The sequence below is a fragment of the Pseudonocardia sp. N23 genome, assembly GCF_002583555.1.
In the GTDB taxonomy this organism is placed as follows: Bacteria; Actinomycetota; Actinomycetes; order Mycobacteriales; family Pseudonocardiaceae; genus Pseudonocardia.
In genome coordinates this window covers 1-113,764 of record NZ_BEGX01000004.1, presented here as the reverse complement: position 1 = coordinate 113,764, position 113,764 = coordinate 1, and the positions used below count along the sequence as shown (strand labels likewise).

The window sequence follows — 113,764 nt, the reverse complement described above, 5'->3', positions numbered from 1 at the left end:
GAATCTGGTCCGAGAAGAGGGCAGCACATGTATACACGTAGAGCCCGGCGCTGGGTCGCGGGAGCGATCGCCGCCGTCGCTGTGGTGGCGCTGGCCGCCTGCTCCAAGGGCGGGACCACGTCGACACCGACCGACTCCGGCGCACCCGCGGCAGCAGTGCCGCAGGCTGTGCTCGACACGATCGCGAAGTACAGCGGTCCGTCGACCTTCACCCCGCCCGGCCCGGCCATCGACGTCACGTCGCTCAAGGGCAAGAAGATCTTCGACATCCCGTCGGTGCCGAACCCGTTCGTGCAGTCGATCTCGGCCTCCATGAAGGAGGCGGCCGAGAAGGCGGGCATGGTCTACACGAAGTTCGACAACCAGGCCCAGGTCTCGCAGTGGGTCCAGGGCATCAACCAGGCCATCGCGTCCAAGCAGGACATCATCGTCCTCAACGGTGCGCCCGACCCCCGCGCGCTCGGCCCGCAGCTGCAGGCCGCCAAGGCGGCCGGCATCCCCGTGATCGTGATGCACTTCCACGACAACGAGATGCCCGCGGTGCCCAGCTGTGAAGGCTGTGCCGACGTCACTGCCACCGTGACCGCCCCGTTCAACGAGGCAGGCAAGGCCGCGGCGGCGTGGATGATCAAGGACTCCGGCGGTGCGGCGAACGTGCTGATCGTCGGCGGCAGCGACATCCTGCCCAGCCCCGGCACGATCAAGGCGATGCAGGACGAGTTCTCCGCGAACTGCTCGGGCTGCTCCAACACCGTCATCAACATCCCGGTGGCGGACTGGAACACGAAGACCCAGGGCGTCGTGCAGTCCGCACTGCAGGCCAACCCGAAGGTCAACTACGTCTACGTGCTCTACGACGCCATGGTCGCCGGTGCGATCCCCGCGGTGCAGACGCTGGCCAAGACCGGCCAGGTCAAGATCGCGAGCTACAACGGATCGCCGTTCGCGCTCGACGCGATCCGGCAGTCCAACGGTGACCTCGTGACCATGAACGTCGGCGAGGACACCCCCGGTATCGGCTACGCGACGATGGACCAGGTCTTCCGCGTCCTGCTCGGCCAGCCTCCCGTCCCGGAGCGCACGCCGATCCGGATCTGGGACAAGACCAACGTCGCCGAGGCCGGCAACCCGGCCAAGGCCGGTCAGGGCTACGGCAACGTCTACACCTCCGGGTTCCTGAAGCTCTGGGGCCTGGGCGGCTGACCGTCGCGCACCACCCGCTCCGCAGTCCCGGGCCGGCCGCAACCCGCGGCCGGCCCGGGACCGGCGGAGACAGCAACTGCACCCGTGCCTGCCGAGGAGGCCAGACATGACGAACCCGACGACCCCGCTCGTCCGGATCCGCGGGCTCACCAAGATCTTCGGTGGTCAGCGCGCCCTCGACGGCGTCGACCTCACGATCATGCCGGGCGAGGTCCACGGGCTGCTGGGGGAGAACGGGTCCGGGAAGTCGACCCTGATCAAGGTCCTCTCCGGGTTCCACACCCCGGACGAGGGCACTCTCGAGGTCGCCGGCCGCGACGTCCCGTTGCCACTGCTGCCGGGCCAGCACCGGAGTCTCGGTTTCGAGTTCGTCCACCAGGACCTGGGACTCGTGCCGTCGCTGTCGGTCACCGAGAACCTCATGCTCGGCGAGATCGCCGCCTCCCGCAAGGCCGTCTACTCCTGGCGCGCCGCCCGCGAACGCGCCGCGAAGATGTTCGCCCGCTACGACGTCGACATCGACCCCGACGCCGCCGTCGAGACCATCCGGCCCGTCGACCGCGCGATGCTCGCGATCGTGCGCGCCGTGGAGAGCATCCGCGACGGCGCCGCCGCCTCCGGCGACGCGGGCGCGAACATGCTGGTCCTCGACGAGCCCACGGTCTTCCTGCCCAAGCAGGAGGTCGGCCAGCTGTTCTCACTGGTCAAACGCATCACCACCGACGGGTCGAGCGTCCTGTTCGTCTCCCACGACCTCGACGAGGTCCGTGAGATCACCGACCACGTGACCGTCCTGCGCGACGGCCGCACCAGCGGTACCGCCGTCACCGGCGAGACCTCCGGCCGCGAGCTCGTCACCATGATCATCGGCCGGGAGCTCGCCGAGCACGCGAGCGACACCCCGGCCGCCACCGCCGTCGACCGCAAGGTCGTGCTGTCGGTGCGCGGCCTGTCGCACGGACCGCTCCACGACGTCTCCTTCGACCTGCACGAAGGCGAGGTCCTCGGCTTCGCCGGGCTCGTCGGCTCCGGGTACGAGGAGGTCGTCTACTCGCTGTTCGGTGCGTCGGCCGGCGCGACCGGCACGATCAGCGACGGCGACCGCACCATCGACATCACCACGCTCACTCCGCGCCGGGCGATGTCGCTGGGCATGGCGCTCGTCCCCGGCGACCGCAAGAACTCCGGCAGCGTCGGGACCCTGTCGCTCGGGGAGAACATGAACCTGACAGTGCTCGACCGCTACTTCCGCGGTTGGCGGCTGCGGCACGGGAAGATGCGCGACAACGTCCGCCAGCTCATCGGCGAGTTCGACGTCCGTCCGGCCATCCCGGACCTGGAGTACGGCTCGCTCTCGGGCGGCAACCAGCAGAAGGCCCTGATGGCGAAGTGGCAGCAGACCCAGCCGAAGGTGCTGCTGCTGCACGAACCCACCCAGGGTGTCGACGTCGGTGCGCGCCAGCAGATCTTCGACATGATCCGCGGCAGCACGGCCACCAGCGCGACGATCTGCGCCAGCTCGGAGTACGAGCAGCTCGAGACCATCTGCGACCGCGTCGGGATCTTCGTGCGCGGCCGGCTCGTCACCTTCGTGACGGGCGAGGACATCACCAAGGCCCGCATCGCCGACCTGTGCCACGGACAGGCCTCGGCGCCCGTCCCGGCCCCGGCCCAGTGAACGAGAGGAAAGGCGCCGACATGACGACCGCGCGCAAGGACGTCGAGACCCCTGCGGTGGAACCGCCTGTCGAGCCCCCGACCGGCGACGCCGCGGCCGAGCCGGCCGAGAAGGCGGCCCGTCGCCGGCCCACCGGCCGGCTCGAGGCGATGGCCCTGCCGCTCACCTGGCTGGGCGTCATCATCGTCTTCAGCATCGTCGAGACCGAGACGTTCTTCACCTCGGCGAACGCCGCGTCGATCCTGGCCTCGCAGGCCGTGCTCGTGGTGGTGACGCTGGGCCTGATCGTGCCGCTCATCGCGGGTGACTTCGACCTGTCGATCGGCGCCGTCGTCGGCATGTCGGCGCTGATCATCGCGATCCTCAACGTCCAGATGGGCTGGAACATCTGGGCGGCGATCCTCGTCGCGCTCGTCGCGGGCGTCGTCGTCGGGTTGATCAACGGGGCGCTGACGGTGCTGCTCGGCATCGACAGCCTCATCGTCACCCTCGGCATGAGCACCCTGCTCGCGGGTGTGGCGCTGTGGATCAGTGGCGCGAACACCATCACCGGCGTCGACCAGACCCTGATCGACATCGTCATCTCGTACCGGCTCTTCGGCATCCCGCTGGAGTTCTACTACGCGATGATCTTCGCGCTGATCCTCTGGTACGTCTTCGCGTTCACCCCGCTCGGCCAGCGCCTGCTCGTCGTCGGCCGCAACCGCGAGGTCGCCCGGCTCTCGGGCATGCGGGTGTCGACGCTGCGCATCGGCGCGCTCGTCACCTCGGCGCTCGTCGCCGCGCTCGGTGGCGTGCTGATCGCGGGCACCTCCGGTTCCGCGGGCCCGACCACCGGTCTGGACCTGCTGCTGCCGGCGTTCGCGGCGGCGTTCCTCGGCTCGACGACGATCAAGCCCGGCCGGTTCAACCCGTGGGGCACGGTGATCGCGGTGTACTTCCTCGTCACCGGCATCACCGGCCTGCAGCTGCTGGGCCTGCAGTCGTTCGTGCAGAACATCTTCTACGGCGGCGCGCTCATCCTGGCCGTCTCGTTCTCCCAGATCATCCGGCGCCGCCGGATGAAGCGCGGCATCTGACGAGGTGCCGGAACGTCCACCTTTCGTTCTGCGTGAGGGTGTCGCACTCTCGGTGCTGGCCCTGGCGGCCGGCGGCTTCGCGGTCGTCGGCGCCTCGGCCAACGCACCGCTGATCCGGGCGGATCTCGGCCTGACCGAGGTGGGCGTCGGCGCGATCGCGTCGGTCGCCTACCTCGGCGCCATGCTGACCGCGCGCCCCTCCGGGCGGGCCACCGACCGGTTCGGGCCCGCCGTCGTCCTCGCCACGGGTCTGCTGGTCATGGCCGCGGGCGTCACCGTCGTCGCCACGGCGGCGGTCGACGTCGTGTTCTACGTCGGTATCGCGGTCGCCGGACTCGGCTACGGCATCATCAACCCGCCGACGAACGTCCTCGCCAACCCGGGCCGCGCCCAGCGTCGTGGCCTGGTCATGAGCGTCAAGCAGGCGGGCGTCCCGCTCGGCGGCATCCTCGCGGGTCTGGTCCTCCCCGCGCTCGGTTCGGTGCACGGCTGGCGGTGGGCCGCCGTCGTCCCGCTCGGGACCTGCGTGCTCGTAGGCCTGCTGGTCGGGGTGCGCGGGCGGCTGCGGTCGGCGTCGGCCGGCGACGGCACCGCGCTGCTGCGCCCCGACATGCGGATGCGGCTGCCGCACGGCTACGGCTACGGCTTCGTGATGGCCGGCGCCCAGGTGAGCATCTTCGCGTTCACGACCGTCTACCTCGTGGAGGGGCGCGGCCTCACCGCCGCGCAGGCGGGGCTCGGGGTGGCGCTGCTGCTGGTCGGAGGGGTGTGCGGACGTCCGCTGTGGGGCTGGTTCTCCGACCTGCACCCCGAGCTGCGGCTGCGCCACCTGCAGGTGGTGTCCGCACTGGGCGCCGTCGCCGTCACCCTGCTCTGGGCCGTGCCCGCGGGCCTGCTGCCCGTGGCGCTGCTCCTCGTCGGGCTGTGCGCCGTCGGGTGGAACGGCGTCTACGTCGCCGCGATCGCAGAGGCCGCCGAACCCGGCGCGGTCGGCGGCACGACGGGCGCGTCGCTGGTCCTGATCAACCTCGGCGCCGTCGCGTGCCCGCTGCTGATCGGGTTCGTCGTGTCACTGGCCGGCCGGTGGTCGATCGGCTGGATCGTGTGCGCGGCGCTGAACCTGGCCGGGGCGGGGATCGTCGCGGCCTCACGCGCCGCGCCCGCCACCGCACCCGAACCCGAACCCGTCACCACCGAGGAGACGCCGCTGTGACCGTCATCGACCGTGACTGGGCCGTGCTGGGCCGCACCGGGCTCCCGGTCACCCGCTTCACCCTGGGGACCGCGACGTTCGGCGGGCAGTGCGACGAGAAGGAGTCGCACGCCATCCTCGACCGCGCCGACGACCTCGGCATCGCCGTCCTCGACACCGCCGACAAGTACCCGATCGGCAGCGACTGGGACCGGGCCGGTGTCACCGAGGAGATCGTCGGGCGCTGGCTCGACGACGACGGCCGCCGCGACCGGTTCCTGCTGGCCACGAAGCTGCACGGGCGGACCGGCCCGCGGCCGTGGGACGGCGGCCTGTCACGCAAGCACGTCGTCGAGGCGGCGGAGGCGTCGCTGCGGCGGCTGCGGACCGACCGCATCGACCTCTACCAGCTGCACCGCCCCGACCCGGTCACGCCGATCGAGGAGACCCTGCACGCCCTCGACGACCTCGTCACCGCGGGCAAGGTCCGCTACGTCGCGTGCTCGAACTTCCTCGCCTACCAGGTCGCCCGCGCTCTGGGGCGCAGCGCGCTGCACGGCTGGGCCGCGTTCGTGTCGGTGCAGGCGCGCTACAACCTGCTGTTCCGTGAGCACGAGCGCGAGCTGTTCCCGCTGTGCCGGGAGGACGGGCTCGGGGTGCTGGCCTACAACGCGCTCGCCGGCGGGATACTGACCGGCAAGCACCGCCGCGAGGGCGGCACCGCCGGCGGCACCCGGTTCGCCGACTCGGGCGCGGGCGCGCTCTACCGCGGCCGGTACTGGCACGACGAGGCGTTCGACGTCGTCGAGGCGATCCGTGCCCTGGCCGGCGACGCCGGCCTCACCATTCCGGTGCTGGCCACGGCGTGGCTGCGGTCACGGCCGGGCGTGACCTCGGTGATCCTCGGCGCGACCCGGCCCGACCAGCTCGACCTCGCTGCGGCGGCCGCGGACGTCGAGCTCGAGGAGTCGTTGCTCGCCGAGCTCGACGCCCTGACCGCGCGGTTCCGGACCGGTGACGCGGTGCAGTGACCGGTGGGTCAGCCCTGCAGCGCGGAGTTGCCGCGGGCGGGGGCGTCGATGTGCTGCAGCGCCAGCTCGTGGAACTCCTGGTAGGTGCCGTACTTCGACACCCGGCCGTAGGTGGGCAGGCCGATGATCTCGGCGGTCCGGTTGGCGGCCTTGCGCACCGCGTCCAGGTCGACCCCGGTGCGGATGCCCATCTCGTCGAACATGTTGACGACGTCCTCGGTCGGCACGTTGCCCATGCCCAGCACCGAGACCGGCATCGAGATGCCGCCGCCGTAGCCGCCCGCGCACGTCTCGAACAGGGTGGCGCCGTTGTCGAACGCGGCGACGATGTTGGCCAGCGCCATGCCGGTCCGGTCGTGCATGTGCATGCCCAGCGTCAGCTCGGGCCAGCGCGAGGTGATCGCCTTGACCCGCTTGCCGACCATCCGCGGGTTCGCCATGCCGATACTGTCGGCGATGCTGACCTCGGTGATCCCGAAGCCCACGAACGTCTCGATCAGGCCGAGGATGTGCTCCTCGGTCTGCTCGCCCTCGTAGGGGCACAGGAAGCAGCAGCCCATGCTGACGTTGACCTCGACCTTTTCGGCCTGCGCCAGCTCGGTGACCAGCCGGATCTGCTCGACGTTCTGCGCGAGCGTCATGTTCGAGTTCTTCTTGTTGTACGTCTCGCTCGCGACGATCAGCGACGACAGCTTGGTGCAGCCCGCGGCGACGGCGCGCTGGGCGCCGCGCAGGTTCGGCACCAGCGCACGGAACACCGTGCCGGGCCGGTCGGGGAGCCGCTGCACGACCTCGCTCGCGTCGGCGAGCATGGGGATGACCTTCGGGTGGACGAAGCCGGTGACCTCGAGCTCGGGGATGCCCGCGTCGGCGAGCATCTCGATGAGCTCGAGCTTCTCCTCGGTCGTCGGGACGTGCCAGTCCGACTCGTAGACCATCGTCTGCAGCCCGTCGCGCAGCAGGACCTCGACGATGCGGGCCTGGGGCTCCTCGGCCATGCGGGCGTCCTCTCCGTTGGGGTTGCGGCGGGGGCGCCGCGGTCGACGTGAATGTATACGATCGACGGGCCCGAGGCCATGCTTGTGTGGCGTGGTCCCGTTCTCTGGAACAGGGTGTGGATCAGGGCTTTCGTCGACGAAATCGGTGTGCGACGGTGGTCCTGCGCGACGCGCGCGGCCCACCGTGGCGGGATGACTCGCATACAATTGGAGGGTTTGTGACGGAAGTGCGCGTGGGATGGGGGCGGGTGCTCGCGGCCGTCACCTGCTCGGCCACGCTGACGATGCTGCCGGTGTTCCTCCTCGGCGCCGCAGCGCCCAGCCTGCGGGCGGACCTGCACGTCGACGCGGGCCGGCTCGGCCTGGCCGTGTCGGCGTTCTGGATAGCGATGGCCCTGGTCGGGCTCGTCGGCGGGCACGTCGCGCACGCGCTCGGCGCCCGGGCCACGACGCTGGTCGGGATCGGCGTCGGCGTCGTGTCGCTCGTGGGCCTCGCGACCGCCACGTCGTTCCCGCTGCTGATCGTCTTCGCCGTGGTCGGTGGCACGGCCACCGCGCTCGCGACGCCGGCGGGGGACATGGCCGTCTTCGCCACCGTCCCCGCCGACCGCCGCGGCCTCGCCTACGGGATCAAGCAGGCGTCGCTGCCCGCCGCGTCGCTGCTCGCGGGGCTGGGCGTCCCGCTGATCGTGCTCACGGTGGGCTGGCGGTGGGCGTTCGCAGCGGCGGCGCTGCTCGCGCTCCCGGCCGTGCTCGCCTTCCCGCGCAGGTTTCCCCGTTCACACGCACCCTCCTCCGCCGAGCCCGCCCCGCGGCGGGCTGTGAAGCCGCGCGGGCTCGTCCCCGTCTCGGTCGCCGTCGGGCTCGCCATGGCCGCGGTGTCGGCGACCGGTGGCTTCTACGTCGTCGCCGCCGTCGCGGGCGGGACCGCCGCCCCGACCGCGGGGTTCCTGCTGGCGCTCGGCGGGGTCTGCGGGATCGGTGGCCGCTTCATCGCGTCCTGGCGCTTCGGCACGGCGGGACGCCCGTTGCTGGTGTGTGCCGGGCTCATGGGGGCGGGCGGCATCGGGACCGCGGGCCTCGCCCTCCTGGCCGGCTCGACGGCCGGGCTCGCCGTCGCGACCGTGCTGGCCTGCGGCGCGGGCTGGGGCTGGAACGGGCTGCTCACCCAGGACGTCGTCGCCTCGCACCCGGAGGCCACCGCGCGGGCGTCCGCCGCGATCATGGTCGGTGCCGCGTCCGGGGGAGTGGCGGGACCGGTCCTGTTCGGGCTGCTCGCGACGGGCGCGGGCTACACCGTCGCCTGGCTCTGCGCAGGCGCGTGCCTGCTGCTGGCGGCGACGGTCCTCGTCGTGCGCGAGGCCCGCCGGCGGCTCCCGGTCACGGCAGCCCGACCCCTGTGAGCGGCCGGGAGAGGCCGGGGCCCGGCCATGGAAGTGCCCGGACCCCCCACCGCGAGGGCCCGGGCACCGGCAGGGGCGGCTACTCGCCGCCCACGTCCAGCAGGATCTTGCCGTAGTGCCTGCGCGCCACCAGCTCCTCCTGCGCCTTCGCGGCCTCCGCCAGCGGGTACACGGCGTGCACCCGCGGCGAGAAGGTCCCGTTGGCGACGAGGCGCAGCACGTTGGTCATCTCGTCGCGGGTCTGCGTGTGCGAGGAGATGTAGGAGATGTGGCGCCGGAAGAACTCGATGATGTCGAACGGCACCACCTCACCCGCGTGCGCGCCGATGCTGATCAGGCGGGCGTAGGGCCGCATGACGTGCATCGACTTCCCGAACGCCTCGCCACCGACCACGTCGAACACCAGGTCGACCCCGCGTCCGCCCGTCGCGTCGAGGATCTCGGCGTACAGGTCGGGGGAGGTCTTGTAGTTGATGACGTGGTCGGCGCCGTCGGACCTGGCGCGTTCGAGCGTGGAGTCCTGGCTCGCCGTGCCGATCACGGTGGCGCCGGCGGCCTTGCAGATCTGCAGGGCCGCCGACGCGACGCCGGAGCCGATCGAGTGGATCAGCACCGTCTCGCCGAGCTTCAGCCCGCCACGCGGGATGAGCGCGTGGTACGCCGTGCCGAACGCCGTCAGCGAGGCGGCGGCGTCGGCGAACGACAGCCCGTCGGGCAGCGGCAGGCAGTGGTTCGCCGGCGTGAGCAGTTTCTCGGCGTAGGCGCCGCGGATGTGCTCGCCGTAGAGCCTGCGGTTCTCGCACAGGTTGTCCTGCCCGCGCTTGCACCACTCGCAGTACCCGCAGGTGCGGATGTAGGAGACCGCGACGCGGTCGCCGACCTTCGGCGACTCGACACCCTCGCCGACCGACGAGACGACACCCGCGCACTCGAGCCCGAGGATGTGCGGCATCTCGAAGTCGAAGCGCGACACCCCCTCGCGGATGTCGATGTCGACGTGGTTGAGCGCCGTGAACCTCACGTCGACGACGACGTCGCCCGGTCCGGCGACCGGGTCGGGCATGTCGGCGTAGCGCAGGACCTCCGGGCCGCCGAAGGTGTCGAAGACGACGGCCTTCACCGGTACGCCCCCGCACTGACCGACGCGATCGCGGCGATCGCCTCCGCGCTGGTCACGACGTCGGCGTACTTTCCGTCGAGGTCGATGAGGTTGGCCCGGTGCTGCTCGGGGCTGCGGTCACCGACGGCGTCGGCGACGACGACCGAGCGGAACCCGTAGGCCTGCGCGTCGACGGCGGTCTGGCGGACGCAGCCCGACGTCGAGCAGCCGACGTTGATGATCGTGTCGATCCCGCGGCGCTGCAGCACCTGCTGCAGCTCGGTGCCGATGAAGGAGCTGCTGTGCCGCTTGGTGAGCAGGTAGTCGCCGTCCTGCATCGCGACGCGCTCGTCGATCTCCACCCAGCGGCTGCCGAGGGTGAGCGCGCCCAGCGCGGGGCACTTCTCGACGAAGAGCCCGCCGTCGGCGAGGTCCTCGCGATAGGCGACCCGGGTGTAGATGACGGGCACGCCGGCCTCGCGGGCCGCCGCGAGGATCCCCTTGGTGACCTCGATCGGCGCGTCCTGGTTGGCCGAGCCGAGCGGGCACCCGGGGTCGGTCATGCCGTACTGGAAGTCGATCACCAGCACGCAGGGCGTGTCACCGAAGCCCGTGCGCTGCCGCATCCCACGGGAGGCGTAGTCGTCGAGTGTCGCGTCGTCGATCGCTGCCGACGCGCTCTCGGTCACCGTCATCAGAAGGTCTCGGGTGTGGTGGCCGGGACGAACCTGCCGACGTTCTGCGGGCCGACGAACGCGCCCTTGTCGATCATCACGTTGCCGCGCAGGATCGTCGTGACCGGCATGCCGTTGACGTCCCAGCCGTCCCAGTTGCTGTAGTCGCAGTCCGAGTGCAGGTTCTCGCCCTGCTTGTAGGTGTGGGTGAACCCGTCGTCCAGGATCACGATGTCGGCGTCGGCGCCCGGGCGCAGCACACCCTTGGTGCCGTAGATGCCGAAGAGCCGCGCCGGGTTGGCCGAGGTCAGCTCGACGAAGCGGGGGACGGACAGCCGGCCCTTGCGCACGCCCTCGGACCAGAACACCGACAGCCGGGTCTCGACCGAGTTCGTCCCGCCGGTGACGTTGTCGACGGTGTCCCCCGTCATCTTGTTGTCCCACGGGATGGTGAAGTCGTCGCTTGCCAGCGTGTGGAGGCTGCCGTTCTCGCACGCCGCCCAGAGCGCGTCGCGGTGCTCGATCGACTTGTTGGGCGGGTAGTTCATGTAACGCTGGCCGTTGGGCTTCTTGTACAGCTCGGGGTCGAACACGAGGTTGGGGTGCAGGACCTCGCCGAACGCGTGCGCGCCCTTGTCGCGGAACTCGCCGATCGCCTCGACGGACTCCTTGGCGGCGACGTGCACGATGTAGAGCGGCGAGCCGGTGCGCTGTGACAGCAGCAGCATCCGGCGGATCGCGGCCTCCTCGGCCAGGGGCGGGCGGGCCTCGCCGATGTTGGAGAAGTGCTCGCGACCCTCGCTGTAGAGCTTGCGGACGTTGTAGTCGATGATGCAGTCGTCCTCGCAGTGCACCATCACGATGCCGCCGTGCTTCTCGGTCTCGAGCATCGCCGAGTAGATGCGGCCGTCGTCGGTCATCATGCCGCCGATGGCCTCGGAGCCCGCGAACGTCGTGAAGAACTTGAACGACGTGACCCCGCCCGAGATCGCCTCGCGGATGCGGTCGGCGTTGGACTGCGGCCAGTTGCCGGTCATGATCGCGTGCAGCGCGTAGTCGCTGTAGAGGTTCTGCGAGTTCGACTTCTCGATCTTCGACTGGATCGACTCGACGAGGTCCTCCTCGCCCCACGAGATCGAGAAGTCGATGTAGGTCGTGGTGCCGCCCCACAGGCCCGCGCGCGAGCCCGCCTCGGACGACTGCGCCTTCATGGCCTCGGAGATCTGCAGGTCGTAGTGCACGTGGCTGTCGATGCCACCCGGCAGCACGTACTTGCCCGCAGCGTCGACGACCGTCGCCGCCCCGGTCTCGGAGAACTGGCCGTGGGTGCCGACGGCGACGATCTTCTCGTCCTTGACGGCGATGTCGAGGGGCTGCACCGTGCGGTCGTCGGCGACCAGCCCGTTGGTGACGATGAGGTCGTACATTCTCGCTCCCTTGCCCTGCGGTGGGTTGTGGCTCAGATGGCCCCGACGTCCTTGAGCTTCTGGAACTCCTCCTGCGACAGCCCCACCTCGTCGAGGTAGAAGCTCTCGTTGTCCTGCCCCATCTCGCCACCGAGGTGGCTGACCCCGCCCGGGGTCTCCGACAGCCGCGGGTGCACGTGCGTCACCGACGTCGGGCCCAACTGTGGGTCGTCGATGCGCTGCAGCAGCTCGCGCGCCTTGAAATGCGGGTGCTCGGCGACCTGGCTGATGTCGTGAACGGCCGCCGCGGCGACACGCGACTCCTCGAACAGGCGCAGCGCCTCGTCCTGCGGGTGCTTGGCGCACCAGTCGGCGATGGCCTCGTCGAGGTCGGCCACGTTGCGCAGCCGCGTCTCGTTGTCGAGGAACCGGGGGTCGGTGATGAGCTCCGGGCGACCCATGACGTGGAACATGCGCTCCACGATGGCCTGGGTGCCGCCGGAGATCGAGATCCAGTGCCCGTCCGAGCACTGGTAGGTGTTGCGCGGGGCGAGGTCGGCGAGCCGGTTGCCCGAGCGCTGGCGGATGACGCCGCGCTTCTCCCAGTCCAGCATCGTGTAGTCGATGAGCCGGTAGGTCGCCTCGGTGATCGCGTTGTCGATGACCTGGCCCTTGCCGCCGTTGACGTCGCGGTGGTACACGGCCGCGAGGACGGCCATCGCGCCGGTCAGCGCGGCGACGCCGTCGGCCAGCGGGTAGCCGGCGATCGACGGCGGGCGGTCGTCGGCACCGGTGATGTAGGCCAGGCCGGAGAATCCCTCGGCCAGCGTGCCGAAGCCGGGGCGCTCGGCGAACGGGCCGGTCTGGCCGTAGCCCGACGTGCGCAGGATGATCAGCTTCGGGTTGATCTCCTGGAGGACCTCGGGACCCAGCCCCCAGCGCTCCATGACACCGGGCCGGAAGTTCTCGATGACGATGTCGAACTCCGGGACCAGCCGCCGCACGATCTCCTGGCCCTCGGGCTTGTTCAGCGCCAGCGTGATGAGCCGCTTGTTGCGTGCCAGCGTCTTCCACGCCAGCGAGACGCCCTCGAACTGGGTGCCCCACTTGCGGACCGGGTCACCGGTGCCGGGCAGCTCCGCCTTCACGACATCGGCGCCGTAGTCGGCGAGGTACGTCGCGGCCCACGGAGCGGCCATCATCGTGGCCAGGTCGAGGACTCGCAGGCCCTCGAGCGCGCCGCGGCCCTTCTCGACGGGCGAGAGCGCCGAGACGTCGACGGTGTGCTCTGTCATGACAACCTTCCGGTCTGCCCGAGGGCGGGCGTGGGCTTCAGCTGGCGGGGACGGCGGCGCGGGCGGTGTGCCAGTCGGTGACGTCCTGGTACGCGCACGCGATCTGGAACAGGACGGCCTCGCCGAAGCGCGGCGCGGTGACGGCGATCCCGACCGGCAGGCCACTGCGGGGGTGGAACCCGATCGGCAGGCTCAGCGTCGGGCCGTCGTGAAGAGCCCACGGGTAGGTCACCCGGCCCAGCTGCATCGTCTGCGCGCGGGAGTCGGGGCCGCCGGCCATCGGGACGTCGACGGGGACGACGGGGGTGACGATGACGTCGAGACCGGCGAACACCTGTGCGAGCCGGGTGCGGTACTCGGCCCGGAACGCCAGCGAGCGGACGAGGTCGACGGCGGGGACGTCGAGGCCCGCGGAGACGCGGGCGAACACGTCGGGTGAGAAGTGGTCGGGGTGGGCGAGCAGGCGCTCCTGGTGGAACGACGCACCCTCGCTGCCGACGATGCGGGTCCAGTGCTCGTGCGCGCCGGTCGCCCCGAAGTCGGGGACGTCCGTGGTCGTGGTGCCCTGGTCGGACAGCCAGCCGAGGAACGTCTCGATGCGCTCGCCGACGCCGTCGTCGAGGTCGTCGAAGAAGAAGGAGCGGGCGACGCCGACGGTGAGCCCGTCGAGGGGCTTGCCGATCGCAGAGGTCGCGGGGGCGCCCGTCGACACGACGGAGTACGGGTCGGCAGGGTCGAACCCGGTGAGGGCCTCGGTCAGCCGGGCGGCGTCGACGGCGTGGCGGGCCATCGGGCCGACGGTGTCCTGCGTCTTCGCTGCGGGCAGCACACCACCGATCGAGATGCTGCCGACGCTGGGCCGCAGGCCGACGACACCGTTGAGCGCGGCGGGGATGCGCACGGAGGCACCGGTGTCGGTGCCGAGCGCGAGGTCGCAGTAGCCGGCGGCGAGCGCTGCCCCGGAGCCGCCGCTGGACCCGCCGGGGATGCGGTCGAGGTCCCACGGGTTGCGGCAGGCGCCGTAGGTGATGTTCTGGGTCGTCGCGCCCCACGCCAGCTCGGCCATGTTGAGCTTGGCGTTGACGACCGCACCCGCGGCTCGTAGCCGCCGGACGACGGTCGCGTCCGCGGTGGCGACGTTGTCGGCCAGGAACGAGGCACCGGCGGTGGTGCGGACCCCGGCGACGTCGATGTTGTCCTTCAGCGCCACCAGCACGCCGTCGAGCGGGCCGAGGGACCGGCCTGCGGCCCGGCGCTCGGCCGCGGCGACGGCGTCGGCACGCGACGAGTCCACCCAGGTGATGACGGCGCGCACGCGATCGTCGATCTCCTCGTACCGTGCGTGTGCGGTGTCCCAGCCCTCCGGACCGCCGAGCGGTGCGCGGTCATCGGGGATCTGCACGCCCGACCTCCTCTTGTCGCGGGGGCCGCCGAGGCGGCGCGGCCGAAGCAAACTGTATGCAACTCGCGGTTGTGGCGTCAACGGCCGGAAGGCCGTTCCTGGCCCCGAATCCGCAGCAAGTAGTGCCAGCGATCGGTAACGCACCGGAAACAGTCGCATGGAGCGTGCGTCGTGAACTGTGCACAAAGTTCGGTTGTTTTTGCGTTTCCGGAGCCCGAGTGGGTGGCGTGGGTCGTCCGGGCCTGTACCGTCTCGCCGGGTGACGTCGAGTAACGAACGGGCGGCCGACCGGGCGTACCGCATGATCCGGGCGGACATCATGTCCGGCGAGCTGGAAGGCGGGTCCCGGCTGGGCGAGGCCAACATGGCCGAGCGCTACGGCCTGTCCCGCACCCCGGTCCGTGAGGCGTTGCGCCGCCTCCAGTCCGAGGGGCTCATCGAGGCCCTGCCGCACCGGGGCGCCCGCGTCGTCGACTGGCGCTCGCTCGACATCGCCGCGATCTACGACCTGCGGGCCGTCGTCGAGGGCTTCTTCGTCCGCCGCGCCGCGCTCACCATGTCCGATGCCGAGATCGAGCGGCTCGCCGGCCTGTGCGACGACGTCGAGCGCAGTGCCGCCGCGCTCCCGCTCGGTGATCCCGAGCTCATCGACCTGACCGCGGCCTTCAACCGCGAGTTCCACGGCTCCATCGCCCGCGCCGCCGGCGGCGAGATCTTCGCGGCGGTGCGCGGCAGCGTCGTCATCGGCCCGCTGATGCTGCGGACGGTGCACGACTACACCCTCGAGGACCAGCAGCGCAGCAACCGCCACCATCGCGAGATCATCGCGGCGTTCCGGGCGCGCAGCCCCGAGTGGGCCGAGTCGGTCATGCTCGCCCACGTGTACTCCGCGAAGTCGCGGCTGCTCGAGGGGCGTGACGAGATCTTCGGGTCGACGGCGGCGCCTTCCGTCGAAGCGAGCTGACTGCATACAATTCGCGGGCTCTCTTGCCGCGCGCCCGTTCGGGTCACCGCCGCGCGCGTCCCCCGTGAACGGAGTCTCGCATGGCTGTGCCGCCCGCCCCCGCCGCCTATGACGTCGTCGTTCTTCCCGGGGACGGCATCGGTGTCGAGGTCATGGACTCCGGCGTCGCCGTGCTGCGGGCCGTCGCCGAGCCGCTCGGCCTCCGCGTCGACCTCGCGTTCCACGAGGCCGGTGCGGGCGCATTCGCGAAGACCGGTGTGGCGATCGCCGAGTCCGTGCTCGCCGCGGCCGGGCAGGCCGACGCGGTGCTCTTCGGGGCGATGGGGCTGCCCGACGTCCGCCGCGAGGACGGCACCGAGATCGCCCCACAGCTCGACCTGCGGGAGCGCTTCGGTCTCGTCGCGGGCGTGCGGCCGGCCACGCTGCTCCCCGGGATCGACCGGGTCTTGTATGCACCGCACATCGACTTCGTCACGGTGCGGGAAAGCACCGAAGGCCTGTTCGCCGGCCGGAACGACCCACCGTCGGCCGACCCCGACGTCGAGCACGACCGCATGACGATCACCCGCGAGGCCAGCGAGACGCTGTTCGACGTCTCGTTCGGCCTCGCCGCCGCCCGCCGCCGCGCGGGCGGACCCGGCAGGGTCACACTGTTCGACAAGGCCAACGTGCTCAAGAGCCAGGCCTTCCTGCGGCGCATCTTCGACGAGGTCGCCGAGCGCCACCCCGACATCGAGACCGAACACGTCTACGTCGACGCCGGGGTCATGATGATGGTCCGCGAACCCGAGCGGTTCGACGTCGTCGTCATGGAGAACATGTTCGGCGACATCGTGTCCGACCTCGCCGCGGGCATCACCGGCGGCCTGGGGCTGGCGCCCTCGGCCGACATCGGCCGCGAGCACGCCGTCTTCCAGCCCTGCCACGGGACCGCCCCCGACATCGCGGGCCGCGACCTCGCCAACCCCGTCGGGATGGTCCTCTCGGTCGCGATGATGCTCGACTGGCTCGGCGACCGGCACGAGGACAGCCGCTGCACCGACGCCGCCCGCCGGGTCCGCTCGGCCGTCGACGCCACGCTCGCCGCCGGGACCCGCACCCGCGACGTCGGCGGCACCGCGAGCACGACCGACGTGACCGCCGCGATCGTCGGCGCCCTCTGAGCCAGCCTCGGCCGCCTCGGCCGCCTCGGCCGCCTCGGCCGGTGATCCCGCCGCCGGGCGGACGCGCAGCAGGCCGTGTGCCGGTGACGGGCGTCTCCGGGGCGTAGGGATCGCGTCAAGACGCGAGGTCGTGGCGTCAAGGACGCGTTGGGTTCACGGCTCCCGGCGCGCCCCGCTCGCAGACTCACCCCGGTCCGCCGGAGAGCCCGGCGGCACGGACCCGGGAGTGGGTTTCGGTGGCCGATCTGCTGTACGCGCTGGCGCTGGTGGGCGTCTTCGGTGCGCTGGTGCTGTGCCTGCGCGGGCTGGAGCGCCTGTGAGCACCGCCGACGTCGTGACCAACGTGCTCGGTGGCCTCGTCGCCCTGGCGCTGCTGGTCTACCTGACGGTCGCCCTGCTGCGGCCGGAGAAGTTCTGATGAACGACACCCTCGCGGGCCTGGTCCAGGTCGCGTTCCTGCTGGTCCTGCTCGCGGCCTGCTACGTCCCGCTCGGTGACCACATGGCCCGCGTCTTCACCGTGGAGCGGCACTGGCGGGTCGAGACGGCGCTGTACCGGCTCGTGCGCGTCGACCCCGCGGGCGGCCAGCGCTGGCCCACCTACGCCGCCGGGGTGCTGGGGTTCTCGTTCGTGTCGGTCGTGCTGCTCTACCTGCTGCAACGGCTCCAGCCGCTGCTGCCGGCGAGCTTCGGCCGTGGCCCGGTGCCGCCCGCGACCGCGTTCAACACGGCGGTCTCGTTCGTCACCAACACGAACTGGCAGTCCTACGTGCCCGAGCAGACGCTGGGCAACACCGTGCAGATGGCCGGGCTGACCGTGCAGAACGTGCTGTCGGCAGCGGTCGGGATCGCGGTCGCGGTCGCACTGGTCCGCGGGTTCGTCCGCGCCGGGACCGACCGGATCGGCAACGTGTGGGTGGACCTCACCCGCGCCACGGTGCGCATCCTGCTGCCCCTGGCGTTCGTCGCGGCCATCCTGCTGCTCGTCATGGGCGTGACGATGTCGCTGCGGTCGGGCGTCGACATGACCGGCGTCGACGGCGCCACCCACACGCTGCCGCTCGCTCCGACCGCCTCGCAGGAGGCGGTCAAGCAGCTGGGCACCAACGGCGGGGGCATCTTCAACGCCAACTCCGCCCACCCGTTCGAGAACCCGGGCGCGGTCTCGAACCTCTTCCAGATCTTCCTGATGCTCGTGGTCCCGGTCTGCCTCACCCGCACGTTCGGGACCATGGTGGGCAACCCGCGCCAGGGCGCGATCCTGCTCTCGGTGATGGGCGTGCTGTGGGGCGCACTGCTGGCCGTCGCCTGGTTCGCCGAGACCCACCCGAACGGCCCGGCCGCGCTCGCCGCGGGCGGCGCGATGGAGGGCAAGGAGGTCCGGTTCGGCATCCCGTCGTCGGTGCTGTTCGGCATCTCGACGACGGGCACGTCGACGGGCGCGGTCAACTCGATGCACGACTCGTGGACCGGCGGCGGGGGCGGGGCGGCGCTGCTCGCGATGCTGCTCGGCGAGGTCGCGCCCGGCGGCGTCGGCAGCGGGCTCTACGGCATCCTCGTGCTCGCGGTCGTCGCCGTCTTCCTGGCCGGGCTCATGGTCGGGCGCACGCCGGAGTACCTGGGCAAGAAGCTCGGCCGGGTGCAGGTCACCGCCGCGGCGGTGTCGATACTGGTGATGCCGGCCGTCGTGCTGCTCGGCGCGGGTCTGGCGATCGCGCTGCCCGGTACCGCCGACGCCCTCGGCAACGACGGCGCGCACGGCTTCTCCGAGGTCCTCTACGCCTACGCGAGCGCCGCGAACAACAACGGCAGCGCCTTCGCCGGCATCACCGTGACCAGCGACTTCTTCCAGTCGACGCTCGGTGTGGCGATGCTGCTCGGCCGGTTCGTGCCGATCCTCGCGGTGCTGGCGCTGGCCGGGTCGCTCGCCGCGCAACGCCGCGCCGAACCCACCGCCGGGACCCTGCCGACGGACAAGCCGCTGTTCGGCGTGCTCGTCGGTGGATCGGTGCTGCTCGTCGCCGCACTCACCTTCTTCCCGGCGCTCGCGCTGGGCCCGCTCGCGGAGGCACTGTCATGACGCTCGTCGACGACCACCCGGTCGCCGCCACCGAACCCGTGCGCGCCGGGGCGTTCCGGCCAGGGCAGCTGTGGACCTCGCTGCCGGAGGCGTTGCGCAAGCTCGACCCGCGCACCCAGCTTCGCAACCCGGTGATGTTCGTGGTGTGGGTCGGCTCGCTGGTCACCACCGTGTCGGCGATCGTGTCGCCGAGCCTGTTCGGGTGGCTCGTCACGATCTGGCTGTGGATCACTGTGCTGTTCGCGAACCTCGCCGAGGCGGTCGCGGAGGGCCGGGGCAAGGCGCAGGCGGAGACGTTGCGCCGCAGCCGCCGCGACACCGTCGCGCACCTGCTGTCGGGGAGGGTGGTCTCCGCCGCCGAGCTGAGGATCGGCGACCGCGTCGTCGTCGGCGCGGGGGAGACGATCCCCGGCGACGGCGACGTCGTCGAGGGCATCGCGACGGTCGACGAGTCCGCGATCACCGGCGAGTCCGCCCCCGTGGTGCGCGAGGCCGGCGGGGACCGGTCGAGCGTCACCGGCGGCACGACCGTGCTGTCGGACCGGATCGTCGTCGAGATCAGGACGACCCCGGGGGAGTCGTTCGTCGACCGGATGATCGCGCTGGTCGAGGGGGCGTCGCGGCAGAAGACGCCCAACGAGATCGCGTTGACGATCCTGCTGGCGGCCCTGACGATCATCTTCCTGCTGGCGGTCGTCGCGCTGCAGCCGATGGCGGCCTACGCCGGCGGGCTGCAGCCGATGGTCGTGCTCGTGGCGCTGCTGGTCTGCCTGATCCCGACGACGATCGGCGCGCTGCTCTCGGCCATCGGCATCGCCGGGATGGACCGGCTCGTGCAGCGCAACGTCCTCGCCACGTCCGGGCGTGCCGTCGAGGCGGCCGGGGACATCGACACGCTGCTCCTCGACAAGACCGGCACGATCACCTTCGGCAACCGCCGGGCCACCGAGCTGATCCCGGCCGGGGACGCCTCCCTGCGTGAGCTCGCCGCGGCGGCCCGGCTGTCGAGCCTGGCCGACCGGACCCCGGAGGGGCGCAGCGTCGTCGACCTCTGCGCCCGCGAGCACGGCCTCGCCCCCGAGGCCACCGCGGAGGAGGCCCGGGCGGAGTTCGTGCCCTTCACCGCGCAGACCCGGATGTCGGGGATCGACCTGGCGGGCCGGCGGATCCGCAAGGGCGCGGCGGCGTCGATGCCCGGCGGCGCCGAGGAGATCGTCGACGCGATCTCGGACGACGGCGGGACCCCGCTCGTCGTCACCGACGACGACCGGGTGCTCGGCGTGATCCGGCTGTCCGACGTCGTCAAACCGGGCATCGCGGAACGGTTCGCGGCGTTGCGCGCCATGGGGATCCGCACCGTGATGGTCACCGGGGACAACCCCCGCACCGCGCGCGCGGTCGCCGCGCGGGCCGGCGTCGACGACCACATCGCCGAGGCCACCCCCGAGGACAAGCTCGCCTACATCAGGAAGGAGCAGGAGGGCGGGCGGCTCGTCGCGATGACCGGAGACGGCACCAACGACGCGCCCGCGCTCGCCCAGGCCGACGTCGGCGTCGCGATGAACACGGGCACCGCCGCGGCCAAGGAGGCCGGCAACATGGTCGACCTCGACTCGGACCCGACGAAGCTGGTCGAGATCGTCGAGATCGGCAAGCAGCTGCTGATCACCCGGGGCGCGCTGACGACGTTCTCCGTGGCCAACGACCTGGCCAAGTACTTCGCGATCCTGCCCGCGATGTTCGCCGCGCTCCACCCGTCGCTGGGGCTGCTGAACGTGATGGGGCTGCATTCGCCGCAGTCGGCGATCCTGTCGGCGGTGGTCTTCAACGCGCTGGTCATCGTCGTGCTCATCCCGCTGGCCCTGCGGGGCGTCCGCTACCGGCCGACGTCGGCCGCGGAGCTGCTGCGGCGCAACCTGCTCGTGTACGGCCTCGGCGGCGTCGTCACGCCGTTCGTGGGCATCTGGCTCGTCGACCTGCTGGTCCGACTGATCCCGGGGATGTGACGTGCTCTCCACACTGCGACGCCAGACCGCAACCGGTCTGCGGCTGCTGATCGTGCTCACCGTCGTGTGCGGGATCGTGTACCCGCTCGCGGTCTGGGGGGTGTCCCGGCTCCCGGGACTGTCGTTGTCGGCGGAGGGGTCGGCGGAGGGCTCCTCGGTCATCGGGGTCGACCCCGTCGCGGCCGATCCCGCCGCCGACCCCTTCTTCCACACGAGGCCCGCCGCATCGGCCGCCGGGGTGCTCGGCCCGGCCGACACCACGACTTCCGGTGGGTCGAACGAGGCGGGCGACTCGACCGACCTGCTCGACGCCGTCGCGCAACGCCGCGCGGCCGTCGCCGCGCGCGAAGGGGTCGCGCCCGCCGCCGTCCCCACCGACGCCGTCACCGCGTCGGCCTCGGGGCTCGACCCCGACATCAGCCCGGCCTACGCGGCGTTGCAGGCGGCGCGGGTCGCCCGCGTCACGGGGCTGCCCGACGCGCAGGTCAGGGCGCTCGTCGACCGGGCGACCGACGGGAGGACGATCGGCTTCCTGGGCGAGCCGACGGTGGACGTCACCGAGCTCAACCTGGCCGTGCAGCAGGCGGCCGGCCGCTAGGAGGGACGATGGGCAACGTCGGTGAGCTGCGGATCCATCTCGGCGCCGCGCCCGGCGTCGGCAAGACGTACGCGATGCTCGGCGAAGCCCGGCGGCGACGTGAGCGCGGCACCGACGTCGTCGTCGGGCTCGTCGAGACCCACGGCAGGGCGCGGACCGCCGAGCTGCTCGACGGTCTCGAGGTGCTGCCGCGGCGTGAGGTCGCGCGCGGCGGGAACCTCCCCGCCGAGCTCGACGTCGACGCCGTCCTCGCCCGCCGCCCCGACGTCGTGCTGGTCGACGAGCTCGCCCACACCAACGCCCCCGGCTCGCGCCACCCCAAGCGATGGCAGGACGTCGAGGAGATCCTCGCCGCCGGCATCGACGTGCTGTCCACGGTCAACGTGCAGCACCTCGAGTCGCTCGGGGACGTCGTGCACCGGATCACCGGCGTCCGCCAGCACGAGACCGTGCCCGACGGGTTCGTGCGCCGTGCCGAGCAGATCGAGCTCGTCGACATCACGCCGGAGGCGTTGCGCCGCAGGCTCGCCCACGGAAACGTCTACGCGGCCGACAAGATCGACGCAGCCCTCGCCAACTGGTTCCAGCCCGGCAACCTCACCGCGCTGCGCGAGCTGGCCCTGCTCTGGGTGGCCGACGAGGTCGACGTCGCCCTGCGCCGGTACCGCACCGACAAACACATCCGCGAGACGTGGGAGACGCGCGAACGCGTCGTCGTCGCGCTCACCGGCGGGCCCGAGAGCGAGACGGTGCTGCGCCGTGCCGCCCGGATCGCCTCCCGCGCCGGACAGGCCGACCTGCTCGCGGTCCACGTGCTGCGCGGCGACGGGCTGGCCGGCGCCCCCGTCGGCGCCACTGCGGCGCTGCGCACCCTCGCCGACGACGTCGGCGCCTCGTTCCACACCGTCGTCGGCGACTCCGGGGCGTCCGGGGTCACCGACTCGCTGCTGGAGTTCGCCCGCGGCGCCAACGCCACCCAGCTGGTGCTCGGCACGTCGCGACGCTCCAGGCTCGCCCGGCTGTTCGACCCCGGCATCGGCGCCCGGGTCGTGCAGGAGTCCGGGACGATCGACGTCCACATGGTCACCCACGACGCCGCCGGCGCGGCGCTGCGGCTGCCCACGTTGCGCAGCAACCTCCCCAACGGCCGGCGCGTGCTCGGCTGGGTGCTGTCCGTGCTTGCGCCCGTCGCGGCGACCGGCCTCGGCGTGGGGCTGGACATCGGCCTGTCCACCGACGTCGTCCTGTTCTTCCTGGCGACCGTCGTCGCCGCGCTCGTCGGAGGGCTGGGACCGGCGCTCGTCGCCGCGGTGCTGGGTGTGGTGCTGCTGAACTTCTTCCTGACCCCGCCGCTGTACTCGCTGACGATCGGGCAGACCGGGAACGTCGTCACCCTCGTCGTGATGCTGCTGGTCGCGGTGCTCGTCGCGCTCGTCGTCGACCGGGCCGCGCGGCGCGGCGAGCAGGCCGCCCGGGCCCGCACCGAGGCGGCGCTGCTGGCATCGTTCGCGCGGACGGTCCTCACCCGGGCCGACCCGTTGCCGCGGCTGCTGGAGAAGGTGCGGGAGGCGTTCGGGCTGCGCTGCGTCGCGCTGCTGGAACGTGGCGACGGCTGGTCGCCGGTCGCGGTGTCGGGGCCGATGGAGTGCACGCGCCCCGAGCACGCCGACGTCGACGTGGCCGTCGAACCCGGACTGCACCTGGTCGGGACGGGCCGGTCGCTGCCCGCGCACGACCGTCGGCTGCTGGAGGCCGTCGGCGGGCAGGCGCTGCTCGCGCTGCGCGGCCAGCGCGCCGCCGCCGAGGCCGTCGACGCCCAGCGCCGCGCCGAGGCCAACGAGACCCGCAGCGCGCTGCTCTCGGCGGTGGGCCACGACCTGCGCACCCCGCTGACCTCGATCAAGGCCTCCGCCGGGAGTCTGCGGGACCCGTCGCTGCCGCTGTCGGACGCCGACCGCGCCGAGCTCGCCGCGACGATCGAGGAGTCCGCCGACCGGCTCACCGGGCTCGTCGACAACCTGCTGGACTCCTCGCGCCTGGCCGCCGGTGCGGTGACGCCGCTGCTCGCCCCCGTCGGCTGCGACGAGATCGTCGGCCGTGCGCTGCTCGGGCTGGCCGACGCCGGGCGCGTGACGATCGACGTCGCCGAGGACCTGCCCGACGTCCGGGCCGACCCCGGCCTGCTCGAACGGGTCCTCGCGAACCTGCTCGACAACGCGCTGCGCCACGGCGGCGGCGCGCCCGTCGCGGTGCGGGGGAGCGCGCACGCCGACCGCGTCGAGCTGCGGGTCGCCGACTCCGGACCCGGGGTTCCGCAGCGCGCCCGCGACCGGCTGTTCACACCCTTCCAGCGCCTCGGCGACCGGGGCACCGGCGTCGGTCTGGGCCTGTCGGTCGCGCGCGGCCTCACCGAGGTGATGGGCGGCACCCTGACGGCCGAGGACACCCCCGGCGGCGGCCTGACCACGGTGATCGCCCTACCCGCCTGTGAGCGACGATAGTCGCTGGAGCGACCATCGCCGCTCACGACCGCGGGTCGTCCACGAGCGCAGCTGTGCGGCGGAGCCGCGGCAGACCAGCGCGCGGGCGAGGTCGAAGTCCGGAGCCTCGACGACGACGGCCGCCGGCTCCATTGCCACTCACGGGGGAGGGGGAGGATGGCGCGATGGCGTCGTACACGGTCAACCCTGACGCCGTCGCGTACGCGCGCCGGCTGATCGACAAGCGGCAGTACGTGCTGACCAGCCGGTGGGGCGACGTCCAGCCCGGCGCGGAGCAGGAGAACGGCTACCTCGACCGGCACTCCTGGGACGAGTACGCGAACTGGCACCTCGGTCTCACCGACGGTGCCACCGAGGAGACGAAGGCGCGGTACGCCTTCGTGTTCGGCGACTTCCGGCGCATCCACCGGATGGGCATCATCGCCTGCCACTACCGGGCCGCGGAGTGGCGGCACAAGGACATCGAGCTCGCCGCCCACGAGCTGCTGCAGTACCTGGACGCGGCGACGGCCTAGTGCTCGAGCTCGGCCAGCACCTCCGCGGTGTGTGCGCCGAGGGCAGGCGGGTTGCGCAGCACGACGTCGGGGGACAGGAACGGCAGCCGCGGCAGCGCGGGCGCACCCTCGGGGGCGTCGACCGGGTCGACGAGTATCCGGCGCTCCTGCGCGACGGGCGCCGCGAGGGCCTCGTCGAGCCGGTTGACCGCCGACGCGGGAACCTTGGCCTGGCCCAGCAGCAGCTCCAGCTCGTGGCGGGTGTGCAGCGAGGTGCGGGCCTCCAGCAGCGTGTGGAGGGCGTCGCGGTGCACGACGCGGTCGGCGACCGACCCGAAACGGGCGTCGTCGGCGACCTCGGGGACGTCGAGGGCGGTGCACATACGTCGGAAGATCGCGTCGTTGCCCGCCGCGACCATCAGCTCACCGTCGGCGGAGCGGAACGTCTCGTAGGGGGCGGCCATCGGGGTCACGGCGCCGGTCTTGACCGGCGGGCGACCCGTCGCGACAAGGTTGACCATCTGGTGGCACATCAGCGCGAACCCGGAGTCGACGAGCGCGACCTCGACCCGTTCGCCCCTGCCCGTCCGTTCGCGGCGGGCCAGCGCCGACATGACACCCATCGCCGCCCACATGCCCGTCGTGATGTCGACGACCGACGCCGGCACCCGCGCCGACGGCCCGCCGGGGTGCCCGGTGGCGTCGACGATGCCGGTGAAGGCCTGCACCACGGGGTCGTAGCCGGGCAGCTCGGCGCCGAGCGGGCCGCGGCCGAACGCCGACACCGAGCAGTACACGAGCCGCGGGTTGCGCGCCGAGAGCGCCTCCCACGACAGCCCGAGCTTGTCGAACTTGCCGGGCCGGTAGCTCTCCATGACGACGTCGGCACCGTCGCACAGCCGCAGCGCCGTCTCGCGCCCCGCGGACGTGGTCAGATCGAGGACGATGCTGCGCTTGTTGCGGTTGAACGTCGTGAAGATCGTGGAGATGCCGTCGTCGGCGAAGGGGGCGAGGCGGCGTGAGTCGTCGCCACCGGGGCGTTCGACCTTGACGACGTCCGCGCCCTGGTCGGCGAGGATCATCGCCGCGAACGGTCCGGCGATCATGGCGGTGAAGTCGACGACGCGGAGCCCGGCGAAGGTGGAACCCTGGTCGCTCACGGCATCCTCGGGTCGAGCACCGGTTTGATCTCGGCCATGGCGCGCATGGCGTCCATCGCCTGGTCGAGCTGCGACAGGCCGTACGTGGTGCCGAGGACGCGGTTCCAGTCGAAGCGGTCGGAGAACCGGTCCAGCGCGTCGAGGGCGACGGCATAGTCGCCGATGTCGCCGCTCATCGTGCCGCGGATGCGCAGGCCGTACCCGACGATCCGGGCGACGTCGACCTGCTGCTTCTCCCCGCCGAGGGTGCCCATCAGCACGTAGCGGCCGTTGCGTCCCAACATGTCGACGCCTTCCGCGCCCGCTCCGGGCGCTCCCGCCATCTCGAAGGCGACGCTCGGGCCGCCACCGGTCAGGTCCCGCACGATCCCGACGCGCTCGGCCGGGTCGGGGTGCTCGTCGATCGACACGACGTCGGTGGCGCCCCACTCGGACGCGACGGCGAGCCGGTCGGCCGGTCCGCCGACGACGACCAGCTTCCGTGGCCCGTGCAGCGACGCGAGTGCCGTCGTGAACAGTCCGACCGGGCCCGCGCCCTGGACGACCACCGTGTCGGTGAAGTCGATCCGGCCCATGACGTCGAGTGCCCGCACGACCGTCCGGACCGCGCAGCTGCCCGCGGCGGCCCAGGCGCTCTCGACCCCGTCGGGGACCACGAGCCTGCCCGCCCGCGGCACGACGTAGGCGACCTCGGCGAAGGTGCCGGTGAAGTGTGGCGGGACGCTGCAGTCGGCCATGTAGCCGATGTAGCGCTGCGGGCACTGCGTCGGCTCCTTGTCGAGCGTGCACTGCCGGCAGCGCCCGCACGGGGTGTGCGCCCAGACGACGCGGTCGCCGATGCGGACCGGGTTGCCCAGGCTGTCGACGTCGGCACCCGGGCCGATCGCGGTGACCCGGCCGGCCATCTCGTGGCCGAGGATCAGGGGCAGGGAGATCGGGAGCCGTCCCTCGAGGTCACCGGCCCACACGTGCACGTCGGAGCCGCAGACGGTGGCGGCCTCGATGTCGACGACGAGCGCCCCCGGTTCGGCGGCGGGGCGGGGGAACGTCTCGATCGTGAAGGGGGCGCGGTACTCGGTGAGGACGGCTGCTCTGGCGTCGGTCACGTCCTCTTCCTAGCCGATCGCGCCGCGACGCGCCCGGTTCTCCGGGGTCCCGGGCGGGGCCCTCGATCGGGTGAGGTACGCGGTCGAGGGCGTCGGCGCTGCCAGGGTGTCGGGCATGGGCGGCGGGTGGAGCGGCACGTCGGTGGCCGGGCGCGTGGTCGCGGCGCTCGTGGCCGCGCTGGCTGCGGCGGCGTTCGTGGCGGCGGCCCCCGTGGCGTCGGCCGCGCCCCCGGAGCCCCCGGGCCCCCTGACGACGCTGCCCCTGACGTCCCCGCCGACGACCCCTCCCCGCGGGGCCACGATCGCCGGGCTCGACCTGCACGACGGCACGATGCTGCAGTCCGGTGGCGCCGACCTGCTCTACGGGACGATGTACGGGTGCGGCTTCGAGTGGGGCCTCGCATCGCCGTGGTGCGGCTTCGGCGTCTCCCGCGCGACGAGCCTCGCCGGCCCGTGGACCGTCCCGCAGCGGCTGTTCGCCCCGACCGACGTCAGCCCGTACTCGGGTCTGACGTGGCAGCGGATCTGTGGCGACTCCGGTGCCGGCTGCTTCAACCCGCGGATGCTGCACCGGTCGGGCTGGGGCGCCGACGACGGCGCCTGGGTCCTGTGGTTCAACGCCCCCGACGACTTCAACCGCACCCGCGCCAACGCCTACTACGCCATGGAGTGCGCGGGACCCACGGGTCCGTGCGGTGGTGAGGGCCGCGCGACGACCAAGCCCGCGCTGTACGACTGCACCGACAACGGCGACTTCTCGCTGGTCCGCGACGACCCGCGACCCCCGGTGCTGCTGTGCACCATGGCCGACCAGACGCTCGCGTCGGAACGGCTGACGGCGACCGGCACGTCGGGCGCCGGTGGCGGCGCACGCAACCTCGCGGGGCTGACCCGCACGGAGGCGCCCGGCGCCTACCGGGATCCCGCCACGGGCACGTGGATCATGACCTACAACGACCCCAACTGCGGCTACTGCGCCGGCTCACCGACCGGGTACGCCACGGCGTCCTCGCTCGACGGGCCGTGGACCGCGCCGCCGAACACCAACCCCGACTGGGGTGCGCCACCGTCGGGGCGGCGCGCGATCTCGGCGACGTCGTGCGGCGGGCAGGGGCGCACCGTCGTCACCCTGTCCGGGCAGGCCTACCAGCTGATCGACCTGTGGCTGGGCACCCGCAACGAGACCGCGGCCGGGCTTCGGCTCGAACCGCTCGTCCACCGGGGAGAGGCGCCGCTCGGCAGCCCGCTGCAGGCGTTCGCGCCGTGGACGTGCGGTGCCGCCGAGGGCACGCCGCACGGGTCGGGGAGCCGTGGATCGGCGTGGTCACCGCGGTGACGGCGTGGGTTCGGGCTGCGTGGGTTCGGGCTGCGTGGGTTCGGGCGGTGTGGGCTCAGGCGACGCCGACGTAGGTGAGCACGCCGTCGAGGGCGCGTTCGAGATGCACGAAGTCGCCCGTCGCCTGGAAGATCGACGCCCCGCCCTGCACCGCGGCCAGCACGACCGAGGCGGCCGCCTCGGGCGCGACGTCGCGGCAGCCCTTGCCGGAGGCCTGCAGCCGGGCGACGGCCGCCGTCATCAGCTCGTGCCAGGACGCCTGCATGTCGACGACGATGCCCTCGGCCTCGGGACCGGTCCGCGACAGCTCGACGACCAGCGCGTTGACGGGGCAGTAGCGGCCGAGCTCGACGTAGCGGGCGATCACGGCTTCCCGCCACGCCCGCCAGGACTCCGGTGTGGACAGGTCCTCGATGTGCGGGCGCTGGTCGGAGATGACCCGGTCGGCCTCGTAACGGGCGATCGCGGCGAACAGCTCGGAGCGGCCGTCGGGGAAGTAGTGGAAGAGCTGGCTCTTGCTCGACCCGGTGCCCTTGCAGATCAGGTCGAGGCTCACACCGGCGGCACCGTTGCGGCGGAGCAGCTCGGCAGCGCCCTCCAGGATGCGCAGGCGTGTCGCCGCTCCCTTGGCCGTCAGCACGCGCGCCATGGCAACATCGTACGGCCACGACAGTTGCGTCGGGAAAGGCCTAACGACTGCCCGTCGGGAACGGCAGTTGGACGCACGCGTTCACGCTGCGGCTCAGGGCTTCCCGGTCGGGGTCGTCCAGCCCGTCGGGGCTGCTCGACGGGCTCCGGGGCGGGCGCCGAGGGCCGGCGCGACGGATCCGGCGACGGCCCGCATGATCGCGACGTGCGTCGTGAGGGGTGCACCGCCGGGGCTCGTCTGCACGATGAGGTCGGTGGCCAGGCCGACCGCCGGGTCGCGGCGCAGCCGGGCGACCACGTCGGACGGCTTCTCGCCGGCGGCCACGATGCGTGACACCGCGACCCGCGGGGCGCCGACGGCGCGCGACCAGTAGCGCGTCAGGTCGCCGGCGACGGGGGAGCCGGGGACGTCGGCGGGTCTGCCGGTGATCAGCCCCATCCCGCGCGCCGCAGCGGCGTCGACGGCCACAGTGGAGCCCGTCGCCCACCACAGCCGGTGCGCCACCCCGGGCGCGGCGGGGACGAGCCGCGGTCCGCGCAGGATCGTGCGCAGGGTGTCGACGAGCAGGACGGTGTCGTCGTGGCGGTCGGCGTGCTCGCGGCCGAACGCTGCCGCCGCCGACGGGTCGGCTCCCGCGCCGACGCCCAGCTCGAGGCGGCCGCCGCTGAGCGCGTCGACGACGGCGGCGTCCTCGGCGAGCCGCATCGGGTCCTCCAGCGGCGCGGCGACGACCCCTGTGCCGAGCCGGATCCGCGACGTCGCCGCCGCGACGGCCGCGAGCAGCACCAGCGGCGACGGGAGCAGCCCGCGTGCGTCGTCGGCGTGGTGCTGGGCGACCCAGAACGAGTCGAAGCCCTGCTCCTCGGCGGCGACCGCCGCGGCGACGGTGTCGCGGTAGGCGGCGGCGGGACCGTCCGGCCCGGTGACGTGCGTGAGATACCCGAGCCGCATGCGCGGAACGTAGCGCACCGGCGACGCAGAGTGTGCGACCCGGTGGCCACGCGCCGCGGTGTGTGACGGGGGCCCCGCCGGCTTGACCTTCGTTCGGGCCGCCCGGTTCACTGGGCGAGCCATCCAGAGCGGCCGAGAGACCTGGCTCGTCGACGCCGCAGCAACCACGTCCGGTTTCGGGCGGGGTGCTTCCGCCGGGACCGATGGGAGAGGAAACACCGTGAGGCCGAGTACCGCCGACGCCCCGCCCGCTGCGGCGTGGTCGCGCCGACGCCACGTCGACCTGTGCCGGACCCAGGGCGCGCTCTGTCGCTGACCCGCCGTCCGCCGGCATCCCCACGGCCCGTTCCTCCGCGCTCGCGCGCACCCCGATCAGTTCGGAGCACTCCCATGCCCCCGCTCGACCGTCCGGCCCAGCACGACCGTCCCCGCAGGCCCTCCCCGCACCCGGACAGCCGCACGGCGCGCCGGCTGCGGATCGCCGACGACCTCCTCGACCGGTTGGAGGCACTCGTCGACCGGCACCGCGACCCGACCGCGCACGAGCCGGGCCTGTACACCGCGCTGTACGCAGAGCTGGTCACCGCCGAGGTCGCGCACGAGCTGGCGATGGCCCGCAGCGCCCTGCGCCGCACCCCGCACGTGCCGCCGACGCGCCACCGCGCCCCGGTCACCGACCACGCCTGAGGCGTCCCGGACCGGCCGCGTCCGCCGCTCACGTCCCCGGCGCGGGCACCAGCTCCTCGAGCGGGATCTGCAGGGTCAACCGGTGGAGCTGCAGCCCGAGCTGCATCGTGACCCCGCCCTCGGTCTCGCGCCATCGCCGGTGCCCGAGGACGTGGTCGATGCGGTCGAGGCGGTGACGGACGGTGTCGGGGCGGACCTGCAGCCGCCGTGCCGCGGCCCGCGGGTCCTGCCCGGCGGCGAACCAGGCGTCGAGGGTGGCGAGCAGCGCCGTGGAATGGTCGACGTCGTAGCGGCGCAACGGTTCCGCGGTCCGCGCGAGCAGCGCGCGGACCTGGTGCTGGGTGGTCCCGTCGAGGATGACGCCGAGCATCCCGAGGTCGGTCGGGCAGGCACCCTCGCCGTGCCGGTCGAGCGCGACGAGCAGCCGCAGGGTGCGCTGCGCCTCGCGGTGGCGGGCCCGGATGTCGGCAGCGGTGTCGGCGGGCCCCGCGACACCCGCGGTGACCAGCCCGCCGGTCAACCGGCTCAGCTCGACGGCGATCGTTCCGGCCACCGCGTCGGGGTCGGGGCGGGGGAGCACCAGGACGACGCGGCCGTCGTGCTCGGTGGCGAGGCCACCACGGACACCGACATGCGTCGTCGCCGCGTGCAGCAGCTCGGCCGCCGTCGCGCCGGTCGCGGTGGCGACGACGACGGTGTGCGCGACCCGCAGGTCCAGCGCTCCCGAGCTGCGCATCCGCCGGGTCACGGCCGCCCAGTCGGGTTCCTGGTCGGCCAGCAGGTCCGCCAGCAGCCGAGCGCGGATCCGGCGCTCCGCGGCGCCGACCTGCTGGTCGATCAGCAGCATCAGCGCTGCCGTCTGCGCGGCCCGCTCGAAGGTGCGGACGTCGGTGTCGGACGGCACCTCGTCGGTGACCAGCACGAGATGGCCGAACGACGTCTCCCCGGCCCGGACCGGGACCGTCCAGCAGGTCGGGATGCTGCCGGACACCGCGGCGTGGACGTCGCCGGGCGGCTCCGGCATCGGGGAGGGCAGGTCGCCGTCGCCGCTGGTGACCAGGACCCGCCCATCGGCGTCGACCGCAGCGATCGTGCCGCCGAGCATCGCCGCGACCGCGTCGACGAGCTCGCCGAGGTCGGCGCGGCGCAACGCGAGCGGCATCAGCTGCTCGTGGGCTGCACCCGCCCGCTCCAGCGCGCGCTGCCGCTCGGCGAGCTCCTCGTTGGCCGCGCGGAGCTCGGCGACGGTCCGCTCGGCCTGCTCGAACAGTGCGGCGTTGCCGATGACGATCGAGGCGTGGTCGGCGAGCGAGCAGAGCAGGTCCATCTCGGCGGTGTCCCAGGTACGTGGACAGCGGTTCGCGGCGAACAGCACGCCGATCACCTCGTCGCCGCGCCGGATCGGTGCCCCGGCGATGCTGACGATGCCGTCCTCGACGACGGCGTCGACGACACCGGGGTCGCGGACCAGCCGGGGGTCGGCGACGTAGTCGGCGGTCGCGAACGGCACCCCGGTGGCGACGACGCGGCCGCCGATCCCGGTGCCGACCGGCTGCCGGATCGTCTCGATCCGCCTGGTCAGGGTGCCGAGTGTGAGTCGCATGTAGACGTCGCCGCGGTCGGGATCGCGCAGCGCGAGGTAGGTCGCGTCGGTGCGCAGCAGCTGCCGGGTGCGGGCCACGAGGGCATCGAGGATGTCGTCGACGTCGTGCAATGCGGCGAGGTCGCGCGCCGACTCGACCAGCGCCAGCGCCGCGCGTTCCCGGCGGCTGCGGTGGGCGAGCAGATCCATGACGCGGCGGGCGTCGCCGAGGGCGGCGACCGTCGCGTCGCGCTCCGGGCCGGGCGGCCGCGCCTCGACGGCGGCGGCGAGCCGGTCGAACTCCGCGGGCGGGGCGTCGGTCGCGAGCAGGTGGAGCAGCCGGGCAGCCGGGTCGGCCGTCGTGCCGTCGCCCGCGCTCCGGGTCGTCGCGGAGGTCGTGTCGGCGGTCGGGTCGGCCATCGCGTCACCTCCGTCGGCGTCGTGGCGGTCCGTGCTGGAGCGAACCGTCGTGGATCACGCTAAACGGACGGTCCGGTCGGTGGGCAGCGGCCGATCAGGCGGAGTCCGGTCCACGCGGCGTCCCGCACGGTCCCGTCGGGGTTCGCGGTGCGGGCGCTTCGGGTGGCCGATCTCCTCGCTGCACACCTTCGTGACGTCGTAGAGCCCCGCCGGACGTCGGGGCTGGTCCTCGGTGACCGGCACGTAGCGCGGGTGACCGTGCTCGCCGGTGAGCGCGCCGTACACGCAGCCGACGAAAGCCGGTCCCTGCCGTGAGGTCAACCGCTGCCGAACCGGACGCTCCGGACATCACGGCATACTCGCCTCCGACGGTGATCGCCGGTGTGGGGGAGTTGCGCGTGCTCGAGGTTCGCAAAGGATCGAAGACCGACCTGGCCGGCGGCAGCTACGAGGTGACGGTGACGGTGCCCGACCGGCCCGACCTCGTCGACGTCGCCGTCGCGCTCCTGGGCGCCGACGGTCGCGTCCGCACCGACGACGACTTCGTCTTCTTCAACACAGACGGGCATCGTGACCAGCAACGATTGAGTGGCAAGTATGCACGCTGAACGCATTGTGACGTAGTAGAGCCTTGCATGACTTGCGGCGGTACCGTGTCAACTGGCAACCTTGGATGCAAGTAGTGGTCCGCATCTCAGAACTGGAGTTGGCATGGCAGGACGGAAAATCTTGCCCGACGTCCCCCGGCTGCTCCAGCTCGTTGACAAGGACATGACGCACCAGCAGATCGCCGACATGTTCGGCGTGAGCCGGCAGGCGGTCACGCTCAAGCTCAAGGGGGCGACGGCGCCGCGGATGTTCCGTCGCGACTGGCCCTGGGACGTCCAGTCCCGGCACAAGTCGGGCTGGCTGTACGAGGCTGTCAGCTTCTACCAGGCCGCGAGGCACAAGGAGCGACCGCTGACCGACCGTCAACGCCAGCGGCTCTCGAGCTTCCTCGACATGCTCGACCGGCTGCCTGGCGACTACGTCGTGGACTACTACCCGGACACCGCGGCAGGGTTCCGACTGCGCGAGCGTCGCGCGTCGGACGATCCCAACTCTCTGCTCGGCGCCTCGGTTGACAGTGAACAGGACTCCCCGGGGTCGGAGCTCGCGACCCCGGGGCCGTCCCGCTAGTCGGGCCGCGTCGTCGAACTCGCCCGCGAACGCGGCGATCAGGTTGTCGGCCTCGCTCTCGTGTGCGATCGCCTCGGCGAGCGTCAGCACCCGCACGCCGTTCTGCTTCACCCACTCGAGCTCGAGCCACTCGCCGTTGTCGGCGGAGGACGAGCACACCTCGATGCAGGAGGTGGCGAAGACCGTACTAGGCGGTGAGGTCGCCGGCCACGCACAGCGGGACGGCCCGCTGAACCGGTGCGGCAACCGCGATGACGTCGTCGAGGGTGAAACTCATGGTGCTCCTGACCTGGAGGTTGATGTCCTGACCTGTGGGCTCGCAAGGGGATGGCGAGGCGCCGGGAGGTCAGGGGCCCGACGCCCCGCCAAGTCGGGGGGTCAGAGGCGCACGAGGCGCCGCGTGACCGTGGTGACCGAGGAGTAGGTGACGTGGACCAGGCCGTCGGCCGGGTCGATGAGGTCGGCCGGGAACGGTCCGACCGCCTGCTCGGTGCCGGCAGGGATCACCACCGGCACGTCGGGGTTGGCCTGGCCGTACTTGCCGTTTCCGGGGACCACGGTAGTGACGGTGATCGGCGAGCCGGAGCCGTTCTTCACCCAGAGCGCGATGCGATCGCCGGCCTTGAACGTCTCGCCGGCGACATCAGCCGCCTGGACCGTGACGACCGCGCCACCGATCTTGATCTGGGTCGGAGTGAGGAGGGCCATCAGGCGGCCACGACTGCGGCGAGGGAGGGGTCACCGGTCACGTTCAGCGGCAGGCTGAACGTCTGGAGCTCGTTCGCGGCCGGGTTGGCCTTCGACCGGGTGCCGCACTGCACCGGGTAGACCTCGACCTCCTGGGTGGCCGCGTAGCCGGTGGACGCCGGCAGGTTGTCGCGGATCACCAGGTAGCCGCGAGTGCCCTTGGTGAGGTTGTGGTAGGCGTCGTCGTCGACACCGGAAATCGACTCGTCGAGACGGACCAGGGTCACCGACACCTCGAACGAGGTCCGGCCGACCTGCATCGTGGTGAACACGCTCCACAGGCGGGAGGTGTCGACGGTCTCGTCCGACGCCTCCCGGCCGAGGCCGTCCGGGGTGATCTGGCACTCGAGGTCCATGCCTGCGCTGAGCTCGGCGACCGTGGGTGCGTCCTGGTCGACGATGGTGGTCACTCAGGTGACCTTGTACATGCCATCGTGAACGAGGCCGGGCTGTTCCGACATCGGTACTCCTTACTTGCGCCTGGTGGTATGCATGGCGGCAAGCGTCGGTGTAAGATGCGGAGCCGAACGCAAATGCGAAGGGTGAGAGATGAACCGAGCTGTGAAGATCGGCATCGGCGTCACCGCCGGGGCCGTGCTGGTGGCTGCCGTGGTGGTCGGGATCGTGGCGCTGGTGACGCCGTCGACGACGACGCTGACCGGGTCGTTGACGGTGTCGTCCGGCTGCGCGACCGGCGCTGGACTCGGAGAGCGCGGGTACGCCGACATCTACCGCGGAGCTGCGGTGACCGTGTACGACAACCGCGGGGCGGTCGTCGGGATCGGCGAGCTGGAGAGCGGGACGTTCGACAGCGCGATGTTCGGGTGCCGGTACAAGTTCTCGGTCGCCGAGGTCCCCGCCGGCGGCGACTTCTACCAGGTGCAGATCGGCCGGGAGGCCCGCGGGAAGCGGACGCTCCAGGGCGAGGAGCTCGAGCGTCCGCTCGAGCTGTCGCTCGGCTACTAGGCCTGCTGGCTCATGAGCCGGAACTCGGCCATCGCGATAAACAGCGCGGGCTGGATACCGTCGTCACGGTCGAGCTCTCTCGAGCCGTAGGTCTGCGTCATCCGGTGCGTGCGGCGCCCGGCGACCGTCGGGGGGTCGCCGAGCATCACCGCGCGCGCCTTGTCCAGCGCCCACAGCGCCTGCTCCGGGCCGGCGCCGATGCAGTGCAGCAGGAAGCTGATCGTGATCAGCGACCGGTCGCCGGAGAGGCGAGCCTGCTCGACGTCGCCTGGATCCGGGTAGAGCGCGACGTAGGGCGGGTTGACCGACGGCCCGACGCCGAGGGCGACTCCGAGGTTTGCCGGGGTACCCGCCTGGAGCATCGCGAGCACCGCGGCGACGTGCGGTTCCGCCTCGGGGATCGTCATCACAGACCGCCCCGGACGAAGCCGAACTCGGCCTTCGACATCTCGCCGTAGAATCGGCGGCCCTCGTCGTACAGCGCGCGCGCACCGTCGAGGTGCGGCTTGTTGTTGACCGAGCCGAACTCGAGCAGGTGAGCCAGCGGCCCCTGCGACGTCTGCTTGTCCGGGCCGATCGTCGAGACCGCGCCGTGCGCGGTGCGGCGGACGTCGTACCCGATCGACTTCGGCAGGTGCGGGATGTGGCCGTGGCGGGAGCGCGCCCGCATCCGGGCGTGCCACTCCTGCTTGATGTTGAGCGAGCCCTTCTTCACGATGTCTTGGACCTTGTCCGGCGTCGTGACCGCGACCGCGCGGAGCTGGCGCTCGAGCGCGGCGAGCTCCTGGATCCCGGAGTTGCCACTCCCCGCGTCCGCTCGTTGATCCGGCTGCTAGCCATAGGTTCGTCCGCTCTGGTCCTGGGCCCACACCGTGAACCGGTGATGTGTCCGGGTGTCGCCGTAGTCGACCCACCCGACCGGGAACTCGAGGCCGATCCGTCGCCGGCGAGGTACTCGAAGACGTCCTCGGCCGCGGCGTCTACGACGAGGACGTCACCAAGTACCGGGTGGGCCTGGTCGTCGACCCAGCCCCCGAGCACGAGTACATGCGGGGCCGGCTCTCGATCCCGTCCCTAGTGCCCCGCGGCGGCCCGATGTCGTGCAAGTTCCGGTGCCTGCGCCGGCACGACTGCAAGACGGCCGACTGCCCGAAGTACCTCGGAGCCGAGGGCGCGGGCGCCCACCCGTACAACGTCCTCGCGCTGCGCGCCGACTCTCCGGTCATCGGCATCACCGAGGGCGAGCTCGACGCGGTGATCGCCACCGAGGCGGGCATCCCGTCGGTCGCGATTCCCGGGGTCAAGGCCTGGCGCTCGCATTACGCCTACATGCTCGAGGGCTTCGCCCGGGTGCTGGTGTTCGGCGACGCCGACGGCGCCGGCAAGCAGTTCGCGGAGAGGCTGGTCGAGGACATCCACGGCTCCCGAGCGATCCACTTCCCCGACGGCCACGACGTCAGCAGCTTCGTCGCCGAGCACGGCGCTGACGCGCTGAGAGAGAGATGTTCATGATCACGCAGACCACGATCAAGATCGTCGGCAGCTTCGGCATGTTCTCGGTCGAGCAGGTTGCCGAGCTGGTCGAGGCGGCCCGCGCCGCCGGCGTACGCGCCGCGTTCCACTGCGACGGCGAGTTCGACGCGGAGCTGTGCTTCACCGTCGACGGGTCGGGACGCGTGGACGAATGAGCCTCGCCCAACGAGCCGACCGCGGCCCAGACCCGGTGGTGCACGGCTCGCCGTGTTCGGTGAGCATCCTGCTCCGCACGCTACCGCCCGACGAATCCGCTGCGCTGCAACAGATGCTCGACGACGCGGGGTGGTCGGCGTCCGCGATCCACGACGCGGTCACCGCGGAGGGCTACAGCGTCGGCCGCCAGACGATCACCAAGCACCGGCGCTCCGCGTGCCGGTGCCGCCGCTCGTCGCCGTACTTGAGGCCGACCTCGCCGTAGATCTGGGTCTTGTCCGTGGCGCAAGTTCGCCAAGACCGTCGTCGCCGGCGTGTTCGCCGCGGCCAGCATCGCCACCGTCGCCCTCGGCGACGACGTCCTGAGCACCACCGAGATGGTCAACATGGCCCTCGCGGTCCTCGGTGCGTTCGGCGTGTACGTCGTGCCGAACGCCTCGGCCGACGACAAGGTCTGATCAACGACGAAGGGCCCCACGCACCGTGTGGGGCCCTTCTGTCTTTCCGGCTACTCCGCGACGACCAGGTACGGACCGCGGTCCGCGCCCTCGACGACACCCCCCGGCGCGCCGGCAAGATGCTCGATCATCTCGGCGAGCGTCTTCGTCGCCTGACACTCGTCGCAGAGCGCCCCGGTGTAGTCGACGGTGGCCGTCGACCAGCGCACCGGCTCGACCGGGGGCGGCAGCCGGTCCGGCGGGTTGACCTTGCCACATACGTTGCACGCCAGCACCAGTGCCATCGTTACCCTTTCAACATCGACCGGCCCCGCAGTACGCGGTCCCGTTCGGTCCGTCCTGTCTCAACGCCGATGTGCCGCTCCGTCATCCCGCGCGTCGAGTGCCCGAGCAGGGCGCGCACCACGCTGATCGGATCGGCGTGCCGCTCGTCGAGCAGTTGCTCGTAGAGGCAGCGGGCGATACTCCGCCGGACAGTGTGCACGCCTTCGCCGCGAAGATCCTCCGGCGCCACGCCGAGCACGCGGACGAGTTGATCTTTGATGATCGTGTGACAGCCGTGGACCCGGGGTCGAGTCGGGCGGTACACGACCGCGCCCGGCTGGCCGAGCCCGTGTCGGCCCGGGATCACGTACCAGTCCGGCCGCAGCGGCCCGTTGGCCGCGGCGTAGTGAGCGAACCATCGCTCGAGCTCGCTGTGAAGCTCGGCCATGATCGGCAGCACGTCGTCGGTGCGCGTCTTGTGGCGTGTCCAGTCGATCTCGCCGCGGCCCAGGTCGACGTCGCCGACGCGGATCGTCTTGATCTCTCCCGCGCGGCCGCCGGTGTAGGCGGCGAGCGCGCACACCATACGCGAGTACGGGTCCTCGGCTCCCTCGTAGAGGTCGACGAGCTGCTTGATGTCGAGCTGCAACCGCCGGCTCGGCCGGTACCGCACCCGCCGTGTCGTCGGGTTGATCACCTCGCCACGGACGTACGTCATCCGGAACGCCCAGGTGAGGTAGACCTCGAGCGCCGACAAGCTCCGGTTCAGCGCGCCGTCACCCATCGACTCTCGGAGCCCGGGGCCGTCGTGGAACCGCGCGGTGCAGCCGGGTCCGCAGTCGTGCGGACCCCAGATGTAGGTCTCGACGTCGCCCTCACGGAGCGACTTCGGCACGTGGCGCGTGCTGTCCCGCCACCTTGCGAACCGGGTCAGCGTCGACTTCATCGTCCGCCATGTCGAGAGTTCAACCTGTGGTCGACGTCGTCGCAGGAAGTCGTCTACGTGTGCCGACATCCGGATCCGGGGGCCGTGGGCCGTCATGCTTTCCACCCTGTGTCTTGCACGGATCGTTGTCAAACGCGATGCTTGCCTACTGTGTTTTCTTCAACAACCCCACCGGTCCGGGCGTGACCCTGACCGCGACGACGACGGTCGCGATCGACCTCGCCGCCGTCCCCGCCGACGTCGACCGGGTCCTGGTCACCGCGAGCACCGAGGCGCAGGGGGCCCGGTTCGGCGACGCCGCCGGGGCGGTCGCGGACATCCGCGGCAGCGACGAGCTGCGCCTGGACCTCGGAGGCCTCACGACCGAGACCGTCGTGCAGGTCGTGGCGCTCTACCGGCGCGGCGCGGGATGGCGGCTCGACGCCATCGCCCAGGGCTACACCGCGGGCCTCGCCGCGCTGGCCGAGGAGCTGGGCATCGACGTCGGCGACGACGGACCCGCACCCGTGGCCGCGGCACCGGCCGCCGCGGTACCCGACGCTCCGGCACCGGCGGCCCCCGCGGCGCCGGCCGTCTCGTTCGAGAAGGTGCGGATCTCCCTGGCCAAGGACGCACCCGACAAGACGGCCCGCATCGACCTGCGCAAGAGCGGCGGCGAGCCCGGCTGGGTGCTCACCGTCGGCCTCGAGTGGGACGGCCGCGGCGCCAGGTACGGCCGCGACGGCGCCGTCAAGAAGTACGGCACCGGCGACCTCGACGTGTACTTCTTCTGCCGCAACGAGGTCACCGGCGAGTACGTGGTGATCAGCGGCGAGCAGGGCCACCGCGGGAGCCTGGAGCAGTGGCCGCACGTCCACCACCTGGGCGACAGCCTCGGCCCCGGCGGCAACGGCCGGCCCGCCACCGAGCAGGTGCGGATGACCCCCACCGAGAACGGCGACATCCTCGTCAACGTCTACCAGAGCGTCGACAACGGGGCGGGCGCCATCGACACCTTCGGCCGGCCCCGCGTCGCGGTCCGCTACGGCCGCGCCGGTGCCGACGGCCTCCCCGGGCCCGACGCCGACGAGATCGTCGTCGAGGTCGGCAACGGCAGGAACTCGTTCTGGGCCACCGTCGCCCACATCGACGTCGAGGGCGGGGTGCTCTCCGTCGACGGCGAGACCCGCTACAGCGCCTTCGCCAGCGAGCGGATGCCCGGGCTCGACACGGCGGGCCACTGGGTGCGCAAGCCCAAGGACGGCCCCGTCGGCCGCAGCAAGAAGGCCAACGGCGGCGTCGGGCTGACCCGATACGACGGGATGTGCCCGCCGGCGTAGTGCCCCCGCCCTGTGAGGCCGCCGACTTCCTGCAATCCGGGGGCGGGTCGGGCGCGGACCCCGGGGACGGGCCGGCGGCGCGTCACGCCGTTCGGTGATCGCCGCGGGGGCGCGTTGTGGCACCGTGCTGTCCGGCGCCGCGGGCGCCGGAAGGTGGTGCGCGATGACGGTCGACCGGGCCCCCGGCACGGGTGGAGAGCCGTCACGGGCGTCGGTACGGCGATGGCGGCGGATGCTGGCCGACGAGCGGGCGGAGTCGCGGCTCTACCGCGACCTCGCCCGGCGCCGCACCGGGGAGGACCGCGCGATCCTGCTCGGGCTGGCGCAGGCCGAGGAACGCCATGCGGCGCACTGGGAACGCAAGCTCGGACCCGACGTCGGGCGTGTCCCGCGTCCGGGCCTGCGCAGCCGGATGCTCGCCGTGCTGGCGCGTCGTTTCGGGTCTGTGTTCGTGCTGGCGCTGGCGCAGCGCGCGGAGAGCCGCTCGCCGTACGCGACCGAGCCCGAGGCGACCGCGACGATGGCGGCCGACGAGCGCATCCACGAGGAGGTGCTGCGCGGGCTCGCGGCGCGGGGCCGGGCGCGGGTCTCGGGCACCTTCCGGGCGGCGGTCTTCGGTGCGAACGACGGGCTCGTCAGCAACCTGGCGCTCGTCCTCGGGGTGTCGGGTGCGGGTGCGACCGCGCGGACCGTGCTGCTGACCGGCATCGCCGGGCTGCTGGCTGGCGCGTTGTCGATGGGCGCGGGGGAGTACGTGTCGGTGCGCTCGCAGCGGGAGCTGCTGGAGGTGTCGGCGCCGGAGCTGTCCGACGCCCCCCAGGTGCTCCCGCACCTCGACATCGACGAGAACGAGCTCGCACTGGTCCTGCGGGCACGTGGGCTGTCGGAGGACGAAGCGGCGGTGCGGTCGCGGGAGATGCTGCAGACGTTCGACCCCGCCGTCGGGCTCCGCGCCGGCCCGGGAGCCGACGACGAGCACGAGACCGTCGGCACCGCGGTCGCGGCGGCGGCGTCGAGCTTCGGGTTCTTCGCCTCGGGGGCGGCGATCCCGATCCTGCCGTTCGTGTTCGGGGGCGCGGGACCGCTCGCCTACGTCGTCTCGGCGGTGCTGGTGGGGCTGGCGTTGCTGGCGACGGGCGCGACGGTCGGCCTGCTGTCGGGCGGCCCGCCGCTGCGCCGCGGGCTGCGCCAGCTGCTCATCGGCGCCGTGGCGGCGGGCGTGACCTACGGCCTCGGGCTCCTGTTCGGGACGGTCCTGGGTTAGCCCGCCGTGAAGGTCAGTGCCGTGTCGTCGGGGCCGGTGACGTCAGCCCGCACCGCGCCCCCCGCCGCGACGTCGCCGGCGATGACCATGCGCGAGAGGCGCCGTTCCAGCTCGCGGACGATGGTGCGGCGCAACGGCCGCGCACCCAGCCCCGGCTCGTGGCCGCGGCGCGCCAGCCACGCCACCGCGGCGTCGCTCACCTGCAGTGTGATGCCCTGCGCGGCGAGCCGGGCCGTGGTCTCGGCCAGCATGAGTGCGGTGATGGCGCGCAGGTCGTCGTCGCCGAGCGGGTGGAACGGGACGACGTCGTCGATGCGGTTGAGGAACTCCGGCCGGAAGTGCATGCGGGCCGCCGCGAGCAGCGTCTCCCGCGTCGGGGAGCCGGCTCCGGGCAGCAGCGGGGCGCCCAGGTTGCTGGTCATGACGACGACGGCGCGGGTGAAGTCGACCGTGCGCCCGTGGGAGTCGGTGAGCCGGCCCGCGTCGAGCACCTGCAGCAGCGTGGCGACGACCTCGGCGTGCGCCTTCTCGATCTCGTCGAACAGCACGACGGCGTAGGGGGCGCGCCGGATCGCCTCGGTGAGCTGGCCGGGCTCGTCGAAACCGGCGTGCCCGGGCGGCGCACCGACCAGCCGGTACGCACCGGCGCGGTCGGAGTACTCGCTCATGTCGAAGCGCAGCAACGCGTTCTCGGTGTCGAACAAGGCGTCGGCCAGCGCCCGGGCCAGCTCGGTCTTGCCGACGCCCGTCGGCCCGAGGAACAGGAACGATCCCACCGGCCGCCCGGGATGGGCGAGTCCGGCGCGGCCGGATCGGACGGCGTCGGCGACCGCGGACACGGCCTCGTCCTGGCCGACGATCCTGCGGTGCAGGACGGTCTCGAGGTCGAGCAGCCGGCGCCGGTCGCCTGCGGTGAGCCGGGCGACCGGGATGCCTGTGCTCTCGGCGAGCACCGCGGCGACGTCGTCGGCGGTCACGGTCAGCGACCCGGGCCCGTCGGCCGCGGCGGACGCGTCGTCGATCTCGCGGGTGAGCAGCAGCGCACGCTCGTAGTCCTCGGCGTCGACGGCGACGTCGCGGGCCCGGCGCAGGCCCTCGACGTGCGCGGAGTCGGCGCCGCCGCCGGTGCGGGAGGCGCGGATGCGGGCCCGGGCCCCGGCGCGGTCGACGAGGTCGATCGCCTTGTCGGGCAGGAACCGGTCCGTGAGATGGCGGTCGGACAGCTCGGCGGCGGCGACGAGCGCGTCGTCGTCGATGGTGATGTCGTGGTGGGCCTCGTAGCGGGCGCGCAGCCCGCGCAGGATCGTCACCGTCGCCGCGACCGTCGGCTCGGGGACCCGGACCGGAGCGAGGCGGCGTTCCAGCGCGGCGTCGCGCTCGATGTGGCGCCGGTAGTCGGCGACCGTGGTCGCCCCGACCAGCTGCAGCTCCCCGCGGGCCAGGGCGGGCTTGATGATGGTCGCCGCGTCCATCGCGCCACCTTCGGCCGCGCCGGCGCCGACGACGGCGTGCAGCTCGTCGACGAACAGCACGATCCCGCGCTTCGCGGCGACGACCTCGTCGACGACCTGGGTGAGCCGCTGCTCGAAGTCGCCGCGGTAGCGGGTGCCGGCGACGAGCCCGGCCAGGTCGAGCGCGACCACCCGCACCCCGGCGAGGGCGGGTGGGACGTCGCCGTCGGCGATGCGTTGCGCGATGCCCTCGACGACCGCGGTCTTGCCGACGCCCGGGTCGCCGACGAGCACCGGGTTGTTCTTGGTGCGCCGCGCCAGCACCTCCAGGACCTGCGCGATCTCGTCGTCGCGGCCGATGACCGGGTCGAGCTCACCGGCGACGGCGGCGGCGGTGAGGTCGCGGCCGAACCGGTCGAGCTTCGGTGTGCGGACGCCCGTCCGGGCACCGGGCCGGGGCTGTTGTTGCTGCCGCGGGGCGTCCTCGCGCGGTTCGCCGAGCGAGGTGCCCAGCGTCGAGCCGAGGTTGTCGATCAGCCGCTCGACGATGTCGTCGAAGGGGCCGAAGTCGGGACGCTCTGATGCCACGCCCTCCACAGTCCTCCGATCCGGGCGATTCGGCACGTCGCCGCAGAAGTCGCCCGCAGGAGTCGCCCGCAGAAGTCGCCCCAGGAGCCAGCCGCCGCAGGATGCGGCGCGAACTCGGGTCGCCGTCGTGGGCGCGGGATGGTGTCCTGGAGGCATGCTGGATCGTATGGACCACGGCCTGTTCGGCCCCACGTCGGTGACGTGGCGGGTGCACCTGGAACCGGTCATGTGGATCGCCGGGATGCGAGCGCTGCTGCTGCAGTCGCTCCAGCCCGACGTCATGCGCGCGACCTGGCAGAACTCCGCCCTGTTCGACCCCAAGAAGGCCTACCCGCGGTTCCAGCGGACCGTCGAGTTCGTCGGCACCCGCACGTTCGGCAGCCGCGCCGAGGTCGAGGCGGCGGCGTCCAGGGTGCGGCGGCTGCACTCGTCGCTGACCGCGGTCGACCCCGACACCGGGCGCCGGTTCCGGGTCGACGCGCCCGCGGGCCTGCTGTGGGTGCACTGCGCGGAGATCGACTCCTACGTCGACATCGCCCGACGCTCGGGCATCCTCGATCCCGCCGAGGCCGACGACTACGTCGCCGAGAGCGTGCGGGCCGCCGAGGTGATCGGCGTCGACCCGGTGTCGGTGCCGCGTACGCGCGCCGAGCTCGCCGACTACTTCGCGTCCGTGCGCCCGACGCTGCGGCTCACCGAGGAGGCGACGCGCGGCGTCGCGAACCTGCTGGCACCGAGGGGGGAGGCGCCGCGCTGGACCAAGACCGCGATCTCGACGGTGTCCACGCTCGCCGTCGCGACCCTGCCGCGCTGGGCACGCCGCCTCTACGGCCTGCCCGGGCTGCCGACCACCGACCTCGCGACGGCCGCGACCCTGCGCGCGGTCCGCACCGCGACGCGGCTGCTGCCCGACATCCCCGCCCCGCCCGAGATCCGCGAGGCACGTCGGCTGGTGAAGGCGGCCGGCGGCGCTTGAAAGGCAGGCCGCCGCCCCGTGAGTGGCGATGGTCGCGAGGATGCCGGGAAGGTGTGACGGGCGGGGTCGTGAATGGCAACGGTCGCCATGGCGACCATCGCCGCTCACAGGTCATGAGGTGGCGTCGGAGCCCGCGTCGCCGGCGGTGCCCGGGCGGTGGCCCTTCTTGTAGACCATGACGGTCCGCCGGAAGGTCATGATCGTCGTGCCGTCCTGGTTGAAGCCCTCGGTGCGGACGGTGAGCAGACCGGCGTGCGGCCGCGACCTCGACTCCCGCTTCTCGACGATCTCGGTGCGCGAGTAGACGGTGTCGCCCTCGAACACCGGGTTGGGGATCTTGACGTCGTCCCAACCGAGGTTGGCGATGACGTTGTGCGAGATGTCGCGCACGCTCTGCCCGTTGACCAGCGCGAACGTCAGCGTCGAGTTGACCAGCGGCTTGCCGAACTCGGTCTGCGCGGCGAAGTGGTGGTCGAGGTGGGCGGCCGCGGTGTTCTGGGTGAGGAGGGTGAACCAGATGTTGTCGGTCGTGGTGATGGTGCGGCCGACGCCGTGCTCGTAGACGTCGCCTGCGACGAAGTCCTCGAAGAAGTGGCCGGTCGAGGTGTGGTGCACGGTCACGGGGAGAGTCCTCCTGCGGGGTGTGGGAACGGATCAGAACGAGCGCGGCATGCCCAGCACGTGCTGGCCGATGTGGGCGAGGATGAGGTTCGTCGAGATCGGCGCGATCTGGTACAGCCGGGTCTCGCGGAACTTGCGCTCGATGTCGTACTCGGTGGCCATGCCGAACCCGCCGTGGGTCTGCAGGGCGGCGTTGGCGGCCTCCCACGAGGCGTCGGCGCCCAGCAGCTTCGCCATGTTGGCCTCGGCGCCGCAGGGCTGCCCGGCGTCGAAGAGGTCGGCGGCCTTCCAGCGCATCAGGTCGGCGGCCTCCACGTGGACGTGGGCGCGGGCAATGGGGAACTGGATGCCCTGGTTCTGGCCGATGGGCCGGTCGAACACGACGCGGTCGGTCGCGTACTTCGACGCCCGCTCGACGAACCAGCGGCCGTCGCCGATGCACTCCGCGGCGATGAGGATCCGCTCGGCGTTCATCCCGTCGAGGATGTAGCGGAAGCCCTTGCCCTCCTCGCCGACCAGCGAGCTCGCGGGGATGCGGGCGTCGTCGAAGAACACCTCGTTGGTCTCGTGGTTGACCATGGCGCGGATGGGCTTGACGGTGATGCCCTCGACCTCACGCATGTCGATCAGGAACATCGACATGCCGTCGGACTTCTTGGCCACCTTGTCGAGCGGGGTGGTGCGGGCGAGCAGCAGCATCAGGTCGGAGTGCTGGACCCGGGAGGTCCACACCTTCTGCCCGTTGACGACGTAGGAGTCGCCGTCGCGGCGCGCGAACGTCCGGATCCTGGTGGTGTCGGTGCCGGCGCCGGGCTCGGTGACACCGAAGGCCTGCAACCGGATCGCGCCGCTGGCGATGCCCGGCAGGTACTGCTCGCGCTGCTCGGCGCTGCCGTGCCGCAGCACCGCGCCCATCGTGTAGAGCTGGGCGTGGACCGCGGCGGAGTTGCCGCCGTTGCGGTTGATCTGCTCGACGATCACCGTCGCGTCGCCCAGGCCGAGGCCCAGGCCGCCGTACTCCTCGGGGATGAGCGCGCCCAGCACCCCGGTGCCGGTGAGCGCGTCGACGAACGCCTCCGGGTAGGAGTGCGTCTCCTCCAGCTCGCGCCAGTAGGCGTCGGGGTGGTCGCGGCAGACGCGGTCGATGAGCTCGCGCAGGTCCCGGCGGACCTCGCTCTCGGTGGTCAGGATGTCGGTGGCAGTCATGGGGGTCGGGTTCCCTTCCGGTGAGATCGTCAGACGATGCCGCGGTCGCGCAGCGCCGCGATCTCGTCGGGGGTGTGGCCCAGGCGGGCGAGTACGGCGTCGGTGTGCGCGCCGAGGGCGGGGACGGACCCGAGGTCGGGCCGCTCGTCGGTCCGGCCGGGCAGGCCGGGCGGGAACAGCGTGCGGGCCGGGCCCGTCGGGGTCTCGGTGTCGACCCAGCGGTCGCGCTCCACCAGCTGTGGGTGCGCCGGCAGGTCGGCGAGGTCGTTGAGCCGTGACTGCGCGATGCCGGCCTTGTCCAGCAAGGCCTGCGCGTCTGCCGTGGGCAGCGCGGCGAACCGGGCGCCGATCAGGGCGTCGAGCTCGGAGCGGTTGCCGATGCGGTCGTGGTTGCTCGCGAACCGCGGGTCGTCGGCGACGGCGGGGTCGCCCAGCACGATCTCGCACAGCCGTCGCCACTCCCGGTCGTTCTGCACCGCGACGAGGACGGGTGTGCCGTCGGCGGAGGTGAACGCACCGTAGGGGGCGATCGTCGGGTGGGTGGTGCCCATCCGCGGCGGCGTCGTCCCGCCGTACATCGCGTAGTACAGGGGATAGGAGAGCCACTCCGAGAGCGAGTCGAACAGTGCGACGTCGACGGGCAGCGCCACACCGGTGCGGTCGCGGTGCACCAGCGCGGCGAGGATGCCGGAGTAGGCGTACATGCCGGCGGAGATGTCGGCGATCGAGATGCCGACCTTGGCCATCTCCTCCGGCGAGCCGTTGACCGAGATCATCCCCGTCTCGCCCTGGACGAGCAGGTCGTAGGCCTTGGCGTCACGCATCGGCCCGCCCGTGCCGTAGCCGCTCAGCCCGCACGCGACGACGTGCGGGTGCCGCACCTGCACCGCCGCGGTGTCGAGGCCGGCCCGCACCGCCGCGGCGGGTGCGAGGTTCTGCACGAACACGTCGGCGTCGGCGAGCAGCCGCTCCAGGACGTCCTGGCCCTCGGCCGACTTGAGGTCGAGCGTCACCGACTCCTTGCCGCGGTTGAGCCACAGGAACACGCTTGACGTGCCGTTCACGGTGCGGTCGTAGGCCCGGGCGAAGTCGCCGCCGCCGGGCCGCTCGATCTTCACGACGCGGGCGCCGAGGTCGGCGAGGTGGCGCGTGGCGAACGGGGCCGCGACGGCCTGCTCCACCGTCACGACGGTGACCCCCGCGAGCGGGCGGACCGTCATCGCACGCCTGCCCGGGCGAGGTCGGACAGGCTGTCCCACACCGCGTCCGCGTCGGCGGCGTGGCCGCCGCGGGCGAGGCAGTCGTCGAACTTGGCGCGCACCGCGCCGGTCCCCGCCGGCCGGGTCGCGTGCCCGCGCGGCGCGGGGCAGTGCGAAGTGTGCGCCGCCCCGTCCCTGGTGCGGACGACGACCTCCGCGCTGAACTCCAGGCCGTCGCCGGAACCGCTGGGCGGCAACGACTCCGCCGACGTCACCCGCGCTGCGAGGTCGGCGACGCCCGCGCGGGTGACGGCCTCGTCGGTGAACGACGACAGCCGCAGCTCCCCGTCGGACAGGCAGGCGGCGACGACGTAGCCCATCGAGAACTTGCCCTCCAGCTCCGTCGCCGGCGGCCGCGTGATGAGGGGTCGCAGCCCACCGGGGGGTACCCGCACCGCGACGCTCTCGACGTCCTCGGCGCGCACGCCCGCGGCGACGAGGTCCAACGCCGCGTCGGCCGGAGCGTGGGTGGCGTAGCAGCAGGCGTGCAGCTTGACGTTGACGGCTGCGGGCCCGGGATCGGCGAGCACCCCCAGCGCGCGGTCCGCGGCGGCCGTGAGGTCCGGCTGGTCGGAGAACAGCGCGAGGTAGCCCAGCGGGCTGTCGAGCTGGTCGGCGTCGGCGGTGAACCCGGCGGCCGCGAGCCGGGCGGCGAACACCCCGTCCGCGGCGGCGGTACCGGCGTGCAGCGGCTTGGTCATCGACCCGAAGTTGCGACGGCTCCCCGCCGCCCGTGACGCCGCGATCCCCAGCGCGTGCCGGGTCGTCGCGGCGTCGAGACCCAGCAGCACCGCGGCGACCGCGGCTGCCCCCGGCACCCCGAGCGTGGCCGTCGAGTGCCAGCCGCGCGCATAGTGCGGGCCGATGCCCAGCCCCGCCGCGAGTGCCCGCTCGACGACGAGCCCGCGCCAGTAGGCCTCCACCACGTCGGGCCCCGACGCGCCCACCGACTCCGCGACCGCCAGCAGCGCCGGCACCAGCACGGTGCTCGGATGTCCGGTGAGCGCGTCGTCGACGTCGTCGAAGTCCAGGGCGTGCCCCGCGGTGCCGTTGACCAGGGCGGCGGTGCGCTCGTCGGTGCGGGTGTCCTTCGCGCCGAGCACCCGGCACGGTCCGCCGGGCAGCGGGCCCAGCGCGTCGAGCAGCCGCGTCACCGCGGGCTCCGACGTCGCCGCCAGCGCGCAGCCGACCGTGTCCAGCACCGCCGCCGTCGCGAGTGCGGCGATCTCGTCGGTCGCGTGCCGCGCCGGGTCGGCGACGAACTCCGCGAGCGCGGGCGTCAGCCGGGCGCTCACGACGCCGCTCCGGCCAGCAGCGCCCGGGCGCGGCGGGTGATGGGCTCGTCGACGAACGTGCCGTCGGCCAGCCGGGCCACCCCCGACCCGGCCGCGGCGGCCGCCTCCGCGGCGGCGACGACCTCGCGGGCCCACCGCAGTGTCGCCGCGTCCGGGGCGAACTCCGCGTGCACGGCGGGCAGCTGCGCCGGGTGGATCGCGGCCTTGCCCCCGAAGCCCAGCGTGCGGGCGACCCGGACCGAGCACACCAGCCCCGCCGCGTCGTCGACGTTGAGGTACGGGCCGTCGATCGGCGGCAGCAGGCCGGCGGCGGCCGACGCCAGGACGAGGTGCGCCCGGGCGTGCGCGAGCTCGGTGCCCTCCGCGGTGACGGTGACGCCCAGCTCCGCGGACAGGTCGGCGGGGCCGAACAGCAGCGTCGTCACCCGGGGCGAGGCGGCGGCCGTGGCGCGGGCGTCGAGGATTCCGGTGGCGGTCTCCGCGATCGCGACGATCGCGAGGTCCTCGGGGGCGTCGTGCTCGGCCAGCAGCCGGTGCAGCTCCGCGACGCCGTCGGGGGAGGACATGGGCAGCACCACCGCGTCCAGCGACCCGAACGCCGGGGCGAGCGCGGCGACGTCGTCGACGATGTACGGGGTGCCCGCGGCGTTGACCCGGACCATCACGCTGCCGGTGACGCGCCCCGCGACCAGCAGCTCTGCCAGCGAGGCGCGGGCCCCGGCCTTCGAGTCGGGGGCGACGGCGTCCTCGAGGTCGGCGACGATCGCGTCGGCACCGCGGGACGGGGCGGACAGCACCCTGTCGGTGCGGTCGGCCGGGACGAACAGGACGCTCCGGTAGCTCTGGCGGAGGGTCACGATGCCCCTTCCTGTCGTTCCGGCTGTTGGAACGACGTATCGGCTGTGCGTACGATTGTCGGCACGGCGCCCGAGGGGCGTCAAGGCGGGAGGGGTTCATGTCACGTGCTGCAGGCGAGACGGGCGTCCAGAGCGCGCTGAGCACCCTGCGCATCCTCGAGGAGGTCGCGCGCCGCCAGCCCGTCGGCGTCTCCGAGCTCGCCCGGGTCGCCGACATGCCCAAGAGCTCGGTCCAGCGCTACCTCGCCACCCTGCAGCAGGCGGGCTGGCTGCGTGTCGTCGACATCGAACGGGTCCGGTGGGGGCTCACCGCGAAACCGATCGGCATCGGGCTGCGCGCCGCGGGGGAGGGCGGGATGCGGGAGGCGGCGCTCCCCGCGATGCGCGCGCTGTCCCGGCAGACCGACGAGACGGTCCACCTCGCGATGCGCGACGACAACGCGCTCGTCATCGTCGCCCGCCGCGACGGCACCCAGACCGTGCGCACCTACGTCGAGCTGGGCACCATCGCGCCCCTGCACGGCACCGCCAGCGGGCTGTCGATCCTCGCGAAGCTGCCAGACGCCGAGGTCGAGGCGGTGATCGCCGCCGGGCTCGACGGCCACACCGGCACCACCATCGTCGACGCCGACGCCCTGCGCGCCGAGGTCGCCGCCACCCGCGAGCGCGGGTACGCCGTCAACGCCGCCAGCTGGTGGCGTCCGCACGTCGCCGCGATCGGCGCCGCGATCACCGACGCGGCGGGCCGACCGGTCGCCGCCTTCGCGCTGTCGATCCCGACGGTCCGCTTCGATGTCGCCGACGCCGGCCGCCTCGGCGCCCTCACCGTCGCCGCCGCCGACCAGGTCTCCGACCTGCTGGACTGAGGCGCTGCACGCCCGGGCGACACACCTCGCGGGGGCCTGCAAGCCGCAATCGGGAGGCCGACAACGGTCGGCGCCGAACGGTCGTCGACGGACAGCTGTCATTCGGTCGAACGAGTACGGCCGTTCGGCGCACTGTCCGTGTCGCGGAAGATGCGGTTCGACCGAAAGGCCACCGTGACGGGTGTCCGGCGCGTAATCTCTCACTCACTGAGAGCAAGGAGCTGACCATGGGCGGCCATGTGGTCGACCGGGCTGTCACCGGTCTTCTCCAGTGGGGTTGCCGCCTCATGTGGGGCTTCGCCCCGCGCATGGTGCCGCACATCGTCGCGCGCAAAGGCGTCGGTGGTGCGCTGCGCTGGTTCGCCGCCAACATGCCCCGTTATCTCACGACGCTGCACGTCCTCGGCCCGGTCCGCACGCACCTCGCCGCGCTGGTCGTCTCGCTGCACAACGGCTGCATCTACTGCGCGTTCGGCCACGGCTACGCCCTCGAGCTGCTGTACCTGCGCGACCGCGACCGGCTGTTCCCGCTCGACGCACGCACCCTGCGCGGCTGGCTGGGCCTCGAACCCCGCGAGCTGGCCGATCGGATGCGTGAGGTGCTCCACGACGCCGGCATGCACGCCGAGACCCTGTGGGTCGACCAGACGCTGGCCGTGCTGCGCGGCCAGCACCCCGTGGACGCCGCCGAGGTACGGCTCGCCCACCTCGTGGCGATGGTGTCGGAGATGAACTCCATCGCCACGACGGCGGGTGTGGAGCCGGACGAGGCGCAGAACCCCGTCAACAAGGACGGTGCGCTCAGGCAGCGTCACGCCGCCCTGCGCGGGGCGGTCTGACCACTCAGGCCTTCGCCTGCATGGAGCTCCGGGCCGCGTTGCCCTGGTCGGCGGCCTTGGGATCGGTCTCGTCGGCCTTCTCCCGGACGCCGGCGGCGATCGCGTCGCCGAGGTCCTTGTCGACCTTGCGCCAGTACTCGAAGGCACGCTGCAGGATCGGCTCGCTGACCCCGTTGAGCAGGTGCCCCACGATGTTGTCGACGAGCCGGCCCCGCTGAGAGTCGTCGAGGACGTCGCGCACCAGCGTGCCGGCCTGCCCCCAGTCGTCGTCCTCGGCGTGGTCGACGTAGGCACTGCGCATGATCGCGCCGTCGGCCTGCCAGGTCGGGACGTGCTGGGACGTGTCGGCGGCCGGGCCGCCGTAGGAGTTGGGCGCGTACACCGGGTCGGAGACCTTCTGCATCCGCATCGCCCCGTCCTTGGAGTACGAGCGCACCGGGCAGGTGGGGGCGTTCACCGGGATCTGCTGGTAGTTCGCGCCGAGACGGTGCCGGTGGGCGTCGGAGTAGGAGAACAGCCGGGCCAGCAGCATCCGGTCGGGGCTGGGGCCGACTCCGGGCACGAGGTTGTTGGGCTGGAACGCGAGCTGCTCGATCTCGGTGTGGTTGTCGGTGGGGTTGCGGTCGAGCGTCATCCGCCCCACCTCGAGCAGCGGGTAGTCGGCGTGCGGCCAGACCTTCGTCAGGTCGAACGGGTTGAACCGGTAGGCCTCGGCGTCGGCGTAGGGCATGACCTGCACCTGCAGCGTCCAGCTCGGGTGCTCACCGTCGCGGATGTGCTCGAACAGGTCGCGCGTGTGGTAGTCGGTGTCCGCCGACGCCATCTGGTCGGCCTCGTCCTGGGTGAAGAACTCGACGCCCTGGTCGGTCTTGAAGTGGTACTTGACCCAGAACTCCTCGCCCGCGTCATTGATCCACATGTAGGTGTGGGACGAATAGCCGTTCATGTGCCGCCAGGTGCGCGGAATTCCGCGGTCGCCCATCAGCCAGGTGACCTGGTGCGCGGACTCCGGGGACAGCGTCCAGAAGTCCCACTGCATGTCGTGGTCCCGCAGGTTGTTGTCGGCGCGGCGTTTCTGGGAACGGATGAAGTGCTGGAACTTCATCGGGTCCTTGATGAAGAACACCGGTGTGTTGTTGCCGACCATGTCGTAGTTGCCCTCTGGCGTGTAGAACTTCACCGCGAATCCGCGGGGGTCACGCCAGGTGTCGGGGCTGCCGCGCTCGCCCGCCACCGTCGAGAAGCGCGCCGCGAGGTCGGTCGTCGCGCCGGGCTGGAACAGCGAGGCCTTCGTGAACGCCGAGACGTCGGCGGTGACCTCGAACCGGCCGAACGCGCCGCTGCCCTTCGCGTGCGGCTGACGCTCCGGGATCCGCTCCCGGTTGAACTGCGCCATCTGCTCGATGAGGTAGCTGTCCTGCAGCAGGAGCGGGCCGCCGGGGCCGACGGTCAGGGAGTGTTCGTCGCTCTCGACAGGGATGCCGGCGTCGGTGGTGGTCGGGGGGACCCGCTGGTCGGTCACGTGCGTCATCTCCTCGTGGTGGTGGGCCCGCGCGAGCGGCCGGCCGGGCCGGCGAGGCCCGGGGCACAACAGGGGTCACCGCTGGGCGGCGGTTCAAACGCGCGCGCCGTGACTTTCTCGTGACCAATTCGCGGCCTTTCGGGTGACGCCGGCCCGGCGTCCGGTCCTGGTCGTTACATCGAACGGTGTGAAAACCTGCGGAGGGGTTTCCGGCAGGGCCCGGCGGTGCACTCTCGATCAGTTTCCCCCGGCCCCTTCGGAAAGGAAGTGGCAAGAATGATCATTATCGGATTGATTCTGCTGGTCATCGGACTCGTTGTCGGAATCCCGGTGCTCTACTACATCGGCGGAATCCTGCTGCTCATCGGGATCGTGCTGCTGGTGCTCGGTAGCGTCGGCCGCCCGGTCGGTGGTCGAAAAGTCTGGTTCTGACGTTCCTGCCGTCGCGTGAGTGACGAGAGCGGCCGGCCCCTCGGGGGTCGGCCGCTCTCGTGTGTGCGGGCGACGTTGCGCACTCCCCGGAGCGCGACGGTCAGGCGGCCTGGTATCACCGACTGGCGGCGGCGCAGGTGCGGCCGCCCGTCCGCCCGAAGGAGCCGGTCCCATGCCGTCGCTGTTCGACCACATCACCCTGCGCGGGCTGACCGTCCGCAACCGGATCTGGCTGGCGCCGATGTGCCAGTACGCCGTCGACGCCTGCGACGGCGTCCCCACCGACTGGCATCTCGTCCACCTGGGTGCCCGCGCGACCGGCGGGTTCGGCCTCGTGTTCACCGAGGCGTCCGCCGTGCTCGCCGAGGGCCGGATCAGCCCGCAGGACGTCGGAATCTGGAACGACGCGCAGGCCGAGGCGTGGGCGCGGATCGTCGGGTTCCTGCACGACCGCGGCGCGGCGGCGGGCGTCCAGCTCGCGCACGCCGGGCGCAAGGCGTCGATCGAGGCACCCTGGCACGGCGGCGCGCCGGTCCCGCCCGCCGACGGCGGCTGGACCGCGGTGGCGCCGTCCGCGGCGGCGTTCGACGACCTCGTCGTGCCTCACGCGCTCGACGCGGCCGGCATCCGGGAGGTCGTCGACGGGTTCGCCGCCGCGGCCGTGCGGGCCGACGCCGCCGGGTTCGACACCGTCGAGGTGCACGGGGCCCACGGCTACCTGGTCCATCAGTTCCTGTCGCCGCTGTCCAACCTGCGCGACGACTCCTACGGCGGCTCGTTCGAGAACCGGACGCGCCTGCTGCGCGAGATCGTCGACGCCGTCCGCGCGGTGTGGCCGGAGCACAAGCCGGTGAGCGTGCGGCTGTCGGCGACCGACTGGGTGGAGGGCGGCTGGACGCTCGAGGAGACGTGCGAGGTGTCGCGGCTGCTCGCGGGCCAGGGCGTCGACCTGGTCGACGTCAGCTCCGGTGGCCTCGACCCGCGTCAGCAGATCGAGGTCGGCCCCGGCTACCAGGTGCCGTTCGCGCGTGCGGTGCGGGAGAAGGCGGGCGTGACGACGGCCGCGGTCGGACTGATCACCGACCCCGCACAGGCGCAACGGGTTCTCGACGACGGTGCCGCCGACGTCGTGCTGCTGGCCCGGGCGGCGCTGCGCGAGCCGGGCTGGCCGTGGCGGGCCGCGCACGAGCTGGGTGTGCCCGCCGACGAGGCGCCCTATCCGCCGAACTACGCCCGCGGAGCCTGGCGGGGCTGAGCCGCTCCCGCAGGTAGCCGGGGGTTCCTCGTCGATCCCGCGGAGATCGAGGTCCGGCTCGCCGCGCACGCCGACACCGCCGAGGTCGGCGGAACGTGTCCTTCTGCAGCTCGGTGCCGGCGACGGCCTCGTGCAGGCGCTGCAGCTCGAGCAGGGTGAACTCGGGCCCGAGGAGGCCGCGGGGGTCGGGGTCGGCGCGGTGCAGGTCGCGGGCCCGGTGCACGGCACGGACGACGAGCCTGCGGGCCGCGGATCTGACCCGGCTCGCGGTCCTCGCCGTCGTCGCCGACCTGCGCCGCGAGCGCCGGACCGTGCCGCTGCACTGCGTGCACGCACAGAGCCGAACCCCGGTCGTGGCCGCCGCCTACGGTGCGCTGGTCACCGGCGACGCGCCCGCCGTCACGCTCGACAGGGTCGTCGCCGCGCTGCCGTCAGCGGCCCCGCGGCCTTCCCTGGTCGTAGGCCTGGACGCCGCAGTCGCCCGGTTGCGCACCGAGCCGGGCGAGCGCGTCCGCCACGACTGGCCACGCCGGCGTGGCGCGCTCGTCGGGCCCGGCGGCGAGTGCCCGGAGCCGGTCACGCAGTGTCCCACCCACAGGCCCTCGAGGCGGGCGTCCGTGGGCAGCAGCCACGCGTCGACGGCGAGATGGGTGAGGTCTCCGGGGACGCCGAACACCTGCGACGCACGGACCCTCCGGCCGATCGGCAGCACGGTGCGGACCACGACGGTATCGGCGGTTTCGGCTGTTGCGCCTGCGGGCATGTCGATGCCACAACCGTCGTGGAGGGAGCGCGTCGTGCCGAACCCGAGCATCAAGGACGAGAAGACCTACGAGGAGATCCGCACACAGGGCGGGTCGAAGGAGAAGGCCGCGCGGATCGCGAACGCGTCGGCGAACGAGGGCCGCAAGAAGGTCTCCGCGCGTGGCGGCCGCTCGGGCAGCTACGACGACATGACCAAGGACGAGCTCTACGACCGGGCCAAGAAGATCGGCATCGACGGCCGTTCCTCGATGAGCCGGTCGGAGCTCGTGAAAGCCCTGCGCAACCACTGACCTGCACGACCACCGACCTGCGCCGCCACTGATCAGGGGCCACGGCGCGGCTGTCCGTCGACACCGTCGCGTACCGCTCGTCGCTGCGTGGTCGGCGGGCGCCTCGGAGATCCGCGACGATCGGCGTCGACACGTTGACGACGAACGGAGCGGACGACGATGACCTCTTCGCAAGCGAGCCCCGCCGGCGGTGCCCCGGGCGCGGATGCGCTGCGCGACAAGGTCGCCGTGGTGACCGGCGCCGCCGGCGGGCTGGGGAGGGCGATCGCGTGGCGGTTGCACGCCGCCGGAGCCCGGCTGGCGCTCGTCGACCTCGACGAGGCAGGGCTCGCCGACGCCGCGGCCGAGTACGGCGAGGACGCGGCCACGTTCGCCGTCGACCTCACCGACGACGCCGCCACCCAGGAGCTCCCCGGCCGGGTGCGGGAGCGCCTCGGCGGGCTCGACGTGCTGGTCAACAACGCGGGGGTGCGGCAGATCGCGTCGATACTCGATCTCACGCCCGACGAATGGCGTCACACCCTCGACGTGGACCTGACGGCGCCGTTCGTGCTGTCCCGCGCCACGATCCCGGGGATGGTCGAGCAGGGCCGCGGCAAGATCGTGAACATCGCGTCGATCACCGGCGAGCTGGCCTTCGCCGACCGTTCGGCCTACTGCGTCGCGAAGGCCGGGATCATCATGCTGACCAAGACGATCACGCTGGAGTTCGCGGCGCAGGGCATCTGGTGCAACGCGGTCGGGCCGGGCGTGGTCGAGACGCCGATGACCAGCGAGTACTTCCGCTCCGGTCCGATGCGCGAGTCGATCGAGCGCAACGCCCCGATGAAGCGCTGGGCGCAGCCCGAGGAGATCGCGGGCCCGGTGGCGTTCCTCTGCGGGCCGGAGTCGGACTATGTCAACGGGACGACACTGTTCGTCGACGGCGGATGGAACAGCGCGAAGACGTACTGAGCGCGCGCCGGGCCCGACGAGCGCCGGAGCCGAGGGCTCAGTGGCTCTCGGGGCCGGTCCTGCGCACCTTGGCGAGCTTGGCGCGGCATCCGACATAGATGCCGACGCAGATCAGCGCCACGACCGCGAAGATGATCGCCGGCGTGATCGTGCCGAGGTGGATGAAGATCCCCACCACGAGCAGGCACAGGATCGTCGCGATCACCGAGATGCCGGCGTGCAGCTTCAGGGTGCTCTGGCCGTCGTGCGACGTGACCGGCCAGCCCGGTCCGCCGACCGATCCGGCTCGGCCGGTCTCGGCGGTCGAACCGGGTGCGGGGGGTGTCGCTCCCTCCGTCACCGGGGTCGGGGTCGAGTCGGCGGCGTGCGATGTGGACATACGGCAGGGTACCCACGACGGTGGGCCCGGACGCCAGTGTCTTCACCCGTGTCACCGGCTCTTCACACGTGCACGGCGCGACGGCGCGTCCGAGAAGGTGACGAGCGGCGACGAGCTTCGCGATCCGGGAGGTTCCGTCGCCGATCCCGGGCCCGGCGCCCACGGGTTCGCCTACCGGGTCGCGTAGCCGCTGAAGTCCGGCGGCCGCTTCTCGGCGAAGGCGCGGGCGCCCTCCATGCCCTCCTCGGACTCGACGAACAGCGCGAGCCCCGCGGAGGTGACGTTGGCGAGCCCGGCCTGGTGCTCGGTGTCGGTGTTGAAGGAGTGCTTGAGGAAGGTGATCGCCGTCGGGCTCATCTTCGCGATGTCGGCGGCCCAGCTCAGCGCCTCGGTCATCAGGTCGGCGGCGGGGACGACGGCGTTGACCAGGCCCCAGCGCTCGGCGGTCGCCGCGTCGTACTGCCGGCACAGGTACCAGATCTCCCGGGCCCGCTTCTCACCGACGACCCGCGCCAGGTAGGTGGTGCCGAACCCGGCGTCGAACGACCCGACCCGGGGCCCGGCCTGCCCGAACCGGGCGGTGTCGGCGGCGATCGAGATGTCGCACAGCACGTGCAGGACGTGGCCGCCGCCGATCGCGAGGCCGTTGACCGCGGCGATGACCGGCTTGGGGATGTCGCGGATGAGCTTGTGCAGGGCGTCGATCTCGAACAGGCCGCTCGCGGTGGGGCCGTAGTCGCCGGTCTCGGCGCGCTGCTTGACGTCGCCGCCGGTGGTGAACGCCTTGTCCCCGGCGCCGGTGAGCACGACGACGCGGACCGCCTTGTCGGCCCAGGCCGTACGCAGCGCCGTGATCAGCTCCTCGACGGTCTTCCCGCGGAAGGCGTTGTAGCGCTGCGGCCGGTTGATCGTCACCACCGCGGTGGTGTCCTCGACCCGGTAGAGGATGTCCTCGAAGTCAGTGGGCGTCACGTGCGGTTCCCTTTCGGCGGAGTCGGGGTCAGGGCCGGGCGGACGAGCGTCGCGACCTGGTCGGCGACGAAGTCCTCGACGCCGTAGCCCTCCGGGAAGTGCCAGTGCTTGAGCGCCCAGACCTGGGCGAGCACCGTGAGGTCGAAGACCAGCATCTCGGGGGAGACGCCGTCGGCGAGCAGGCCTGCACGGGCGGCGTCGGCGACGACGGCGGTGAGCGGCACGAACGTCTGGCGCTCGGCCTCCTTGAGCCGTTCGCGGGCGGCCGCGCCCAGCTCGGCGGACTGCCGGTAGGTCAGCAGCCCGGCGTTGCGGTGGGCGTCCATGGCGATGCAGTAGCCGGCGAACCCGGCCGCGAGCCGCTCGACGGGGTCGTCGCCCGCGCCGGCGATGCGGGTGTCGACCTCGCGGCGGATCTGCTCGGCCAGGTCGGCCACCACGGCGACGACCACGTCCTCCTTGCCGCCGAAGTAGCTGTAGATCAGCCCGACGCTGATCCTCGCCTCCTTGGCCAGCGCCTGCATCGACATGCCGTGCAGGCCGCCGCTGTTGATCAGCCGGACGGCGGCGTCGAGGACCTGGCGGGTACGCCAACGCGCCCGGACGTCGCGGATGTCGCGACGGACCTGCTCCTCGGGTCCGCCCGCGGGATCAGGCACGACGGCCTCCTCGACGGGAACTGAACGATCCTTCCCTTGACATTGAAGCTACGTTCAATTCGGGTCGGCCGTCAACGGAGGCGGCGGGCGACGACGCCGGAGGTGCTGGTGGTGCCTGGAACCGCACAGCCGTCGGACACGGGCTTCGGGGTCATGCTGCCGAGCTTCGATCCTTTCCGCCGGGGCAGAGCGCCGGTCGTGGAGGCCGCTGTCCTGGCCGAGGAGCTGGGCTTCGACTCCGGCTGGGTCGGCGACCACCTGAGCTTCCACCCGCCACTTCTCGACGCGCTGACCTCGCTCGCCGCGGTCTCCGCCCGCACCGAGCGGCTCGTCCTCGGCACCGGCGTGTTGCTGCTGCCGATGCGCAACGCGGTGTGGACGGCCAAGCAGCTCGCCTCGATCGACTCGTTCGCACCCGGCCGCTTGCTGTTCGGGGTCGGGGTGGGAGGGGAGAACCCGGCGGAGTTCGAGGCCGCGGGTGTGCCGACCGCGCAGCGCGGTGCCCGGCTCGACGAGGGCCTCGACATCGTGACGGCGCTGTTGCGCGGCGAGGCAGTCGACCACCCGGGCCCGTTGCTGCCGACGCGCTCACCCGTGCTGGAGCCCGCCCCCGCGACGCCGCCACCGTTGGTCGTCGGCGGCCGGTCCGAGGCGGCGTTGCGCCGGGCCGCCCGTCGCGGCGACGGATGGCTCGGGGTGTGGATGTCGGCGGCCCGCGTCGCTGCCGTGCGGGCGCAGCTCGACGAGTACGCCGCGGAGTACGGCAGGCCGTCGCCGACGCCGCTGCTGATGGTGTTCGTGCATGTCACCGACGGCCCGAGCGGCCTGGAGACGGGACGTGCGGAGGTCGCGGGTTTCGTGAACGGGCAGTACGGGCTCCCGGTCGAACGGCTGGAGCGCTGGGTGCTCGTCGGCGACACCGCCCACGTCGCGAAGGGTCTCGACGAGCTCGTCGCAGCGGGGGTACGCGGATTCGTGCTGATGCCCGCCGCATCGGATCCGCTCGAACAGTTCCGCAGGCTGGCCCGGGTGCGGGAGCGTATGACGACATCGTTGCGCTGACCGACCACCTGCGGGCGCAGAGCACCGCCACCCCCTGTCCGCCGCACCGGCTCGAGCTGGTGGGGGCCGTGCCGCGCACACCGACGGGACGTTGCAGAAGGTCACGCTGCGGGAGCTGCTGACCCACGAGAGGGAGAACGCATGACGGACAGGATCGCGGTCGTGACGGGGGCGGCGTCCGGGATCGGACGGGCGGTGGCCCTCGGGCTCGCCCGCACCGGCGCCCGGGTCGTCGCCGCGGACCTCGACCTCGACGGCGCGACCGCGCTGGCCGCGGACTCCGACGGGATCACCCCGATGGCCGTCGACGTCGCCGACCCCGACTCGGTCACCGCCCTCGCCGGGCAGGTCGCCGCCGACCTCGGCACCGCGACGGTGCTGGTCAACTGCGCGGGATGGGACCGGACGGGCAGGTTCCTCGACTCGACGGCCGAGTTCGCCGACAAGATCGTCGGCATCAACTACCTCGGCCAGGTACACATGTGCCGGGCATTCCTGCCGGGCATGGTCGACGCGGGCGGGGGCGGGAAGGTCGTCAACATCGCGAGCGACGCGGGGCGCGTCGGCAGCTCGGGGGAGACGATCTACGCGGGCGCCAAGGGCGGGGTGATCGCGATGAGCAAGTCGCTGGCCCGTGAGATGGCCCGCCACGCGATCAACGTGAACGTCGTGTGCCCGGGGCCGACCGACACGCCGCTGTTCGCCGCCCAGGACGAACGGCTCAGGGAGGCGCTGGTCCGGGCCATCCCCTTCCGCAGGCTCGCCCGGCCGGAGGAGGTCGCCGACGCCGTGCTGTTCTTCGCCTCCGACGCCGCCTCCTACGTCACGGGGCAGGTGCTCAGTGTCAGCGGCGGCCTCACGATGGCGGGCTGACCGCGGGCGGGGCGGGGGTCATCCGGTGCGGATGGCCGCCCCGTCCCGCCCGTCACGCGGTCACGAGACCTGCGAGGCGATCTTGTCCAGCGTCCCCTGGAGGTCCTTCTCGCTGACGACGGGGAAGAGCTTGAGGAACTCCTCGTCGTGCACGCTCATCCACTCGTAGGTCTGCGTGACGCGGGTGCCGCCGCCGTCCGCCTCGGCCAGGTCGTAGGTGAACGTGTGGCCGCTGGCGTCCATCTCGCCGAGCTTCGCCGCGAGGTCGCACGACGGGTCCATCGCCGGCGCCCAACCGATCCGGCTGCTGGGCTGGTAGGCGGTGACCGTGTTGACCATGCGGTAGTCGCCGAGGGCGTCCTGGTGCATGTTCATCGTGAACACCTGGCCGATCCCGCCGATGGGCGGCGCATCGCCCTCCGGACCCCGGATCATCCCGGCATCGTCGAGGTCCGAATGCCGGCTCGGGTCCGACAGCAGCGCGAAGATCTTGTCCGCGGGCGCGTCGATGACCTTGCTCGCCTGCAGCTTCCTGCTCGTGTCCACCAGTTCTCCTCTACGACGAACGGATACGGCTCTGGGCCGTTCGGGCGATACGGGCTACCCGCCGGCCGGCACGCGGAAACGTCGGCAGGTCCGGCCTCTGCCGCTCCACCGGCGGGTGATGCCGCCGTGGCGACATGTGATCAATTGCCCGAAAAACATGGTTTGGTTCTGTTCGGGCGGTTGTCGACCAGAAGGTAAGGCTGACCTCTCGGTCATGTACGGATCGTTATAGAAGAAGGAACTTCTCAGGCCTTCCACATGATCGGTCACCCGTTAGTGTCCTGAATTCGGGAGTGACCGAATCCATTGTCGGGACCGGTCGGGAGGACTCGCGTATGACGGCACCGCTCGAGGTTCCCGGTGCCGCCGAGCAGGCGGCGCCGGAGGCGGTCACCGAGGGGATGGGTAGCGCCATCCAGGGCCGGTCGCTGTGGCAGATCGCTTGGCGGCGGCTACGCCGCGACAAGGTCGCGCTCGCCGGTGGCGTCGTCATCGTGCTGCTCGTGCTCGTCGCGATCCTCGCCCCGGTGATCGTCGCGCTACTGGGCCACGACCCCCTCGAGTTCCACTACGACCAGATCGACCCCGACCTGCAGATCTCGCCCGGACCGTTCGGCGGGGTCAGCGGTCAGTTCCTCTTCGGGGTCGAACCCGTCAACGGGCGCGACATCTTCTCCCGTGTCGTCTACGGCGCACGCATCTCCCTTCTCGTCGCATTCCTGGCGACCCTCCTCGCCGTGATCATCGGGACCGTCGCGGGAATCGTCGCCGGCTACTACGGCGGCTGGGTCGACTCGTTGATCAGCCGCGCCATGGACGTCTTCCTCGCGTTCCCGGTCCTGCTGTTCGCGCTCGCACTGGCCGGCGTGATCCCGGACGGTTCGTTCGGCCTCTCCGGCGACACCCTGCGCATCGTCGTGATCATCGCGATCATCGGGTTCACCAGCTGGCCCTACATCGGCCGGATCATCCGCGGCCAGGCACTGTCGTTGCGCGAGCGCGAGTTCGTCGACGCCGCCCGCAGCCTCGGTGCCCGCACCCCGCGCATCCTGCTCACCGAGATGCTGCCCAACCTCATCGCCCCGATGCTCGTCTACGCGACGCTGCTGATCCCCACCAACATCCTGTTCGAGGCGGCGCTGAGCTTCCTGTCGGTCGGCATCCGCCCACCCACCCCCAGCTGGGGCGGGATGCTCTCGGACGCGACGCACTGGTTCCAGATCGCCCCGAACTTCATGCTCTTCCCCGGCCTGGCGATCTTCGTGACCGTGCTGGCCTTCAACCTCTTCGGCGACGGGCTGCGCGACGCCCTGGACCCGAGGACCCGATGACATCGAACGCGGCTCCGGACGCGACAACAGAACGGCTCACAGAGAGATTCGAGGGGTGATTCCATGAGGCACAGGCGAAGGTTCGCCGCCGCGGCCGTCGGCACGGTCGCCGTGCTGGTGCTCGCCGCGTGCGGCGGCGGGACGTCCGGGGGGACGTCGGGCAGCGGGACCGGAGGCGGCACCGGCAGCGGTGGCATCCAGAACCCGTCGGACGCGAAGGGCGGCACGCTGCGCTACGCGAACTCCGGGGACTGGGACTCCCTCGACCCGGCCGACACCTACTACGCCTACTCGTGGAACTTCGTGCGCCTCTACGGCCGCGCGCTGGTGATGTTCAAGTCGGCCCCCGGGGCCGACGGCGCCACCCTCGTCCCGGACCTCGCCGAGTCGCTCGGCAAGTCCTCCGACGGGGGCAAGACCTGGACCTACACCCTGCGCAAGGGCGTGAAGTTCGAGGACGGCACCCCCGTCACCAGCAAGGACGTCAAGTACGCGGTCGAGCGTTCGCTCGACAAGGCGACCTTCCCCAACGGCCCCACCTACTTCAACGACTTCCTCGACCTGCAGGGCTACACCAGCCCCTACCAGGACCCGTCGCCGGACAAGCTCGGCCTCAAGGCCATCGAGACCCCCGACGACTCGACGATCGTCTTCACGCTCAACAAGCCGTTCAGCGGGTTCGACTACTTCGCCCAGCTGCCGTCGACGATCCCGGTGCCGCAGGCCAAGGACACCGGCACGAAGTACAAGGAACACGTCGTCTCGACCGGCCCGTACATGTTCCAGACCAACGACCTGGGCAAGAGCTTCACCATGGTCCGCAACCCCAACTGGGACCCGGCGACCGACCCGAACCGCAAGGCGCTGCCCGACCAGATCGACGTGGCGCTCAACGTCAACTCCGACGACATCGACAACCGGCTCGTCTCCGGTGACCTCGACGTCGCCATCGAGGGTTCCGGTGTCGGCCCCTCGGCGCAGGGCCGCATCCTGGCCGACCAGAACCTCAAGGCCAACACCGACTCGTCGTTGCAGGCCCGGATCTGGTTCACCGTCCTCAACTCCGACGTCGCGCCGCTGGACAACATCCACTGCCGGCGCGCCGTCATGTACGCCGCCGACAAGACCGGCTACCAGCGCGCCTACGGCGGCTCCACGGGCGGTGACATCGCGACGAACCTGATGCCGCCGGTCATCCCCGGGGCGCAGCAGTTCGACACCTACCCGACGCCGAACAACGCGGGCGACATCGCCAAGGCCAAGGACGAGCTCAACCAGTGCGGGCAGCCGAACGGCTTCTCGACGAACATCTCCTACCGCGCCGAGCGGCCCAAGGAGAAGGCGACCGCCGAGACGCTGCAGCAGTCGCTGGCCAAGGCCGGCATCAACCTGACGATCAAGCCCTTCCCGCTCAACGACTATCTGAAGCTCTACGCCGGCAAGCCCGACTACGCCAAGGCCAACGGCCTCGGCCTGATGGTCTACGGCTGGGGCGCCGACTGGCCCGACGGCTACGGCTTCCTGTCCCAGATCGTCGACAGCCGCACCATCCGCGCCACGGGTGGCAACTCGAACCTCGGCGTCCGTGACCCGGCCGTGGACGCGATCATCGACCAGGCCGTCAACGAGCAGGACCAGACCAAACGCCAGCAGGACTGGGTCGACGTCGACAAGAAGGTCATGGACGACGCGTACATGCTGCCGGGCATCTGGGCCAAGGGCCTGCTCTACCGCCCGCAGAACCTGACGAACGTGTTCATCACCAACGGGTTCCAGATGTACGACTACCTCGCGCTCGGCACGACCCGGAAGTGACCGGGCCGCTCCGGACGAACGGGAGGTAGGTGAAGGCGTCCTCCCTGCCCGTCCGCGTCGCACCGGCGCGGGCGGGCGGGGGCTGCCGTGAACCATGACGGTCTACATCGTCCGCCGGCTGGTGGCTGCGATCGTGCTGTTGCTGATCGTCACCGCTGCCTGCTTCGTCATCTTCTTCCTCGTGCCCCGACTCGGCGGGGCCTCCGCCGAGGACCTCGCGTCGCGCTACGTCGGCAAGACCGCCGACGCCGCGACGATCCACGACATCGCCGTCAAGCTGGGCTTCACCGAGCCCGTCTACGTGCAGTACGGCCGGTTCCTCAAGGGCATCGTCGCCGGCGCCGACTATCCGACCGGGCCGACGATGACGCACTGCCCGGCACCCTGCTTCGGCTACTCGTTCCTCACCCAGAACCCCGTACTGCCCGACATCCTCGACCGGCTACCCGTCACCATCTCGCTCGCCGCGGGCGCCGCGGTGATCTGGGTCGTCGTCGGGGTCTCGACCGGTGTGCTGTCGGCACTGCGGCGCGGCAGCTTCTTCGACCGCGCCGCCATGGGCGTCTCGCTCGCCGGCGTCTCGCTGCCGATCTTCTTCACCGGCCTGCTGACGCTGTCGATCTTCAGCTACGGCCTCGGCATCACCGCGCCCGGCGGCAGCTACACACCGTTCGAGCAGAACCCGGCACTGTGGGCCTACGACCTGCTGCTGCCGTGGATCACCCTCGCGTTCCTCTACGCCGCCGGCTACGCCCGGCTCACCCGCGCCGGGATGCTCGACACCATGGGGGAGGACTTCATCCGCACCGCGCGCGCCAAGGGCCTGCCCGAGAGGACCGTCGTCGTCAAACACGGCCTGAGATCGGCGCTCACCCCGATCCTGACGATCTTCGGGCTCGACCTCGGGCTCCTGCTCGGCGGCGCCATCCTCACCGAGTCCACGTTCTCCCTGCCCGGGATCGGGAAGTACTCCGTCGATGCCATCACCACCAACGACCTGCCCAAGGTCCTCGGCGTGGTGCTCGTCGGCGGGTTGTTCATCATCGTCGCCAACCTCGTCGTCGACGTCCTGTACGCGGTCGTCGACCCGCGGGTCCGGCTGTCGTGAGGAGCCGCTGATGGCCGAAGACGTCCTCGCGGGCGAACCGGCACCCGGGCCCGCCGCACCGCGCACCACGGGCCACCGCCCCTTCCTCGACGTGCGCGACCTGCGCGTCCACTTCCCGACCGACGACGGCGTCGTCAAAGCCGTCGACGGCCTCTCGTTCTCCGTCGACCGCGGCAAGCGGCTCGGCATCGTGGGGGAGTCCGGCTCCGGGAAGTCCGTCACCAGCCTGTCGATCATGGGCCTGCACAAACGCGGTTCCGCCCGCATCTCCGGGGAGATCTGGCTCGGCGACGACGAGCTCGTCGCCGCCGACCCCGAACGGGTCCGGGCCCTGCGCGGCGAGACGATGGCGATGATCTTCCAGGACCCGCTCTCGTCGATGCACCCCTACTACTCGGTCGGCGCCCAGATCGTCGAGGCCTACCGCGTCCACAACGACGTCTCCAGGAGGGTCGCCCGAAAACGCGCCGTCGACCTCCTCGACCGCGTCGGCATCCCCCGCGCCGAAGCCCGCTTCGACGACTACCCCCACCACTTCTCCGGTGGCATGCGCCAGCGCGCCATGATCGCGATGGCGTTGTCCTGCAACCCCCAGCTGCTCATCGCCGACGAGCCCACCACTGCACTCGACGTCACCGTCCAGGCCCAGATCCTCGACCTCATCGTCGACCTGCAGGCCGAGTTCCACACTGCCGTCGTGATCATCACTCACGATCTCGGCGTTGTCGCCGAGCTCGCCGACGACATCCTCGTGATGTACGCCGGGCGCGCCGCCGAGGCCGGGCCCGCCGCCGACGTCTTCACCGAGCCCCGCCACCCTTACGCCTGGGGGCTGCTGGGGTCCGTGCCCCGCTGGGACCGCGAACGCACCGACCGGCTGCTGCCCATCAGCGGCAGCCCACCCTCACTGATCAACGTCCCGTCCGGCTGCGCCTTCCACCCGCGCTGCCCATACGTCGACCGCAACGGCGACCGGTGCCACACCGAACGCCCCGAGCTCGTCGAGGTGGGCCCCCGCCACCTCGCCGCCTGCCACATGGGCATCGAGGAACGCGCCCACCTCTTCGACGACGAGATCAGGCCGAAGCTGTGACCGCGCCCCTGCTGACGGCCTCGGGCCTGCAGAAGTACTTCCCCGTCCGGCGCGGCCTGCTCCAACGCCAGGTCGGCGCCGTCCAGGCCGTCGACGGCCTCGACTTCGAGGTCATGCCCGGCGAGACCCTCTCGATCGTCGGCGAGTCCGGCTGCGGCAAGACCACCACCGGCCGGCTGCTCACCCGGCTCCTCGAACCCACTGCCGGCAAGGTCGTCTTCGACGGCCGCGACATCAGCCACCTCGGGCCCGGCGCCATGCGGCCCCTGCGCCGCGACATCCAGATGATCTTCCAGGACCCCTACTCCTCGCTGAACCCGCGCCACACCGTCGGCACGATCATCGGGGCGCCGTTCAAGATCCAGGGCGTCGAGCCGAAGGGCGGCGTCCGCAACGCCGTGCAGGAACTTCTCGCGCTCGTCGGGCTCTCGCCCGAGCACTACAACCGCTACCCCCACGAGTTCTCCGGTGGGCAACGCCAACGCATCGGCATCGCCCGCACGCTGGCGTTGCGCCCCAAGCTGATCGTCGCCGACGAGCCCGTCTCGGCCCTCGACGTCTCCATCCAGGCGCAGGTCGTCAACCTGCTCGAGGACCTGCAGGACGAGCTCGGACTGACCTACGTCCTGATCGCTCACGACCTCTCCGTCGTGCGGCACGTCTCCGACCGCGTCGCCGTCATGTACCTGGGCAAGATCGTGGAGATCGGCGATCGGGCCGACGTCTACGAACGCCCCATGCACCCCTACACCGTCGCCCTCCTCTCCGCCGTCCCGATCCCCGACGCCCGCCGTGGCCGCAACCGCGACAGGATCCTGCTGACCGGCGACGTGCCCAGCCCGCTGGACCCGCCCCCGGCCTGCCGGTTCCACACCCGGTGCTGGAAGGCCCAGGACATCTGCCGCACCACCGAACCCCCGCTCGACGAACTGGGCCCCGGCCACCGCGTGGCCTGCCACTTCCCGGAACGCGGCACCCCGCCCCCGACCGGAGCGGCGTTCGACGAGCCCGCCGCCGATGCTGTCGCGAGCCGCGATGCGGCTGCGGGCGGTCCGACCGCCGGCGGCCGGCCGGGAGAGTCGTCGGCAGCGGGCTGACCCGAAGGTCGCGGCATCGTCCCTGACAGCGCGGGTGCGGCGGGGCCGGGGTCGGGCGTTCGGGCGGGATGCGCGGTGAGGGTCGATGTTCATCCGGTCGCGCTTGCATCGTCCCCGGGGGCCGTCTACAACGGGTGATCAGCGCTTTAAGGCGGATGCCTCAGCGGGGAGGTCGGCGTGCACGTCGGTATCGGAGTGTTCTTCCAAGGGCTCGAACCGGGCCGCGACGACCACGCGGTGATGCGCGACCAGCTGGCGCTGGCGGACGCCTCGGAGGGCGCGGGCTTCGACTCGGTCTGGACGGCGGAGCACCACTTCACCCGGTACCAGATGATGCCCAACCCGGCGCAGTTCCTCACGTGGATGGCCGGCCGGACGACCCGGGTCCGGCTCGGGACGATGGTCATGGTGCTGCCCTGGCACGACCCGGTGCGGGTGGCGGAGGAGATCGCCTGGCTCGACTCGGTGTCGGAGGGGCGGGTCGTCCTCGGGCTCGGGCGGGGGCTGGGCTCGGTGGAGTTCGACGGGTTCCGGCTGGAGATGGGGGAGTCGCGGCGCCGGTTCGTCGAGTACGCGACGGCGATCTCCGGGGCGCTGGAGTCGGGCGCGATCGAGTTCGACGGTGAGCTCCTCCAGCAGCCCCGCGCCGAGCTGCATCCGCCGGCGTTCACGTCGTTCCGGGGCCGCACCTACGCCTCGGCTGTGTCGCCGGAGTCGGCCAAGATCATGGCGACGCTCGGGTTCGGGCTGATGCTGATCGCGCAGAAGCCGTGGGAGACGACCCTGCGCGAGACCACGGAGTACCGGGAGCTGTTCCGGTCGATCCACGACGCGGAGCCCCCGGCGCCGGTGCTGGTGAACTTCACGACGACCGACGTCGACCCGGGCCGGGCCCGTGAGATGCACGAGAAGTTCGCGGTCGGCTACGCGCGCTCGACCATCGACCACTACGAGTTCACCGACGAGCGGCTCGAGCGCGTCGAGGGCTACGAGTACTACGCGGGCCTGCGGCGCAACATCGAGAAGCACGGGCTGGCGACGTTCAACCGGTTCCTGGCCGACTTGCAGATCGGCGGTACCCCCGACGAGGTGGTGGAGCAGACGGTCGAGCGGGTGCGGGCGCTGGGCGCCGGCGGGGTCGTCAACGTCCTCGGGTTCGGCGGCATGACCGGCGCGGAGTCGCGCCGCTGCTTCGACACGTACGTCCAGCACGTCCTGCCGCGGCTCGCGGCCGTCGACACCCACCGTGACATCGGCGCACCACTCCCCGAAGGACAGGCCGCATGAGCGATCGGAACGGACAGCCGGGTACCCGGGTCGCCGTCGTCACCGGCGGCGGGAGCGGCATCGGCCGCGCGACGGTGCTGCGGCTCCTCGCGTCGGGGTACCGGGTGGTCGTCGCCGACGTGAACGCCGAGACGGCCGCGGCGACGGCGGGGCTGGCCGAGGCGCCCGAGCGGGTCGCGGTGGCGGCCGTCGACGTGCGGGACGAGGACGCGGTGGCCGCGGCGATGGCGACGGCCGTGGACCGGTTCGGCGGGCTGAGCGCCGTGGTGAACAACGCGGGGGTCGGTGGGGCGTTCGGAGCGATCACGACGATCGAGAGCGAGGACTGGGACTACACGTTCGACGTGCTGGTCCGCGGCGTGTTCTACGGCGTCAAGCACGGCGCCCGGGTCATGCAGGCCCAGGGCGGTGGGGGCAGCATCGTGAACGTCGCATCGGTGGCCGGGCTGACGGGCGGGCTGGGTCCGGTGCCGTACTCGGCGGCGAAGGCGGCCGTCGTCAACTTCACGAAGGCGGTGTCGATCGAGCTGGCCGCGGACCGGATCCGGGTCAACGCCGTGTGCCCCGGTGCGATCTCGACGCCGCTGGTGCACCACGGCCGCCCGGAGCGTGCCGAGGACAAGCTGGCCGCGACGCAGCCGTGGCCCGATCACGGCCGGGCCGAGCACATCGCCTCGGCGGTCGCGTTCCTCGCGGGGGACGAGTCGGAGTTCGTGACGGGGGAGGCGCTCGTGGTGGACGGCGGGCTCACCGCCGCCGGACCTGGGCCGGCGTTCGCGGAGCGGCTCGGCAACGACCCGCGCCTGCGCGGCATGAGCGGGGTCAACTACGGCACCACGGGTGTCCCGTCGGTGGTGCGCAACCGCGAGGGATGAGCGCCGTTCAGCCGGCGGGCGTGTGGCAGGCGGCGTCCTCGTCGGGGTCGCGCACGAACGCGCCGCAGCGGTCCAGGTGGTGCTCCGGCCACCACAGAACAAGCGGACATCGGCGGACGGTCAGCCCAGCCCGTGCTCGCGGCGGCGGCGGTCGGCGGCGCGCTGGTCGTCGCGTACCGCGGCGGCGTAGCCCACGGGGTAGCCGGCCTTGACCGTGCGGTGCTCAGCCGTCTCGAAGATGTAGACGCTCGACCAGAACAGCCCCATCAGCGCGCCCATCCCGACCGCGCCCGCCCGCACCCACAGCGGCCCGGGGATGAAGATCAGCAACAGCACCGCGAACGGCACGATCTGCACGACGGTCCGGGCGGCGTGCCGGAGCATCCAGGTGCGGGTCGTGACGTCGTACAGCACCCACCCGCGGTGGCGGCGGGGCAGCCCGGCACCGTAGGCGTAGAGCAGCCAGTGCCAGGGGTCGGGCCTGCGGATCGGCTCGGCACCCTGGTCGAGCCAGTCGGTCCCGCTGCTCACGTCTGTCCCGTCGGGTCGGACGTCGCGACCTGCCGCGACGACATCGATGGACGGGTACCCAGCTACCCGCCGACGACACGCCGCGGCGGCCGTCGCGTGTCAGATCTCGTGGGCGGTGTCGTAGCCCAGGTCGCCGTCCGGGTCGACCTCGCGCCGCGGCATCGGGACCGCCCCACCGGGGCGGCGGCCCGACCGGCTCGTCGGCAGGGCGAGCACCGCCTTCATCTCGTGCGCAAGGTCGTAGGCATAGTCACCCGAGTAGTCCGAATCCCCCGACACCATCGACTCCTTCACGCTCAAACCCCAACAGGCTCTGACGCTCCGTGACCGTGGCCATGCGGACGGTGCATGAAAATCATCGCTCGGTCGGGTCTCGTGAGCAATACGCATCCACCTCATGGACGCGCTCTGTACTCGAAGAGGTGATCATCACTCGGACGTGTCGCGAGGACGGACGGCAGCCGCTAGGGCGAGGGTGCGACGGACGGCGGGCTCAGCGGCGCAGGCGGGCCAGGTCGGCGACGACCTGGTTCCACGGCGCGGCGTGGGCGTAGAGCCAGCCCTGGGCGTAGTCGCACCGGGCGCCGCGCAGCTGCGCGGCCTGGGCCGTGGTCTCGACGCCCTCGCCGGTCACGGTGAGCCCCAACGACTGGGCCAGCGCGACGAGGCTGGTGACGATCCGGCCGGCGCCCTCGTCGGGCCCGCGCAGCCCCTCGACCAGGACCCCGGCGAGCTTGAGCGAGTGCAGCGGCAGCCGCGGCAGGTAGCCGAGGTTGGAGTAGCCGGTGCCGAAGTCGTCGACGGCGATGTGGATGCCCAGCCCGGCGAGCGCGGAGATGGCGTCGACGGGCCGCCCGGCGGGGCCGAGCAGCGCGCTCTCGGTGAGCTCGAGCTGCAGCAGCCGGGCGGGCAGCCCGGTCTCGGCGAGGATGTCGGCGACGTCGGAGACCAGCCCCGGGTCGTGCGCCTGCCGGACGGCAAGGTTGACGCTGACGAACAGGTCGGCCCCCGGGTGCGCGGCGTTCCACTCGGCGGCCCGCGTGCAGGCCTCGCGCAGGACGTGGCGGCCCAGCGGGACGATGGCGCCGGTCTCCTCGGCGACCTCGATGAAGCGGTCGGGTCCGAGGCGCCCGAGCGTCGGGTGGTTCCAGCGCACCAGGGCCTCGACGCCGACGACGCCGCTGTCGGCGAGGCGGACGATCGGCTGGTACTCGACCTCGAACTCGTCGCGCTCCAGCCCTGCCGACAGCGTCGTGGACAGGGTGTAGCGGGTGATGTCGCCCGCGGCGCGCTCCGGATCGTAACGGGCCCAACGGTTCCGGCCGTCTGCCTTGGCCCAGTAGAGGGTGACGTCGGCGGAGGCGAGGACGTCGGCGGGGGTGGTGTTGTCCACGCAGGTCTCGACGACCCCGATGCTGGCGCTGACCACGAGGCGGTGCTCGTCGACGTCGATGGGCACGGCCAGCGCGGCGAGGACGGTGTCGGCGAGGTCGGCGAGCTCGCCGTCGGGCGGGTCCTCCACGAGGATGACGAACTCGTCGCCGCCCATGCGCCCCACCAGGTGTCCGCGCCCGGAGACGCTGGAGTGCAGCCGGCAGGAGAGCGCGAGGAGCAGCTTGTCGCCGACGACGTGGCCGAGCCGGTCGTTGACGACCTTGAAGTTGTCGACGTCGAGGTAGCACACCCCGATCCGGCCGCCGGGACGGGCGAAGAGCTCGTCGAGCCGGTCGTTGACCATCGTCCTGTTGGCCAGCCCCGTCAGGGGGTCGTGCGTGGCCTGGTGGCGCAGCCGGGCCTGCAGCTCGCGCCGCGTCGTCGCGTCCTCGGCCATGGCGACCGTGTAGAGCGGGGCGCCGTTCGCGTCGCGGATCAGGGAGGCGGTGAGGTCGGTCCACACCATGCCGCCGCTGCGGTGCCGGTAGCGCTTCTCGACGCGGGCGAACTCGCTGTTGCCCGCGATGATGTCCTCGTAGAGCTCCCACATGCCCTGCGCGTCGTCGGGATAGACGAAGTCGGTGACGTTGATCGTGCAGAACTCCTCGATCGTGTAGCCGAGCATCGACGCGAACGCCTCGTTGGCGTCGACGATGCGGCCCGTCATGTCGGCGATGCCGATGCCGATGCCGGAGTTCTCGAAGATGGCGCGGAACCGGGCCTCGCTCGACAGCAGAGCGTCCTGGGTCTGCTTGCGCGCGCGGACCTCGGCCTGGCGGACCATCTCCTGCTCGGTGAGGATGCGGTCACGCATGCGACCCGCGTAGCCGGCGACCACGGCCGACATGACCGCCCGCGCCGCCGGCATCGCCGGCCCCACCCCGAGGCCGGCGGCGACAGCCGGAAGATGGGTGCACAGGGCGGACACGGTGGAGGGCAGGTCCTCGCCGTCGAGCAGGTCGTTGTCGACCAGCGAGACGCCGACGGCGCGGGCCGTGTCGGTGTCGACGGGGTCGGTCGCGCTGGCCGCGGCGAGGCGCAGCGCGGCCCAGCGCAGGTACCGGCGCAGCTCGACGCGGCTCATCGGGCGGTAGACCGGGCGCGCGAGGTCGGTCGCCCACGCCGACACCAGATCATCGACGTCCGGTGCCGCGGACGGCGGCCACGGAGTGGCCCGGTCCCCGCCGTTCACCCGGGGAGCATACGGCTGTCCGGCGAATGGAACCGGCCGTGTCATTCCGTCGGGTGACGTTGTCGGCCTACGCTCGTAGCGGAGCGTGCCTGTCCGCACGCGGTACGTGGGAGGTGGGGAACCATGAGCCGGCCGTCGTGGGCGCCGCAGGACATCGACCTCGACCGGCCCAGCGGGGCCCGGGTGTACGACTACTTCCTCGGGGGCGCGCACAACTTCGCCGTCGACCGCGAGCTCGCGGGGATGATCGCGTCGATGACGCCGGACATCGGCGACACCATGCGTGCCAACAGGGCCTTCCTGCGCCGGGTCGTGCAGTGGTTCGTCGACCGGGGGATCACCCAGTTCCTCGACATCGGCTCGGGTATCCCGACGGTCGGCAACGTCCACGAGGTCGCACAGCAGGCGGACCCGTCGTGCCGCGTCGTCTACGTCGACGTCGACCCGATCGCGGTGTCACACAGCCGGGCGATCCTCGACGGCAACCCGGGGACGGTCGTCGTCCAGGCCGACGCGCGCGACGTCGAGTCCATCGTCGCCGACCCCGACGTGCGCGGCCTGCTCGCCTTCGACCGGCCGATCGCCGTCCTCGTCCTGGGTGTCCTGCACTTCGTCCCGGACGCCGACGACCCCGCCGGGATCGTCGCCCGCCTCCGCGACGCGGTACCCGCGGGCAGCATGCTGGCCCTGGTCAACGTCACCCACGAGGACCAGCCGCCGGAGGTCATCGAGGCACAGAAGCTGTCGTCGCGCACCGGCACGCCGATCTTCCTGCGCTCGCGCACGGAGCTGCTGTCGCAGTTCGACGGCTGGGACCTCGTGGAGCCGGGGCTGGTGCACCTGCCGTTGTGGCACCCGGACGCGTCGCTGGCCGCCGGCGAGCGCCCCGAACGGTTCGGGGCACTCGCCGGGGTGGCGCTCAAGCGGTAGGGCTCACCGGAACCCGGCCACCGGGTGCGGGACGTAGGGCTGCTCGAGGCGCTCGACCTCGCTCGCGTCGAGGGTAACGTCGACGGCGGCGATCGCGTCCTGCAGGTGCTGCATCTTCGTGGCGCCGACGATCGGTGCCGTGATGCCCGGTTTGCCGAGCATCCAGGCCAGGCCGACCTGGGCCATCGGGATGCCCCGGGCTGCGGCGACCTCCTCGACGCGGGCGACGATCTCGGCGTCCTCCGCCTTGTAGAGCGTGCTGCCGAAGCGGTCGGTGCGGCTGCGCGCGCTCTCGGTGTCCCACGGCCGGGTCAGCTTGCCCCGCGCCAGCGGGCTCCACGGGATGACGCCGACACCCTCCGCCGCGCACAGCGGCAGCATCTCGCGCTCCTCCTCGCGGTAGAGGAGGTTGTAGTGGTTCTGCATCGTCGAGAAGCGGGTCCAGCCGTTGGCGTCGGAGAGGTACAGCGCGCGGGCGAACTGCCACGCCCACATCGACGACGCCCCGATGTAGCGGGCCTTGCCGGCGCGGACGACGTCGTGCAGCGCCTCGAGCGTCTCCTCCAGCGGGACGTCGGGGTCGTAGCGGTGGATCTGGTAGAGGTCGACGTAGTCGGTGCCCAGCCGGCGCAGGCTGTGGTCGATCTCGGTCATGATGGCCTTGCGGGACAGACCGCCGCCGTTCGGGCCGGGCCTCATCCGGCCGTGCACCTTCGTGGCCAGCACGATCTCGTCGCGGTCGGCCATGTCGGCCAGCGCGCGGCCGACGATCTCCTCGCTGGTGCCGTCGGAGTAGACGTTCGCGGTGTCGAAGAAGTTCACGCCGGCGTCGAGCGCCGCCTTGATCAGAGGACGGGACGCGTCCTCGTCGAGGCTCCACTCGTGGCTGCCGCGGCCGGGGACGCCGAAGCTCATGCAGCCCACGCACACCGGCGAGACGTCGAGTCCGGTCGAGCCCAGTTTCACGTACCGCATCGGGTTCCTTCCGCCGGGAGATGCTCGCCTCCGAGCCTGCACCCATGGGAGCCCGGGAACCATCCGGTGCGCGCCGGATGTCGTGTGACCTCGCGCGCGCCGACCCACGGGCGGTACGACGAGATGCACGTGAGCGCTCCCGACCGCGCTGGTGTGCATCTCGGCGGTGCGTCGTAGCGTGGGCGCATCGGCTCCCCGCTGCGTGTCCTGGTCCCTGCGCTCGCCCTCGCCTGCGCGGTCGTCGTGGGTTGCGCGGTCGTCGCCGGGTGTGGGGGAACGGCGGCACCGGTGCCGGTGTCCGGGGTGCCGGTGTCGGAGGGGCCACCCGTGACGTGGGCGCCGGGCCCGGCCGGGCCGCTGACGTCCGGCGTCCCAGGTACCGCAGCGGGCTGCGGTACCTGGTCGTGCACCCAGCAGCACCGTTTCGACGACGCCCACGCCTACATCGCGCGGACCGTCGGCCCGCACGGCTACCTCGGCGTCGAGATGCTCGACCGGACCACGGGCGCGGTGTGGCGCGACGGCGCGACCACCCGCGCAGGCTGGACGGCGTCGACGATCAAGCTGGCGATCGCCGCAGACCTGCTGACCCGGGCCCGCTCCGGCGCGGTGACGCTGACGGCCGCCGACCGCCACGACATGGACACGATGCTCAACTTCTCCGACGAGGCGGCGTCGGACCGGTTGTGGAAGCGCTTCGGCGACGACGCCATGCTCGCCCGCTTCCGCGCCACGTTCGGCATGGCCGGGCTCGCGTTCGTGCCGGGGTTCACGTCGTCGACGTACTGGGGTTTCGTGACGTGCACGACCGACGACCTGCTCGCGCTGGGCCGTTGGGTGCTCACCCGGGCCGACGCGGGAGACCGCGGCTACCTCGTCGCGGCGCTGCGCGGCGTCGCGGGGAACCAGCGGTGGGGCGTCTGGGCCGCCGGTGCCGACCAGCACCCGGGCAACAAGGACGGCTGGTCGTTCGAGTCCGACTCCTACGGACAGCACTGGGTGGCCGACACCGTCGGGTTCGCGGGGCCGGGGGAGCGCTACGTCGTCGCCGTGACCTACCAGGTCGACCCGGCAGGGTCGCTCGCCGACGGGGTGCACGCGGTCAGCGACGTCGTCGCGATCCTGTTCGGCAGACCGGTCCCCGCACCCGTGACGGTCCCGGCCCCGGACGGCTGACCGGCGCCTACGAGACGGTCTTGAGGATCCGCTCGTTGCGGCCCTCGGGCGGGTTGTCGATGAGCCGGCGGGCGCGGGCCTGCAGCTCGGAGACGGCCTCGAGGTCGTCGGAGATGTCGGAGAGGTCGGCGGAGGCGTTGCGGGCGGTGTCCGCGGCCTCGCGTGCGGCGTCGAGCTGGTCGGTGAACTCCGACGCCCGGGTGTTGACGACGGCCGTCGCCGCCTTTCGCAGGTCGCCCTGCAGGAGCCGGCCGGCGTCGCGGATCTGCTTGCTCATGGCGAGCTGGTACTCGTCGATCGTCCCGCGCAGGGTGGACTTCGCGTCGCCGCGGCGGCGGTCGAGCTGGCGCTTGCGCTCGCCCGACAGCGCCGCGCCGCCGAGGCCGACCGCACCGACGACGGCGCACACCGCGATGACCCAGCCAGGCATGTTCAGGCCGAGGAACCGCGACAGCACGATCGCCATCATGACGCCGCCGTAGGTGGGCATGAGGACACCGAGCATGCGGGCCCCTGCGGGCGGGTTGCCGCCACCGGAGACCTGGCGGGCCTGCAGCTCGCCGACGAGCCGGTCGGGCGCGGTCACGGGGATCGACTCGATGCGGGGTGGCGGGGAGTCGAGCTGCTCGCCGAGCTGGGTGGCGACGCGGCGGCTACGTTCGAGCAACAGCCCGTAGACCTCGTCCGCCTCGATCGCGAGGCGGTGGCGCAGCCAGGCGTCGAAGGCCTCGCTGTTCTTCTTGGGGTCGTTGGCATCGATCGAGTCCTCGCCCTCGGCGATGACCTGCCGGGCGCGCGTGCGCAGCGCGAACTCGGCGTCGGAGCTCATGGCGGAGAAGCCCTCGCCGAGCAGCTGGGGCCACTCGCGCGAGCGGGTCTGGAAGTCCTCGAAGTGGTTGCGGGCGCGGTCGAGCTCGGCGCGCAGCCGGGCGGCACGGCCGGGGTCGGACAGCGTGGTGCGCCGGGTGCGGAGGTCGATCTTCAGCGACTCCAGCGCACGGATGCACTCGGTGGCCGAGTCGCGGACGGTCGCCGGGCCGGGGTGGCGGGCCAGCGCGGTGCGGACGGTCGTGAGCTTGCGGATGAGGTCGTCGCGGTCGTTGGCCTCGGACCCCTGGATGCAGAGCTCGATGATCGCCCGGGCCTCCGCGAGGGCCGCGTCGTCGCGTGGCTTCTGGGGGGTGGCGTTCATCCGTGCTCGTCCTCTCGCGCCACCGGGATCGACCGGGCGGCCTTCGTAGTGCGACTGCGACTGCGTCTCGCGGTACTGACGTCATCCGTGACTGCGACACCGTGCGTTACTGCGACATCGTGCGCGGTCGCGCCCACCCGGGACGATCGAGAGGTCCCTACACCCTCGGGGCGTTTCCCGACGCCGAGGGTAGGGCACGCCCCACCGCGCTGAACAGACGACGGGACCGTCACTCCGCGGTTACGGTAACTTCCGGGTTACCGATACCTGGACACCGCGGGAGGAACGGTCATGAACAGCGGATACTCGGTGCGGCGCACCATCGCCGCCCCGCCGGAACAGGTGTGGGTGCTGCTCGCCGACGGCTCCCGCTCCCCGGAGTGGAACCCGTCGGTCCTGTCGCTCGACGCGACGTTCACCCCCGGGGAGCGAATCCGGGTCGCCGCGATCCTCACCAGGACGATCCCCGGCATGACCGAGTCGTCCGGTCAGTACGCCGACGGCCTCAGGGCCGCCGCGGCGCGAGCGGGCTGACATGTCCGACGTCAACGCCGCCCTCGAAGCACTGGGAGACCCGAGCAGGCGCGCGATCGTCGAGCTGCTCGCCGACGGGCCGCGCCCCGTCGGCGAGATCGCCGCCGCGCTGCCGATCAGCAGGCCCGCCGTGTCCCGGCACCTGCGCCTGCTCAAGGACGCCGGCCTCGTCGACGACGCCGCCCATGGCACCCGCCGCGTCTACCGGCTGCGCACCGACGGCGTCGAGGCGATCCGCGTCTGGTTGCGTACGGTGTGGGGCGACGCGATGAGCCGCTTCCGGCTGGTCGCCGACAACACCAACCCCGCGACCGGGAGGGACGTCCCGTGACCACGACTCCCGATCCGCTCGTCGTCGAGTTCCACGTCGCCGCACCGCCCGCGCACGCCTTCGAGGTGTGGACCGGCCGGATCGCGACGTGGTGGCCGCCCTCGCACACCATCAGCGGCGCCCCGGCGTCGATCACGCTCGGACCCCGCGCCGGCGGCCGCATCGTCGAGACCGCCCCCGACGGTACCGAGCACGAGTGGGGCGAGCTCCTGGTCCGGGAGCCACCCGCCCGGCTGCGGATGCTGTGGCACCTGTTCTTCGACCGCGACGAGGCCACCGAGGTCGACGTCTCGTTCGTCGCCGACGACGCCGGCACCCGCGTCCGCCTCGAACAGACCGGCTGGGACCGGCTCGGCCCCGCCGGGGGGCCCCGGCGCGAACGCACCGGCGCGGCATGGGCGTCGATCACGACGCACTTCGTCGCTGCCTGCGAAGCGGGCTGGTCGGCGCAGGCCTGAGCGCCGCCGCTCCCCGCCTCACCCGTCCAGGGACCCCGACAGGAACGCCAGCACCAACGCGGTGACCAGCTCCGGAGCATCCAGCGGCAGGATGTGGGTGCCTGGCAGGACCGCGAACCGGCCCGCGGGCAGGATGTCGGCGACGGCGCGGCCGTGCGCGACCGTCACCTCGTCGCGGTCGCCCTGCAGGATCAGCGTCGGCGCGGTCACCCCGGCGAACCGGCGCAGGTCGATGTCGGGTTCGCGGGCGAACATGTCGAGCAGCTTGTCGACGACCACCGCGAAGTGCTCCGGCCCGTCCGGCGAGGGATGGGCGCTGCGCAACCCTTCCGGAGCCGTGCCCCGCATCGACTCCAGCGACGCCAGGAAGTCGGCCCGGGCGATGCCGCCGGGTGTGTAGTACTGGCCGATCAGCACCTGTCGCGCCACCAGCTCCGGAGCCTTCATCGACACCAGGGCGCCGACCACCGCCCCGTCGCTCCAGCCCACGAGGTGCGCCGGTCCGCCGACCGCCTGGCGGAGGAACCCCACCGTGTCGTCGGCCATCGCGTCGTAGGTGAACGGCCCCTCGACGTCCGGGGTGCCGCCGTGGCCGCGCCGGTCCGGCGTCAGCACCGTGTAGCCGCCCGCGGCCAGCAGATCAGGCCAGGGACCCCACGAGTCCGACCCCACCATCCCGCCGTGCAGCAGCACCAGCGCAGGCCCGTCTCCGGTGGCCTCGAAATAGGTCGGGAGGCCGTCGACGTCGAGGATCGGCACCCGTCGACCGTAGCGCCGTCCGCGGCGTCGCGCCTGGCCCTCGCCGTCGTCAGGGTGCGGTCGCGCGCAGTGCGGCGATCGCCGTGTCGAGGGCCGCCTCCAGGTCGGCGACCGACCCCGTCGACATCTGCAGCACGACGCCGCCCTGGATGCCCACGAGGATCGCCGCGGCCGTCCGCCCTGCGTCGACGCCGGCGCCCACGTCGCCCGATGCCTGCATCGCGACGATGCCCGCCCGGATCTCGCCCTCCCAGCGCGCGGCCATCCCGCGGCATTCTCTCGGACATCTTTCGGCTCCGATCGGAGTCACCCTAGAGCGGCAGTCCGACGAGATCAGGTGAACCCGATCGGGGTAGTCCACGGCGCGGGGCGAAGATCGCCGCCGAGTACGGTGACGCATCGCACCCGAACGATCGACGATCAGGAGTCGTGTCATGAGCCGGCCCATGGCGACCTCATCGTGACGGAGCCCTTGGCGGAGGGCGTCTACGAGCGCCTGCGCACAGCGAAGCTCGACGCCACGCTCGCCGGATATCCCGACTTTGATCCACGTTTCCTTCCGGTCGAGGAGGCCGACCAGCCTCAGGTGCTCGCCCGGCACGTCGCCGCAGCATTCCAGCGTCTCCTCGAATCCGAGTCCAGCCCGCAGCGGCGCATCGCGCTGACCAATGAGGTGCTGGCTCGCATCTCGTCGACCGGTGACGACCTCGGTGACGCGATCGAGCATCTCGTCGTCCTGAGCCGCAAGATCGCGCCGGGCGTGCATCGGCTGATCCGGCCCAAGACGTCGCTCTCGGCGGCGGCACTGATGACGAACACCCCCGGCGAGCCGTCGCTGTCGGCCGAGCTGCGGTCCGAGCTGGTCTCGGCCGACGCAGTGAACCTGTTGTGCGCGTTCATCCGGTGGCCGGGCCTGCGGTTGCTGCACGACGAGCTCTCCAGCCTCAAGGAGCGCGGCGCCGAGCTGCGGGTCATCACGACGACCTACATGGGTGCGACGGAGCAGCGGGCCGTCGACGAGCTCGTTCGCCGGTTCGGCGCCACTGTGAAGATCAACTATGCGTCGGCGACGACCCGGCTGCACGCGAAGGCCTGGCTCTTCCGCCGCGACACCGGTTTCGACACCGCCTTCGTCGGCAGCAGCAACCTGTCGAAGTCCGCGCTCGTCGAAGGGCTCGAATGGAACGTGCGGCTCTCGGCCATCGCGACGCCCGAGCTGATCCGCAAGTTCACCAGCACCTTCGACACCTATTGGGCTGACCCGAGCTTCGTCCCATACAACCCGGAGGACCCTGACGACGTTGCCCGGCTGGCTGAGGCGCTGGGGCGGGCGCGCGTGCCGTCGGCCGATCAGATGCTCACCGGGCTCGAGATCCGGCCGCTGCCGCACCAGACCCAGATCCTCGAAGCGCTCGACACCGAGCGGGAGGTCCATGCCCGGCACCGCAACCTCGTCGTCGCGGCAACCGGGACCGGCAAGACCGTCGTCGCCGCCCTCGACTACGCGCGGCTGCGCCAGACCCTCCCTCGCGCCCGGCTGCTGTTCGTCGCGCACCGCAAGGAAATCCTCGACCAGTCGCGCCGCACCTATCGCGCGGTGCTGGCCGACGGCGCCTTCGGCGAGCTCTACGTAGGCGGCGAGCGCCCCGAGCGCTGGAACCACGTCTTCGCGAGCATCCAGGGCCTCGCGGCGTACGGCGTGGAGAACATCCCCACCGACCATTTCGACGTCGTCGTGGTCGACGAGTTCCACCACGCTGAGGCCGCCACCTACCGTCGCCTGCTTGACCACCTCACGCCCCGGGAGCTCCTCGGTCTGACGGCCACGCCCGAGCGGGCCGACGGCAGTGACGTCCGCGACCAGTTCGACGGCCGCAGCGCCGCCGAGCTGCGGCTGTGGGACGCGCTCGCCGACGACCTGCTGGTCCCGTTCCACTATTTCGGCATCGCCGACGACGTCGACCTGTCCGGTGTGGAGTGGAAGAAGGGTGGCTACGACACGGCCGCGCTCGACGCCGTCTACACCGGCAACGACGCCCGCGCGGCGAAGGTCGTCCGGGAGACGCGCGACAAGGTCACCGACGTCCTCGCGATGCGGGCGCTAGGTTTCTGCGTCTCGATCGCACACGCCGAGTACATGGCGACGGTGTTCAGAAACGCCGGGATCCCGAGCCTCGCGGTCAGCGGCCGCACGTCGCAGGCGGACCGGGCGGAGGCGCTGCGCCGGCTCGGCGCCCGCGACGTCAATTGCCTGTTCACCGTCGACCTGTTCAACGAAGGTCTCGATCTTCCCCAGGTCGACACGATCCTCATGCTCCGCCCGACCCAGAGCGCGACGATCTTCCTGCAGCAGCTCGGCCGAGGCCTTCGCCGCGCTCCCGACAAGGCCGTGCTCACCGCGCTTGACTTCATCGGCCAGCAGCGCCGGGAGTTCCGCTTCGACGTCCGCTACCGGGCGCTGACGGGCAGCAGCCGCCGGGGCCTGGCCGACGACATCGAGCAGTTGTTCCCGTTCCTGCCGTCCGGCTCGGCGCTGGTTCTCGACCGGGTCGCGCAGCGCATCGTGCTCGACAACGTCAGGCGTCAGCTGCGGTTCACTCGCAACGACCTCGTCGCGGACATCCGCTCGCACGGGGACCTGCCGCTCGCGACGTACCTGCACGACGCCGACCGCGAGCTGTCGGACGTCTACAGGAAGAAGGGCTCGTGGACCGCGCTGCGGCGCGAGGCGAGCCTGCCGACCCTCGCCGCCGGGCCCGACGAGGAAGCTCTGCTGCGGCGCGTGGCCAACCTCAGCCACGTCGACGACCCCGAGCGCGCGCGGGCCTATGCGCAGCTCGCGGCCCCCGCAGGCCCCGGCTACGGCGACCTCACCGAGCGGGAGCAGCGGCTCGCCCGCATGTTGTTCTTCCAGCTCTGGCCCAACCGCAACGGGTTCACCACCTACGAGCAGGGTCTCGCGCACCTGCGACGGCACCCGGCGGTGTGCGCTGAAATCGGCGAACTTGTGGCGCACACGCTCGACTCCGCGCGACACTTGCCGAAGTCGCTGGGGGAGGGGCTCATCCACATCCCGCTGGCCAGCCACGCGCATTACCGTCGCGAAGAGATTCTTGCCGCCTTCGACTGGGCCAGGATGGAAGGCAACAAAGCCCATGGGCACCAGGCCGGTGTGGTGTGGGCGTCGGAGCACGCCACGGATGCGTTCATGGTGAACCTACGCAAGACCGAGCGCGACTTCTCGCCGACGACCATGTACCGCGACTTCGCAGTGAGCCCGGAGGTATTCCACTGGGAGTCACAGAACTCAACCACGGTGCAATCGGTGCCCGGGCAGAGGTACCTCCACCACCGGGAGCGGGGCACCCACGTCGTGCTGTTCACCCGCGATGCACCTTCGGACGATCTTGGGCAGAGCGCACCGTTCCTCTGCCTGGGCCAGGTCGACATCGAGAGCCACCAGGGTGAGAAGCCGATCGCGATCACCTGGCGGCTGCGCCGGGCGATGCCCGCGGAGACGTTCCGCGCCGCGGGGGTCGCGGCGTCCTGATTTTCCCGCGGTGGGGCAGACTGCGGGCGTGCGGTCGCCGACGATCACCCCGCCGCCCCGTCTGCTCGCCGTCGCGGCCGCGTGGCTGATCATTGCCGTGGTCACGGTGGTGGCCGTGCTGTCGGTCATGCCACCTTCGCCGCGCACCGACGTTCCCGCCGACGAGCCGTCGGCCGCGGCGGCGTTCGCGCACGTCGAGCGGATCGGGGCGCGCACCCACGTCGCGGGGTCGGCGGCCAACGACGAGGTGCGGACCTACATCCTCGACACCCTGCGCGGGTTCGGGGTGCAGACGCGGGTGCAGGACACCGTCGGTGTCAACGGTGAGCAGGCGGCGCGGGTGCGCAACGTCGTCGCGACGATCCCGGGGACGGCGCCGGAGGCGGAGCGGGGCCGGGTGTTCCTGGTGGCGCACTACGACTCCGTTCAGGTCGGGCCGGGCGCCAACGACGACGGCGCCGGCGTGTCCACGCTGCTGGAGTCGGCGCGGGTGCTGCGGGCGGCGCCGCTGCGCAACGACGTCGTGCTGCTGTTCACCGACGCCGAGGAGGCGTGCCTGTGTGGGGCGCAGGCGTTCGTGGCCTCGGATCCGCTCGCGGCCCAGGGCGGGGTGGTGCTCAACGTCGAGGCCCGGGGGACCGGCGGCCCGGTGATCATGTTCGAGACGACGCGGGGAAACGCGAACCTGATCGACGTCTACGCCGCCGCGGCGCCGCACCCGGTGGCGACGAGCTTCGCCGTCGAGGTCTACCGGATCCTGCCCAACGACACCGACTTCAGCCCCTTCCGCGACGCGGGCCGGTTCACCGGGCTCAACTCGGCCTACATCGACGGCGCGGCGGCCTACCACTCGCCCGAGGACGTCCCGGCGCGGATGGACAGGGGCAGCCTGCAGGCGCACCTGGACTCCGCGGTGGCGCTGGCCAGGGCCTTCGGCGACCAGGACGTCACCGCGATGCCTGCCGCGCAGGACGCGACGTACTTCCCGGTGCTCGACATGCTGGTGCACTACCCGGAGTCGGCGGTGTGGCCGCTGGCGGTGCTGGCCGCGGTGACGGTGCTGGCGCTGGCCGTGGTCGCGCGGTGGCGGCGGGCGGCGAGCGTGCCGAGGATGCTGGGCGGGCTGCTGGCGGCTGTGGTGCCGCTGGTGGGGGCGCCGCTGCTCGCGCAGGGCGGCTGGTGGCTGCTGGTGGTGATCCGGCCCGACTACGCCGGCGTCCGCGACGTCTGGAACCCGACCTGGTACCGGTGGGCGCTCGTGGTGCTCGTAGCGGCGGTCGTGCTGACCTGGTTCGCGTTGCTGCGCAAGGTGATCGGGGCGGTCGCGCTGGGCGTGGGCGGGCTGGCGTGGCTCGCCGCGCTGGGCATCGTGCTGGCCTCCCTCGCGCCGGGCGGCTCCTATCTGGCGGCGGTGCCGGCGCTGGTGGGTGCGGTGTGCGCGCTGGTGGCGGTCGCGGTGGGGCGTACGGGCGTCGGTGTCGCGGCGGCGACGGTCGCGGCCGTCGTCGGGATCGTCGTCCTGGTGCCGACGGCTGTGCTGTTCTTCCCGGCGCTCGGCCTGCCGGTGGCCGCGGTGCCGGCGTTCGTGCTGGTCCTGCTCACCCCGGTGCTGCTGCCGCTGCTCGACCCGCTGCTCGGCGGGCACGCGTCGTGGCAGGGGCCGGTGGCGCTGGTCGCGGCGGTCGCGCTGGGTGCGGCAGGTCTGGCGGCCGACCGGTTCACCGCGGCGGATCCCGTTCCGGCGCAGCTGATGTACTCCCTCGATGCCGACACCGGGCAGGCCCGCTGGGTCACCGAGGAGGACCAGCCGGGCGCGTGGACTGCGGGCTACGTGGACCGTCGGCAACTGGTGCCGGAGCTGCTCGGCATGTCGGGGTTCTTCTGGGCGGGTCCGGCCCCGGCGGCTGCGTTGCCGGCCGCGCGGGTGGACGTCGTCTCCGACGTCGCCACCGGGGCGGGCCGCACGGTGACGGTGCGGATCGTGCCGCAGCGGCCGGTGCGGCTGCTCGCTCTCGAGGCCGGCGACGGGCCCACGGTGCGCGCGGCCACCGTCGCGGGGGCGCCGGTCGACGTGCGCGACGGCCGTCTCGACCTGATCTTCCACGCCCCACCGCCCGAGGGCCTGGAGCTACGGCTGGAGCTGACGGCGCAGGGCAGGCTGGACCTGTCGGTCCTCGACGGCAGCGACGGCCTCTCGGGGCTGCCCGGATTCGTCCCGCGCCCACCGGACGTCGGCATCGCCGGCAGCCACACCAGCGAGCTGGTGGCGGTCACGCGGACACAGCGCATCTGACGGGTATCGGGGGACACCCGGCGCCGAATGGCGGGGATCACGCGTTTAGAGTCGATCACGAGGGTCGACGACGACACCGACGACGTCGACGACCCGGGGGCCCGCCCGTCTGGGGCCGGTACCCGTTCTCGCCCGTGGCCGCGCGATGCGCGCCCGGCGAACGTCTCTCGATCATCGTTCCAAGGAGAAGTCTGCTCGTGCTCACCGTCGGAGACCAGTTCCCCGAGTTCTCGCTCACCGCGTGTGTGTCGCTCGACCCCGACACCGCGTTCTCCACGATCACCCAGGCGTCCTACCCGGGCCGCTGGCTGGTCGTGTTCTCCTGGCCGAAGGACTTCACCTTCGTGTGCCCCACCGAGATCGCGGCGTTCGGCAGGCTGAACGCCGAGTTCGCCGACCGCGACGCGCAGGTCCTCGGGTTCTCGGTCGACAACGAGTTCGTCCACCACGCGTGGCGCCGTGACCACCCGGACCTGACCGACCTGCCGTACCCGATGCTGGCCGACACCGGCCGCACGCTGTCGTCGGCGCTCGGCGTCCTCACCCCCGAGGGCGTGGCCCAGCGCGCGACCTACCTGGTCGACCCGACCGGCGAGATCCAGTTCTCGATGGTCACCGCGGGCTCGGTGGGCCGCAACGTCGACGAGGTCCTGCGGGTCCTCGACGCGCTGCAGACCGACGAGCTGTGCCCCTGCAACTGGAACAAGGGCGAGCGCACCCTCGACGCCGACACGCTGCTGGCCGGGGTCTGAGATGTCGCTGGACGCGCTGCGCGCCGCGCTGCCCGACCACGCCAAGGACATCCGGCTCAACCTCGGATCGGTGATCGGCAACTCGACGCTGCCGGCGCAGCGGCTGTGGGGCGCGGTCCTGGCCTGCGCGATCGCCTCGCGCAACGAGGTCGTGCTGCGTGAGCTCGCCGAGGACGCCCGCACCCACCTCGACGAGAAGGCGTTCACCGCAGCGAAGTCGGCGGCGTCGATCATGGCGATGACGACGGTGTACTACCGCGGCCGGCACATGCTCGGCGACGAGACCTACGAGACGATGCCCGCGAAGCTGCGGATGCAGGTCATCGCGACGCACGGCGTCGACAAGGGGGACTTCGAGTTCTGGTCGCTCGCCGCTGCGTCGATCGCCGGCTGCGAGGTCTGCGTGGAGTCGCACGGGCGGGCGCTGCGCGAGCACGGCACCGACCGTGAGGTCGTGCTGGACGCGGTGCGGATCGCCGCCGTCGTGCACGCCGCGGCGGTCACCGAGGCTGCCGAGCGCGCGCTCTCGGACGCGCCGGCGTTCTGATCCGACGACCGCCGGGGACGGTCTCCCGGGTGCCTCAGCGAACCTCGTGAGTGGCAATGGTCGCCACAGCGACCATTGCCACTCACGGCCGATCGGCGTCAGCGGCGGGTCAGGCCGACGACCGGGATCTCGCGCGTCGTCGTCGCCTCGTGGTCGGCGAAGAACGGGTAGGTCTCCTTGAGCATCGCCCAGGTGCGGGCGCGGTCGTCGCCGGTCAGCGGGGCCGCGTGGGCGTCGTAGGTGTCGTCGCCGACCTCGACGGTCACGTCCGGATCGGCGGCGACGTTCGCGTACCAGTCCGGGTCGTACGGCGCGCCCATGTTCGACGCGATCACCAGCAGCCGGTCGCCGTCGCGGTGGAACATCATCGGCGATGTGTGGCGGCGCCCCGAGCGGCGCCCGGTCGTGGTGAGCAGGAGCAGCGCCTCGCGGTGCATGCCCTCGATCTCGCCGCCCGCGCGGAACTGCTCGATGACGCGGCGGTTGATCACCGCGATGTCCATCACGGCTCCTGTGCGGGGGTGGGCGGGGCCGTGACCAGCAGCGAGTGGCCCTGGTGCGGCTCGAGGTCGATCGTGAAGCCGAGCAGGTCGTCGACGACGCCGACCTCCCGGTCGGTGAACATGTCGGTGACGACGGAGCCGGGCACGAGCTGCTCGGACCGGACGGTCGCCGTCACGTCCTCGTTGGCGAAGTTCAGCACGCCGACGTGCAGCGTGCCCTCCTCGGCGAGCCGGTGCACCAGCACGAGCGTGCCGCGGTGCGAGACGTCGGGGACGTCGACCTGCTCGCTGGTGGCGATGGCGTAGCGGTTGCGCACCGCGAGGATGGCCTGCAGCTGGCGGGCGAAGCTGGTCTCGTCGGCCAGCTGGTCGGGTAGCGTGCCGTAGAGGCTGCGCCCGCGCGGCATGCCGGCGGTGCTGCGCGTCGCGGCCGGGTCGGCGCCCATGAGGTCGTGCGCGCCACGGTTGATCCAGCGGGTGTCGCCGTGGTCGAGCAGCGTCGAGACCTGCGACGGGGGCAGCGTCAGGATGCCGCCCAGGTCCCAGCCCGAGAGCGCGAAGACGCCGGGCTGCAGCGCGTTGAACATCACCAGCAGCAGGTGCGCGCGCACGATGCGGGCGCGCACGGCGTCGTCGATGTGGTCGAGCTCGGGCACGCCCAGGATCGCCGCGATCGCCGACGTCGTGGTGCAGGCGATGCCGTTCGTCGTGAAGATCAGGTTGTAGGGGCTGTCGGGTCCGGTGAGCGCGGCGACGAGGTCGGCGCGGACGGCCTCGGCGATGTCGCCACCCGTGGTGTCGGCGCCGCGGAACGGGTAGAGGTCCTCGCGGTGCCCCGTCGACCAGTGCAGTAGCTCGTAGGTGAGCTCGTCGTGGTTCTGCAGGGCGTGCACCAGCCCGGCGGGGTCGACGCCCAGCTGCAGCGACGTGCGCAGCGTCAGCCGCAGGAACTCGCTGTCCCCGGTGGCCAGCGCGTGGTGGTAGGCGGGCCGGTTGACGAAGTCGTAGGACAGGTCGGCGCCCGCCTCGGCGGTCTGCTTGATGTCGTCGATCGTGAGGTTCAGCTCCTGGAAGGTGAACCCGCCGAGCTTGCGGACCATGCTGCCGATGAGGTGGTTGGCCGCCTGTGACAGCGGATGGCCCTCCGACCAGGCCGGCAGCCCCTCCGTCGACTTCTCGACACCCAGGAACCCGTTGGCGTCCAGGCGCAGCGCGCCGGAGCCGAGGTCGGCCAGCGAGTGCAGCGCGTCGCCGATGACCAGGCGCATCCCGGCGAACGACGGGTCGAGCCAGTTGATCGACGGCTGCCCGTCCTTGAAGTAGTGCAGGTACACCCAGCGCCGCTCGATGCCGTCGACACCGACGACCGGTGCGGTGGCACTCCAGTTGGTCTCCTTGACACCCTCGGCGTAGAAGATGACGCGCTGCAGGCGGCCGATGATGTATCCGGCCTTCTCCAGCTGCTCCTCCGTGGCGGCGTCGAGGTTGGCCGAGTCGCGGCCCGCGGGCGCGTCGGGGAGCAGGTTCCAGTCCTCGGGCTCGATCTCCACCATGTGGTAGATGCCGGGGTAGTCGCCGTACTTCATCTCGGCGAGCCGGAAGTCGGCGCCCTTGCCGGTGTGGCCGGGGACGATGTCGTCGATGATCGTGCCGCCGTGCCAGGTCGCCATCCCGCACATGGCCCGGAACTCGGCCTCGGTGCCGAAGGCAGGGTCGATCTCGGTGCTCATCCGGTCGAAGTGGCCGTCGACGCTCGGCGTCGGGTGCCAGCCGCGGATGCCGCCCGCGCGCTTCACCGGCCCGGTGTGGACGCCCTCGATCCCGATGTCGGAGAACGCCTTCCACAGGTTCTCGTCGGCCAGTGCGGCGAGGAACGACTCGTCGGGCCGGGTGATGAACGACAGCGGGTAAGCGGTGAACCACACCGACGCCGTCTCGACGGCCTGCCGCGGCCCGGGGTTGGCGAACGGGTTCTGCCACATCGTCCCCGAGCCGGAGAACTGCCGCGAGATCTCGTTGGCGTCGGACAGCATCGACTGCGAGAGCAGCCATGACACGTACGCCGGGTTGGTGCCGGTCGGCTCGCCGTCCTGGGTGACCGACCGCCGGGGGACCGGGGCCTTGACGCGGGCGCGATGGCGCAGGCTGCGCGGGCGGGCCGGATGGTAGTGCTCGGCGTAGGTGATCTCGCTGCGCTCGTGCTCGTGGGACTGCTCGTCTGACATCAGGGGAACTCCGAAGATCGCCGCGCCCGGCGGGCCGCCGCACCGGGCCCGTCGCAGGGGTGAAAGGTACCGGCACGGCCGGCGAACCCGGGGGGTGGCCGGACCCGCGTTTCGCCGTCGCCGAACGGTCGGGTGACGCGGCATGCCGGGTGGCCGGCGCCGCCGTCAGGCGGCGGGGGCGAGGTCGCCGCGGCGCAGCTCCCGGTCACGCCCGGCGAGCCAGCCGGCCACGCCCTGCGGGACGTAGAGGATGAGGAGGACGACGAGCGGCACGGTCCAGCTGTCGGTGAGGTCGTGCAGGGCACCGACGGCGAACGGCCCTGCCGCGGCGAGGGCGTAGCCGATGCACTGGGCCATGCCGGAGAGCTGCGCGGCGTGGGCGGCGTCGGGGCTGCGGATGCCCATGTAGATCAGGGCCAGGCCGAGTGCCGCGCCGAAGCTGATGCCGGCGACGATGCACGCGACGATCTCGAGCCCCGGCACCAGCACCATCCCGAGACCCACCACGCCCATGAGCGTGATGACCAGCGACAGCCATCGCTGGTCCCGGGAGCGGGCCCCGAGCAGCGGCGCGCTGATGCTGCCGACGAGGCCGGTGACGCTCACGACGGACACGAGCGCGCCGGCCGCGGTGGCCGACCAGCCGCGGTCGATGAAGATCGTGGCGAACCACGACGACGCCGAGTAGAAGCCCAGCGATTGCAGTCCCATGTAGACGGTGACCTGCCAGGCGAGCGCCTGCCGGGCCACTCCGCGGATCCTCGTTCCGGGACCGGTGGGCCGGCCGACCCGGCGCAGCTGCGGGAGCCAGCACAGGATGCCCAGCAGCGCCCACAGCGCCCACGCGCCCAGCGCGAGGCGCCAGCCGAGTCCGGCGGCCTCGGCCAGCGGGACGGTGACCGCGGCACCGAGGGCACCGCTGAACGAGATCGCCGCGGAGTAGACGGCCGTCATGAAGCCGGTGCGGTGGGCGTAGTCGCGCTTGATGAGGGCGGGCAGCAGCACGTTGCCCGACGCGATGGCCATGCCGATCAGCACGGTGCCGAGGTAGAGCGTCCACACGGTGGGGACCACGCGGACGACACCGCCTGCGGTGAGCAGGACCAGCACAGCGAGCAGGGCGCGTTCGATGCCGATCCGCCGGGCCAACCGCGGCGCGATGGGCGCGAGCAGCCCGAAGCACAGCACGGGCAGCGCGGTGAGGATGCCGGCCGCGGTGGCCGAGAGGCCCTGGTCGGCGCGGATCTCGTTGAGCAGGGGGCCGACGCCGACGACGGGGGCACGCAGGTTGAGCGCGACCAGCACGATCGCGCCGGTGGTCCACCACGCGACGCCGAGGCCGGGGCGCCGACCGGACGGGGATCGGCCGGTGTCCGACGTGGCACCGGTGCCCATGGCGGTCACGGCTGCCGCTCGACGATCGTGCGGGCGGCGTCGAGGTAGGTGTCGGCGGCGGCGACCGCGGCGACGGGGTCGCCCGCAGCGATCGCGGCGGCGAGCTCCTCGTGGCCACGAAAGGCGGAGTGGTCGTCGTCGAGGCGGGAGATCTCGGCGACGGTCCGCTCGACGGCTTCGGTGAGCCCGTCGTAGAGGTCGGCGAGAACGGGGTTGCCGGTCGCGGCGACCACGGCGCGGTGGAACGTGAGGTCGGCCGCGACGAACGCGTCGGCGTCGCCGGTGTCGCACGCGGCGCGGCGGGCCCGGACGGCGAGGGTGACGGCGGCGGCGTCGGCGTCGGTGCGGTTGCGGGCGGCGCCCTCGGCGGCGGCGCGTTCGAGGCCGGCGCGGACGTCGAGGACGTGCAGCAGGTCGGTCTGGCGGGCCCGGCGGTACACGGCGGCACCGAGGGCACTGGTGGCGCGGACGTAGGTGCCGTCGCCCCGCCTGGGCGCGAGCATGCCGGCGTGCTCGAGGGCCCGGACGGCCTCGCGGACGGTGTTGCGGCCGACGCCGAGCGCGGCGGTCAGCTCGGGCTCCGGAGGAATGCGTGAGCCGAGCGGCCACACGCCGCTCGTGATGAGGTCCTCCAGCTGGGCGATCACGGCGTCGCAGGCCCGCCCCGTCCGGATCGCGGTGAGTCCCGCCGTCTGTGACACGCACCAGAACCTAACATCCCATGTTTGCCGTCCGGCGGGGCGTGTGACGCGCTCTACCGGTACGCCGCCGCCTGCAGCTCGTACAGCTCCGCGTGCCGCCCGCCGCGACGGGCTGCTCGTGCGTGCCGCGCTCGCGGACCTGGCACCGCCGCCGGTCACGACGGCCACCCTCGTGCCGCCCGTCATCAGTCCTCGGTCCCGTCGAAGTACAGCCACACGCCGTCCTCGCGGACGAAACGGCTGTGCTCGTGCAGGACCCCGGGCCGGCCGCCGTGGGTGTAGTGCGCGCTGAACTCGACGATGCCGTGGGTGTTGAACAGGACGCCGCCGCTGCGCGAGTGGACCTCCAGTCGCGTCCACACCTGGTCGGGTTCGAGGGTGAGCCGCCGCGGCCGGGTCCGCGGATGCCACGTCCGGCGCAGGTAGTCGACGTCGCCGACCGCGAACGCGGCGTAGCGCGAGCGCATCAGCAGCTCCGCGGTCGATGCCGTCGCGTCGCCGGCGTGGAAGCGTCCGCAGCAGTCGTCGTAGGGCTCCGGAAGGCCGCACGGGCAGGTCCCCGGCCGCGATGCCGGCGTCGACGATCCACTCACTCGATCATCGTGGCAGGTCCGGGCCCGGTGGGGACAGTCTCGCCGACGCTCTGCACGAGCGTCAGCCGGGTGCGGCCCGCCGATCCCGTCAACGTCCACGCCGCGACCATGCCGCCCATGTCGATCGTGACGGCGCGACCAGGCTCGAACGCGGTGATGGTCGCCGGGTCCGGGTTGTCGTCCAGCCCGCCCATCGCCCAGCGCCCGCCGACCCTCGGCTCGATCAGGTTCGCGACGGCCAGTGCCCACCACGTGTGCAGCACCGCGACCGCGCCGGTGCCGCCGACGGCGGCCTCCCAGCCCGGAAGTGCGTCTGCGACAACGTGAGCAGGGTCGACCGGTCGCCGTCGTGCGGGTCGAGCGCGAACTCCGCGGTCGTGTCGGTGTCCTCGAGCCGCCACGTGAACCGGAGGAGGTCGTCCTCGACGCGCTCCGGGGTCTGCCGCGGCACGTCGCCCTCGGGGACGTCGCGGCCCCAGAACTGCCACGTGCCGGGCAGGGCGACCTCGGCGTGCTCGGCGATCCACGCGGTGAGCTCACCGGCGTCGGTCAGGGCGCGGTGCACCCGGGCGGGCGGTGCCGCGATGCGGACGCGGGTGACGAGAACGTCGTCAGCGGGCGGGATGGTCGGGCCGGGCATGGTCGGCTCCCTCGGCGTTCGTGAACGGATAGCAGGCCACCGTCAGCCGGAAGGCGTCGCCCTCGGGGCCGCCGTAGCGGGTGAACAGCTCCTGCGGCGTGGTCCCGAGATCGGCCAGGAAGGCCTGCCGACGGTCCGGCGCGACGCGGGTCTCGCCACTCACCCCGACCGACGGCAGGCCCGTCGCGGTGCCGTCGAGCCCGGTGCGGTCGAGCGCCGCGACGTCGCGCTGCACCTGCTCGGCCAGGTCGACCAGATGGCCCAGGCGATCTCGGACGACGCGTCGGGGCGGAGCCGGCCGACGACGCGCGGGGACACCCAGTCTTGTCAATGGACGGTGAGACGCTCCGCGCGGGTCCGCAACCGGGTCAGCGCGGCCACGAGCTCCGGGGTCCCCTCCAGCAGCTCTGCCTCGGCGTCGAGCATCGCGAGGCTGATCGCGAGCCACTCCAGGTTGTCGGCGCCCGTGCGCAGCAGGCAGCTGTCGGTACCGTCGGCGACGGGCTCGCCCATCCAGTGCGGGACGCGTCCGCGCAGCTCCTCGGCCGTCCCGCGCAGCCGCAGCACGGCGGTGAACGGCTGCGGGCGCGACCGCAGCGCCGTGTCGACGAAGCTCGCCGCGTCCTCGGCCGGCAGCTCCCGCGGCGGCACCCGCACCCCGTTGGCGAACGGGCGGGCGACCCGGTCGGCGCGGAACGTCCGCCAGGCGCCGCGGTCGACGTCCCAGGCCACGAAGTACCAGCGCCGGTGCCGCGACACCAGCCGGTGCGGCTCGACCAGCCGTGAGGTCTCCGACCCGTCGTTGGCCGTGTAGTGGAACCGCAGCTGCTCCGACCCGCGGCAGGCCTGCGCGATCGTCATCAGGACGTCGGGGTCGACCGACTCGGTGTAGCCGGGCACCGTCTCCGTGGCCACGGCCAGCGCCTCGACCCGGCGGCGCAGCCGCGTGGGCAGCACCTGCTGCAGCTTGGCCAGCGCCCGTACCGACGTCTCCTCGATGCCCGAGACGGCCCCGTTCGCCGCGGTCCGCAGCCCGACGGCGATCGCGACGGCCTCCTCGTCGTCGAGCAGCAGTGGCGGGATCTGCGTGCCGGCCGCGAGCTGGTAGCCGCCGTAGGTGCCGCGCGAGGTCTCGACGGGGTAACCCAGGTCGCGCAGCCGCTCGACGTCGCGACGCAGCGTCCGCGGGCTGACCTCCAGGCGTCCCGACAGCTCGTCGCCCGACCAGTGCCGGTAGGTCTGCAGCAGCGAGAGCAGACGCAGGATGCGGGCCGTCGGGTCCATGACGACGACCCTGCCAGACGTTGTGGCCGGATCCTGGCCGCAAGCCGCGGCCGAGGGTCCTGCGCGCCGGCCCCGGATCGCGCGCAACCTCACGGATGCCCCGGCCGGTCCGGGAGCCGTGTGGTTGCGCCCGGATCGGAGGCAGGAGGCAGGAGGCAGGCTCGGCGGGCCGGGGGAGGACCCGGTCAGGGGGCCGTGGGGTGCGGGGTGTCGGCGGGGTCGGGGGCAGCGCCGAGGTCGACGGCGAGGCCCACGACGGCCTGGTCGATCCGGCGCAGGTAGCGGACCGCCGCGAGCAGCTCGACGCGGCGACGGTGGTCGGGGCAGCGGGCGGCGTGGGCCTCGGCGGCGTCGACCAGGTCCTCGGCCGAGGCGATCACGGCGGGCGGTTCGACGGTGTCGACGCCCACGACGTCGACGCCCACGACGCGCGAGTCGTCGGCGCGCGAGTGCGGGATGCCCGCGATCAGATGGTCGCGCAGACCGTCGAGGTTGGCCCGGACCCGGTCGGCCGCCGGGCGCAGCGTCGGCTCCCAGTCCGGGTCGACGACGGAGTCGGACGTCCGCGCGAGGTCACGGGCGTAGTGGTCGACGGCCGTCAGCACCCGCAGCGCACGTTCGTAGCCGGACCGGCCCCGCCTGCGCGGCAACGGGTTGCCCAGCGGCTTGACCCGCAGCCGCAACGTCGCGAGCGACTCGTCGAGGTCGCGGGCCAGCTGCACCGGTGTCGTCGACGGCTCGTGTCCGGTCAGCCGGTCCACGGCGGCGGCGAGCGCGGTGTCGGAGGCATCCACGGCCGCGTCGAGGGCCTCGCCGAACGCCTCCCGGGTGCGTTTGGGCAGCACCAGGTAGCCCGCGATCATGCCCATCGCCGCGCCGACCGCCGTCTCCTCGATCCGCACGAGCAACGTCCCGGCCGAGAACTGGCCGATCAGCCCGTAGAGCAGGGCCAGGACCGTCGTGATCCAGAAGGCCATCAGCGCCTGCGAGATCCGGACGAGGTAGAGCGCCAGGAACACGCACGCGAACAGCAGGACGATCGCGACGAGCCGCTGGTCGCCGACCAGCGCGGCGAGTCCCATCCCGGCGATGACACCACCGATGGTGCCGACGACACGTTGCGACCCGCGGTTGAGCACGTCGCCGCGGCTCGCGGTGCCCGCGAACACGACGAACGCCGCGATGACCGCCCAGTACCAGCGCGACGGCGAGATCAGCTCGCCGCCGACGATCGCCAGGCTGGTGGCGACGAGGACCTGCACGGCCTGGCGCGTCGTCAGCTCGAGACCACCGGGGCCGCTGTCGTCCTCCTCCGCGGCGGGCTCGTCCTCCGCCGCCGGCGGCTCCTCGGGGACGGCGGCGTCGCGGGCCTGGCCCAGCGCGTCGGTGAGCCGGGTGATCGCGAACGCGACCCGCTGCGCCCGCTCGGACGTCCCGGCGGTGTCCGCCCACAGGGTGTCGACGCTGTGCCGGGCACCGTCGAGCAGCGCCGGGACCCGGTCGGCCGGGGTCGGGGTCGCGGTCGCCCGGCTCAGCCCGCGCACCCCGGCGGCGAGGGCCCGCAGCACGAGCCGGTCCGGCGGCGGGACCTCGGCGAGCAGCCGCCGCGTCGCGATCGCGAGCCGCTCGGTGGCCAGCTCGATGTCGACCACGCGCAACGACAGCCCGCCCGGCGCGGGGGAGTCACGGTCGAGGTGTTCGAGCTGGTCGACGACCTGCAGCGCCGTGTCGTTGAGCCGCACCCGGGCCCGGCGCACGGCCGCCAGGTCGGACTCGGTCGTCCCCGGCCCGCCGGCGAGCACGTCGGCGACCGCCTCGACCACGGCGTGCACCCGCGCCCGGAACGCCCGCACGAGCCGGTCCAGGACACGCTCGGGCTTCTCGGCGAGCAGCCAGCAACGCAGCAGCAACGTCGACCCGATCCCGACGGCCGCGGCCAGCAGCAGCCACGGCAGCTCCGCGACACTCGCCTGCAGGAACTGGGTGAAGAAGTACGGCATGAACGCGGCCATGCCCAGCGCGAACCCGCGCGGCCCGAACCGTCGCACCCACACCGCGCCCGCCATGACCAGCACGAACACGACGTCGGCGAGCACCCGCATCGGCGCGAGGAGCGTCCCGGCGGTGATGGCCGCGGCCGCCGGCAGCAGCATCAGCGCCGTCGTCAGCCGCCGGGCGGGCAGCTCGGGCTCGGTGACCGAGAGGCCGGCGATCATCGCGACGACCGCCGCGAACAGCAGCACCGTGACCGGCTGGCCGGTCAGCGCGCGGACCCCGGCCATGATCCCCGCCGCGAGCACCATCGCGGCCGTCGCCGTCGCGGCCATCCGCAGCCGGCCCAGGCCCGGGTCGACCCCGGTCAGCGTGGTCCGCACCTCCGTGCGGAGCTCCCGCAACCACGCCCCCGCCGGCACCGCGCGAGTCTCGCACGTCGTGACCGAACAGGACTGTCGGGACCGTGCGGGCATAGGCTCCAGTGCCATGGCACGGTACTTCGACGTCCACCCCGTCGACCCCCAGCGACGTGCGATCGGGCAGATCGTCGACCTCGTCCGCGAGGACGGGCTGATCGCCTACCCCACGGACTCGCTGTTCGCACTGGGCTGCAGGCTGGGCAACGCCGAGGGGCTCGCCCGCATCCGCGAGATCCGCCGGCTCGACGACAGGCACCACTTCACGCTGGTCTGCCGCGACTTCGCGCAGCTCGGGCACTTCGTCACCGTGTCGAACAGCCTGTTCCGGACGCTGAAGGCGGCGACGCCGGGCAGCTACACGTTCATCCTGCCCGCCACCCGCGAGGTGCCGCGGCGGCTGCTGCAGGCCAAGAAGAAGACGGTGGGCGTCCGCATCCCTGACCACACCGTCGTCCGCGCGCTGCTCGACGAGCTGGGCGAGCCGCTGCTGAGCTCGTCGCTGCTGCTGCCCGACGAGCCGGAGCCGCTGACGCAGGGCTGGGAGATCAAGGAACGCCTCGACCACCAGGTCGACGCCGTCGTCGACTCCGGGGACTGCGGCACCGAGCCGACGACCGTCATCGACTTCTCCGGGCCCGAACCCGAGATCGTGCGCGAGGGGGCGGGCGACACCTCCCTCTTCGAGTAGCCGTCACCGCCCGAACAGGGCCGTCGCGTCGTCGCGGAACTCGCCCATCAGCCGCATCAGCGGCTCGCAGAACATCCGCTGGGTCAGCAGCACCGCGACGCCGCCGGTGGCCGGGTCGGTGAACCAGGTGGTGCCGAAACCGCCGTCCCAGCCGTAGCGGCCCGCCGGGTCGACGGCGACGCCGAGGCCCCAGCCGCGGTCCCCGAGCAGCATCGACCCGTGCTGCGCTCCGGTGAGCCGGTCGGTGGTCATCCGGGCGACGGTCGTCGGGGACAGCAGGTCGCCCGCGGCGAGTGCCGTCGCGAACCGGACGTAGTCACCTGCCGTCGACAGCAGCCCGCAGCTACCGGCCGGGAACGCGGGCGGGCGGGTCCACTGCCCGCCGTCGTCGAACCGCGCCGCGCCTCCGGAGGCGTCGTCGGCGTAGCACGCGGCGAGCCGCCCTGCGTCGGGTCCGGCGACGTGGAACGCGGTGTCGACCATGCCGAGCGGACGGAGGACGTGGTGGTCCAGCACGTCGGGGAGCGGGGCGCCGGCGGCCCGGGCGACGAGCACGCCGAGGACGTCGGCGCAGGTGTCGTAGAGCCAGCGCGCGCCCGGCTGCGCGAGCAGCGGCAACGTGCCGAGCCCGCGCAGCCACTCGTCGGGGGAGTGCGGCGAGCCGGGGACGGGCGGGCCGATCGCGAGGCCCAGCTCCGCGGCGGCGGCGTAGTACGGGCTCGCGGGGAAGCCGACGTCGAGGTCGAAGCCGAACCCGGCCCGGTAGCTGAGCAGGTCCTCCACGGTGATGGCCCGGCCTGCCGGGACGGTGTCGTCGAGCGGGCCTGCCGGGTCGGTGAGGACGCGGCGGTCGGCGAGCTCGGGGAGCAGGTCGTCGACGGGCTCGTCGAGGCGCAGGGTGCCGTCCTCGACGAGCAGCAGCGTCGCCACCGCCACGACCGGTTTCGTCATCGACGTGATCCGGAACAGCGTGTCGGGGCCCATCGGGCGGCTGTCGGGCTCGCCGTCGAACGCGCTGCGCCCGATGGCGTCGACGTCGACGTCCCCGCCGCGGGCGACCGCGGTGACGAGGCCGGGCGCCACACCGTCGGCGACGTGTGCGGCCATCCGGGAGTGCATGGCGGCGAGGCCGGTGGTCGGGGTGGTCATGGCTCCTCCTCGTGGGGCGGGCGAACACCAGTGGAACGCCTGCGGGTGCCGCGACTCATCGGTGAGACGGTGGATCCGGTGGGCGCCGGTGCCAGGGGGTGCCGGTGCCAGGGGGTGCCGGTGGCGGTGGGTGCCGGCGGCGTCGAGGAGGTCGTTCTCGTCGCCGACCGGTCGTACCCGCGGGGGCCTGCGGTTCGCGGATCTTCCCGGCGTGCCGTTGGCAAGTCCTCTGTCGGCGTGTCGCCGCGCGGATCGCCGATTCGGCGTCACCGCCCCGTCACCGATTGCGTGGCGGGGTAGCCTTCACCCTTCACGACGCCGGATCGCAGCTCCCCCGTCGGCACCAGCCGTCCCGGTTCCCACGTGTATCGGGGCGGGGCGGCGATCGCAAGCCGTTCGGAGGGATCGCGAGGTGCGAGACTCGGGGCAGGGTGAGCCGCTCGGCGGTTCGACCGATCTCTGGGGGGGCGTGGCCGGCAGGTCCGGCCAGGACCGCGCGTCCGCCGCCTGGCCGAACCGGCAGGCCGACCGTGACGACGACCGGGCCGGCCCGCCGTCGGGTCCGCTCGACGCGCCGTTCGGCCCGGTCGACTCCCGCAACGGCGACTTCCAGGACGGCGACCTCCACGACGGCGACCTCCACGACGGTGGCGCCCGGTCGGATCCGTTCCCACAGGTCAGGACGTACGGAGAGGCCGGCTCGTTCGCCGACACCCACGCCGGCCCGGCGCACCGTCCGACGCCGCCGACCGGGTACCCGTACCCGCCGTCGGGGCCGTCGTCGTCGGGTGGCTGGGCCGCGGCTGGGGAACCCGCGTCGGCGCCCGTGCCCGTCATCCCTCCCGGCGCCGCGGTCGACGGGGTGCTGCTCGGCGTGATCCGCCGGTTGCGGGCCCAGGCCGCGCGCCAGGCCGCACTCGCCGAACGTCTGCGCGCCAACGAGAACCGGCCCGGCCCGCTCGCCGACCTCGCGGAGCTCGCCGCCGTCGCCCGGCGCACCCGCCGCGACAGCGACACCGTCCTCACCCTCGCCGGTGCCGAGCCGATCCGCCGCGCAGGCGGTCCCGTGCCGCTCGCCGAGCTCGTCGACGAGGTGCTGTCCGGGGTCGAGGACGCGCCTCGCGTCGTCGTCTCCCCGCCCGCCGCGGCGCTCGTGGCCCCCGCCCCGGCCGACGGCCTGGGCGCCGTGCTGTCCGAGCTGCTCGCGCACACCGGCGCCACCACCGCGCCCGGTGCCCGGATCGACCTCTCCAGCCACTGGACCCACGACGGGGGACTGGCCGTCGAGGTCCTCGTCGCGGGCGTCGCGCTGCGCGGTGAGGAAGCCGACGAGCTGCAGTACCGCCTCGACGACCCCGCCCCCGAGGGCATGATCGCGGCCGACCGGGTCGGGCTGTTCGCCGCCGCGAGGCTGGCGCGCCGGGCCGGTCTGCGCGTCGGCGTCCGGGTCGACCCGGACCATCCGCCCGCCCCCGGGCTGGCGCTCGTCGCCGCCGTCCAGTGCCCGCCGCACGTGCTCGTCACGCCCGGCGAGCGCCCCGATCCCACCACCGGTGGCTTCGGTGTCGACTCCTTCGGCAGTGGTGCCTACGCCGCCCCCGCGCCGGTCTCCGGGTCGTTCGCGTCGATCGCGCCCCCGGCGCGGTTCGGTGTCGACGAGGCGGGCGACGAGGCCGCGTCCGGCGGGGCCGGGTTCGGCGGGACGGGGTTCGACGAGGCGAGGTACGCGGAGTCGCGCAGCCGTGCGTTCCCGGAGTCGCCGACCACGGCGGTCGATGTGGGACAACGGTTCCCCGAGTCCGAGACCCGGGCGCTCGCCGCCTACGAGCCGTTCGGCGCTCGCCCGGGCGCGGTGTCCGACGACGCGCCCGGCGGCGCGGCGCCCCTCATCCGGATCGAGGAGACCCCGTTGTTCGCCGCCGCCAGCGCCGCGGTCGCGACCCCGACCGAGGGAGACGCCGCGCTGTTCGGTCCGCTCGACCCACGCTCGCTGTCCACCACCGACGGCGCGTCCCCGATCTACGCGGAGATGGCGTCGGCCTGGTTCCGGACGGAGGACGACGCCGGCGCGCACCGCGCGTCGTCGGCGGCGGACTGGGGTGACGACGGGGGCTGGAACGCCGCCGCCCAGCTCGCGGTCGAGCAGGAGGACCAGCAGACGACGGCGAGCGGCCTGCCGCAGCGCCGTCCCGGCCGCCAGATGGTGCCGCCGCCGCGGGTCGAGTCCACCGAGGGCGGTGTCGGGGTCGGTGCCCGCGTCGAGCGGGTGCCCGACCGCGTCCGCAGCCGGCTGAGCAGCTACCAGCGGGGCCTGCAGGAGGGGCGGCACCGCGCGGGTGGCGAGGACGACACCGACGGCTGAGCAGGGCCGGGCCCGATCGGCCCGAGCTGCTCGCGCTGTACCCCCGATGTGCAGGAACGGCACTTTCCCGCAGCCCGGTGACGTTCCCGCAGGCCGGTGACTTTCCCGCAGGCCAGTGGCGGGAGAGTGCCGTTCCTGCCTCCGGGGATGCGGCACCGGTGGGCCCGTCCGGTCGGAGGGGGTCGCCCCGTCCGACCGGGTCGCCCCACGACCGCGACTTTCGGCACCCGGTGCCGAAACGCTAGGCTGCCGGGACGGACAGCCTGGCAAGGGAGCGGGGATGGCGAGCACGAGCGAGTGGTTCGAGACGGTCGCCGAGGCACAGCGGCGGGCGCGCAAGCGGCTGCCCAAGTCGGTCTACATGGCCCTGGTCGCGGGCAGCGAACGCGGGATCACCACCGAGGACAACGTCGACGCCTTCGCGGAGCTGGGCTTCCGCCCCCGCATCGCGGACCTGCCGCAGGAGCGCGACCAGTCGACGTCGGTGATGGGCCAGGACATCGCGTTCCCGGTCGTCATCTCGCCGACCGGTGTGCAGGCGGTCGACCCCGAGGGTGAGGTCGCAGTCGCGCGGGCCGCGGCGGGCATGGGCACGGCGATGGGACTGTCGTCGTTCGCGAGCCGGGCGGTGGAGGACGTCGCCGCGGCCAACGACAAGCTGTTCTTCCAGATGTACTGGGTCGGCAGCCGGGAACGGATCCTGGCGCGCGCCGAGCGCGCCCGGGCCGCCGGGGCAAAGGGCCTGATCATGACCCTGGACTGGTCGTTCTCCAACGGCCGCGACTGGGGCAGCCCCATGATCCCGGAGAAGCTCGACCTCAAGGCGATGGTGCGCTTCGCGCCCGAGGCCGTCGTCCGGCCGCGGTACCTCGCCGGCTGGCTCAAGCAGGGCAAGCTGCCCGACCTCACCACCCCGAACCTCGCCCTCGGCGACGAGGAGGCGCCCACGTTCTTCGGCGCCTACGGCGAGTGGATGGGCACCCCGCTGCCGACGTGGGAGGACATCGCCTGGCTGCGCGAGAAGTGGGGCGGCCCGTTCGCGATCAAGGGCATCACGCATCCCGACGACGCGCGCCGCGCCGTCGACGCGGGCGCCACCGCGATCTCGGTGTCGAACCACGGCGGCAACAACCTCGACGGGACGCCGGGCGCGATCCGGCTGCTGCCCGCCGTCGTCGACGCGGTGGGCGACCAGGTCGAGGTACTGATGGACGGCGGCGTCCGCCGCGGCAGCGACGTCGTGAAGGCGCTGGCACTGGGCGCGCGGGCCGTGCTGATCGGGCGCGCCTACCTGTGGGGCCTGGCTGCCAACGGCGAGGCCGGGGTCACCAACGTGCTGCAGCTGCTGCGGCAGGGGATCGACTCGGCGCTGCTCGGCCTGGGCAAGTCGTCGATCCACGAGCTCAGCCGCGACGACCTCATCATCCCCGACGGCTTCGGTCGCACCGGGAAGCTCTGAGCCCGTCGGGTCCAGCGGTGGCTGGGCCATGAACCGTGGCCTGGTGCCGCGGTGGCCCGCGTGGCGTGCACGACGAACAGATGCACCAGGTGGACGTCGCCAGGACCGCCGTAGCTCGCCTCGACGTGCCGGCCCGCGTCGCCGGGTCGTCCCGGTCGCAGCCGGTGGCGGTCCACAGCAGGTCGAGGGAGGTGGCAGTGACGTCGGCGGGGAACGCGCCGGGCAGGTGCACGAACCCGTCGGCGACGAACCGGTCGACGTCGGAGACGGCCAGCTCGGGTCCGGCAGGCGTCACCGGGCCACTCTCACCGACGGGTGGCGGGCCCGTCGACCGGTCTCGGGGCGCCTGCCACCCAGCCCGCGTGGTCGTCCCAGGCCTGCAGGGGCAGGGCACTGGTGAACTGCCGCTCCTGCCCGGTGAGGGGGTCGGTGAACTCCAGGGTGTGGGCGAGCAGCTGAAGCGGGCGCGTCCAGTCGTCGAGTGCGGTGTCGTGGAGCTCGGGGTAGAAGCGGTCGCCGAGGATCGGCACCCCCAGCCCGGCCATGTGCAGCCGCAGCTGATGGGTCCGGCCGGTGCGCGGGGTGAGCCGGTAGCGGCCCAGCCCGCCGCGGTGCTCGACCAGCTCGACGACGGTCTCGGCGTTCGGCGGACCGTCGACCTCCTGCGCGACGATCACGCCGCGCTCCTTGACGATCCGGCTGGACACGGTGCGCGGGAGGACCAGCGCCGGGTCGTGCGGGGCGATCGCCTCGTAGGACTTCGCGACGCGCCGGTCCCGGAACAGCGTCTGGTAGGCGCCCCGCTCGTGGCGGTGCACCACGAACATCAGCAGCCCGGCCGTGACCCGGTCGAGCCGGTGCGCGGGGGACAGGTCGGGGAGGCCGAGGTCGCGCCGCAGCCGGACCAGTGCGGTCTCCACGACGTGGCGCCCGCGCGGGATCGTCGACAGGAAGTGCGGTTTGTCGACGACGAGCAGGTGCTCGTCGCGGTGCACGACGCCGATCGGGAACGGGACGGGCACCTCGTCGGGCAGGTCGCGGTGCAGCCACACGAACGTCGCGGGCACGAACGGCGAGCCGGGCGTCAGCGGCCCGTCGACGCCGACGATCTCCGCGCCGGCGAGCATCGCGTCGATACGTTCCGGAGCGACGCGGGGGAGACGTTCGACGAGGTGGTCACGCATCGACGTCCACGGGCCCTCGTCGGGTGTGCGCAGCCGGACGGCGTCGAGGCCGTGCCGCTGCGGCAGCGGGGAACGCAACGATCGCCTCATCGTGCACCGAGCCTAACCGGCCCGCTCCCGGGCCCGACGACCAGCGGCGTTCACCCGATCGTGCACCCCGCGCGTCGGACGCCGTGACCTGTTTGAGACCTTGGGTTCTGCCCCCGACAGCTCCCCGAACTTCTGGAGGATGGCATGAAGAAGATGCGTCGCAGGCTCGGCCGGACCGTGAGCAGCCTGGTCGAAGGACTGTCCGTCGTCGCCGGCTGGAACCGCGGGAAGGGCCGCAGGCGCTGACCGCGCCGGCCGGCACGCCTGCCCCACGCCGGGCACCGCCCGTCGCACGAGCTCCCCACGGCGCGGACGGGCGCTGAGGAATCCGCCGGATCGCACTATTCTCGACCGTCACGGCCCGGCAGCGACGCCTGTCGCGCGATGCCGGGTGGTGTGCGGGATCGCACCGGTCCCGCGCCGACGAGACGGAAGTGTTGTGATCCGCGGGTGATCAGCCGCAGCAAGGACGCCGACATGGACCGTGCCGCCACCGGCCTCGGTGGTGGCGCGGTCGACGGCGCCCTTCCCGTGCAGGGGTCCGCGGTGGTGCCGGCGCCTCCGGCCCGGCCCGCCGCCCCGCCCGGACCGAGCCTCGCCGAGCGGCTGCTCGACGGGATCGCCGAGGGCGTCGTCGCGTGCGACGCCCACGGCATCGTCCGCTCGGCCAACACGACCGCCGTCCGGATGCTGCCGGACCTGCGGGTCGGTGAGCTGTCCGTCGCGGCGATGCAGGTCCTGCGCACGGCGGTCGCCGACGCCCCCGATGCCGATGCCGATGCCGAGCTGGCCCTCGACGGCCGCGCCATCGCGGTGCGCCGCCGTTCACAGCCGGGCGGCTGGACCGCATGGCACCTGCGTGACGTCACCGAGGAGCGGGCCCGCCTCGACAGCCTGCTCGCCGAGCGCGCCCGCTCGCGGTTCCTCGCCGCCGCCAGCAGCCGCCTCGGGCTCTCCCTGCACCCGGGCCGTACCGCCCGCGCCGTCGCCGAGCTCGCCGCCGACGAGCTGGCCGATGCCGCCGTCGTGGTGCTGCCGGTGCACGGGGGCACCGTGGACTGGTACCGCTGCGAGCACGACGGCCCGTCCAGCGTGGGCCGGGCCAGCGCCCGTGACCTGCCCGGGCCCGTCGCCCGCGCCCTGGCCGGGCTCGACACCGGCCCTCAGCTGCTGCTGGCCGACGAGCTCGACGCCGAACCGTGGCGGCGCACCGGAGCCGGTGTGTCCGGCGCGGCGCTGATGGCGTTGCCCGGCAATGGGAAGCCTGCGGGAGTGCTCGTCCTGCTGCGGTCCGGCGCCGGGGACGGCGCCACCGCAGCGTCCGGTGGGCCCGACGTCGAGCTCGTCGAGGAGTTCGCGCAGCGGGCCGGGATCGCGCTGGCCGCCGCGTCGCTGTACGCGGGTCAGGCGCGGACGGCCGCCGTCCTCAAGCGCAGCCTGCTGCAGCCCGACCTGCCCCTCGTCGAGGGGGTCGCCCTGGGTGCCGCCTACCGGCCCGCCGAGCAGGGCATGCTCATCGGTGGCGACTTCTACGACGTGCACCCCGACCCGGCCGGCCGCGGCGCGACGTTCATGCTCGGCGACGTGTGCGGCAAGGGTGTCGGCGCGGCCGTCAGCACCGGGCGGCTGCGGCACTCGGTGCAGGCACTGCGCCGCCTGGAGACCGATCCGGTCCGGCTGCTCGACCTGCTCAACGACACGATGCTCGAGTCCACCGCCGCCGACGACGATCCGGGCTTCGCGACGGTCGTCATCGGCACGGCGGTCCCGCTGGAGTCCGGCGGTCTGCGGCTGCGGCTCGCCGGCGGCGGGCACCCCCCGCCCGTCCTGGTGCGCACCGACGGCGTCGAGACCGTGGAGATCGGCGGCACGCTGGTGGGCGCGATCCCGTCGGCCCGGTTCCGCTCGCGCACGGTCGACCTCGCGCCGGGGGAGTCCTGTGTGCTCTACACCGACGGGGTCACCGAGGCCCGCGGCGGCATCGACGGCCGGGAGGAGTACGGCGAGACCCGGCTCACGGACCTGCTCGTCGGGTGCCACGTCATGCCGGCGGCCGCCATCGCGGAACGGGTCACCCTGCACGCGTCGCGGTGGAACTCCGCCGGTGCCCGTGACGACGTCGCCGTCCTGGTCGTGCAGGCCCCGCTGCACGCCGCGCCGCAGGGGGCGTCCCGGCGCCACCTGCACTCGGTCCGTGCCGCGGAGTCCCCGGCGGGCGGCGAGGAGGGCACCGCGTGACCGCACCGCCGACGCTCCCCACCCGGCTCGAATCCGTTGCGCCCGAGTTCTTCGACGCGCTCGGCCGGGCCGACGAGTGGCGGGCCTGCGAGCTCGCCGTGGGTCTCCTCGGCGACGGCGTGCACCCCGCCGACGTGCTGGTCGGCCTCGTCGGCGCCGCCGCCCGGCGGATCGGCGCGCTGTGGGAGGCCGGCGAATGGAGCGTCGCGCAGGAACACGCGGCGACATGTGTCAACGAGCGGGTCGTCGCTGCTGTCGGCGCCCGCATCCCGGCCGGCGGTGCACGCGGCTCGGTCGTTGTCGGCTGCCTCGACGGCGAGTGGCACGCACTGCCCGCACGGATCGTCTCGGAAGTGTTGCGCGCCAACGGGTGGGCCGTCACGTTCCTCGGGGCGAGCGTCCCCGCCGAGCATCTCGCGTCCTACCTGCACCAGTACGGGCCCGACGTCGTCGCGCTCAGCTGCGCACTGCCCATCCATCTGCCCGCCGCCCACCGGACGATCGTCGCCGCCCAGCGGACCGGCACCCCGGTGCTCGCGGGCGGACCCGGCTTCGGCGCCGACGGTCGCTGGGCCCGTCGCCTCGGCGTCGACGCCTGGGCGCCCGGGCCCGTCGAGGCCGTGGCGGTGCTGGACCAGCAGCCGTGGCGCGGCGCCGCCCCGCCCGTGGCGACGATCACCGCCGCGAGCGCGGAGTACGCAGGCCTGACCGAACGGCGCGGCGCACTCGTCGGTGCCGCCGTCGACGCCTTGGAGGGGTTCTCCCCGTTCGCCGGCCCGCCCGGCAACCCGCTCGGGTCCGACCCGGTCCAGGACGCCGGACAGGTCGTCGACTTCCTCGGCGCCGCGGTCTACCTGTCCGACGACGGGCTGTTCGCCGACTACCTGCACTGGCTGGGGTCGGCGCTGGGTGCCCGCGACATCTCCACCGGCGGCCTGCACGCCGTGCTGGGTGAGCTGGCCGCGGGCCTGCACGACTTCCCGTTCGCGCTCAGCTGCCTGCGGCAGGGACGTGAGCAGCTGCGACCGGGCTTCACGAACGGAGGGGGCGAACGTTGAGCAGCCATCCGGAGCCACTGCATCTCGACGTCGGTACCGAGGCGGACGGGCGACCACGCGTCACGGTGCGCGGCGAGTTGAGCTACATCACCGCACCCGCCGTCGACGAGCAGCTGCGAGCACTGCCCGGCCCCGGCCCCGGTCACGGGGGCGCCGACGTCGTGATCGACCTCGCCGAGGTGTCGTTCTGCGACTCCTCCGGGCTCGCGGCGCTGCTGTCGGCCCACCGGCGCACCAGCCGCCGCGGCGGGACCGTGGTCCTGCGCAGCCCGCAGGGTCCGATGCGCCGCATCCTGCGCCTCACCGGCGTCGAGGTGCTGTTCGAGATCGAGGAGACCCACGCCGCTGATCTCGACGCGGCCGCCGGGAGCCAGGCCTGAGCGCCGCGACGGGCCTCGACCGGCCGGTCCCGACGTTCGACGACGTCGCCGCCGCGGCCCGCGGCCTCGCGGGGGTCGCGCACCGCACACCCGTCGTGACCTCGCGGACCCTCGACGGCATGGTCGGCGCCTCGGTGTTCCTCAAGTGCGAGAACCTGCAGCGGGGCGGCGCGTTCAAGTTCCGCGGCGCCTACACGGCGCTGTCACGGCTGTCCGCGGCGCAGCGGGCGGCGGGGGTGCTGGCGTACTCGTCGGGCAACCACGCCCAGGCGGTCGCGCTGGCAGCCCGGGAGCTGGGCACGTCCGCGACGATCGTGATGCCCCTCGATGCGCCCGCGTCGAAGATGGCGGCGACCCGCGGCTACGGGGCGGAGATCGTCACCTACGACCGCTACGCCGTCGACCGCGAGGAGCTGGCCACCGGCCTCGCGGCCGAGCGCGGCCTGGCGCTGATCCCGCCCTACGACCATCCCGACGTCCTCGCGGGCCAGGGCACCGCGACGATGGAGCTCATCGAGGACGCGGGTCCGTTCGACGCGCTGTTCGTCTGCCTGGGCGGCGGCGGGCTGCTGTCGGGCGCGATCCTGGCGGCCCGGGCGCTCTCGCCGGGGGTTCGCATCCACGGCGTGGAGCCCGAGGCCGGCGACGACGGGCTGCAGTCGTGGCGCGCGGGGCGGATCGTGCACATCGACGTACCCCGCACCATCGCCGACGGCGCCCAGACCCAGCACCTGGGCCGCTACCCGTTCGCGATCATCCGCGAGGGTGTCGACGAGATCCTCACCGTGCCCGACGAGGCGCTCGTCGACGGCATGCGGCTGCTCGCGACCCGGCTCAAGCTCGTCGTGGAGCCGACCGGGTGCCTGGCGCTGGCCGGGGCGCTGGCCAGGCGCGAGGAGCTGGCGGGGCAGCGGGTCGGGGTGATCGTGAGCGGCGGCAACGTCGACCTCGACCGGTTCGCCGCCCTCGTATCGGGCTGACCTGATCGAATCCTGACGACAACTGCTCACCGCGGCGCCGAGGTCTGACCGTCGACGCGCAGCCCGTCGCCGGCTCGGCGGTCGCCGCGGGGCCGCTGCGGCGCGGTCCCGGTGGGAAGGGCGCGAACCAGCCGCTGCCCCCGGCGGTGCCCGACCGCCCCGTGCCAACGCGGGGGAGCTGGCGGTCGCGGTGGCATCGGTCACGGTGCCGTGGGCGGGTGCGGCCGGCTCGCTGCCCTTCCGCGAGGACGTTCCGGACCAACCGGGCAGACCTGGCTGGTCGGCCCCCGTCACGCCGGAGCCTGGGATCGGCGCGGCCAGGCAGCCGCGCCGTGGCGGCGCTAGCGTCGGAAGGACACACCTTCCGACGGGAGAAGACCACCGCATGAAGATCGGCCTGCACATCGCTGACTTCACCTGGCCGGGCGGACCGCAGAACCTGGCCGCCGACCTCGCCCGCATCGCCACGACCGCCGAGGACGTCGGCGTCACCAAGCTCAGCGTCATGGACCACGTCTGGCAGATCCAGGGCGTCGGGCCTGCCGAGAACGACATGCTCGAGGCGTACACGACGCTCGGCTACCTCGCCGCCCACACGAAGCGCGTCGACCTGCTCGCCTGGGTCACCGCCGTGACCTACCGCGAGCCCGGCATGCTCGCCAAGATCGTCTCCACCCTCGACGTGCTGTCGGGCGGCCGGGCCTGGCTGGGCATCGGCGCCGCCTGGAACGACGAGGAGTCCCGCGGCCTCGGCCTGCACTTCCCGCCGACGGCCGAGCGCTTCGAACGGCTCGAGGAGACGCTGCGCATCTGCCTGCAGATGTGGAGCGACGACGACGGCCCGTTCGAGGGCACCCACTACACACTGGGCCGCACCCTGGACTCGCCGCACCCGCTGCGCCGCCCGCACCCGCCGATCCTCATCGGCGGCGGTGGGGAGAAGAAGACGCTGCGCCTCGTCGCGCAGTACGCCCAGGCGTGCAACCTGTTCGGGGGCCCCGAGGTCGCGCACAAGCTCGACGTCCTGCGCGGGCACTGCGAGGCCGTCGGCCGGGACTACGACGAGATCGAGAAGACCGTCATGTTCCCGCTCGACCCCGGTGCCGACGGCGAGAACGTCGACACGATCCTCGAGCAGATGGCCGGGCTCGCGAAGCTCGGCGTCACCCACGTCCACGGCTGGGTGCCGGGCGTCGCCGCGATCACGCCACTGGAGATCCTGGGCGAGAAGGTGATCCCGGAGGCGGACAAGCTCTGATCCGTCTCAGGCCAGGGCCAGGAGGATCGACGCCAGCTCGTCGGGCCGGTTCTCCGGCACCATGTGGCCGGTGTCGATCTCGTGGAGGCGCCACGCGGGTGAGGCCCCGGCCCGCGCGGCGGCCGCCTCGAACGCCGCGTTCGGCTCGGCCGTCGCACGGATGTAGGTGAGCCCGAACGGGCCCTGCTCCAGCGGCGTGCCGAGCCGGACGGGCTCGCTGAACGTGCGGGCCGGCTGCGGGGTGCGCCGGGGACGGGAGAACGCCGCGATCTCCGCCGACTCGTACTCCCGCTCGCTCGGCGGGATCAGCCAGGGCGCGCCGAGCCCTTGTGGCACATCGCGTCCCGCGGCCAGCGCGACGACGCTCTGCCCGTCGGCGGGGACGAACGCGTCGAGGTAGACGAGCTCACGGACCCGGTCGCCGATCGCGTCGAGTGCGCCGGTGACGACCATGCCGCCGTAGGAGAAGCCGAGCAGCACGATGTCGTCGAGGTCCTCGTAGCGGACCGTGTTGACGACGTCGAGCACGTGCGTCGTCAGCGACACGAGCGGTCCCGTGAGATGGGAGCGCTCGCCGATCCCGGTGAGGCTCGGGGTGAACACCTCGTGGCCCTGCGCGCGCAGCAGCGGCCGGACCCTGCGGAACCCGTAGGACCCGCCCCACGCGCCGTGCACCAGAACGAACGTCGTCATGGGACCAGTCCTACCGGAGCATCCCGGTGCGGTGGAACTCGTCGAGGCGGCGGGCGTAGGGGGCGATGTCGAGGCCGGCCGACTCCAGCCACGCGTCGGAGTAGTAGGTCTCGGTGTAGCGCTCGCCCGAGTCGCACAGCAGCGTGACGACGCTGCCACCGCGGCCCGCGGCCACCATCTCCGAGACGATCCGGTAGGCCGCCCACAGCCCGGTGCCGGTCGACGCGCCCGCCTTCCAGCCGGCCCGGGCGTCGAGGTCGCGCACGGCGGCGATCGCCGCGGCGTCGGGCACCCGGATCATCCGGTCGATCGCGGTGCCGACGAAGCTCGGCTCCACCCGCTGCCGCCCGATGCCCTCGATGCGGGAGGAGACCGGCGTCGTCACGCCCGCGTCGCCCTCGCGCCAGCCCGGCATGAACGCCGAGTTCTCCGGGTCGGCGACGCACACCCCGGTGCTGCGACCGGTGTAGACGACGTAGCGCGCGATCGTCGCCGACGTACCGCCGGTTCCGGCCGTCGCCACCACCCATGCGGGCTCGGGGTGGCGTTCCTGTGCCATCTGGTCGAAGAGCGACTCGGCGATGTTGTTGTTGCCGCGCCAGTCGGTGGCCCGCTCGGCGTAGGTGAACTGGTCCATGTAGTGCCCGCCGGTCTCGCGGGCCAGCCGGGTCGCGGTCTCGTAGACCTCCGACGCGCGCTCGACGAGATGACAGCGCCCGCCGTGCAGCTCGATCAGCTCGATCTTCTGCCGGCTCGTCGAGCGGGCGACGACAGCGACGAACGGGACCCCGATCAGCCGCGCGAAGTAGGCCTCCGACACCGCGGTCGAGCCGCTGGACGCCTCGATGACCGGCCGGTCGCGGCGGACCCAGCCGTTGCACAGCGCGTGCAGGAACAGCGAGCGGGCGAGGCGGTGCTTGAGCGAGCCGGTCGGGTGCGTCGACTCGTCCTTGAGGTAGAGGTCGACGTTCCAGCCCGTCGGCAGCGGCACCGTGAGCAGGTGCGTGTCCGACGACCGGTTGGTCTCCGCGCGGATGCGGGCGACCGCCTGCACGACCCAGGCACGATGGTCGGGGTCGAAACGGTCGACGTCCTCGCCGAGCCGGACCTGCGGACAGGCATCGCTGGAGACGCTGGTCATGGTTCTCCTCGCCGTCGCCGACGTGGGTTCGCGTCCCGGCGCGGACGCGGAGCGCCGCTGCCCGACAACACCTTAGCGTCCCGGGCCTCCCGGGTGTCGGGACAGATGACCATCAATGTCCGGTCATTCGGTCGGGACGGGGGCCACGGCCCGGTGCTGTCGGACCCGGTGGCTACCCTCCCGGGACGGCAGGACGTCGACATCAGCTGGCGAGGGACATGACGGGTGCGTACGGGGGCGTGATCTCGCCCGCCGCCGACGCGTCCGCGCGCGACCGCTGGCGTGCCCTGGCGTTGACCGACCCGGTGTCGCGGCTGGTGCGCAACGCCGCCCACGCGGGGATCGACGACGCCGACTACGACCTGCGGCTGCTCGCCCTCGCCGCGGTCGACGTCGTCGTCGGGTCGATGGGGTTCGCCCGCGAGGCGACGCTGGACGACCTGGTCGACGAGCTCACCGGCCTCGCGTCGCGGATGTGCCCGGGCCGGCCCGACCAGGCGCGCGACGCGGCCCAGACCGTCGTGCGCGGCCTGCTCAACGACGCGCACGACCAGCGGCGGTTCAGCTACCGCTTCGCCGACCTCGGTGCCCCCGGCGCCGCCGTCCGGTGGGAGGCCTACAGCTTCCGGCTGCTGTCGCTGCGCGAGGCCGAGTACGGGCCCGTGGTCGTCGCCAGCGACCAGGCGGTGACGCTGTTCCTGAACGGGCTCGACGTCGACCTCGAGGACGCCGACCGGGCGCTCGCCCATGTCCTGCAGCGTCAGCTCGACGACCGCCGGTTCGACGCCGCCGCCCGCACCGCGGCCCAGGCGGAGCGGACGAGCGTCGGCATGTCGGCGACGCTGGCCGAGCTGCTCGACGCCACCCGCCGCGACGTCGGCTCGCACGACTGGGAGCAGGAGGTGCCGCAGCGGCTGGCGCGGGCGCGCCGCCACGTCGAGGCCCGCATCGGGGAGGACGACCGGCTGCTCGAACACGTCCAGGGCGGCCTCGACGCCGAGACCTCGCCGGAGGTCCGGGCGGTGTCGGGCCGCATCGTCGACCTCGTCGGCCGGGCCCGGCGCGTGCACCTCGACCTGGAACGACGCCTCGTCGGGGCGCGGGAGGTGTTCCTCACCGCGCAGGTCCGCCAGCGGCTCACGCGCCGGCGCCGGCTGCGGATGCTCGCGCTGCGCGACGAGGTCCTGCTCCCGGTGCTCGCGCTGCCCCGCCCGGCGGCGCTGGACGTGGCGACGGCGTTCGCCGACCGGGCGCTGGGCGTCACCGTGCCGCGTCTCGTCCGTTTCGACGACATGGTGGACATGCTGTGGGCGCCGCCGCGGGCGCGGGAGTCCGCGGAGCCCGACGTCGAGGTCGTCCCCGACGTCGGGGACGCCACGCAGGACGTGCAGCGCTACCCCGAGCCGGTCGTGGGCGCGGCGCGGCAGGTGCTGGCCGCCGTCACCGGTGGCGACGAGGTCCGGCTGTCGGCGCTGCTCGACGGCGTTCCGATCGCCGCGGCCGACGCCTCGACGGAGGAGGCCGAGGTCGCCGAGCTGGTGCTGCTGTCTGCGCTGTGGGCGTTCGCACCCGACGTGGCCGCCGAGGCGGAGGGCGACGTCGCTGGGGAGATCGACGTGCTGGCGGGCGGGATCGAGGCGCGCCGCGACGGACGGCTGCTGGACCGGCCCGACGTCGGTGGTCCGGACCTGCTGGTGCGGTTGCGTGGTTCGGGCCGCGTGGGCGAGGACGCCGTGCCCGCCTGCGAGAGGGAGCCGGTCGCATGAGCAGCGTCGCCGCCGACCTCACGCAGGTCCGGGCCGCCGCCGAGCTGCTCGGCTTCGCGCTGGCCCGCCGCGCCCGGCCGGTCGAGGGTGGGGAGTACCGCGCGCTGCTCGACCGCTACCGCAGCGAGCTCGCGTTCAAGGACGTCGTCGACACCATGGCCGAAGGCCTCGGCCTGGAGGTGCTGGGCGTCCCGCGGTCGGGACTGGTGCTCGCCCCCGAGCCGGGCGGCGCGTTCGCGACCCGGCTCGCCGATCTGCGCACCACCATGGACGCCGACGACCGCCTCGTGTTCGGGCTGGTCCTCGTCGGCATCGCCGCCTACGCCTACCCGACCGACGCCGACTTCGACGACCCCGAGACGCGGCTCGTCGAGATCGTGCGGGTCGACGAGTTCATCCGGGCGTCGCTGGACGCCCTCGGTGGCCTCGGCGGGGTCGAGGGCAGCCCCGAGGAACGCGCCCGCGTCGCCGCGCAGGTCTACGCCGACCTGCCGCAGCTGATCACCACCCAGACCGGCAGGCGGGCCCGCGGCTGCACGCTCAAGGCGGTCGAGGAGGTGTTCGGCTGGCTCGTCGAGCAGGGCGCCGCCCGCGAGGCCACGACGCTGGGCGCCGACACGTTCCATCTCACCGACCGGTTCCGGCTGCTGGTGGCCGACAGCGCAGGTGGTGCGGCCCTCGACGCGCTGCGGGAGGCCCGGGCCCGGGAGAACCGGGCGGAGGTGGGTACGTGAGCGCCCCGCCCGTGATGTGGACGATGCGGCGCGTCCGGCTGCACCGCATCGGCCCGGCCGCCGCCCGGTTCGTCGACGTCACCCTGGAACTGACCGGAGCCGACGGGCAGCCGCTGCACTCGATCCTGTGGCTGCGCAACGGCGGCGGGAAGTCGACGGTCCTGTCGCTGATGTGCGCGGTCGTCCGCCCGCACCGCCGCGACTTCCTGGCCACGTCCACGACGGGCAAGCACCTCGAGGACTACGTGCTGGGGTCCGACACCGCGCACGTCGTCGTCGAGTGGTCGGGGCCCGGCGGCGCCACGCTCGTCACCGGCGCCGTCTACGAGTGGGCCGACCGGACGCAGCCAGCCGACCCCAACCGCGACCACGACCGGCTCGCCGCCCGCTGGTACGTGTTCCGGTCCCCGAGCGGCTCCGAGGCGACCCTGGACGCGCTGCCCTTCGGCGGCGACGCGGCGCCGACACCGTTGCGCGACTTCGTGTCCGCGGTGAAGCGCTGGGGCGCGGTCCCGGACTGCGGCGCCGCGGTCACCGACTCCCAGGACCGCTGGGCGCAGCTGCTCGACGACCACGGCCTCGACCCGTCGATCTTCACCGCGATCCTGCAGATGAACGCCACCGAGGGCGGCATCGAGGGCCAGTTCCAGTTCCGCGGGCCCGACCAGTTCGTCCGCTACCTGCTGGAGCTGATCGTCGACCCCGAGGTGCCCGCGGCCGTCTCGCAGATCCTGGAGAAGGTCCGCGAAGGCCTCGCGGCCCGGCCCGAGATCCTCGCCGACCTCGCCTTCGCCGACGAGGCCGCGCCGCTGCTGGGCGACCTGGCGGCCGCGCGCGCCGCCCACGACGGGGCCGGGACCGCCGTCACGGCTGCCGAGGCCGCCGCCCGGGACCTGGCGGGCGCGCTCGCCGCC

The 113,764-nt window shown here is 72.7% G+C and carries 110 protein-coding genes, 2 pseudogenes and 1 riboswitch; of the genes and pseudogenes, 61 read left to right on the top strand and 51 right to left on the bottom strand.

The window, feature by feature from the left end; genetic code table 11:
* Positions 1-27: 27 nt before the first annotated feature.
* The 5 genes from TOK_RS02410 (at position 28) to TOK_RS02390 (ending at position 6,183) form a co-directional block, all read left to right on the top strand.
* Positions 28-1,203, top strand: a complete 1,176-nt coding sequence (locus TOK_RS02410) for a sugar ABC transporter substrate-binding protein (protein WP_098956113.1) — start codon at positions 28-30, stop codon at positions 1,201-1,203.
* Between the two features lie 106 nt (positions 1,204-1,309).
* Positions 1,310-2,881 (top strand): sugar ABC transporter ATP-binding protein, encoded by a 1,572-nt coding sequence (locus tag TOK_RS02405; RefSeq protein ID WP_098956112.1) that lies wholly within the window; start codon positions 1,310-1,312, stop codon positions 2,879-2,881.
* Positions 2,882-2,901: 20 nt separating this feature from the next.
* Positions 2,902-3,960, top strand: a complete 1,059-nt coding sequence (locus TOK_RS02400) for an ABC transporter permease (RefSeq protein WP_098956111.1) — start codon at positions 2,902-2,904, stop codon at positions 3,958-3,960.
* Between the two features lie 52 nt (positions 3,961-4,012).
* On the top strand, positions 4,013-5,173 hold the full coding sequence (locus TOK_RS02395; RefSeq protein WP_172457364.1) for an MFS transporter: 1,161 nt from the start codon (positions 4,013-4,015) through the stop codon (positions 5,171-5,173).
* Positions 5,170-6,183, top strand: coding sequence for an aldo/keto reductase (locus tag TOK_RS02390; RefSeq protein WP_216361823.1), 1,014 nt, complete (start codon positions 5,170-5,172; stop codon positions 6,181-6,183). Before TOK_RS02395 ends, TOK_RS02390 begins: the two co-directional genes overlap by 4 nt.
* Before the next feature lie 8 nt (positions 6,184-6,191).
* Here the strand turns inward: TOK_RS02390 and TOK_RS02385 are convergent, their stop codons facing one another.
* Entirely contained in the window at positions 6,192-7,181 is a 990-nt protein-coding gene (locus TOK_RS02385; protein WP_098956109.1) for a hydroxymethylglutaryl-CoA lyase, read from the bottom strand.
* Positions 7,182-7,399: 218 nt separating this feature from the next.
* Here TOK_RS02385 and TOK_RS02380 point away from each other — a divergent pair, with 218 nt between their 5' ends.
* Complete coding sequence (locus TOK_RS02380; RefSeq protein ID WP_141566242.1) at positions 7,400-8,584, top strand: MFS transporter; 1,185 nt, start codon at positions 7,400-7,402, stop codon at positions 8,582-8,584.
* Between the two features lie 79 nt (positions 8,585-8,663).
* Here TOK_RS02380 and TOK_RS02375 read toward each other — a convergent pair whose 3' ends face one another.
* From TOK_RS02375 to TOK_RS02355, 5 genes are read right to left on the bottom strand one after another with little or no spacing between them, the layout of a single operon-like run.
* Entirely contained in the window at positions 8,664-9,704 is a 1,041-nt protein-coding gene (locus tag TOK_RS02375) for a zinc-binding dehydrogenase (RefSeq protein WP_098956107.1), read from the bottom strand.
* Positions 9,701-10,378 carry an isochorismatase family protein gene (locus tag TOK_RS02370; protein ID WP_098956106.1) on the bottom strand — a complete coding sequence of 226 codons (678 nt, stop codon included), beginning with the start codon at positions 10,376-10,378 and terminating at the stop codon, positions 9,701-9,703. The genes TOK_RS02375 and TOK_RS02370 overlap by 4 nt, the downstream gene beginning before the upstream one ends.
* The gene (locus TOK_RS02365) at positions 10,378-11,784 is read right to left on the bottom strand and encodes an amidohydrolase family protein (RefSeq protein WP_098956105.1); all 1,407 of its coding nucleotides are present in this window, start codon (positions 11,782-11,784) and stop codon (positions 10,378-10,380) included. The genes TOK_RS02370 and TOK_RS02365 overlap by 1 nt, the downstream gene beginning before the upstream one ends.
* A 32-nt stretch (positions 11,785-11,816) precedes the next feature.
* Positions 11,817-13,058 (bottom strand): CaiB/BaiF CoA-transferase family protein, encoded by a 1,242-nt coding sequence (locus TOK_RS02360; RefSeq protein WP_098956104.1) that lies wholly within the window; start codon positions 13,056-13,058, stop codon positions 11,817-11,819.
* Positions 13,059-13,095: 37 nt separating this feature from the next.
* Positions 13,096-14,460 (bottom strand): amidase, encoded by a 1,365-nt coding sequence (locus tag TOK_RS02355; protein WP_172457363.1) that lies wholly within the window; start codon positions 14,458-14,460, stop codon positions 13,096-13,098.
* A 259-nt stretch (positions 14,461-14,719) separates the two neighbouring features.
* Between TOK_RS02355 and TOK_RS02350 the strand changes: the two genes are divergently transcribed.
* The 8 genes from TOK_RS02350 (at position 14,720) to TOK_RS02315 (ending at position 24,286) form a co-directional block, all read left to right on the top strand.
* The gene (locus TOK_RS02350) at positions 14,720-15,424 is read left to right on the top strand and encodes a GntR family transcriptional regulator (RefSeq protein WP_172457362.1); all 705 of its coding nucleotides are present in this window, start codon (positions 14,720-14,722) and stop codon (positions 15,422-15,424) included.
* 80 nt (positions 15,425-15,504) lie between these two features.
* Positions 15,505-16,587 carry an isocitrate/isopropylmalate dehydrogenase family protein gene (locus tag TOK_RS02345; RefSeq protein WP_098956101.1) on the top strand — a complete coding sequence of 361 codons (1,083 nt, stop codon included), beginning with the start codon at positions 15,505-15,507 and terminating at the stop codon, positions 16,585-16,587.
* A 316-nt stretch (positions 16,588-16,903) separates the two neighbouring features.
* Positions 16,904-17,005 (top strand): K(+)-transporting ATPase subunit F, encoded by a 102-nt coding sequence (kdpF, locus tag TOK_RS31465; RefSeq protein WP_141566241.1) that lies wholly within the window; start codon positions 16,904-16,906, stop codon positions 17,003-17,005.
* A complete protein-coding gene (gene kdpA, locus TOK_RS02335) occupies positions 17,005-18,666 on the top strand; it encodes a potassium-transporting ATPase subunit KdpA (protein ID WP_098956099.1) in 1,662 nt (553 codons plus the stop codon). The genes kdpF and kdpA overlap by 1 nt, the downstream gene beginning before the upstream one ends.
* On the top strand, positions 18,663-20,672 hold the full coding sequence (gene kdpB / locus TOK_RS02330; protein ID WP_098956098.1) for a potassium-transporting ATPase subunit KdpB: 2,010 nt from the start codon (positions 18,663-18,665) through the stop codon (positions 20,670-20,672). The genes kdpA and kdpB overlap by 4 nt, the downstream gene beginning before the upstream one ends.
* A 1-nt stretch (position 20,673) precedes the next feature.
* Entirely contained in the window at positions 20,674-21,270 is a 597-nt protein-coding gene (locus TOK_RS02325) for a potassium-transporting ATPase subunit C (protein ID WP_098956097.1), read from the top strand.
* A gap of 8 nt (positions 21,271-21,278) precedes the next feature.
* Positions 21,279-23,771: a DUF4118 domain-containing protein gene (locus tag TOK_RS02320; protein ID WP_098956096.1), complete on the top strand. Its 2,493-nt coding sequence runs from the start codon at positions 21,279-21,281 to the stop codon at positions 23,769-23,771.
* A 164-nt stretch (positions 23,772-23,935) separates the two neighbouring features.
* Complete coding sequence (locus TOK_RS02315; RefSeq protein WP_098956095.1) at positions 23,936-24,286, top strand: hypothetical protein; 351 nt, start codon at positions 23,936-23,938, stop codon at positions 24,284-24,286.
* Here the strand turns inward: TOK_RS02315 and TOK_RS02310 are convergent.
* Positions 24,283-25,425, bottom strand: a complete 1,143-nt coding sequence (locus TOK_RS02310) for a CaiB/BaiF CoA-transferase family protein (protein WP_098956094.1) — start codon at positions 25,423-25,425, stop codon at positions 24,283-24,285. The genes TOK_RS02315 and TOK_RS02310 overlap by 4 nt on opposite strands.
* Complete coding sequence (locus TOK_RS02305; RefSeq protein ID WP_098956093.1) at positions 25,422-26,531, bottom strand: zinc-binding dehydrogenase; 1,110 nt, start codon at positions 26,529-26,531, stop codon at positions 25,422-25,424. The genes TOK_RS02310 and TOK_RS02305 overlap by 4 nt, the downstream gene beginning before the upstream one ends.
* Before the next feature lie 70 nt (positions 26,532-26,601).
* Between TOK_RS02305 and TOK_RS02300 the strand changes: the two genes are divergently transcribed.
* Complete coding sequence (locus tag TOK_RS02300) at positions 26,602-27,867, top strand: hypothetical protein (protein WP_098956092.1); 1,266 nt, start codon at positions 26,602-26,604, stop codon at positions 27,865-27,867.
* A 55-nt stretch (positions 27,868-27,922) separates the two neighbouring features.
* On the opposite strand, the gene TOK_RS02295 is transcribed toward TOK_RS02300, so the two are convergent.
* A complete protein-coding gene (locus tag TOK_RS02295) occupies positions 27,923-28,516 on the bottom strand; it encodes a TetR/AcrR family transcriptional regulator (RefSeq protein WP_098956091.1) in 594 nt (197 codons plus the stop codon).
* 93 nt (positions 28,517-28,609) lie between these two features.
* The gene (locus TOK_RS02290) at positions 28,610-29,467 is read right to left on the bottom strand and encodes an LLM class flavin-dependent oxidoreductase (RefSeq protein WP_098956257.1); all 858 of its coding nucleotides are present in this window, start codon (positions 29,465-29,467) and stop codon (positions 28,610-28,612) included.
* 116 nt (positions 29,468-29,583) lie between these two features.
* A riboswitch (SAM riboswitch) is annotated at positions 29,584-29,677 on the top strand.
* 180 nt (positions 29,678-29,857) lie between these two features.
* Between TOK_RS02290 and TOK_RS02285 the strand changes: the two genes are divergently transcribed.
* On the top strand, positions 29,858-30,154 hold the full coding sequence (locus TOK_RS02285) for a hypothetical protein (RefSeq protein ID WP_098956090.1): 297 nt from the start codon (positions 29,858-29,860) through the stop codon (positions 30,152-30,154).
* A 28-nt stretch (positions 30,155-30,182) separates the two neighbouring features.
* Here the strand turns inward: TOK_RS02285 and TOK_RS02280 are convergent, their stop codons facing one another.
* A complete protein-coding gene (locus TOK_RS02280; RefSeq protein ID WP_098956089.1) occupies positions 30,183-32,156 on the bottom strand; it encodes a GAF domain-containing protein in 1,974 nt (657 codons plus the stop codon).
* A 398-nt stretch (positions 32,157-32,554) separates the two neighbouring features.
* Here TOK_RS02280 and TOK_RS02270 point away from each other — a divergent pair, with 398 nt between their 5' ends.
* Complete coding sequence (locus TOK_RS02270; RefSeq protein WP_141566240.1) at positions 32,555-32,764, top strand: TerD family protein; 210 nt, start codon at positions 32,555-32,557, stop codon at positions 32,762-32,764.
* A gap of 121 nt (positions 32,765-32,885) precedes the next feature.
* Positions 32,886-33,335 carry a helix-turn-helix domain-containing protein gene (locus TOK_RS02265; RefSeq protein WP_098956087.1) on the top strand — a complete coding sequence of 150 codons (450 nt, stop codon included), beginning with the start codon at positions 32,886-32,888 and terminating at the stop codon, positions 33,333-33,335.
* A 378-nt stretch (positions 33,336-33,713) separates the two neighbouring features.
* On the opposite strand, the gene TOK_RS02260 is transcribed toward TOK_RS02265, so the two are convergent.
* The gene (locus TOK_RS02260) at positions 33,714-34,043 is read right to left on the bottom strand and encodes a hypothetical protein (RefSeq protein WP_098956086.1); all 330 of its coding nucleotides are present in this window, start codon (positions 34,041-34,043) and stop codon (positions 33,714-33,716) included.
* Positions 34,043-34,492, bottom strand: a complete 450-nt coding sequence (locus TOK_RS02255) for a hypothetical protein (protein WP_098956085.1) — start codon at positions 34,490-34,492, stop codon at positions 34,043-34,045. The genes TOK_RS02260 and TOK_RS02255 overlap by 1 nt, the downstream gene beginning before the upstream one ends.
* Positions 34,493-34,631: 139 nt before the next feature.
* Here TOK_RS02255 and TOK_RS02250 point away from each other — a divergent pair, with 139 nt between their 5' ends.
* Positions 34,632-35,048: a hypothetical protein gene (locus tag TOK_RS02250; protein ID WP_141566239.1), complete on the top strand. Its 417-nt coding sequence runs from the start codon at positions 34,632-34,634 to the stop codon at positions 35,046-35,048.
* Here TOK_RS02250 and TOK_RS02245 read toward each other — a convergent pair.
* Both TOK_RS02245 and TOK_RS02240 read right to left on the bottom strand, forming a co-directional pair.
* Positions 35,045-35,455, bottom strand: a complete 411-nt coding sequence (locus TOK_RS02245; protein ID WP_141566238.1) for a hypothetical protein — start codon at positions 35,453-35,455, stop codon at positions 35,045-35,047. The genes TOK_RS02250 and TOK_RS02245 overlap by 4 nt on opposite strands.
* The gene (locus tag TOK_RS02240) at positions 35,455-35,838 is read right to left on the bottom strand and encodes an HK97 gp10 family phage protein (protein WP_098956082.1); all 384 of its coding nucleotides are present in this window, start codon (positions 35,836-35,838) and stop codon (positions 35,455-35,457) included. Before TOK_RS02240 ends, TOK_RS02245 begins: the two co-directional genes overlap by 1 nt.
* A 218-nt stretch (positions 35,839-36,056) precedes the next feature.
* On the opposite strand from TOK_RS02240, the gene TOK_RS02235 reads away from it, so the two are divergent.
* The 4 genes from TOK_RS02235 to TOK_RS32270 are packed head-to-tail and all read left to right on the top strand — an operon-like array spanning position 36,057 to position 37,195.
* On the top strand, positions 36,057-36,560 hold the full coding sequence (locus TOK_RS02235; protein ID WP_098956081.1) for a toprim domain-containing protein: 504 nt from the start codon (positions 36,057-36,059) through the stop codon (positions 36,558-36,560).
* Complete coding sequence (locus tag TOK_RS02230) at positions 36,557-36,736, top strand: hypothetical protein (protein ID WP_098956080.1); 180 nt, start codon at positions 36,557-36,559, stop codon at positions 36,734-36,736. Before TOK_RS02235 ends, TOK_RS02230 begins: the two co-directional genes overlap by 4 nt.
* 59 nt (positions 36,737-36,795) lie before the next feature.
* The gene (locus TOK_RS02225) at positions 36,796-37,002 is read left to right on the top strand and encodes a hypothetical protein (RefSeq protein ID WP_141566237.1); all 207 of its coding nucleotides are present in this window, start codon (positions 36,796-36,798) and stop codon (positions 37,000-37,002) included.
* Between the two features lie 49 nt (positions 37,003-37,051).
* Positions 37,052-37,195, top strand: a complete 144-nt coding sequence (locus TOK_RS32270) for a hypothetical protein (protein WP_172457361.1) — start codon at positions 37,052-37,054, stop codon at positions 37,193-37,195.
* Positions 37,196-37,245: 50 nt separating this feature from the next.
* Here TOK_RS32270 and TOK_RS02220 read toward each other — a convergent pair whose 3' ends face one another.
* Positions 37,246-37,479, bottom strand: a complete 234-nt coding sequence (locus TOK_RS02220) for a hypothetical protein (protein ID WP_098956078.1) — start codon at positions 37,477-37,479, stop codon at positions 37,246-37,248.
* Positions 37,480-37,481: 2 nt separating this feature from the next.
* Positions 37,482-38,354 carry a tyrosine-type recombinase/integrase gene (locus tag TOK_RS02215; protein ID WP_172457360.1) on the bottom strand — a complete coding sequence of 291 codons (873 nt, stop codon included), beginning with the start codon at positions 38,352-38,354 and terminating at the stop codon, positions 37,482-37,484.
* A 59-nt stretch (positions 38,355-38,413) separates the two neighbouring features.
* On the opposite strand from TOK_RS02215, the gene TOK_RS02210 reads away from it, so the two are divergent.
* Entirely contained in the window at positions 38,414-39,724 is a 1,311-nt protein-coding gene (locus TOK_RS02210) for a TerD family protein (RefSeq protein ID WP_098956077.1), read from the top strand.
* A 412-nt stretch (positions 39,725-40,136) separates the two neighbouring features.
* Positions 40,137-40,988, top strand: a complete 852-nt coding sequence (locus TOK_RS02205) for a VIT1/CCC1 transporter family protein (protein ID WP_374754847.1) — start codon at positions 40,137-40,139, stop codon at positions 40,986-40,988.
* Here TOK_RS02205 and TOK_RS02200 read toward each other — a convergent pair.
* The gene (locus TOK_RS02200) at positions 40,985-43,027 is read right to left on the bottom strand and encodes an ATP-dependent Clp protease ATP-binding subunit (RefSeq protein ID WP_253258133.1); all 2,043 of its coding nucleotides are present in this window, start codon (positions 43,025-43,027) and stop codon (positions 40,985-40,987) included. The genes TOK_RS02205 and TOK_RS02200 overlap by 4 nt on opposite strands.
* 154 nt (positions 43,028-43,181) lie before the next feature.
* Between TOK_RS02200 and TOK_RS02195 the strand changes: the two genes are divergently transcribed.
* Positions 43,182-44,003, top strand: coding sequence for an oxygenase MpaB family protein (locus TOK_RS02195; RefSeq protein ID WP_098956254.1), 822 nt, complete (start codon positions 43,182-43,184; stop codon positions 44,001-44,003).
* A gap of 111 nt (positions 44,004-44,114) precedes the next feature.
* Here the strand turns inward: TOK_RS02195 and TOK_RS02190 are convergent, their stop codons facing one another.
* The 5 genes from TOK_RS02190 to TOK_RS02170 are packed head-to-tail and all read right to left on the bottom strand — an operon-like array spanning position 44,115 to position 49,241.
* Positions 44,115-44,624: a MaoC family dehydratase gene (locus tag TOK_RS02190; RefSeq protein WP_098956075.1), complete on the bottom strand. Its 510-nt coding sequence runs from the start codon at positions 44,622-44,624 to the stop codon at positions 44,115-44,117.
* 33 nt (positions 44,625-44,657) lie between these two features.
* The gene (locus TOK_RS02185; protein ID WP_098956074.1) at positions 44,658-45,830 is read right to left on the bottom strand and encodes an acyl-CoA dehydrogenase family protein; all 1,173 of its coding nucleotides are present in this window, start codon (positions 45,828-45,830) and stop codon (positions 44,658-44,660) included.
* 29 nt (positions 45,831-45,859) lie between these two features.
* Entirely contained in the window at positions 45,860-47,050 is a 1,191-nt protein-coding gene (locus TOK_RS02180; protein WP_098956073.1) for a CaiB/BaiF CoA-transferase family protein, read from the bottom strand.
* Positions 47,047-48,384 (bottom strand): MmgE/PrpD family protein, encoded by a 1,338-nt coding sequence (locus TOK_RS02175; protein ID WP_098956072.1) that lies wholly within the window; start codon positions 48,382-48,384, stop codon positions 47,047-47,049. Before TOK_RS02175 ends, TOK_RS02180 begins: the two co-directional genes overlap by 4 nt.
* Positions 48,381-49,241: a CoA ester lyase gene (locus TOK_RS02170; protein WP_172457359.1), complete on the bottom strand. Its 861-nt coding sequence runs from the start codon at positions 49,239-49,241 to the stop codon at positions 48,381-48,383. The genes TOK_RS02175 and TOK_RS02170 overlap by 4 nt, the downstream gene beginning before the upstream one ends.
* A gap of 98 nt (positions 49,242-49,339) precedes the next feature.
* Here TOK_RS02170 and TOK_RS02165 point away from each other — a divergent pair, with 98 nt between their 5' ends.
* Positions 49,340-50,107: an IclR family transcriptional regulator gene (locus TOK_RS02165; protein ID WP_098956070.1), complete on the top strand. Its 768-nt coding sequence runs from the start codon at positions 49,340-49,342 to the stop codon at positions 50,105-50,107.
* Between the two features lie 227 nt (positions 50,108-50,334).
* Positions 50,335-50,946 carry a hypothetical protein gene (locus TOK_RS02160; protein ID WP_098956069.1) on the top strand — a complete coding sequence of 204 codons (612 nt, stop codon included), beginning with the start codon at positions 50,335-50,337 and terminating at the stop codon, positions 50,944-50,946.
* Between the two features lie 4 nt (positions 50,947-50,950).
* On the opposite strand, the gene TOK_RS02155 is transcribed toward TOK_RS02160, so the two are convergent.
* Positions 50,951-52,468, bottom strand: coding sequence for a catalase (locus tag TOK_RS02155; RefSeq protein WP_098956253.1), 1,518 nt, complete (start codon positions 52,466-52,468; stop codon positions 50,951-50,953).
* A 276-nt stretch (positions 52,469-52,744) separates the two neighbouring features.
* Here TOK_RS02155 and TOK_RS32265 point away from each other — a divergent pair, with 276 nt between their 5' ends.
* Both TOK_RS32265 and TOK_RS02145 read left to right on the top strand, forming a co-directional pair.
* Positions 52,745-52,900, top strand: coding sequence for a hypothetical protein (locus TOK_RS32265; protein WP_098956068.1), 156 nt, complete (start codon positions 52,745-52,747; stop codon positions 52,898-52,900).
* 172 nt (positions 52,901-53,072) lie between these two features.
* Positions 53,073-54,155, top strand: coding sequence for an NADH:flavin oxidoreductase/NADH oxidase (locus TOK_RS02145; protein WP_098956067.1), 1,083 nt, complete (start codon positions 53,073-53,075; stop codon positions 54,153-54,155).
* Between the two features lie 97 nt (positions 54,156-54,252).
* Here the strand turns inward: TOK_RS02145 and TOK_RS35215 are convergent.
* Positions 54,253-54,378, bottom strand: a pseudogene (locus TOK_RS35215) (hypothetical protein); the annotation flags it as partial.
* A 141-nt stretch (positions 54,379-54,519) separates the two neighbouring features.
* Complete coding sequence (locus TOK_RS02140) at positions 54,520-54,879, bottom strand: hypothetical protein (RefSeq protein WP_141566236.1); 360 nt, start codon at positions 54,877-54,879, stop codon at positions 54,520-54,522.
* 73 nt (positions 54,880-54,952) lie between these two features.
* Between TOK_RS02140 and TOK_RS02135 the strand changes: the two genes are divergently transcribed.
* Together TOK_RS02135 and TOK_RS02130 are read left to right on the top strand one after the other, a co-directional pair.
* The gene (locus TOK_RS02135) at positions 54,953-55,210 is read left to right on the top strand and encodes a Rho termination factor (RefSeq protein ID WP_098956065.1); all 258 of its coding nucleotides are present in this window, start codon (positions 54,953-54,955) and stop codon (positions 55,208-55,210) included.
* A gap of 159 nt (positions 55,211-55,369) precedes the next feature.
* Positions 55,370-56,164 (top strand): SDR family NAD(P)-dependent oxidoreductase, encoded by a 795-nt coding sequence (locus TOK_RS02130; protein ID WP_098956064.1) that lies wholly within the window; start codon positions 55,370-55,372, stop codon positions 56,162-56,164.
* A gap of 37 nt (positions 56,165-56,201) precedes the next feature.
* On the opposite strand, the gene TOK_RS02125 is transcribed toward TOK_RS02130, so the two are convergent.
* The 3 genes from TOK_RS02125 to TOK_RS02115 form a co-directional block, all read right to left on the bottom strand.
* Entirely contained in the window at positions 56,202-56,543 is a 342-nt protein-coding gene (locus TOK_RS02125) for a hypothetical protein (RefSeq protein ID WP_098956063.1), read from the bottom strand.
* Positions 56,544-56,714: 171 nt separating this feature from the next.
* Positions 56,715-57,515, bottom strand: a complete 801-nt coding sequence (locus TOK_RS02120; RefSeq protein WP_098956062.1) for an enoyl-CoA hydratase-related protein — start codon at positions 57,513-57,515, stop codon at positions 56,715-56,717.
* Entirely contained in the window at positions 57,512-58,174 is a 663-nt protein-coding gene (locus TOK_RS02115; protein ID WP_098956061.1) for a TetR/AcrR family transcriptional regulator, read from the bottom strand. Before TOK_RS02115 ends, TOK_RS02120 begins: the two co-directional genes overlap by 4 nt.
* A 198-nt stretch (positions 58,175-58,372) precedes the next feature.
* Here TOK_RS02115 and TOK_RS02110 point away from each other — a divergent pair, with 198 nt between their 5' ends.
* On the top strand, positions 58,373-59,236 hold the full coding sequence (locus tag TOK_RS02110) for an LLM class flavin-dependent oxidoreductase (protein WP_253258132.1): 864 nt from the start codon (positions 58,373-58,375) through the stop codon (positions 59,234-59,236).
* A gap of 141 nt (positions 59,237-59,377) precedes the next feature.
* A complete protein-coding gene (locus tag TOK_RS02105; RefSeq protein ID WP_098956059.1) occupies positions 59,378-60,109 on the top strand; it encodes an SDR family NAD(P)-dependent oxidoreductase in 732 nt (243 codons plus the stop codon).
* A gap of 60 nt (positions 60,110-60,169) precedes the next feature.
* Here the strand turns inward: TOK_RS02105 and TOK_RS02100 are convergent, their stop codons facing one another.
* Positions 60,170-60,655 carry an SRPBCC family protein gene (locus tag TOK_RS02100; RefSeq protein WP_172457357.1) on the bottom strand — a complete coding sequence of 162 codons (486 nt, stop codon included), beginning with the start codon at positions 60,653-60,655 and terminating at the stop codon, positions 60,170-60,172.
* A 335-nt stretch (positions 60,656-60,990) separates the two neighbouring features.
* Here TOK_RS02100 and TOK_RS02095 point away from each other — a divergent pair, with 335 nt between their 5' ends.
* From TOK_RS02095 to TOK_RS02065, 7 genes are all read left to right on the top strand, one after another.
* On the top strand, positions 60,991-61,986 hold the full coding sequence (locus TOK_RS02095) for an ABC transporter permease (RefSeq protein ID WP_098956057.1): 996 nt from the start codon (positions 60,991-60,993) through the stop codon (positions 61,984-61,986).
* A gap of 63 nt (positions 61,987-62,049) precedes the next feature.
* A complete protein-coding gene (locus tag TOK_RS02090) occupies positions 62,050-63,801 on the top strand; it encodes an ABC transporter substrate-binding protein (protein ID WP_098956056.1) in 1,752 nt (583 codons plus the stop codon).
* 94 nt (positions 63,802-63,895) lie between these two features.
* Positions 63,896-64,909: an ABC transporter permease gene (locus tag TOK_RS02085; RefSeq protein ID WP_098956055.1), complete on the top strand. Its 1,014-nt coding sequence runs from the start codon at positions 63,896-63,898 to the stop codon at positions 64,907-64,909.
* A 10-nt stretch (positions 64,910-64,919) separates the two neighbouring features.
* On the top strand, positions 64,920-66,002 hold the full coding sequence (locus TOK_RS02080; RefSeq protein ID WP_098956054.1) for an ABC transporter ATP-binding protein: 1,083 nt from the start codon (positions 64,920-64,922) through the stop codon (positions 66,000-66,002).
* Positions 65,999-67,099, top strand: coding sequence for an ABC transporter ATP-binding protein (locus TOK_RS02075; protein ID WP_253258131.1), 1,101 nt, complete (start codon positions 65,999-66,001; stop codon positions 67,097-67,099). The genes TOK_RS02080 and TOK_RS02075 overlap by 4 nt, the downstream gene beginning before the upstream one ends.
* Before the next feature lie 177 nt (positions 67,100-67,276).
* Positions 67,277-68,386 (top strand): LLM class flavin-dependent oxidoreductase, encoded by a 1,110-nt coding sequence (locus TOK_RS02070; protein WP_098956053.1) that lies wholly within the window; start codon positions 67,277-67,279, stop codon positions 68,384-68,386.
* The gene (locus tag TOK_RS02065; RefSeq protein WP_098956052.1) at positions 68,383-69,261 is read left to right on the top strand and encodes an SDR family NAD(P)-dependent oxidoreductase; all 879 of its coding nucleotides are present in this window, start codon (positions 68,383-68,385) and stop codon (positions 69,259-69,261) included. The genes TOK_RS02070 and TOK_RS02065 overlap by 4 nt, the downstream gene beginning before the upstream one ends.
* Positions 69,262-69,381: 120 nt before the next feature.
* Here TOK_RS02065 and TOK_RS02060 read toward each other — a convergent pair whose 3' ends face one another.
* The 3 genes from TOK_RS02060 to TOK_RS02050 all read right to left on the bottom strand — a co-directional run bounded on the left by TOK_RS02060 (position 69,382) and on the right by TOK_RS02050 (position 72,418).
* Positions 69,382-69,792 (bottom strand): DUF5313 family protein, encoded by a 411-nt coding sequence (locus TOK_RS02060; RefSeq protein ID WP_098956051.1) that lies wholly within the window; start codon positions 69,790-69,792, stop codon positions 69,382-69,384.
* Positions 69,793-69,891: 99 nt separating this feature from the next.
* Positions 69,892-70,092 carry a hypothetical protein gene (locus TOK_RS02055; RefSeq protein ID WP_172457356.1) on the bottom strand — a complete coding sequence of 67 codons (201 nt, stop codon included), beginning with the start codon at positions 70,090-70,092 and terminating at the stop codon, positions 69,892-69,894.
* Positions 70,093-70,285: 193 nt separating this feature from the next.
* The gene (locus TOK_RS02050; protein WP_253258130.1) at positions 70,286-72,418 is read right to left on the bottom strand and encodes a bifunctional diguanylate cyclase/phosphodiesterase; all 2,133 of its coding nucleotides are present in this window, start codon (positions 72,416-72,418) and stop codon (positions 70,286-70,288) included.
* Positions 72,419-72,541: 123 nt separating this feature from the next.
* On the opposite strand from TOK_RS02050, the gene TOK_RS02045 reads away from it, so the two are divergent.
* Positions 72,542-73,348 (top strand): SAM-dependent methyltransferase, encoded by an 807-nt coding sequence (locus tag TOK_RS02045; protein WP_098956048.1) that lies wholly within the window; start codon positions 72,542-72,544, stop codon positions 73,346-73,348.
* A 3-nt stretch (positions 73,349-73,351) separates the two neighbouring features.
* Here TOK_RS02045 and TOK_RS02040 read toward each other — a convergent pair whose 3' ends face one another.
* A complete protein-coding gene (locus TOK_RS02040) occupies positions 73,352-74,323 on the bottom strand; it encodes an aldo/keto reductase (protein WP_098956047.1) in 972 nt (323 codons plus the stop codon).
* A gap of 327 nt (positions 74,324-74,650) precedes the next feature.
* On the opposite strand from TOK_RS02040, the gene TOK_RS02035 reads away from it, so the two are divergent.
* Positions 74,651-75,499, top strand: coding sequence for a serine hydrolase (locus TOK_RS02035; protein ID WP_141566234.1), 849 nt, complete (start codon positions 74,651-74,653; stop codon positions 75,497-75,499).
* A gap of 7 nt (positions 75,500-75,506) precedes the next feature.
* On the opposite strand, the gene TOK_RS02030 is transcribed toward TOK_RS02035, so the two are convergent.
* Positions 75,507-76,691, bottom strand: a complete 1,185-nt coding sequence (locus TOK_RS02030) for a hypothetical protein (protein WP_098956045.1) — start codon at positions 76,689-76,691, stop codon at positions 75,507-75,509.
* Positions 76,692-76,982: 291 nt separating this feature from the next.
* Between TOK_RS02030 and TOK_RS02025 the strand changes: the two genes are divergently transcribed.
* Genes TOK_RS02025 through TOK_RS02015 form a run of 3 tightly spaced genes read left to right on the top strand, consistent with a single transcriptional unit; the run spans position 76,983 to position 78,014 of the window.
* Entirely contained in the window at positions 76,983-77,225 is a 243-nt protein-coding gene (locus tag TOK_RS02025) for an SRPBCC family protein (protein WP_098956044.1), read from the top strand.
* Between the two features lies 1 nt (position 77,226).
* Positions 77,227-77,556: a helix-turn-helix transcriptional regulator gene (locus tag TOK_RS02020; RefSeq protein ID WP_098956043.1), complete on the top strand. Its 330-nt coding sequence runs from the start codon at positions 77,227-77,229 to the stop codon at positions 77,554-77,556.
* Positions 77,553-78,014, top strand: coding sequence for an SRPBCC domain-containing protein (locus tag TOK_RS02015; RefSeq protein ID WP_172457355.1), 462 nt, complete (start codon positions 77,553-77,555; stop codon positions 78,012-78,014). The genes TOK_RS02020 and TOK_RS02015 overlap by 4 nt, the downstream gene beginning before the upstream one ends.
* Before the next feature lie 18 nt (positions 78,015-78,032).
* Here the strand turns inward: TOK_RS02015 and TOK_RS02010 are convergent, their stop codons facing one another.
* Complete coding sequence (locus TOK_RS02010) at positions 78,033-78,773, bottom strand: alpha/beta fold hydrolase (protein WP_098956041.1); 741 nt, start codon at positions 78,771-78,773, stop codon at positions 78,033-78,035.
* 49 nt (positions 78,774-78,822) lie between these two features.
* Positions 78,823-79,038, bottom strand: coding sequence for a hypothetical protein (locus tag TOK_RS02005; protein WP_098956040.1), 216 nt, complete (start codon positions 79,036-79,038; stop codon positions 78,823-78,825).
* A gap of 195 nt (positions 79,039-79,233) precedes the next feature.
* Between TOK_RS02005 and TOK_RS02000 the strand changes: the two genes are divergently transcribed.
* From TOK_RS02000 to TOK_RS01985, 4 genes are all read left to right on the top strand, one after another.
* Entirely contained in the window at positions 79,234-82,323 is a 3,090-nt protein-coding gene (locus TOK_RS02000) for a DUF3427 domain-containing protein (RefSeq protein ID WP_098956252.1), read from the top strand.
* 28 nt (positions 82,324-82,351) lie between these two features.
* Entirely contained in the window at positions 82,352-84,616 is a 2,265-nt protein-coding gene (locus TOK_RS01995; protein ID WP_253258129.1) for a M20/M25/M40 family metallo-hydrolase, read from the top strand.
* 197 nt (positions 84,617-84,813) lie between these two features.
* Positions 84,814-85,368 (top strand): peroxiredoxin, encoded by a 555-nt coding sequence (locus TOK_RS01990; RefSeq protein WP_098956039.1) that lies wholly within the window; start codon positions 84,814-84,816, stop codon positions 85,366-85,368.
* Between the two features lies 1 nt (position 85,369).
* The gene (locus tag TOK_RS01985; RefSeq protein ID WP_098956038.1) at positions 85,370-85,915 is read left to right on the top strand and encodes a carboxymuconolactone decarboxylase family protein; all 546 of its coding nucleotides are present in this window, start codon (positions 85,370-85,372) and stop codon (positions 85,913-85,915) included.
* A 98-nt stretch (positions 85,916-86,013) separates the two neighbouring features.
* Here TOK_RS01985 and TOK_RS01980 read toward each other — a convergent pair whose 3' ends face one another.
* From TOK_RS01980 to TOK_RS01935, 10 genes are all read right to left on the bottom strand, one after another.
* Positions 86,014-86,418, bottom strand: coding sequence for a nitroreductase/quinone reductase family protein (locus TOK_RS01980; RefSeq protein WP_098956037.1), 405 nt, complete (start codon positions 86,416-86,418; stop codon positions 86,014-86,016).
* On the bottom strand, positions 86,418-88,643 hold the full coding sequence (treS, locus tag TOK_RS01975; RefSeq protein WP_098956036.1) for a maltose alpha-D-glucosyltransferase: 2,226 nt from the start codon (positions 88,641-88,643) through the stop codon (positions 86,418-86,420). Before treS ends, TOK_RS01980 begins: the two co-directional genes overlap by 1 nt.
* Before the next feature lie 165 nt (positions 88,644-88,808).
* Positions 88,809-90,038, bottom strand: a complete 1,230-nt coding sequence (locus TOK_RS01970; protein ID WP_098956250.1) for an MFS transporter — start codon at positions 90,036-90,038, stop codon at positions 88,809-88,811.
* Between the two features lie 5 nt (positions 90,039-90,043).
* On the bottom strand, positions 90,044-90,739 hold the full coding sequence (locus tag TOK_RS01965; RefSeq protein WP_216361820.1) for a FadR/GntR family transcriptional regulator: 696 nt from the start codon (positions 90,737-90,739) through the stop codon (positions 90,044-90,046).
* A gap of 185 nt (positions 90,740-90,924) precedes the next feature.
* Positions 90,925-91,332 carry a YchJ family protein gene (locus TOK_RS01960; RefSeq protein ID WP_098956034.1) on the bottom strand — a complete coding sequence of 136 codons (408 nt, stop codon included), beginning with the start codon at positions 91,330-91,332 and terminating at the stop codon, positions 90,925-90,927.
* Complete coding sequence (locus TOK_RS01955; RefSeq protein WP_098956033.1) at positions 91,329-91,595, bottom strand: hypothetical protein; 267 nt, start codon at positions 91,593-91,595, stop codon at positions 91,329-91,331. The genes TOK_RS01960 and TOK_RS01955 overlap by 4 nt, the downstream gene beginning before the upstream one ends.
* Positions 91,556-91,972: an SRPBCC domain-containing protein gene (locus tag TOK_RS01950; protein WP_098956032.1), complete on the bottom strand. Its 417-nt coding sequence runs from the start codon at positions 91,970-91,972 to the stop codon at positions 91,556-91,558. The genes TOK_RS01955 and TOK_RS01950 overlap by 40 nt, the downstream gene beginning before the upstream one ends.
* Positions 91,944-92,207: a hypothetical protein gene (locus TOK_RS01945; protein ID WP_216361819.1), complete on the bottom strand. Its 264-nt coding sequence runs from the start codon at positions 92,205-92,207 to the stop codon at positions 91,944-91,946. The genes TOK_RS01950 and TOK_RS01945 overlap by 29 nt, the downstream gene beginning before the upstream one ends.
* A 92-nt stretch (positions 92,208-92,299) precedes the next feature.
* Positions 92,300-93,256 carry a YafY family protein gene (locus TOK_RS01940; RefSeq protein ID WP_098956031.1) on the bottom strand — a complete coding sequence of 319 codons (957 nt, stop codon included), beginning with the start codon at positions 93,254-93,256 and terminating at the stop codon, positions 92,300-92,302.
* A gap of 185 nt (positions 93,257-93,441) precedes the next feature.
* The gene (locus TOK_RS01935) at positions 93,442-95,670 is read right to left on the bottom strand and encodes an FUSC family protein (RefSeq protein ID WP_172457354.1); all 2,229 of its coding nucleotides are present in this window, start codon (positions 95,668-95,670) and stop codon (positions 93,442-93,444) included.
* Between the two features lie 67 nt (positions 95,671-95,737).
* Here TOK_RS01935 and TOK_RS01930 point away from each other — a divergent pair, with 67 nt between their 5' ends.
* The gene (locus TOK_RS01930) at positions 95,738-96,358 is read left to right on the top strand and encodes an L-threonylcarbamoyladenylate synthase (protein WP_098956029.1); all 621 of its coding nucleotides are present in this window, start codon (positions 95,738-95,740) and stop codon (positions 96,356-96,358) included.
* A 3-nt stretch (positions 96,359-96,361) separates the two neighbouring features.
* Here TOK_RS01930 and TOK_RS01925 read toward each other — a convergent pair whose 3' ends face one another.
* Complete coding sequence (locus TOK_RS01925; protein WP_216361818.1) at positions 96,362-97,507, bottom strand: serine hydrolase; 1,146 nt, start codon at positions 97,505-97,507, stop codon at positions 96,362-96,364.
* 469 nt (positions 97,508-97,976) lie between these two features.
* Here TOK_RS01925 and TOK_RS01920 point away from each other — a divergent pair, with 469 nt between their 5' ends.
* Positions 97,977-99,869: a hypothetical protein gene (locus TOK_RS01920; RefSeq protein WP_098956028.1), complete on the top strand. Its 1,893-nt coding sequence runs from the start codon at positions 97,977-97,979 to the stop codon at positions 99,867-99,869.
* Positions 99,870-100,149: 280 nt separating this feature from the next.
* The gene (gene mftD, locus TOK_RS01915; protein ID WP_098956027.1) at positions 100,150-101,328 is read left to right on the top strand and encodes a pre-mycofactocin synthase MftD; all 1,179 of its coding nucleotides are present in this window, start codon (positions 100,150-100,152) and stop codon (positions 101,326-101,328) included.
* 305 nt (positions 101,329-101,633) lie between these two features.
* On the opposite strand, the gene TOK_RS01905 is transcribed toward mftD, so the two are convergent.
* Complete coding sequence (locus TOK_RS01905; RefSeq protein WP_098956026.1) at positions 101,634-102,602, bottom strand: RluA family pseudouridine synthase; 969 nt, start codon at positions 102,600-102,602, stop codon at positions 101,634-101,636.
* A gap of 450 nt (positions 102,603-103,052) precedes the next feature.
* On the opposite strand from TOK_RS01905, the gene TOK_RS01900 reads away from it, so the two are divergent.
* The 5 genes from TOK_RS01900 to TOK_RS01880 all read left to right on the top strand — a co-directional run bounded on the left by TOK_RS01900 (position 103,053) and on the right by TOK_RS01880 (position 108,516).
* The gene (locus TOK_RS01900) at positions 103,053-104,840 is read left to right on the top strand and encodes a PP2C family protein-serine/threonine phosphatase (RefSeq protein ID WP_172457353.1); all 1,788 of its coding nucleotides are present in this window, start codon (positions 103,053-103,055) and stop codon (positions 104,838-104,840) included.
* Positions 104,837-105,898, top strand: coding sequence for a B12-binding domain-containing protein (locus tag TOK_RS01895; protein WP_098956024.1), 1,062 nt, complete (start codon positions 104,837-104,839; stop codon positions 105,896-105,898). The genes TOK_RS01900 and TOK_RS01895 overlap by 4 nt, the downstream gene beginning before the upstream one ends.
* Positions 105,895-106,278: an STAS domain-containing protein gene (locus TOK_RS01890; protein WP_098956023.1), complete on the top strand. Its 384-nt coding sequence runs from the start codon at positions 105,895-105,897 to the stop codon at positions 106,276-106,278. Before TOK_RS01895 ends, TOK_RS01890 begins: the two co-directional genes overlap by 4 nt.
* Positions 106,275-107,258, top strand: a complete 984-nt coding sequence (locus TOK_RS01885) for a threo-3-hydroxy-L-aspartate ammonia-lyase (protein ID WP_098956022.1) — start codon at positions 106,275-106,277, stop codon at positions 107,256-107,258. The genes TOK_RS01890 and TOK_RS01885 overlap by 4 nt, the downstream gene beginning before the upstream one ends.
* 385 nt (positions 107,259-107,643) lie before the next feature.
* Complete coding sequence (locus tag TOK_RS01880; protein ID WP_098956021.1) at positions 107,644-108,516, top strand: LLM class F420-dependent oxidoreductase; 873 nt, start codon at positions 107,644-107,646, stop codon at positions 108,514-108,516.
* 6 nt (positions 108,517-108,522) lie between these two features.
* Here TOK_RS01880 and TOK_RS01875 read toward each other — a convergent pair whose 3' ends face one another.
* Both TOK_RS01875 and TOK_RS01870 read right to left on the bottom strand, forming a co-directional pair.
* A complete protein-coding gene (locus TOK_RS01875) occupies positions 108,523-109,209 on the bottom strand; it encodes an alpha/beta fold hydrolase (RefSeq protein WP_098956020.1) in 687 nt (228 codons plus the stop codon).
* 10 nt (positions 109,210-109,219) lie between these two features.
* A complete protein-coding gene (locus TOK_RS01870; RefSeq protein WP_098956019.1) occupies positions 109,220-110,350 on the bottom strand; it encodes a PLP-dependent cysteine synthase family protein in 1,131 nt (376 codons plus the stop codon).
* A gap of 218 nt (positions 110,351-110,568) precedes the next feature.
* On the opposite strand from TOK_RS01870, the gene TOK_RS01865 reads away from it, so the two are divergent.
* The 3 genes and pseudogenes from TOK_RS01865 to TOK_RS01855 all read left to right on the top strand — a co-directional run.
* Entirely contained in the window at positions 110,569-112,116 is a 1,548-nt protein-coding gene (locus TOK_RS01865) for a hypothetical protein (protein WP_098956018.1), read from the top strand.
* The gene (locus TOK_RS01860) at positions 112,113-112,850 is read left to right on the top strand and encodes a hypothetical protein (protein WP_098956017.1); all 738 of its coding nucleotides are present in this window, start codon (positions 112,113-112,115) and stop codon (positions 112,848-112,850) included. Before TOK_RS01865 ends, TOK_RS01860 begins: the two co-directional genes overlap by 4 nt.
* Positions 112,847-113,764, top strand: a pseudogene (locus TOK_RS01855) (hypothetical protein); the annotation flags it as partial. The gene TOK_RS01860 and the pseudogene TOK_RS01855, both read left to right, overlap by 4 nt.

Coding starts and splice junctions, on each gene's coding strand:
- TOK_RS02410 (WP_098956113.1), top strand. CDS start 28: ATGTATACACGTAGAGCCCGGCGCTGGGTCGCGGGAGCGATCGCCGCC.
- TOK_RS02405 (WP_098956112.1), top strand. CDS start 1,310: ATGACGAACCCGACGACCCCGCTCGTCCGGATCCGCGGGCTCACCAAG.
- TOK_RS02400 (WP_098956111.1), top strand. CDS start 2,902: ATGACGACCGCGCGCAAGGACGTCGAGACCCCTGCGGTGGAACCGCCT.
- TOK_RS02385 (WP_098956109.1), bottom strand. CDS start 7,181: ATGGCCGAGGAGCCCCAGGCCCGCATCGTCGAGGTCCTGCTGCGCGAC.
- TOK_RS02370 (WP_098956106.1), bottom strand. CDS start 10,378: ATGACGGTGACCGAGAGCGCGTCGGCAGCGATCGACGACGCGACACTC.
- TOK_RS02365 (WP_098956105.1), bottom strand. CDS start 11,784: ATGTACGACCTCATCGTCACCAACGGGCTGGTCGCCGACGACCGCACG.
- TOK_RS02360 (WP_098956104.1), bottom strand. CDS start 13,058: ATGACAGAGCACACCGTCGACGTCTCGGCGCTCTCGCCCGTCGAGAAG.
- TOK_RS02345 (WP_098956101.1), top strand. CDS start 15,505: ATGGCTGTGCCGCCCGCCCCCGCCGCCTATGACGTCGTCGTTCTTCCC.
- kdpA (WP_098956099.1), top strand. CDS start 17,005: ATGAACGACACCCTCGCGGGCCTGGTCCAGGTCGCGTTCCTGCTGGTC.
- kdpB (WP_098956098.1), top strand. CDS start 18,663: ATGACGCTCGTCGACGACCACCCGGTCGCCGCCACCGAACCCGTGCGC.
- TOK_RS02320 (WP_098956096.1), top strand. CDS start 21,279: ATGGGCAACGTCGGTGAGCTGCGGATCCATCTCGGCGCCGCGCCCGGC.
- TOK_RS02315 (WP_098956095.1), top strand. CDS start 23,936: ATGGCGTCGTACACGGTCAACCCTGACGCCGTCGCGTACGCGCGCCGG.
- TOK_RS02295 (WP_098956091.1), bottom strand. CDS start 28,516: ATGGCGCGCGTGCTGACGGCCAAGGGAGCGGCGACACGCCTGCGCATC.
- TOK_RS02290 (WP_098956257.1), bottom strand. CDS start 29,467: ATGCGGCTCGGGTATCTCACGCACGTCACCGGGCCGGACGGTCCCGCC.
- TOK_RS02285 (WP_098956090.1), top strand. CDS start 29,858: ATGCCCCCGCTCGACCGTCCGGCCCAGCACGACCGTCCCCGCAGGCCC.
- TOK_RS02280 (WP_098956089.1), bottom strand. CDS start 32,156: ATGGCCGACCCGACCGCCGACACGACCTCCGCGACGACCCGGAGCGCG.
- TOK_RS02260 (WP_098956086.1), bottom strand. CDS start 34,043: ATGGCCCTCCTCACTCCGACCCAGATCAAGATCGGTGGCGCGGTCGTC.
- TOK_RS02250 (WP_141566239.1), top strand. CDS start 34,632: ATGAACCGAGCTGTGAAGATCGGCATCGGCGTCACCGCCGGGGCCGTG.
- TOK_RS02245 (WP_141566238.1), bottom strand. CDS start 35,455: ATGACGATCCCCGAGGCGGAACCGCACGTCGCCGCGGTGCTCGCGATG.
- TOK_RS02230 (WP_098956080.1), top strand. CDS start 36,557: ATGATCACGCAGACCACGATCAAGATCGTCGGCAGCTTCGGCATGTTC.
- TOK_RS02220 (WP_098956078.1), bottom strand. CDS start 37,479: ATGGCACTGGTGCTGGCGTGCAACGTATGTGGCAAGGTCAACCCGCCG.
- TOK_RS02210 (WP_098956077.1), top strand. CDS start 38,414: ATGTCGAGAGTTCAACCTGTGGTCGACGTCGTCGCAGGAAGTCGTCTA.
- TOK_RS02205 (WP_374754847.1), top strand. CDS start 40,137: ATGCTCGCCGTGCTGGCGCGTCGTTTCGGGTCTGTGTTCGTGCTGGCG.
- TOK_RS02195 (WP_098956254.1), top strand. CDS start 43,182: ATGCTGGATCGTATGGACCACGGCCTGTTCGGCCCCACGTCGGTGACG.
- TOK_RS02185 (WP_098956074.1), bottom strand. CDS start 45,830: ATGACTGCCACCGACATCCTGACCACCGAGAGCGAGGTCCGCCGGGAC.
- TOK_RS02180 (WP_098956073.1), bottom strand. CDS start 47,050: ATGACGGTCCGCCCGCTCGCGGGGGTCACCGTCGTGACGGTGGAGCAG.
- TOK_RS02165 (WP_098956070.1), top strand. CDS start 49,340: ATGTCACGTGCTGCAGGCGAGACGGGCGTCCAGAGCGCGCTGAGCACC.
- TOK_RS02160 (WP_098956069.1), top strand. CDS start 50,335: ATGGGCGGCCATGTGGTCGACCGGGCTGTCACCGGTCTTCTCCAGTGG.
- TOK_RS32265 (WP_098956068.1), top strand. CDS start 52,745: ATGATCATTATCGGATTGATTCTGCTGGTCATCGGACTCGTTGTCGGA.
- TOK_RS02145 (WP_098956067.1), top strand. CDS start 53,073: ATGCCGTCGCTGTTCGACCACATCACCCTGCGCGGGCTGACCGTCCGC.
- TOK_RS02130 (WP_098956064.1), top strand. CDS start 55,370: ATGACCTCTTCGCAAGCGAGCCCCGCCGGCGGTGCCCCGGGCGCGGAT.
- TOK_RS02125 (WP_098956063.1), bottom strand. CDS start 56,543: ATGTCCACATCGCACGCCGCCGACTCGACCCCGACCCCGGTGACGGAG.
- TOK_RS02105 (WP_098956059.1), top strand. CDS start 59,378: ATGACGGACAGGATCGCGGTCGTGACGGGGGCGGCGTCCGGGATCGGA.
- TOK_RS02095 (WP_098956057.1), top strand. CDS start 60,991: ATGACGGCACCGCTCGAGGTTCCCGGTGCCGCCGAGCAGGCGGCGCCG.
- TOK_RS02090 (WP_098956056.1), top strand. CDS start 62,050: ATGAGGCACAGGCGAAGGTTCGCCGCCGCGGCCGTCGGCACGGTCGCC.
- TOK_RS02085 (WP_098956055.1), top strand. CDS start 63,896: ATGACGGTCTACATCGTCCGCCGGCTGGTGGCTGCGATCGTGCTGTTG.
- TOK_RS02080 (WP_098956054.1), top strand. CDS start 64,920: ATGGCCGAAGACGTCCTCGCGGGCGAACCGGCACCCGGGCCCGCCGCA.
- TOK_RS02065 (WP_098956052.1), top strand. CDS start 68,383: ATGAGCGATCGGAACGGACAGCCGGGTACCCGGGTCGCCGTCGTCACC.
- TOK_RS02045 (WP_098956048.1), top strand. CDS start 72,542: ATGAGCCGGCCGTCGTGGGCGCCGCAGGACATCGACCTCGACCGGCCC.
- TOK_RS02040 (WP_098956047.1), bottom strand. CDS start 74,323: ATGCGGTACGTGAAACTGGGCTCGACCGGACTCGACGTCTCGCCGGTG.
- TOK_RS02030 (WP_098956045.1), bottom strand. CDS start 76,691: ATGAACGCCACCCCCCAGAAGCCACGCGACGACGCGGCCCTCGCGGAG.
- TOK_RS02025 (WP_098956044.1), top strand. CDS start 76,983: ATGAACAGCGGATACTCGGTGCGGCGCACCATCGCCGCCCCGCCGGAA.
- TOK_RS02020 (WP_098956043.1), top strand. CDS start 77,227: ATGTCCGACGTCAACGCCGCCCTCGAAGCACTGGGAGACCCGAGCAGG.
- TOK_RS02005 (WP_098956040.1), bottom strand. CDS start 79,038: ATGGCCGCGCGCTGGGAGGGCGAGATCCGGGCGGGCATCGTCGCGATG.
- TOK_RS01985 (WP_098956038.1), top strand. CDS start 85,370: ATGTCGCTGGACGCGCTGCGCGCCGCGCTGCCCGACCACGCCAAGGAC.
- TOK_RS01980 (WP_098956037.1), bottom strand. CDS start 86,418: ATGGACATCGCGGTGATCAACCGCCGCGTCATCGAGCAGTTCCGCGCG.
- treS (WP_098956036.1), bottom strand. CDS start 88,643: ATGTCAGACGAGCAGTCCCACGAGCACGAGCGCAGCGAGATCACCTAC.
- TOK_RS01970 (WP_098956250.1), bottom strand. CDS start 90,038: ATGGGCACCGGTGCCACGTCGGACACCGGCCGATCCCCGTCCGGTCGG.
- TOK_RS01950 (WP_098956032.1), bottom strand. CDS start 91,972: ATGCCCGGCCCGACCATCCCGCCCGCTGACGACGTTCTCGTCACCCGC.
- TOK_RS01940 (WP_098956031.1), bottom strand. CDS start 93,256: ATGGACCCGACGGCCCGCATCCTGCGTCTGCTCTCGCTGCTGCAGACC.
- TOK_RS01930 (WP_098956029.1), top strand. CDS start 95,738: ATGGCACGGTACTTCGACGTCCACCCCGTCGACCCCCAGCGACGTGCG.
- TOK_RS01925 (WP_216361818.1), bottom strand. CDS start 97,507: ATGACCACCCCGACCACCGGCCTCGCCGCCATGCACTCCCGGATGGCC.
- mftD (WP_098956027.1), top strand. CDS start 100,150: ATGGCGAGCACGAGCGAGTGGTTCGAGACGGTCGCCGAGGCACAGCGG.
- TOK_RS01905 (WP_098956026.1), bottom strand. CDS start 102,602: ATGAGGCGATCGTTGCGTTCCCCGCTGCCGCAGCGGCACGGCCTCGAC.
- TOK_RS01880 (WP_098956021.1), top strand. CDS start 107,644: ATGAAGATCGGCCTGCACATCGCTGACTTCACCTGGCCGGGCGGACCG.
- TOK_RS01875 (WP_098956020.1), bottom strand. CDS start 109,209: ATGACGACGTTCGTTCTGGTGCACGGCGCGTGGGGCGGGTCCTACGGG.
- TOK_RS01870 (WP_098956019.1), bottom strand. CDS start 110,350: ATGACCAGCGTCTCCAGCGATGCCTGTCCGCAGGTCCGGCTCGGCGAG.
- TOK_RS01865 (WP_098956018.1), top strand. CDS start 110,569: ATGACGGGTGCGTACGGGGGCGTGATCTCGCCCGCCGCCGACGCGTCC.
- TOK_RS01860 (WP_098956017.1), top strand. CDS start 112,113: ATGAGCAGCGTCGCCGCCGACCTCACGCAGGTCCGGGCCGCCGCCGAG.